Source organism: Enterococcus sp. DIV0703, from assembly GCF_051711065.1.
In the GTDB taxonomy this organism is placed as follows: Bacteria; Bacillota; Bacilli; order Lactobacillales; family Enterococcaceae; genus Enterococcus_B; species Enterococcus_B hirae.
Genome location: NZ_JBIOLX010000001.1, coordinates 2,452,501 through 2,567,843, shown reverse-complemented (window position 1 = coordinate 2,567,843; position 115,343 = coordinate 2,452,501). Strand labels below are relative to the sequence as shown.

Sequence of the window (115,343 nt, the reverse complement as noted above, 5' to 3'; positions counted from 1 at the left end):
TTATATGGAAGAAACCTCGTTTGATACTTATGACGGCTTTCCCATACGGGTCAATCCCGAAATGATGAAAGCTGATGAAATCAGTTCCACCACTTTTTTTGCCAAGGGTGGGGAATACCAAATTGCTTTTTGTAGTTATCTCCAGACCCATCGAACAATCGAAGATTTCCAACGGGTCAATCAATTACTTTTCCCAGATCGAAGTGAGTTGGTCATTTATCAATGGCATACGGATTTTACCAATTTGTATAATGAACCCAGAAGAGAGGATGGAGCGTATCTATGGTCGATCTATGACAAAAAAAGGAAACGATTTACAGTGATTGATATTGCCCTAATTATTCCATAAGTGATAAAAAGTGTTTAAGAAAGGAGTTAAGGGAAAAACTTCCTAGCTATTTGGTGTTCAATTCTTTCTCTTTTTATGAAAAAGTAGGTTTATGGTAGTTGTCTTACTTCAGTCGGCTTCATGATAAAATAAAGTGAGGCGTAGCTAAGTAGAGGAGAGTGGAAAAATGGAATTGCTAGAAAAAGAAACGTTCTATTATGAATGTAATGAATATCTAATTGAGCCGGTCAATTGTGCTTTTTTTACTGAGGAAAAGTATCGAGGATATGAAAGTCATCGTGAAGCAGTACTGGCATTTCTTACATATGCTAATCGGGCATGGTGTATCTGGACACCAAAATTTGTGCCTGGATTAACTCAAAAATTTGCCGAAGTGCCAAAAGTTGAGGTCACACTAACTCCAGAAGTCGAGGCAAAAATAGAAGCTGGTGTAGATGCCCAAATAAAAGGAGAGATCAAATATCTTCAAGCCGTCGGACGAAAAGTAGATCTCAAAAAGCTACAAATTGATTATGAAGAACGCAAACAAGAGCGTTACCAAATGATAAAAGAGCTTAGAAAAGAGCGTGAAGCATTATTGATCAGATTTCCACAACTCTACGAGCGAACTGAAGAAGTAACGCTTACTTATATGGAAGAAACCTCGTTCGATACTTATGACGGCTTTCCCATACGGGTCAATCCCGAAATGATGAAAGCTGATGAAATCAGTTCTACAACTTTTTTTGCCAAGGGTGGGGAATACCAAATTGCTTTTTGTAGTTATCTCCAGACCCATCGAACAATCGAAGATTTCCAACGAGTCAATCAACTCTTGTTTCCTGATCGAAGTGAGTTAGTCATTTATCAATGGCATACTGATTTTACCAATTATTATAATGAAGGTAGAAGAGATGATGGAGCGTATCTATGGTCGATCTATGATAAAAAGCAAAAACGATTTACGGTCATTGATATTGAATTGTTTATCCCGTAGATGATAAAAATGTTTAAAAAGGAGAGTCAAGGGTAGAACTTCCTTGGCTCTCTTTTCTTTAAGGGAAAAACCACAAAATCAGATCCTTGTTTTCCGTTCGATTATTCCATACGACACTATTATTCATAGAGCAAAGTATTTGTTTCTTTTTTATATCTTTTTAGATCTGGAAAAGCAGTGACAATGTAATACTTATGATTTTTTCGAAGTTCGTTCTTCCTTTTTTTGTGAAAAAGTAGTTTTAAATAATTTTATAATTAAAAAGGTTTTATGATGGAATTAAAGGAAAATAGTATGGGGAAGTATAGGAGAGTGATGAAATGGAATTATTAGAAGAAGAAACATGGAATTTCAGAAAAAAAGGTTTTGCTATGAATTATGCTTTTTTTTATGAAGAGAATTATCAAAAGATAATAAGCCATCAAGAAGCTGCATTAGCTTTTCTTAATTACAAAAATAGACTGTGGGCGCTTAGAATTTGGGCGATTAAAACAAAAGATGGAAAGTTTACTAGTAGGGAATATGAAAAGAAGTATCAGGAAACAAGAGAGGAAAAGATTATTTACACTAATTTGCGTTCATTTGATGAAATCAAAGGTTATCCTATCCAAGTAAATCCAGAGTTAATGAATAGCAAAAAAATATCTGTCGAAGAATTTTTTGAAGAAAAAGGAACATATGTACATGCGTTTATGGATAATCCTCAAAATTTATATGGGAAAAAGGAAGATTTTATTGAAATAAACCAGCAACTTTTTCCAGAAAAAAAAAGGTTGGAAATCTATCTTTGGAATAATGAATTTACCCAATATTATAATGGGGGGCGAGAAGGACTTGGAGCATATTTATGGACAATCTATGATGTAGAGTACAAAAAGTTTATTGTAATTGATGCTTCGTTAATAATAGATTAATGAGACTGGGACGATAGTTCTTTCTCAAAAAGAAGATAAGTTCGATTTTGATTTTTATTGTCAAAATCGAACTTATTTTTTTATTCTGCAAAAGTTGCCTACTTGATCTAACACCACGGCTGTTCTTGTGATCGAAGATTTGCTTCGTTTTTGAGTACATTTTTTGAAACATTAACGGTTACATGATACTCTTCAAATAGGCTATTGGAAAAGAGGGAAATGGATGAGGATCGTGATCATTGGTGGTTCTTTTGCGGGGATCTATGCAGCAATTTCTTTGCGAAAAAGTTGTCCTGACAGTGAAATCATACTTTTGGAAAAACAAGACAAGATTGGGTTTATACCGAGTGGACTCAATTTACTGTTAAAAAAGCAACTCACAAGTAAAGAACAACTTTATTGGTTGACTAAGGAAGAATTGCAAGCGCTATACGCAATTGATGTTCAAGTACGCACGGAAGTCGTTTCACTTGAAATAGCCACGAAGACTGTGTTTATCCAAAATGGGCGACAGCTTACTTTTGATACATTGGTGATTGCAACGGGTTCGAGTCAGCAATTCAAAAATGGAAACAAAAGTACGCAGATCCGTTCTGTTAAAGATATCCACTTAAAAGAATCTTTGGAACAAAGCCTTGCGAAGGCACAAAAGATTGCTGTAATTGGTGCGGGACAAGTAGGACTAGAAATAGCAGAAGGGTTATATCATCAGCAAAAAGAAATCCATCTCTATGAAAGCCGACCAACATTGTTGTTCCGTTATTTCGACCCCGAAATGGTTGAACCGTTAACGCATGAGTTAATACAACGGCATATCCAATTGTTTTTGAATGAACAAGTGCAAACGCTCGAAGAAAACGAGCAAGTGGTCGTAGTGACGGATCAAAAAACAGAAAGCTATGATTTAGTTCTGCTAGCGAATCACACGCGTCCGGATCATCATCTCTGGCAAGATCAGTTGAAGCTAAATGAAGATGGTACGATTTGGGTCGATGAGTATTTGCAAACGTCAGCGAAGGATATTTATGCGATCGGTGATGCGATCCAAGTGACGTTCCAACCGACCCAAGAAAAAATTTATGTCTCTTTGGTCAACAATGCGCTACGTACGGCACAAGTGGTGAGTCAAACGATTAGTGGCAAACGCACGAAGGATCCTGGAACCTACCGGGCAATTGGAAATCATTGGTTTGGTTATTTTCTGGGAAGTGTTGGGCTAACGGAAGAAGAAAGTATTTTTTATCCGCAGACTGTCCGTAAAACATATTTGCTTGCCCGCTTAGCTGCGACCAATAGTGAAACGGCGAAAATCAAAGTGATGTGCAATAAAAAGGGACAATTACTTGGTGCGCAGTTGCGAAGTCGAGAGGAGATATTCGATTTATTGGATCGATTCACTCTCGCTATCGAGGAAGGCTGGACGTTAGAGAAATTATTCGAACGGGAGTTATTCTTCCAGCCAGAATATCGGTTGCCGCTTCAATTGATAAAGGTGGTTGATACGCTCGATGAAGATTGAACAATTATTAGAGAAAAAAGAGCAGTTGCAAGTGTTGATTCTTAGGGAAATGGTGTTGCATGGTGGAACTGTAGGCACGAATCAATTAAGGGAACAAGTCAATCTTTCTAAAACATCATTTGATCAATATATAGCAGAAATCCCAATGATCGGTAGGATGATGGGGAAGAAAGTAGCAATCAAAAGAAATGAATTTCAAGTTACATTAGAGTTGGCTGAAGATGTCAGCTTAGAAAAAATCATTCTATTCTTAGTTCAACAAAGCTTGAAATTTAATCTGCTTGTTTATTTATTAGAACATCACCAAGCATCGATCGTTCGTCTAGCGACAGCTTTTAATATCAGTGAATCTTCTGTCTTTCGTAAGATCAAAGAATTGAATCAGTTACTGCAAGAATTTTCTCTACAAATCAAAAATGGCCAACTCTATGGCGAGGAATTGCAAGTTCGTTATTTCTACTATGTGTTATTCCAATTTATCTCTGAATCACAACGTCCCCTTTTCTTACAACAGACGCCTGATAAAGCGCCACTTATTTTAGGGTTGGAACGAGCCTTAGAAACGACATTCTCTCAAGAGTCAGCTAGTAAAATCGCCTGCTGGCTGGGGATCACTCGTAAACGGCTATTGAGTGAAAAAACGACGTTTGCTACATTGAAAGAAAAGAAAATACTTTACCAAAAGGATCGTTTGTATCAAGCACTTGATCCGGTCATTTCGCTTTATTTAAGTCGGACAGCTGCTGAGATCAGTGGCTATGAGCCTTTAATGTTTTACAGTTTTTTTGTCTCGTTTGCTGTGTTATCAGAAGAACATTTTTATCAATATGATTTAACCCGAAGCAAAAAATTACCAACAGCTGTATTAGATACGTACATTAGAGAAACGATGTTGTGGCACTATCGTCCACGAAAGTTGAAGATCAAGGAAGAAAAAGCAGTTGGTTATCAATTAGCTCAAATCGATAATGAGTTTTATTTTTTTCGAGGAGTCATGATGATCTATGAGCCAGAACATCTCTTGCAACAACAGAAAAAGATGTTAGGCCGCTCCCTTAGTCAATTACTCGAACGATTGAAAGAAACAACGCTGACACAACTACCTGCTAAACAAGGTGAAGAAGCTGCTTTAAGTTATCTCATGATTCAGTATGCCAATATTCTTATGATGATCGATTTTTATATTGCGAAATCGGTCACTATCGGAATCGATATTGAAACATTACCGATTTATCGAGTGGCATTTCAACAATTTTTGTTAAGAGAGCTAAAAGGAATCAGTGGGATTGAGATTGAAAATCGACAACCAGGGAAAAAGTATGATTTAGTGATCACATTTAATCAAGAAGATCCTCATCAAAATTATTATTATTTATCAGAGTTTGCTTCAAGCTATGATATCGCAAGGTTAAAGCAAAAAATCGAAGAAGAAAAAAAAGCAAAAAATTAAAAACTGTCAAAAAAACAGAAAATAAATGTTTTTTTGGCAGTTTCTAAAAAATGAAACGGTGTAAGATAAAGATAAATTTAGAAAGCGTTTGCAGATAATGGAGGAGATCAGAATGACAGAATCAACATACATCATGGCGATTGACCAAGGAACGACAAGTTCACGAGCAATTATTTATGACAAAAAAGGTAGACATATCGGTAGTTCACAAAAAGAATTCACGCAATATTTTCCTAAAGAGAGCTGGGTGGAACATGATGCGAATGAAATCTGGAACTCCGTACAGTCGGTCATTGCAGGGGCATTCATTGAATCTGGGATCAAACCGAATCAAATTGCAGGCATCGGGATCACTAACCAACGTGAAACGACGGTGATCTGGGAAAAAGATACTGGACGTCCGATTTATCATGCTGTGGTCTGGCAATCTCGTCAATCCGCATCAATTGCTGATAATTTAAAAAAGGAAGGCTACCAAGACTTTTTCCATAAAAAAACAGGTTTAGTGATTGATGCCTATTTTTCTGCTACAAAAATACGTTGGATTCTTGACCATGTAGAGGGAGCGCAAGAACGTGCTGAAAAAGGCGAATTGCTTTTTGGTACGATCGATTCATGGCTGGTATGGAAATTAACAGACGGTCAAGCACATGTGACGGATTATTCCAATGCAAGTCGGACGATGTTGTTTAATATTCACGATCTTGATTGGGATCAGGAAATCCTTGATCTCTTGAACATTCCTCGAGCAATGCTGCCAAAACCGACTTCTAATTCGGAAATTTATGGTTATACACAAGGGTATCATTTCTATGGAAGTGAAGTGCCGATTTCTGGAATGGCTGGTGACCAGCAAGCTGCTTTGTTTGGACAAATGGCTTTTGAACCTGGAATGGTCAAAAATACGTATGGTACAGGATCATTTATCGTCATGAATACTGGGGAAGAACCACAACTATCCAAGAACAATCTATTAACGACGATTGGTTATGGAATCAATGGCAAGGTTTACTATGCACTGGAAGGGAGCATTTTCGTAGCCGGTTCTTCCATCCAATGGTTGCGAGATGGGTTGCAAATGTTACAAAAAGCAAGTGATTCCGAAGAGGCAGCAAAACGTTCCACAAGTGAGGATGAAGTCTATGTTGTGCCAGCATTTGTTGGGTTAGGGGCACCTTATTGGGATCAAGCTGCGAGAGGTTCGATGTTTGGATTGACACGTGGGACGACCAAAGAAGACATTATCAAAGCAACCTTACAATCGATTGCATACCAAGTAAGAGATATCATTGATACGATGCAAGAAGACACAGGGATCAAAATACCAGTCTTGAAGGTCGATGGTGGCGCAGCGAATAATGAGTATTTGATGCAATTTCAGACAGATATTTTAAATATTCCGATCCAACGAGCAGAAAATCTGGAAACTACGGCATTAGGTGCGGCATTTCTAGCTGGTTTAGCGGTTGGTTTTTGGAAAGATACAGATGAAATCAGAGAATTTTATGAAGCGGGCAAGATGTTTGAAGTAGAGATGCCTGAAGAGCGTAGAGAAAAATTATATGGCGGTTGGAAAAAAGCGGTAGTAGCAACACAAGCATTTGAGTAAAGGGAGGGAATGTCATGTTTTCAAGAGGAACAAGACAAGAAAGTATTGAAAAAATGCAACACGAAAAGTTGGATCTGCTGATTATTGGTGGCGGTATCACAGGGGCTGGTGTGGCGCTTCAAGCCGCAGCATCAGGAATCAAAACGGGGCTAATCGAAATGCAAGACTTTGCAGAAGGTACTTCTTCACGCTCCACAAAATTAGTACACGGAGGGATTCGTTATCTTAAAACTTTTGACGTCGAAGTTGTAGCAGATACTGTAGGCGAACGAGCGGTGGTCCAAGGCATTGCACCGCACATTCCAAAACCTGATCCAATGTTACTACCGATCTATGAAGATGAGGGTGCAACGACATTTAATATGTTTTCAGTCAAAGTGGCAATGGATCTCTACGATAAATTGGCAAATGTGACTGGAACAAAATATGAAAACTATACGTTGACGCCAGAAGAAGTGTTAGAACGAGAACCATTTTTGAAAAAAGAAGGGTTAAAGGGCGCTGGTGTTTACCTAGATTTTCGGAACAATGATTCACGTTTAGTGATCGATAACATCAAAAAAGCAGCAGAAGATGGTGCTTATCTAGTAAGTAAAATGAAAGCGATTGGCTTTTTATATGAAGGAGATCAAATCGTGGGTGTCAAAGCACGTGATCTGCTAACGGATCAAGTCGTGGAAATCCACGCAAAAATAGTGATCAACACAAGTGGTCCATGGGTCGATAAAATCCGTAACTTGAATTTCAAACGTGCAGTATCACCTAAGATGCGACCAACCAAAGGTGTTCATTTAGTCGTAGATGCTAAAAAACTGCCTGTTCCACAACCAACATATTTTGACACGGGCAAACAAGATGGCCGAATGGTTTTTGCCATTCCACGAGAAAATAAAACGTATTTTGGAACGACAGATACGGACTATCAAGGGGACTATACGGATCCAAAAGTAACGCAAGAAGATGTGGACTATTTATTAGATGTCATTAATCATCGTTACCCAGATGCAAACATCACCCTCGCAGACATCGAATCAAGTTGGGCAGGGTTACGACCATTATTGATCGGTAATTCTGGTTCTGACTATAATGGTGGCGACAACGGCTCTATTTCAGATAAAAGCTTTAGTAAAGTCGTTGATACGGTTACTGAATATAAAGAAAACAAGGCTTCTCGGTTAGAAGTAGAGGATGTATTGAATCATTTAGAAAACAGCCGTGATGAAAAAGCCCCTTCTTCGATTTCTCGAGGTAGCTCATTAGAACGTGAATCGGATGGTTTGGTGACACTATCAGGTGGGAAGATCACAGACTACCGTAAGATGGCAGAGGGCGCACTAAAATTAATCCGCCAGTTGTTGAAAGATGACTACCGGATGTCAGTAAAAGAAATCGATTCGAAACATTATCCCGTTTCCGGTGGAGATTTTGATCCAACGAAACTGGAAGAAACTGTGGAAGAATTGACAAAAATCGGAGTTGAATCTGGTTTAGCAGAAGCTGATGCAAAATACATTGCAGATTTTTATGGAACCAATGCGAAAAAGATTTTTGCTTTGGCAAAAGAAATGACACCGTATGAAGGACTAAGTTTAGCTGAATCTGCTCGTTTACGTTATGGGTTAGAAGAAGAAATGGTTTTAGCACCAGGCGACTACTTGATTCGCCGCACGAATCACTTGTTGTTTGAACGTGATCAACTTGATGCAATCAAACAGCCGATCATTGATGCCATTGCGTCTTACTTCGCTTGGTCAGCAGAAGAGAAGAAGCGTCAAGAAGCTCATTTAGAAGAATTGATCGCAGAGTCGGATCTACGTGAATTGAAGGGGGAAAAATAGATGAGTGCAGAAATGACGCAGATCATGGGAGAATTTATTGGTACGATGATTTTAGTTTTACTTGGTGATGGGGTATGTGCTGCGGTTAACTTGAACAAGAGTAAAGCCCAAGCTTCTGGTTGGATCGTGATTGCTTTTGGTTGGGGACTAGCCGTTACAATGGCTGTCTATATTTCCGGATTTATGGGACCTGCTCATTTGAATCCAGCCGTATCTTTAGCGATGGCGATGACCGGTGCAATTGGCTGGAACCTAGTGATTCCGTTTATTATTGCGCAAATGTTAGGTGCGATCGTCGGTGCTGTTTTAGTTTGGTTGACGTATTTACCACATTGGAGTGTGACGAAAGACCAAGGCGCAATTTTAGGTACATTTGCGACAGGTCCTGCCATTCGAAATTATCCAGCGAACTTTATCACCGAGTTGATCGGTACCTTCGTTTTAGTACTAGGATTATTAGCGTTTGGACAAAACTCATTTGCCGATGGTACGAATGTCTTTGCTGTCGGAGGTTTGATCTTAGCAATCGGTCTTTCCCTAGGTGGACCAACTGGCTATGCGATCAACCCAGCTCGTGACCTAGGTCCACGTCTGACCCATGCGATTCTGCCAATTGCAAACAAAGGAAACTCAGACTGGGGCTATTCATGGATACCAGTAGTAGCGCCAATGGTCGGAGCTGTCGTGGCTGTGGGCATGTACATGTTGATGGTATAAAAAAGCGATAAATTGTGTTATTCCTTAATAAATAATATAGAAAACGGTAAAATAGGTCTTCTATTTTACCGTTTTTTAGCACTTGACAAAGAGCAGCGCTTTAAAAAATGGGTTATTGAAGATCGCAAAATCAACGGGGTGCTTTGCTGACAACCAGAAAATTTTTTTAGATTTGTTCATGGGTCTTGATTGAACTAACCAGAGTGAAATAAAGGGCTTTCGTTATTGATTGACAGTGACAGCTAAACTTGCTATAGTGAATTTGAAAATAAATAAAACCTAGATGAATGAGGTATTTTGATGAGTGTAGCAGGTATCTAACGTAGTAAGTTGAATAGCCAATAGAGCCGTAAGCTTATTTGGCATGCTTATAGATGATACCTGTCATTTCATAACCAACAATTCTATTAATGAGGGATGGGGCGCGTCTTATTTGAGATGTTCTTCATCTTTTTATTTTTCCTAGGTCTTATTTATTTTAGGACAGGTATCTCTTCAAAAAAGGAGAGAATATGAAACAAACAATCGATAAATTACAATTTAATCAAATCAAAGAAGAAGTGAAAAAACGAGCTATTGGACAATATAGCAAAAAGCGTATCGAAGAAATGACCCCGCAAACTAATCTACAGACAGTCAAAAATCGCCAAGAAGAAACAAAAGAAGCGCGACAAATCTTAGAAAGTCAGCAACACGTTCCCTTTATGGGATTGACACGGATTGATGCGTTGACTTCCCAAGTGAAAAAAGGCTTTTTACTGACACCAACTGAATTGATCGAGTATGCAGATTTTTTAAGAAGTAGTCGAATGATCCGGCGTTTTTTTGAAAAAAATCAATATCAAACACCCTTATTACATTTGTATAGTAAGAATATGCCTGATTTGTCGATGGTCGAAGAGTTGATCTATCAACAAATCAAGAACCAAAAAGTGAGTGATGAAGCCTCACGAAATTTACGAAAAGTACGAAAACAATTACAACTAACAGAAAAAGAAATCCAGGATCGTCTTTTAAAGTTTCTAAGACATCCGCATAACAAAGAAATGATCCAAGAAGCAATGATTGTTCAAAAAGGCGATCACTATACGATCCCAATCAAAGCTAGTTATAAAAACAAAGTGCCAGGCACGATTATTGAACAGTCAAATAAAGGGACGACCGTCTTTATTGAACCAACGGCTGTGGAAAAAGCGAGTATGAATTATCAATTGTTAAAAGCAGAAGAAATAGCAGAAGAATATCAAGTTTTAGCTTATTTGACTGGTGCTTTAGCAGAACAAGAACAAGCAATCGATTTGATCATCGAAACGATTACTAGATTAGATATCATTTTCGCCAGAGGGAAGTATAGTCGAGAAATCCATGGTGTGACACCACTGATCAATCAATCAGAATACATCAAGATCAAACAAGGAAGGCATCCGCTGATCCAAGGGAAGGCTGTTCCGTTAGACTTTGAACTTGGTAATGACTATCGAGGATTAGTGATCACTGGAGCAAACGCAGGTGGTAAGACCGTCGTATTAAAAACAGTGGGGTTATTGACGTTGATGGCGATGTTTGGTTTACAGGTTCCGGCAGCCGAAGGAACAGAGCTAGCTGTTTTCGATGAGATTTTTGTGGATATTGGCGATCAGCAAACGATCGAGAATGCGTTAAGTACGTTTTCTGGTCATATGCAAAATATTGCCGAGATGTTACGCAAGGTGAGTAGAAATACCCTTGTATTACTTGATGAGATCGGCAGTGGCACAGAACCTAATGAAGGAGCAGCGCTAGCAGTTGCTATCATGGAAGCTATGTATGAACAAGGGGCATTGATCGTTGCAACTACTCATTATGGCGAAATCAAAAAATTTGCGAATGATCATGAAGATTTTATTCCAGCCGCAATGGCATTTGATAAAGAAGCATTGAAACCTAAATACCTTCTTCAAGTGGGGGAAACAGGAGAAAGCCAAGCGCTATGGATCGCTCAAAAAATGAACATGTCGCAAACCTTGATCGAACAAGCCCAATATTATATCCAGCATAAAGCTTATCGGACAACCAAAAAAGTGTTTCGGACAACGAAAGTAAACGTGCCTAGGACGAAGACACAAGTGCAGCAATTTTCGAAAGGGGATCGGGTATATTCTGCGGTCCACCAACAAGAAGCCTTAGTTTATGAAGATACAGCAGAAGAAACGGTTACGATTTTCTTGGATAAAGAGTTAATCAATGTCCCACGAAAACGTCTCACGTTAAAGATGTCAGCAGAAAAGTTATATCCAGTCGGTTATGAATTAGACCATTTGTTTACAGACTTTCAAACTAGAAAATGGCAAAGAGATCTAGCGCGAGGATCGAAAAAAGCGCATAAAAAATTAGCCAAAGAAGCTAAAGAACGACGAGAAAAAAGAGACTAGGGGTTAAATGAAGGCATTGTTTTAAAGAGGAATAGCCAATAGCTCTCGTCTTTTTTCGACAGTCGTTCCAGTAGTTTTTACGATCCAAGTATTAGAATAGCCTGGCCGGAGGTCTACTCATGACTTTAGACAACGGGAAAAAATTGGCACTTGTACCGATTTAGGTTAAAATGGAACAAAGTTTATTTAGGGAGATGTCATGGATGAAACTGACTTCGAATTGGCGAAAAGAAATAGGAACGATCCCTAATCTCTTATCAATTTTTCGTGTGGTTCTTTTGCCGTTTTATTTTTACTTTGTTTTAGAGCAATCGTTTATGCTTGCCGGTATCTTGATTGCTCTATCAGGAATCACTGACTTTTTAGATGGATTTATTGCTCGTAAGTTCAACCAAATCACGGAATTGGGGAAATTATTAGATCCAGTGGCAGACAAGTTGACGCAACTGGTCTTGATCCTTTCCATGGCTTGGTATCGACCGATGATTTGGTGGATATTCGGTTTATTTCTGATCAAAGAAGGGTTCATGTTTTTTGCTGGTATCATTGGATTGAGAAAAAATGTGAAATTAGATGGAGCAAAATGGTATGGGAAATTAGCAACTGCGGTCATTTACGCAGGCATGGTGCTTTTACTGTTGTTTCCCGATCTTTCGGCGGTCTGGGTCAATTGGATCTTTGGATTGATCACTTATAGCTTGCTTCAATCCTTCATTTTGTATATCCGTGAATATCATAAACTATTGAATTAAGAGAGTAATGTCTCAAATACAAATAAAAGAACTCAAACCAAGGAAGTGGTTTGAGTTCTTTTACTTGATGAGGGGATGGATTTCCGCTCATTGTTTTAAATTCTGTAGGAGAACCTTGCTTAACTCTCGAAGCTAGTAGTCTTAAGGTTTGATATAAGCATAGCCTTTTTCTTGTAATTCAATGAGGTCTAAAATACCAGCTGGTACCACGATGACTTTTTCAGGCAAGGATTCTGTACTGATGTGATTGCCACGTAGCGCATTAGCACAAGCGTGGAAGGTAACCCCTAAAGCAAGAAATTCTTCATTTGCTGGATCAAGGTAGCCGGTGATGCCTTCACCGTTGACACTAACCACAATCGTCGTTTCAGGAGCGATTTTCAATAGGTTCTTGACGTTATTCATCGTTTCATGCCACTTTCTCGTTTCATCGATATGAAAAACAACTTTCATTTGAGTCTCTCCTTATTTTTTGATGATCAAGTTGATTGCTTGTTCCATTTTTTTGGCTTGCTCTTCTGCGCTGTTTTCTGGATGCTCCAAACAGTCTTTTAAGTTTTCTGCCACGATCATTCCCATGACACGATCAATGCTAGAACGAACGGCACTTAATTGTGTGATAATTGCCATACAGTCTTTCTCTTCTTCAATCATCTTTTGGATGCCGCGAATTTGTCCTTCTGTTCGTTTTAATCGATTGATGATGTTCTTGTCATTGATTTCCATTTGAAAACCTCCTTTATGCTTCTAGTGAGATGATACCCTATGTAGGTATATTTTGTAAATAATTATGTCGATTTAAAAAAGCTAGAATTTGAATAGTTGACAATTCTCTCTTTTTTGTGTTGAATATACCCCATAAGGTATTTACAAAAAATAAAAAAGGTGGAAATCAAGATGTCACTATTTCAAACAGTCAAATCAATCTCAACAGCGGAATTAAAAGAAAAATTGAATGGTTCTATTCAGTTGATCGATGTAAGAACACCAGCAGAATACCAAGGGGGGCATATCAGACAAGCGAAAAATATTCCACTTCAACGTATTCTAAGTTTCAAAGGAAAACAAGAAGCGCCTGTCTACGTCATCTGTCAATCGGGAATGCGGAGCAAACAAGCTACGAAAGAGTTGAAGAAAATGGGGTATGATGTTATCAATGTACGTGGTGGAATGAATCAATGGTTTGAACCAACAGTAGGAGGGAAATAAATGAAAATTGTTATTGTCGGCGGGGTAGCAGGGGGAATGTCTGCTGCTACTAGATTACGTCGTTTAAAAGAAGATGCTGAAATCGTCGTGTTTGAAAAAGGACCGTATGTCTCATTTGCCAATTGCGGGTTACCTTATTATCTCTCTGGGGAGATCAGCGATAGAGAGAATCTTTTGGTACAGACACCAGAATCATTGGCTGCACGTTTTCAATTAGATGTGCGTCCCAATCATGAAGTCACAGCCGTTTATCCAGATGAAAAGAAAGTTGAAGTTTTATCTGACGGGAAAAAATGGCAGGAAAGTTATGATGTGTTGCTTCTTTCCCCAGGGGCAAAACCAGTCAGACCAGCTATTTCAGGATTAGCAGAAGCCAAAAATGTTTATACTGTTAGAAATGTACCGGATATTGATTTGGTAATGATTGCTCTTGAAGAACAACCCAAAAAAGCTGTCGTAGTAGGGGCAGGCTTTATCGGATTGGAAATGGCAGAGAATTTAAAAAAACGTGGACTGGCAGTTTCAATTGTAGAACTGGCACCACATGTCCTGCCTTCTTTAGATGAAGAAATGGCGGTGCATATCCAACATGAACTCATTAAACAAGGCGTCCATGTCCAAACAAAACGTTCTGTCACTGCTTTTGAACATGGTGGCAAGCAGTTACGATTAGATGATGGCACAACGATCGATTCTGATTTAACGATCCTCTCAGTAGGCGTTCAGCCAGACAGTACATTGGCAAAAATGGCTGGACTTGAAACAGGGCTGCGTGGTGGGATCGTAGTCAACGAACACTACCAAACAAGTGATCCTTCCATCTATGCGGTGGGAGATGCCATCGTTGTCAAACAACAAATTACAGGTGCCGATGCATTGATTTCTCTTGCTTCTCCTGCTAACCGTCAAGGGCGACAAGCAGCAGATAATATAGCGGGAATCGTCCGTAACAATCGAGGAAGTCTTGGTACGTCAATTGTGCGGGTCTTTGACCTTGCTGCCGCTTCTACTGGATTAACAGAAAGAATGGCCCAACAAGCCAACTTACCTTTCTCAGTAGTCCATGTTTCTGGGAAAGACCATGCTAGTTACTATCCTGAAGCTACAGATATTTTGTTAAAACTGATCTTTCATCCTAAGACAGGTGAAATCTATGGCGCACAAGGAGTCGGTGCCAAAGGTGTTGATAAACGAATCGATAGTTTAGCCACAGCCATCAAAGGACAACTAACGATTTTTGATTTACCGGAATTAGAATTTACCTATGCGCCACCTTTTGGTTCTGCGAAAGATCCAGTGAACATGTTGGGATATGTGGCCATGAATGTCGCAGAAGGGCTAAGTGATACGATCCAATGGCATGAATTGCCAGAAGCACTTGCACAAGGAAAAATCTTACTCGATGTTCGTAATGAAGGCGAGTTGCAAAACGGTGCTTTTAAAGATGCGCTGAATATTCCTTTAAATGATTTACGCTGTCGATTGGCGGAATTAGACCATGAGAAAGAATACATTGTCAGCTGTCATAGTGGACTGCGTAGTTACTTAGCAGAACGTATCTTGAAACAAGCAGGCTTTCATGTCCAAAATCTCGATGGCGCCTTTGCTTTGTATCACGCTGTTCGTCCAGAAGACTTGATTTATCCAGAAAAATAGAGCTTTACCTTGCATTCTTAGTAAAATGGCGCTAGACTGGTTAGTTCTACTACTTCGAATCAAAGGAGAATGTGTATGGTCAACACACGTAATTTAGAAGAAGCTTATCTAGCGTCAGTTTATCGGCAATTACTAGAAAAGCAGGAAGAGTATCAGCAACTATTACAAGAAACCAGTGCGTACGGACGGGATTCGTTACAAACGATGTCCGAAGATATTCGGATCAATTTTGATAGTTATTTAGACAATCTTGATACGTATTCATTGATCGAGATGAAAAATCGCGAAATCGATCAATTGAATCTCAAGATCCAATCAGCTAACGAGACCTTGAAAAAAATCGAACGGCTATTGATGAGTCCCTATTTTGGGAAGATCGAAATTGATTTTTTAGAGGAAGAAGCACAAGGAAAAAACAGTCACGAAGCTTTTTATATTGGTACGGCTAACTTTACCAATGATGAAGATGAAACCTTGGTTTATGATTGGCGTTCGCCGATTGCTTCTCTTTTCTATAACAATGATTTAGATCAGTCTTCTTATTTAGTGAATCAAAACCAAATCGAGGTAATGATCCATGAACGACGTCAATTTATCATCAAAAAAGATCAATTGCTCCACTTTTTTGACACCTCGGTAGCAATCCAAGACGATGTCTTACTTGATGCTTTAGAACAAAGTGAGACGTCAGAGATGAAGGCAATCACGGCTACGATCCAATCCGAACAAAATACGATCATCCGAGACACTACAAGCCAAAATATCTTAGTCAATGGCGTGGCAGGCAGTGGGAAAACCTCAACGATCATGCAGCGAATTGCTTATTTGCTTTATCAATACCGAAACCAACTTTCTGCTGATGATTTGCTGATTTTGTCACCGAACCATCAATTTATTGATTATATCGGTAAGGTATTACCTTCGTTAGGTGAAAAAAATCCGTTGAATGTCACGATGCTTCAGTTGGTGGATCAACTTTTTTTAGGGAATGTTGAGTCAGAAAAAGCTTATTTTCATCGGATTACGCAGACGGATGTGGATGACCAGACAGCAGTTCTCAGAAGTCAGGCATTTATGAAGCAGATCGAGCAAGCGACCTCCTTGTTTACTGAACAGGCTGATTTCTTTTTAGCTATCAAAAAGAAGGAAAAAATCGTGATCTCAAAAGAAGTGATCAAAAAAATCTATGATAGCACGCCCGATTACCCGAATCTAAGAGAAAAACTTCAAGCGACTAAAGACCGATTGTTGCGCTACTGGGAAAAGCAATTGCTGAAACAAGCAGGTAGTGACGCCATTAAAGATCAATTATTATCCTTACCAGAAGAGATGCAACAACAGTATTTCCAACAGTTGATCACCGATGAATCGCCAGAGAAATTAGTCAGTTATGGCAAACAATTGCTTCAAAGAAAATATCGAACAGTAACGAAACAAATCAAACAGATGGCGTGGGTCGATGAACAATTTTTATTTGAGGAGATTTATCAAAGTTACACTGGGAATAAGTATCAGCGAACAACTCCTTGTACATTAGATGAAGCCGTCGCACGTTTGCATGTACGTCATCTGCTGATCGAAAAAATCACCCAAGTCAAAAAGTTCGTGTTGATTGATGAGGTCCAAGATTATACGAGTGCGCAACTTTTGCTCTTGTTAAACGTCTTCCCCAACGCTCGTTTTACACTCGTAGGAGATGAAAATCAGGGGATTTTTAATTCCACGACTTCTTTTGAAGCAATTGAAAGCTATTTTTCAACGGCTGGACGATCTGTGACGAGATATGATTTATTGAATAGTTATCGTTCAAGCGGGCAATCACGACTCTCTTTACTCAATATTCAGGGGAAAAAGAAAAAATCGCTATTGTTCCCGTTCGTCCTTATGGGGAAGAGCCGGAATTTGTGACTGCAGCGACTTTCGATCAGTGGCTCAGTCAGGTCAATGAACGACAACAGCACACGGGTGAACAATTAACAGTCATTACGTTGGAAGAACAGCAAGCCGCAATGATACAACAAAAAGTAGAGCGGAACAACCAGTTGAATATTCAAGTACGCCCATTGAGTCTTTCTAAAGGACTCGAATTTGATCACGTACTGATTTATCTAACAGCTGAACCGAACACCCCACGTGAAAGAAGGCAAATGTACACGGCTATATCTCGAGCAATGAAAACTGTCGTTATTTCTTTGGTAACAGATCAATAGAGAAAAAACAAGTTATCTTTAGTGAGACTCGCTAAGATAACTTGTTTTATATTTTTATTATTTTAGTTATTTTAATTTATTAAGAAAACCTTAACGTCAAGATCAAATCTCATACATATTTCAAGAAACAAGCTACTATTAAATAAACACAAGAAAAGTAAAGTATAAGTAAGGTCTAGTTGGTCATTTTGATGAATTGTTCGTCTAGCTGTCATCATCAAAAAATGTAAAGGTTTTTATAAAAGGGGACTAAATTTATTTTTTAAAGGTGGGAGAAAAATGAATACTCGAATAAAACGTGAAGAAGTAGCAACTCTTTTGATTAAGGATAAGTTTTTTGCCAAAGGAAATCGACGGTTAAAAATCAAGCAATGGATTGTTGCGATTCTAGGATGGTGTGGCGTGATTTTTCCATTTATTTGGGTAACTATTTCGTTTCGGGCTTCAATGAAAGGGAGAGGATTACAATGGCATTCGTTTCCGGAAGAACGAAAAACGGTTTCTTTTTTGTTGCTATTTTTAGCGGTTGCTTTTTTAGGCTTTGTTCTTTTATTCTTATTCATGACTCGTTGGAATAATCGTCGTTACCAGACGATGCTAAGAAGTGAAAAAATGTATGATGAAGAAAAATTAGAAAAGCGTCGAGATATTTTAGAAACGGAATTCAGCATGCGCTTTGGACCTAAGGAAGAGCGTGAAGCGGTTTGCTATTACGTAGTATCAGAAGAGCAAAATCTTGAAAAAGATTTGATCGAAAACCTCTACAAAAACGAGGGGGTTGAACTCTAATGGTCAGAGTCATTCATACAGGTAATGAACTACTGGATTTTGTAGCTACGATCATTTATTTTATCCTTGTTTCTTACCCAATCCTTGGTAGTTTTGCATGGTTTATTGGGGTATTATGCTATTCGTTTTTATTTAAATACAAGCACATTGATTGGGCGGAGATTCCGACAGAGGTCGAACCATTTATCACGATCATGGTACCAGCCCACAATGAAGAAGTGGTGATAGAAGACACAATCGATTATTTAATGACAAAAATCAATTATGGGAATTATGAAGTGTTAGTGACAGATGATGGTTCAACTGACGAAACCCCGGCAATATTAGCTCGTTTACAAAAAAAATACCCCAAATTACGAGTGATCCGCATTGATAAAAATAAGGGGAAAGCTCACGCATTTGATATTGGGATGGCTTTTGCCAAAGGTCGGTTGATCTTAAGCAATGATGCGGATACGGTACCTGAACCAGATGCTTTGTCAAATTATGTGAATTACTTTATTCGCCCTGGTGGTAGAAATATCTCTGCTGTTACTGCCAATATGGACGTGAAAAATCGTACGTCTTTACTTGGAAAATCCCAGACTGTTGAATTTTCGAGCATCGTAGGGATCATCAAACGAACACAAGCAGGTGTACTTGGCGGTCTTTATGCGTACAGTGGGGCAAATACCATGTATCGAAAAGACGCATTGATCGATGTTGGCGGCTTTCGTCAAGATCGGGCAACAGAAGATATCAGTATTGCGTGGGATCATCAGTTGAATGGCTGGATCTCGGTGTTTGCGCCAACCATCATATTTTTTATGGAAGTTCCAGTAAGTTTGCCGATGCTTTATCGTCAGAGAAAACGTTGGGCAAAAGGGGGGACGGAAGTCTGGTTGACGAATTTTAAAAAAGTCCTTTTCCATCCTTTTGAGAATATCGGCAGGACGTTCATGTTTATTGATCAAACTTTTAGTATTATTTGGTCGTTGTTCTTTTGTATTTCATTTTTCGTTTTTATTATTTTAATGGGCGTTTATCTTTATCAAGGAAATTTTGAACAAATCTATCGGACATTGACGATTAGTTTTCTGTTTGTTTGCTTCGAAATGATCTCAGGCATCATTCAACTGATTGCATCTTTGGTGGTAGACGATCAAGGAAGAAAATTGAAATATATGTTATTTGCCCCATTGTATATGTTGTTATTCTGGATGGTCAATGCGATCACCATCATGACAACCTTTATCCCAGCAATCAAAACGATTTTAGGATACGGAAGCGGCACATGGAAAAGTCCAGAACGAAAAAGTGAATGATGCAACTGAAAAAGACTAGCAAACAAGTGACTGTAGCAGAAGACGAAAGTCGTCTTTTACTACAGTTTTTTTTAGTGCATAACTAAATGATCTTAAAAAAACAGCTAAATGATTCAGAGAAACCGTTTACTAACTGTTTTTTATAATAACCATTATAATGTTTAATATAAACATAAAGGAGGAGATAATATGGAATTGTACTATCTGACGGGGTTGTTTTTAATAATTATATTGTTGTATTTGTTGGCAAAAAAATATGATTTTGTCAAACAACTTTTTTCAAAGATCACGATTACTTTTTTAGTTGTTTATTTGATATGGCGTTTGTTTTATACCATACCAATAGATAGTTCTGTTTCTTTAATATTTGGGATCATTCTTTACATTGCAGAATTTATCGGGTTATTTGTCTACGGTTTTTTTATTTACCTATTTTCGAATAAATTGTCAAATGAACATCTCTATGAGGCCTATGACGAGAGTTTTCAACCAAGCGTTGCGGCGTTTATTTGTACGTATAACGAAAATAGTAAATTAGTGATCGCCACGGCTTTGGCTGTCAAAGCGTTACGATATCCCAATAAAAAAATATATATTTGCGATGACGGTCATCGTGAGGAATTAAAAGAGATGGCGGAACGTTTTTCCATTGGTTATTTATCACGAGAGGGCAATGAGCATGCGAAAGCTGGCAACATCAACTATGCACTCTCACAAACGACTAGTGACCTCGTACTACTATTGGATGCAGATTTTATTGTCAAAAAAAATATCATTTTTGAAGCCGTGAATTATTTCAAAAATCCTAAAATGGCACTCGTTCAATATCCTCAAACCTTCTATAATAAAGATCCATTTCAGCTTTTAAGAAATTCCTTTTATAATGAGCAAGAATTATTTATGCGTTTTTTGGAGCCAGCTCTTTCTCGAGAAAACGCCCTGATCCATATCGGGACAAATGCAATTATTAGAAGAAGTGCTTTAGAAGAAATCGGTGGGGTTCCAACGAATAGTATTACAGAAGACATGGCGACAGGGATGTTGTTACAAAATGCCGGTTACGAGACCCTCTTTATCAACAAGGCTTATGCATTGGGAATTACCCCTTATACAGCGAAAGAACTAGCTTCTCAACGCTCGCGTTGGGCACAAGGTACGAAGCAGATTTTTGACCACTTCAAGCCACGAAAGTTAAAAGGATTGTCATTGATGCAAAAATTATGTTATTACAACTCTTATTTGTATTGGTTTACTTCTTTCCAGAAAATTATTTTTTTATTAGCTCCTACGCTGTTTATGGTTTTTGATATTTTTATTGTAAGAAGTAACAACCATCAATTGTTACTATTCTTTTTACCGCCGTTTGTTATGATCACCTTATCCTTTAGGTTATACGTGCCTAAAATAAGAAATCTAACGAGTTCTCACATTTATGATTGCTTTGTGGCACCGATCCACACAGGAGCATTATTAAAAGAATTTTTCAAACCACAAAAGAAATTCAACGTAACGAAAAAAGAAATTGTCGGGAGTAACGCATTTGATTGGCGTACGGTGTTCCCGCATATCGTTCTTTTTTGCTGGATTCTTTTTGCTTGTATCATTGCTCTTTACCGATTGATTCGTGGGGAAGGCTATGAATTTGGTTATATTGTTACGTTAGTATGGTCAGTCTATAATCTTTATGGCTTGTTTTATGCCATCACGATCGGTAAAAACCGAGATATCGAAAGTGACAGTGAAGCATTAAGTATTACAGTCAATCGTCAGTTATCCTATGATTCGAAAATCTTTGAGATGTATCAAATGAGTTTTAATGGCTTTCGGATTAGAACGGGTGGGGAATCATTCATTCCGGGAGAAAACTATATGTTTGTTGATCAACAACAAGGGTTGCAGATTACTTCAGTGTGTCGAGAAACACAGGAAGCTTACACCACTTTCTCATTTGAAGATTTGACCCCACAATCAGCGGAAGAACTAGCAAGTTATTATAGTGACCAGCTGAATGCTGCCAAACAACTAGAATTTGATATGGAAGATGATTTAGTAGAAAGCTAAAAAAGAAGAATCACTCGCTTTTCAAAAAAGGCGAATGATTCTTTTTTCATTTTTTATCAGCTATTCAAGACTTCTCCACAGGCTCGACATGTACATCTGTTTCGTGGACTTGGAATTGTTCAAATAAAGTGTGTTCGATCAAATCAGAAATATCATGACTTTCTTTGACAGTCAAATTAGGGTCCATGGTAACAGTGATATCTACATAGGTATTTGAACCATAAGTACGCCCTTTGATACTCTTCACGCTTTGGACTTCCGGGATATTATTGACTGCTTGTTTGTAGTGCTCTAATTTTTGTTGGTCAAAGCCATCAGATAAAGAAAAGGAGCTTTCTTTAAAGATATCAACCGCTGTTTTTAAAATCAATAAACCCACGACGATTGCAGCGGCACTGTCCAACCAACCCAAATTGAAGGAGGCTGCAAACACTGCCACGGCTGTACCGATACTTGTCCACGCGTCACTAAGATTGTCTTTCGCAGCAGCTAGTAAACCAGGACTGTTGACTTTCGTGGCTAGTTTTTTATTAAAGAGATAAACCCCATACATGATCAGCGCTGAGAAAATCCCAACAATGGCTGCGGTCATATCGGGTGATTCCATTTTTTTGTCAGTAATCGAGAGAATCGAAGAGTACAAGACTTCCAGACCAACCAATAACATAATAAATGAAGTGATTAAACTCGCAATATTTTCGGCTTTCCAGTGACCATAACGGTGTTCAGTGTCCGCAGGTTTGCGTGAGATTCTCAAACCGATCAATACAGCAACCGAAGCTAGGATATCCGTAAAATTGTTTAAGCCATCGGCTCTTAACGCTTCAGAATTTGCGAGATTCCCGATAGTCAACTTCAGTATCGAGACTACGATATAAGCGACAATACTGATGATTGCACCTAATTCTGCTTGTTTCAATTGTTTATATCTGTCTTTGTTCACACATTTTCACTCCAACATAAAGTATTTTATTATCTTATAATATTTTCGAATAAAATCACTAAAAGTGTGGAAAATATAATGGTTTTGGATAGGCGAAATTTGGAACTATCCCGAGCTTAACTGAATCGATAGGAGCAGCGAATCAAAAGGGATCAGCTATGATTGCACCTGCAGTAGATTCAGAAATCAGCTAAAAACAAAAAGCAGGAAAGTCATCTGATGCGTATGCTTTGAGCTTTAAATTTAACCGTGTTAGGGTAGATTTGTACCGAATAAGAAGGAGGAAAGAGACACATGGCAAAAAGAGATTTACCAAAAGTCGAAACTCGTCTTTATATCAATGGCAAATGGCAGACAGGAACAGAAGGTACCTTCGAGGTGATCAACCCTGCAACAGGTGAAACCTTAGCGAATGTTCAAAAAGGTGGAGAAAGTGAAACCCACGAAGCAATCAAAGCCGCTAAGAAAGCATTTGAAGAGTGGTCAAAAACTTCTCCTGCTCAACGGGCAAAATTAATGAACAAGATGGCAGATCTAGTGGAAGAAGACAGTGAACGTTTAGCTACGATCATGACGATGGAACAAGGAAAGCCACTCAAACAAGCTGCTTCAGAAATCAACACGAATGTTGAAAATTTGCGGTGGAATGCTGCCGAAGGGCAAAGAATCTTAGGCGAGATCATTCCTTCTCCGGCAACCAATGAATGGCAAGTACGTAAAGAACCAGTTGGAGTAGTAGGTGCAATCACTCCTTGGAACTTTCCATCCAATATGATTATCCGTAAGATATCTCCAGCAATCGCGGCTGGCTGCACGGTTATCTTAAAACCAGCAAAAGCGACACCGCTTTCTGCATTGGCGTTAATGGAGCTTTTTGATCAAGCTGGCTTTCCTCCAGGAGTCGTCAATATCGTGACTGGAGACTCCTCAACGATCGGTAAAATTCTAACCGAATCAGAAGACGTGAAAAAAATCACTTTCACTGGTTCGACAGAAGTAGGACAAATCTTAAATAAACAAGCAGCATCAACGTTGAAAAAAGTTTCCATGGAACTAGGCGGACATGCGCCGTTGATTATTTTTCCAGATGCAGATTTAGAATTAGCAACGGATCAATTGATCAAAACAAAATTCATCAATAACGGACAAGTATGTACGTCGCCTAATCGAATTTTTCTTCATGAAGCAATCAAAGAAGAAGCTACGAAATTGATCGTCGAAAAAATCAAACAAGTATCCGTTGGTAATGGCTTAGATGATCCAACGACAGGTCCTTTGATTAATCAAGAAGGTGTGGAAAAGGTAGAAGAACAAATCAAAGATGCCGTAGATAAAGGAGCCAAGATTTTAGCAGGTGGGCAACGACTGACAGAAGGCGAGTATGCGCATGGCTATTTCTTTGAACCCACTGTTTTGGATGGTGTCACGAAGGAAATGGACATCTTTTATCAAGAAACCTTTGGACCAGTGATTCCGTTGATTGCTTTTAAGGAAGAAGAGGAAGTGATCAAAGATGCCAATGATACCATCTTTGGGTTAGCTTCTTACTTCTTCTCAACGAATATCCACACGATTGCGAATGTTAGCCAGAAACTCCAATATGGGATGGTTGGTGTCAATGATACAGCTATTTCAAATTCAGCTACGCCATTTGGAGGGGTCAAGCATTCAGGCTTTGGTCGGGAAAATGGAACTTACGGTGTGGAAGAATATGTAGTAGCGAAGTTTGTGACGATTCGGACAGCTAAATAACTAGCGTATCAAAAAGCAAAAAAATAACCAAAGAAGCTAGATTCTTCCCAGCTAGTTTCTTTGGTTATTTCTACGTTATTTCTGTTGTTCTTGCTTTCGACATTCATGATAGACATGATAGAGATTTAGTTCATATTCTTTTTTGGCATTCGTTACAACAGTATCTAAAATCAACCCAGTAACTAATGAAAGTAAGGCAAGGATCATCAATCCGGTACTTAAAATAGCAGAAGGTACCCGTGTGATAAAGTGAGTCAGCATATACTCTCGGATCACTGGGACGCCGGCAAATAAGCCGAATACAAAAAAGAAAAAGGTCCAGATGCCAAAAAACATCAATGGTTTGTAGTCTTTCCACATTTTAACGATCATCATGATCACTTTGAATCCATCAGAAAATGTATTCAGTTTCGATTCACTGCCTTCTGGACGGTCTCGGTAATCGATCGGCAATTCGACCAATTTGAATTTTTTGTCTAAGGCATGGATCGTCAGCTCAGTTTCGATTTGGAATCCGGAACTCATGATCGGGAAACTTTTGACAAAAATACGATTAAATCCTCGATAGCCTGTCATGACGTCTCGTATTTTTGTTTTATATAATCGTGTGATTGTGTTTTTCACTAAATTGTTCCCAAAATCATGAAACGGACGTTTGTTTTCGTCAAAGTAAGTCCCATTTGAAAGTCGGTCTCCAATTACCATATCCGCTTCACCTGAGCGAAGTTTATCCAGTAATCCATGCACCGCTTCGGCAGGATAGGTATCATCACCATCCACCATGAGATAGTAATCTGCATCAATATCAAAAAACATTTGCCGAATGACATTTCCTTTCCCTTGTCTTGGTTCTTTTTTGACGATTGCCCCACACGCCACGGCAAGTTCATAGGTGGTATCAGTCGAATTGTTGTCATATACGTAAATCTCTGCTTCCGGTAATTCTCGTCTAAAGTCTGCAATGACTGTTGAAATCGTCGCTTCTTCATTATAACAAGGAATCAGAACAGCAATTTTCTCTTGTTGTTCCATTTTTCACTCTCCTTAAATCATAGAAAACAAAATCTCTATTAAGAATACTGTATCAAATTCTTAAATGCTAGTACCTAGAGAGAATTTTCACTTCTTTTTGTTTCTATTGTAAAAAGCCCCGTATAAAACCACTATTTTTATGTTAATGGTGATGGCTGAGGCTTCGCTTTATTAAATCAATTCATTCTTTTTTCTTGAAATCTCTAACACGGTGCCGGTATACGCATCCGCTAAAAATTCGTAGCAAATGATTTCGCCATCTTCCAGGCGGGAAATCCCTCCACGATAAGCTTTGGAATGGATCGCAAATTTTCTAGTCGGTTCTTTTTCAAATGAGATCCAAGACCCCTCGATGGAGCCTTCTTTTAAGAATGATTCTTTGACTTGTTCTAAGACTTGATCGGCTGATAACGTTTTCTTACGTTGATACAAAACCATTGAAGTGATGCCACTGATTAAACCAAGTCCGATACCTATAGCAAGACCGTTTTTAAAATTATTTGACTCACATTCTTCAGAATACATACGTCTTACCTCCTTCTTTGTCCAAAAAGATTATCTTCATTTATTCTACCATACTCTGTGTTTTTCTTAGAAATAAATAACCGCTATCAATTAAAATAAGCTATAATAAATGTGAGTGATTGACTAAGAGTAATACAAATTAGTCAGTCAACTATAAATTTGAGAGGAGCATAGTCTGAATCTTAGGCGAACTTTATTATGGATGAAAAAACATTTCAACGAATCAAAGAGTTAACAGAACTTCAAGGAACAAGTGGTTTTGAACAAGACATTCGTGCGTATATGGAAGCGCACATGGAACCCATAGTGGACGAATTACAACTAGATGGTTTAGGTGGAATCTTTGGCTTACGCCAACATGAAGAGGCAGATGCCCCACGTGTGATGGTTGCGGCTCATATGGATGAAGTAGGATTTATGCTAACCCAAATCCAGGACAACGGTTTATTCAAAGTTGTACCTTTAGGTGGCTGGAATCCGTATGTGGTTTCTGCTCAACGCTACACATTGAAGACTTCTTCTGGCAAAAATTACCCATGTATTTCTTCTTCTGTTCCACCACATTTATTACGTGGAACAAGCGGTCAAAAATCAGTGGAAGTGACAGATATCTTATTTGATGCTGGTTTTGAATCACGTGAAGAAGCAATAAGCTTTGGCGTATTGCCAGGCGATACGATCGTACCATTCGCTGAAACCATCAAAACGGCTAATGGCAAAAATATCATCAGTAAATCATGGGATAACCGCTATGGTTGTACAATGGTTTTAGAAGCGTTAGAAGCGCTGCAAAATGAAAAACTTGGTCATACATTGATCGCAGGAGCAAACGTGCAAGAAGAAGTTGGCTTACGTGGGTCAAAAGCTTCTGTCAACAAATTCAAACCTGATCTATTCTTTGCAGTCGATTGCTCAGCAGCAGACGATACGGTAACGAAAAAAGGGACATTCGGACATCTAGGTGAAGGAACGTTGATGCGTATCCAAGACCCAGGATTGATCATGTTACCACGCTTGCGTGAATACTTATTAGACGTGGCTGAAACAAACAACATTCCATATCAATACTTTGTCTCAAAAGGCGGCACAGATGCAGGTGCGGCACATACACAAAACGAAGGAATCCCAAGTACGGTGATCGGAGTCGTAGGACGCTACATTCATACACATCAAACAATGTTTAGCATTCGTGACTTTGAAGCAGCAAGAGAGATGTTGATCCAAACATTAAAAGGATTAGACAAATCGACTGTCAATACGATCGTTTACGGAAAATAAGAATACATCCTTTAAACGAAGTGAAACGAGAACCATGGATCGTGGAACAGAGATAAGCGAAGGATAGTATAAATAGTTAAGAAGAGGTTGTGAAAGAAGCGTTTAGCTCCGAGCGAATAAGAGAGGATTTTTTAAAATAGCTCCTCATATTTTAGAAAATCATCGCTTATTGTTGAGGAGTTGCTTCTTGAACGCCGTGAATCAGAGGTCGTGAAAACATCGGGTAGCTCTGATGACAATAAGAAAGAATTTTTTGAAACAGCTTCTCATGTTTTGAAAAATTCAGGCTTATTTCAAGGAGCTGATGTTTGAACACCGTTTATTCGTTTTTAGAGATACTAGAAGAGACTGAGACAAGTTTTGTCCCGGCCTCTTCTTGTTTTGTCGTCAGCCAGTAAATACGGGGGAAATCGGTGAATCGTTTTTTTGGTTGAAGCACCTGAATTTTTTGAATACAAAAGTGAGGACTGGTTAGGAGTTGGTGACTTTTAAAGAAAGGTGTATAATTTAAATATAAGAAGAAAAGAGGGACAGCAATGATTATTCCAGAAAACTTAGAAGAATTAGCAGGTTACGTTGAAAAAGGGAACAGTGTCTTTTTCTTTACCGCAGATTGGTGTGGCGATTGTCGCTTTATCAAGCCTCAAATGCCAGAAATAGAAAATGATTTTGCCGCATGGCGTTTTATTGAAGTCGATCGTGACAAATACATAGATGTAGCCGCTGAGTGGAACATTTTTGGAATCCCAAGTTTTGTAGTGATCAAAGACGGTAAAGAATTAGGTCGTCTAGTGAATAAAGATCGGAAAACAAAACAAGAAATCGAGGATTTTTTAAATCGTGTGACGAACGGCTAACATCTGGATATTTGTTAGGAGGGATCAGGATGGAACAAGAATATAAAAATATTTTGGTCGGGATCGATGGAAGTGAGCAAGCACTTTCTGCCTTTAAAAAAGCAGTTGAGGTTGCTCGAAGAAACGACGGAACCGTCTATGTAGCAAATGTGATCGACCAACAATTTTATAATTTCATGGGCTATGTCCCAATAGATCAAACGCTAGTTGACCAACAAACAGAAGCAGCGAAACAAATGATCGAAGACTGCAAAGCTTATGGAAAAACAGTTGACTATCAAAAAATCGAAGGAATCGTCGCTTATGGTTCTGTTAGAGAATCAATGGCAGTCAACTTACCAAAAAAATATGCGATCGATTTGATCATGGTCGGTCAATCAGGATTAAATGCGGTTGAACGATTTATGACAGGTAGTGTTTCCAGCTATGTCATCCGCCGAGCACCATGTGATGTCTTGATTGTCTCTGATGAAGTGGAAAACAACACCGACAATTAAATACGTTAACTAAGAGATAGTGATAGGCCTAGCTCTGAGAAATAAGCCGGAGAATCCGAAAATAGTTCCTCCTATTTTTGGGATTCTCCGGCAAATTTTCTGATAGAGCGATTTTTTGCATGCTGTTTACTCGTTTTTTAGAGTGAAGGGCAAGATATATTTCACAGGCTCGTTGCTATTGAAAATTCTTGCGATTCCATAACTAAGAAAATAGTTGTTCGCACTTTTTTTGAAGAATGAAAAAAAGCATGCACAAAAACTTTTTTTTTGTTAAGATAAATGTCAGCAAAGGATAATGGAGGAAAAAACATGATTTTTGCTTATAATAAAGCGCACGTGGGAGATACCTTGATGGTCATCGTCTCAAATGACAATGGAACCGAAAATACGGTCATCCGTAAATGGAATGTTGCTCAAATCAAAGATGAAACAGGACAAATCGTTGGCTGGAATTTTTTCCATATCTCCGACCATCTTACGATCGAAGGTAACGGACAGGTCAAACTAACAGAAGAACAAATTGCACAGTTGAACCGCTTGATCAAAGAAGCTGGTTTTGAAGAAACGTTAACAGAAGAAAATGAACCAAAAATCGTTGTTGGCTACGTCAAAACTTGCGTACCACATCCTGATTCTGATCACTTATCGATCACTGAAACACAAGTAGGAAAAGAGGAAGTCTTACAAATCGTTTGTGGCGCTCCGAACATCGAAGCAGGACAAAAAGTCGTTGTTGCCAAACCAGGAGCTATGATGCCTGATGGAATGATGATTTGGCCAGGAACATTACGTGGGGTTGAAAGTCACGGAATGATTTGTTCGGCGAAAGAATTACAATTACCAGATGCACCGAAAGAAAAAGGGATCCTTGTTTTACCAGAAGATGCAGTGATTGGCGAAGCATTTCCAAAATAAGCAAAAAACAGCACAGTTGCCGAGCAACCGTGCTGTTTTTGTATAGGAAATTAGTTATTAGTTACCAGAGTTCTCTGATTGGCTTTGTTTTAATGCGGATTGATCAATTGTTAATTGAATCGTTGTTGTTTTCTTTTCTTTTCCGCGATAGTAAGTGACCTTCACTGAATCGCCGACTTTTTTCTGATACAAGACAGATTGTAATTCTACACCAGAAGAAACATCAGTATCATCGATTTTTGTAATGACATCATATTGTTTCAAGCCAGCTTTTTCTGCAGGTGTCGCCGGTTGAACGCTGGTAACAATCACACCATTTGTCACAGACTCAGGAATTTTCAAGATTTGTTCTTGTTGTTGGGTTGAAACGGCTGAAAGGTCAACCATTGTGATCCCTAGAGCAGGACGGGTTACTTTTCCATCTTTTTCAAGTTGGTTGATAATATTTACTACATCGTTACTTGGGATCGCAAAGCCCATTCCTTCCACGCTTACACCTGATGAAGAAGCAGAAGTACTTGCAATTTTACTTGAATTGATCCCGATCACTTGTCCTTCAATATTGACTAATGGACCACCAGAATTACCAGGGTTGATCGCAGCATCTGTTTGGATCGCATTGATATTGACCGTTTGATTTGACTCGTTCGTGCTGGTTACTTGGCGATTCAATGAAGAGATAATCCCCGAAGTCACAGAGTTGGCATATTCAGAACCTAGAGGAGAACCAATTGCGATCGCAGGTTCACCTACTTTCAATGAATTAGAGTCACCAAATGAAGCAACTTTGTTCACTTTATCTGCACTGATTTTCAAAACGGCTAAGTCAGAATAAGCATCCGTCCCGACTAATTCAGCTTTGACTTTTGTTCCATCTTTTAATAAAACCTCTAATCCTTGTTGTCCTTCTACTACGTGATTATTTGTTACGATATAAGCGGAATTGCCACTTTTTTTGTAGATGACACCACTACCTTCACTAGAAGCCTCTAGATTGCTATCATCAGAACTTTCTTGTTGTTGTTGGCCAAATAGTTGACCGAAGCCGTTAGTCCCTTGATTTTGGCTTTGAAGATTGATAACAGATACCACCGCATCTTGGACTTTATCGACCGCATTCGTAATATCTGAATCGACATTGACTTTGACATTCTCAACGACAGTTTCGCCCGCTGAATTTTGATGACCACCTGAATTTGACGCTGCGTTTCCAGAACCCATGACAGCATAAAAAATACCAGCCGTTACCAAGCCCCCAATAATTCCACCGACTAAGCCTAGACCCAGCTTACGCCAGATTCCATTATTCTTTTTCATTTTTGGTGTCACATCTTTTCTCTCCATGTGATCTGCCTCCATTTATCATTTTCTTCTATCTCTAAGTATAGACTTATTTGTTAAGATTAGTCTACTTGGAGACTATGAACTTTTTATGAAAAACTTTAGGAAAAATCATTGCGTTCAGATGAAAAAATAAGAAAAAAGTTTTCCACAAATCCTGTGTAGAAATCAGCGGAAAACTCGCAGAAAAACAATACACTTTTTTATCCACAAGATGTGGACAACGTGGATGAATCGGTGCAAAACATACGTTTGCTTAAGAAATACTTATAAAATAAGCCAGAATCATCGTCTTTTCTGTGGATAAACCTGTGGATGATGTGCATAACTATGTGGGAATCTTTAAATAAATAAAAAATAACTCGCTTTTTCTTTTAGCAAACATTTCGTTATAATAGAAAAGAAGGAAATACGAACAACGAACAATGAAGAGGAAAAATGAAGGAGTAAAGCAATTGAATATCAAAATCATTTCAGTCGGTAAACTAAAAGAGAAATACTTGATCCAAGGAATCAATGAATACGTCAAAAGGCTGCAAGCATACGCTAAAATCGAACGAATCGAAGTCCCGGATGAAAAAGCACCTGAGAACTTGAGTGAAGCTCAAATGCGCCAAGTCAAAGAAAAAGAAGGCGAGCGGATCTTGAGCAAAATCAAAGAACAAGAATACGTCTACGCACTAGCAATCGAAGGGAAAAATCCAACCAGTGAAGCTTTCGCCAAAGAAATCGACCAACTAGGAATCAAAGGGAAAAGCCAGATCACTTTTGTCATCGGTGGCTCACTCGGCTTAAGCGAAGCCGTCATGAAACGCAGCAACGCCCAAATCTCATTTGGTAAAATGACCTACCCCCACCAACTCATGCGCTTGATCCTCGTCGAACAAATCTACCGTGCTTTTCGGATCAATGCGGGTGCTCCATACCACAAATAATGATATTTTTTAAGAGAAAAAATTATCCCTATTTTAAATAATAGCAATAGGTAGTGGTAGGGAGAAATTTATAAATAACTTTTTTATTTGCTTTGGTAGCCAAGTAAGTTGCAAAAGAAAAATAGATACTGTTAAAAAGATAATGTAGACATAGAAACAAATACGTAAAATTTTAGTTAGAATAATGGCAAGGAGAAAAAACATGATAGATGAAAAAAAGTGTTTAAAAAATCTATTAGAGGATATGGATGATATTGAAGAAAACTATCTAAATGGACTGGGAAAACAAATATATTTCAGATACTTAAGCTATCTAAAAATGAAATAAGACATAGTAATTTTTTAGCTTTTTTGTTTGCTCCAAATGAAACCCACAATTTATCTGATGAGTTTTTTAAAATGTTTTTGAAAAGGTATATAGATTCTAATGATGATACCAAAGCTGCTATCAATTATTTTGATGCTTTACTTAATAGCTATGAAGATTTAATTGTTTACAGAGAAAATAAGAATATTGATATTTTATTGGTATCGGAAAAAAATAAAATAGTGGTGTGCATCGAAAATAAAATTCTGTCTTCGGAGTCTGGAGGGCAACTTAATAAATACCAAATATATATAGAACGCAATTATTCTAACTATAAAAAAATTTTTGTTTTTTTAACTCCAGATGGAAATGAACCCACAAATCCTAGTTGGGGCATAATTACTTACAAGAATATCGTTGAAGAGAGTGTAAAATATTTTGTGTAAATAGAAAAAAGGAAGTCCCTTCTGTAGAATAGAGTTACCACAACACATTCACAGAAAAGAGGACTTCCATATGAACGATTTTACTACAGAAATTATGGAAATACTAATCAATAAAGGTGATTTGGATGATTTGTTTCGTCGTCACCTAGAATTGGCTATTAACGCTTTATTACAAGCTGAATTAACGGTATTTCTTGACTATGAAAAGTATGATAGAGCTGGATTTAATTCAGGTAATTCCCGTAATGGGAATTATTCGCGCTCTTTTAAAACAGAGTACGGTGAATTGAATTTAGTAATACCTAGAGATAGGAATGGAGACTTTTCTCAACAAACTTTACCTGCTTATAAAAGAACCAATGACTCTTTAGAAACCACTATTATTCAGCTAGTTCAAAAAGGAATTACTATGTCCGAAATCTCTGATCTAATCGAAAAAATGTATGGTCATTATTACAAACCACAAACTATTTCAAATATGAGTAAAATTGTGTCTGAAGATGTTTCGGCATTTAAAGAAAGAACTTTAGAAGCTAAATACTCAGTCATTTTTATGGATGCTACTCATATTCCCTTAAAAAGACAAACCGTATCAAAAGAAGCTGTCTATATAGTAATTGGTATCAGGTTGGATGGAACTAAAGAGGTTCTAGGATTTACTATAGCTCCAACTGAATCTGCTTATGTTTGGAAAGAGATTCTTCAAGATCTAAAAGACCGTGGTTTAGAAGAGGTTTTGTTAGTCGTAACAGATGGTTTAAGTGGTATTGACGATAGTATTCATAGTGTTTATCCAAATGCTCAATTTCAACAATGTTGTGTCCATATATCTAGAAATATCGCTCATAAGGTTCGTGTTAGTGATCGACAAGAAATCTGTAGCGATTTCAAATTAGTTTACCAAGCAAGTTCAAAAGAAGAAGCAAATAATCAAATAAGGTTTATGATAGATAAATGGAAAAAGCAGTATCCACGAGTGGTTAAATTGCTCATGAATCCTGCTATATTAACCTTTTATAATTTCCCTCCGTCAATCAGAAGAACTATTTATTCAACTAATTTGATTGAAGGTTTTAACAAACAATTAAAGAAATATACCAAAAGAAAAGAGCAATTTCCTAATGAAGAATCTCTGGAGAGATTTCTAGTATCTCAATTCAACAACTATAATCAAAAGTTTCTATGCCGAGTTCATAAAGGTTTTAAAGAAATACATGATACATTAGAATCAATGTTTTAACTTGATCAACAGAATGGGCTTTTCCATTTACACATAATTATTGACACAACCTATTCTGGAAACTTACAAATAAAAGCTTATTCTTCAGCCACCTTCGGGTGGTTATTTTTTATAAAAAAATGTAAAAAAATATTGATACATAAATAAATTAGTTGTAGTAAATAGTTTTAGAATTGAATTTCTCTATCCTTTTTAAATAATTTTTTAGACAAAAAACAGAAAGTGTCTAAAGAAAGCTTGACGAAGAAAATAATTTTTAATAACTTATTTAAGGAAATTTTTTGAAGGAGAAGATAAAAGTGAGAAAAAAGATTATTATTAATGCTGGAGTAATTATAGGATTGATGTTAGTAATTTTCTCCGGAAAGCAATATGCTGATAATATTTTATTATGGGGAGGGGAAGATAATATTGAAAAGATCAACAACAATTTAACTATATTAGACACAGCTCTAGAAAATAAAGAGCAAAAAATTAGTATTTTAAATTCACAATTGTCTTCAAACAACCAAACTCTTGAACAACTAAGAACTAATATTGAAGTTTCCAAACAAAAAGTGGCATCTTTAGAAAACGACAAGAATCAATTAGTATCAGAGAAAACTAATTTAGAAAATCAATTGTCAGCAAAAGACTCTGAATTGCAAGGAAAACAAAATGAAATTAATGCGAAAATAGACGAAATTAACCAAAAAGTAGCTGAAATAAATCGATTAAATAGCGATTGGAATAATCGTTTACAAAATGAAAAGAACAAATTTAATGAAGAACAATCTACTATTAATAGTTTAAACCAGCAAATTAATCAAATGTTGAGTGAAAAAAATAACATTCAAAATCAACTGCAAGCTACTCAGCAAAAGCTAGAAGAAGAAAAGTCAAAAAATAGTAGTTTGAATAATTACATTGAAAAGCTTCAAAAAGCTAAAAATGATGTAGAGGATACCGCAAATAAAGCACAACAAATTGTAAATGAACATACAATCCAATAGATATAGTTTTAATTTAACAAATGGTATGTTTGGAGATAATGAGATAGAATATAAATGTCATAATATTATACAATCTAAACACCGTTTCCTTTTCTATTTTTGATGACATCAGTATATAGCTACTCGAAAGAGTAGTCTTTTTATTATTCTCGCTTATTATTGATATGAAAATTTCGATTTGACAAAAGGTACCGAATAATTTTGTAATATGAATTATTATCAAGAAGTAATTATGATGATAACATATGGAAACTAGTTAGTAATAATAACAGGTGATTAAACTTTTGAACGACTTGTAATTCTATATTTTTTCTTTTAAGTAAAAAATATAGGTGATTTTTTTTGACTTCATATTTATAATAAAGACACGTAAATCAATTATTTTTCATTTTACTTTAACTAATAATGTTTATTTGGAGGGATTATTATGTTAGATGATAGATTGACGTGTTCTAATTGTGGTACATTATTTTACTATGAGGAAGTTAGAAATATTGTAAAACATAGAAAAAAAGAAATGCCTATACGTTGTCCAAATTGCAATGAAGTTATTAAGCGAAAGTTGTCTCATGGTTATTTTGTCAGCTACGAACTATATGAAGAAAGTAAAATAAATCTGAAAAAAAAACCAAAATACTATAAAAATTTGAAAACTGGAGCTATTATAACTGAAAAAGAATTTAAAAATTTAGTGACTGAAGAAGAAAGCAGGTTTTATAATTTGTCTGGTAATATTTGCCCTGGATTTATGGATCAGATTATTGAAAATGAGTCAATTGAATCAATTGAAAACTATGTTCCTGTTGACTTACCAAAATAGAAAAAATAATCCTGTTTTTACAGTGAATTATTTTAATTTTGATTTTCAATAAAAATATATTACAATAATAATCGTAATAGCTAATGAAACAATTTCTCAATCTTTTTACCACTCCAAACAGGGAGCGTCAATAATTTTGTGTAAATAACTCGTCCTTCTGCAAAATAATGGGTTACTCAGTAAACATTGAAGCTAATGTATCCGTCACTTGTTGGAAGCCTTTATGGCTTCTATTTAAGAATTTTTGATTGTATGTATCAAAGATGGATACTAGGAAACGCTCTAGTGATTCTTCATTTTGAAACTGCTCTTTTCTGCGGCTGTATTTCTTGATTTGTTTATTGAAAGATTCGATTGTAGAACCAGAAGGAATGGAGAACACTTTTGAACTTTACAACAAAACTACTGTTGATAAATTAATTCCAATTTTAGTTCCAACTGATTTAAATGGTCATGATGTTTTACTTCGTTTTAACGGATTTTTAGGTGAGGATTATAGATACCTAAAAATTTCTGATCCTCAACCTTTAACAGAATAATAAAAAACGTGTAATCAATTATTTGATTACACGTTTTTTATTTCAATCTTCGTTGTAGTAGTGGTTGCGACATACCGAAAGGTAATCTTCATTACCTCCTACTACAATCTGTTCACCTGAATAAACTGGAATACCATCAACAATACGAGCATTCATTACAGCCTTTTTATTGCAAAAATGGCAAATAGTTTTAATTTCCTCAATTTTATCAGCAAATGTCAATAATGCTTCGGATCCCTTGAAGAGATTATTTTGAAAATCATTCTTCAATCCATAGCAAATTACTGGTACTTCCTCATTCATTACGATAAGTGATAGATCAATAATATTCTCTCTACTTAAAAATTGAGACTCATCGACCAAAATACAATCAACTTTTCCGTACTGATCAATAATCTCCACTAATTCTCCGTACACATCCATTTCAGAAGTAATTGCAATAGCTGGTTTCGAAACACCTATACGACTCTCAACTTTTCCAAATCCTGATCGAGTATCTATTGCGCTTGTCATTATGATAACTCTCTTCCCTTGTTCTTCATAATTATGAGCCACTTTCAGTAGCTCAATACTCTTTCCACTATTCATTGTTCCATATCTGTAAAATAATTGTGCCATTAAATTTATTCCCTTCTTTTACAATTCAATTATTCCTTAATTCCATCTGCTTTTATGCAGCTGCTCGTTTATTCCTTGATATGTCTATAACATCTACTATCCCTAAAACCAATTTATAAGCCATTAGAGATGGTATTCCTGAACATCTCTCATATTGTTTTTTGAGTGGTATATCATCTGAAAAACTGAAGGAATCATGAAAATAGCGACATACTTATCATTTAGAGTTCTAACTTTAAATGCATTTACTTCTTCAGTCAGCACTTTAGTCATGTTGGACATGGTTTGGGGCGTGTAGTGATGCCCATACATTTTCTCAATCAAGTCTGCGATTTCCGACATGGTAATACCTTTTCGGAAGAGGTGAATGACGGTCTCCTCTAATGTGTCATTCGTCCGTCTATAAGCAGGAACAGTCTGTTGCTTGAACTCGCCATTGCGGTCGCGCGGAATCTGGAGATGAAGTTCCCCATACTCGGTCTTGACCGTACGGTCATAGGAGCCGTTACGAGAATTACCCGTGTTAAAACCAATGCGATCGTACTTTTCGTAATCGAGGAAAGCCGTTAACTCCGTTTTGAGAAGCGTATTGACAGCTTTTTCCAAATGGACACGGAATAATTCATTCAAATCGCCTTTGTTCGCTAGAGTCTTTAGAATTTCTGTAGTAAAATCGTTCATATGGAAGTCCTCTTTTCTGTGAATGTGTTGTGGTAACTCTATTCTACAGAAGGGACTTCCTTTTTTCTATTTACACAAAATATTTTACACTCTCAACAAAAGTATCTTCGATTAATACTTGCTCAAGTTATGTGCAGCTACGAAAAAGTAGGTACCGAGGTACTTTCTTTTTCGCAGCTTTTTTTGGACTTATGAGAAGTACATTCGCTGGAAGAATACGATATAAAACGAGCTTTTTCACTAAAGATATTAATAGAGTGAAAGAAACAAGCTTTTGTTGTCAGTTTTTTCACTTTTCTAAAAATGAAAATAAAAAATTCTGGAAGTGGAGAAGAATTTTGCTTGCTATACTTTGTCTTGTAGAAAAGAGGTAGACAAAATAATGCAAGCTCAAATAAGCGATTTTCCATAACCTTGGTAGGAATGACAAATTAAATAGGAAAGGGAAGTAATAATATGAATAAAAAAAAGTTATCTCTATTCGGTTTTTTTGCCCTGACAGCTTCCATGGTTTTGACTGTTTATGAGTATCCGACCTTTGCAACATCACAATTACATTTGGTTTTCTTTCTTCTTTTTTTCTATTTACACAAAATATTTTACACTCTCAACAAAAGTATCTTCGATTAATACTTGCTCAAGTTATGTGCAGCTACGAAAAAGTAGGTACCGAGGTACTTTCTTTTTCGCAGCTTTTTTTGGACTTATGAGAAGTACATTCGCTGGAAGAATACGATATAAAACGAGCTTTTTCACTAAAGATATTAATAGAGTGAAAGAAACAAGCTTTTGTTGTCAGTTTTTTCACTTTTCTAAAAATGAAAATAAAAAATTCTGGAAGTGGAGAAGAATTTTGCTTGCTATACTTTGTCTTGTAGAAAAGAGGTGGACAAAATAATGCAAGCTCAAATAAGCGATTTTCCATAACCTTGGTAGGAATGACAAATTAAATAGGAAAGGGAAGTAATAATATGAATAAAAAAAAGTTATCTCTATTCGGTTTTTTTGCCCTGACAGCTTCCATGGTTTTGACTGTTTATGAGTATCCGACCTTTGCAACATCACAATTACATTTGGTTTTCTTTCTTCTTTTGGGAGGTATTTTATGGTTTCTACCAGTTGCTTTATGTGCTGCAGAAATGGCAACAGTTGAAGGATGGAAAGATGGTGGGATTTTCAGTTGGGTTAGTCAAACTTTAGGAGAACGTTTTGGTTTTGCAGCTATTTTTTTCCAATGGTTTCAAATTACAGTAGGTTTTATTACAATGATCTACTTCATACTAGGAGCGCTGTCGTATGTAATTAATTTTCCAGAGCTTAATACAGATCCATTTATCAAGTTTATTGGTGTATTAGTCATTTTCTGGGTACTGACTTTTTCACAGTTGGGCGGGACCAATCGTACCGCTAAAATTGCTAAAGCAGGATTTGTCATTGGAATTGTTATTCCTTCGATCATTCTCTTTGGTTTAGCAGCAGCCTACTTTATCGGCGGTAATCCGATTCAAATGGCTATTAATGCGAAAGCTTTTATTCCTGACTTTTCTCAGCTTTCAACTTTAGTAGTATTTGTATCTTTTATATTGGCTTATATGGGCGTAGAAGCTTCAGCATCACATATTAATGAGCTGGAAAATCCCCAAAGAAACTACCCATTGGCAATGTTTTTACTAGTGATTTTGGCCATCGCCTTAGATGCAATCGGCGGTTTCTCAGTAGCAGCGGTTATTCCACAACATGACTTGTCTCTCAGTGCTGGTGTAATCCAAACATTTGAAACGCTTATTTTACATTTTAACAGTCATTTACATTGGTTGGTAAAAGTGATTGCTCTCATGATTGCCTGTGGCGTTATGGGTGAAGTTAGTTCTTGGGTAGTTGGTCCATCACGAGGGATGTTTGCAGCTGCTCAGCGAGGTCTGTTACCAGTTTTCTTCCGGAAAACTAATAAACAAGACGTTCCAGTTCCGTTGATTATGATACAAGGAATTATCGTTACTATTTGGGCAGCAGTCTTAACTTTTGGTGGAGGAGGCAACAATTTATCATTCTTAGTAGCAATCTCCTTAACTGTTGTCATTTATCTCGTAGGATATTTACTATTTTTCCTAGGTTACTTTGTATTAGTTTTTAAGAAAAAAGACTTAAAACGAACTTACAATGTACCAGGAAAAACTGTTGGCAAAACGATTATCGGTGGAATTGGTTTTATTTTATCAGTGTTCGCATTGCTTATCTCTTTTGTACCACCAGCTTCAATTGCAGCTAGTGAGCACCGAACATACCAAATCATACTACTTATTAGCTTTGTAGTGACTGTTCTTTTACCTTTTATCATTTATGAAGTACATGATAAAAGTGCTCACACAACTATTGAGGAACCTACTCACGTGAAAGCTGAAGACGTTAATCCCGCTGTTTATCCAGCTGCTAGAGGAGAGCACCACGTTACAAAAAATGATGAACATATTTTAAAACATTAGGAGGAATTCATTATGTTATACGGAAAAGATAATCAAGAAGAAAAAAACTATTTGGAACCAATTTTTGGCTCTGCAAGTGAGGATGTTGACTTGCCTAAATATAAGTTAAACAAAGAATCCATTGAACCACGAATTGCTTATCAATTAGTACAAGACGAGATGTTGGATGAAGGAAATGCGCGATTAAACTTAGCTACTTTTTGTCAAACGTATATGGAACCTGAAGCAGTGAAATTGATGACCCAAACGTTAGAAAAAAATGCAATTGATAAATCAGAATACCCACGAACAACGGAAATTGAAAACCGCTGTGTAAATATGATTGCTGATTTATGGCATGCTCCAAATAATGAAAAATTCATGGGAACTTCAACGATCGGCTCTTCAGAAGCCTGCATGCTGGGTGGTATGGCCATGAAATTTGCTTGGCGTAAACGTGCTGAAAAATTAGGTCTTGATATTCAAGCAAAAAAACCTAACCTGGTGATCTCTTCTGGTTACCAAGTTTGTTGGGAAAAATTCTGTGTATATTGGGATGTGGAACTGAGAGAAGTCCCAATGGATGAAAAACATATGTCAATTAATCTAGATACTGTCATGGATTATGTGGATGAGTACACAATTGGTATTGTAGGTATTATGGGTATTACTTACACTGGTCGTTATGATGATATCAAGGGTCTGAATGATTTAGTTGAAGCTCACAATAAACAAACTGACTATAAAGTATACATTCATGTTGACGCTGCATCGGGTGGCTTTTATGCACCATTTACTGAACCTGATCTAGTTTGGGATTTTCAATTGAAAAATGTTATCTCAATTAATTCTTCAGGTCACAAATATGGTTTGGTATATCCAGGTGTGGGTTGGGTCTTATGGCGTGACCAACAATACTTACCAGAAGAATTAGTATTTAAAGTTAGTTACTTAGGTGGAGAAATGCCAACTATGGCTATCAACTTCTCTCATAGTGCAGCACAACTAATTGGGCAATACTACAACTTTGTACGCTATGGCTTTGATGGTTATCGTGATATTCACCAAAGAACTCATGATGTTGCTGTTTATTTAGCCAAAGAGATCGAAAAAACTGGTATTTTTGAAATCATTAATGATGGATCAGAATTGCCAGTTGTGTGCTATAAGCTGAAAGAAGATCCCAATCGCGAATGGACACTATATGATTTATCTGATCGTCTGTTAATGAAGGGATGGCAAGTCCCAGCCTACCCATTACCTAAAGACTTGGATCAATTAATTATTCAACGCTTAGTTGTTCGAGCAGACTTTGGAATGAACATGGCTGGTGATTATGTACAAGATATGAACCAAGCAATTGAAGAGTTGAATAAAGCTCATATTGTTTATCATAAAAAACAGGATGTGAAAACGTACGGCTTTACTCACTAAAATTCTTCAGAGAAATATAAAAGAAGTTAATTAACTAATAAAAGGAGTTGTGATTACCACACAGCTCCTTAAATCTATTTGAATAAATATATGATATTCATTTGTTACACTCTCAATCTTAGCTGTTGTTCTATTCATCATTACTCTTATTGTAAGTAGTTCAGTCAAATTTGCTTGTTCAATTGATCGATAACAGTATGAATTGTTTGAAAAGTAATCGGATATATAATTGTTTTCTCACTACCTAAGCCTTCTTGGTATAAAGAACTATCGCAAAGTATAATCCGCTGAGTACAAAAGAAAGTGTCGTCTACTATTTCTCTAAGTTGTTTACAAATGATATTACTAATAGAAAAGTGTTCTCCCAAAATGTCTTCTAACTGTTGTCGATAGTATAAATACCTAAAGTCTGACGGAGCTACTATGAACACTTCAATTGGAGATTTCCGTTTATGCTCATTTAAAAGACTTAAACTAATGGTTAGTTTACGAATAGAATTCTCATTCCAACGCAGAAATAAATTGTTTTGTTTTCGCCATTGTTCAAGAATTTCATGAACTTCTAAGTACAAAGCGCGTTGCTCTTCATTTAACAAGTAAGTCTTATCAGGTTGAAATATCTGAATATCAGCCCAAAGTGAGCGGATAAACGGGAGAAGTGCTTTATCAAAAAGTATCTGATTTTCTTCAGATATATTCAGAGATAAGATAAGTTTTTGACTGAGCTCAATCACCAAAGGGTTATCTGCTACATGGTTTTGATAAACAACGTTCAAGTCTTTTTGTAACAATTCAAAGTTATCGCATAGATAATTTCTAGAGTTGAATAGAAAGTAGATATAAAGGCATTCATCTTCGTCATGACATAAAGAGAAAGAAAGTTGCTCTAATCCTTTCTGTATTAGCTGAAACAAGGGAGTATGTCGGGCAACTCTTTTTTCTTCCTGACTAAAATATATTGGGTTAGTCTTAGATCTCTGCAAACCGATAGCGATACCTAATAAAATAAATTGTTTTTCAACTGTAGGGTAACTTCTTGAAAAAAAATGTTTTTCTACATAATCAATCAATTGTTGACCGCTTTGAATAATTGATTTATTTAGCTGGATCAACTCTGTCCGATTTGTCTCATAGATTATCGTTAGTAACAAACTTCGATAATCCTTTTCAGGAATTTCAAAATGGCCATCAGCATTTAAGTACTGCATTTGTTTAAAAAAATTAATCAACTCATTTCGTAAGTTGTAAACTTTGCTTAACGAAATGAAGGTAGTATCAGCTATATTACTCCAATTGTGTTCCCCTGATAAATAATGTCCTAGTACATTGAAAAAGTCAGAGCGCTGATAGATGAGTTGAGTGAGTGCCAACCTCGAAAACGAAGAGTCGAATGCGACTGTAAAGCTACTTCTAGATTTCTCCACTGAAATAATTTGCTGATGGAGTATGTCGGTAATGCATTCCAAGTCGTTAGTGACAGTGAGTGGGCAAACGTTCAATTGATCTGCTATTTCGCGAATCTGAATGGTCCCTTTTTCGTGTAATTGCTCACAAATGTAAACTTGACGAAAAATACTTTTCTCCAGATAGGTTTCCAACATAGTACTCCTCCTAGTCATTTTATACATAACTATTATAACTCTACCAATCGGAATAGTCCTGTAATATATTGAATCAAAAATATAAATTATAAAATAATTAGATGGGGTATTTGGTTTAAGTATCCCTTATATAGTAATAAATTTATAGGTGTGATTCTCGAATTAATACCCGAAAATGTGAGAGAATTTTTATGGATTTTTTAGGATACAAATTAATTATTTTTGCTTTTATCCTGATTACCAGTCCAGTACTGTCGGTATCCCATTTTGCAGCAAAATCATGTTGATAAAGTGACAAGAAGACTGATGAGATATATTATCCAAATTGAGAAGATAATTAATCGGATTCTTGAGTATACCCTACTTTTTAAGAAAGTAGGGTATACAAGCGTATGAATAAAGACATAACTTTCCCTGTGATGGACGTTCGGCTTGTTCCAATTACCAAAATACAGGCGAACGATTATAATCCCAATCGAGTAGCGTCTCCGGAAATGAACTTATTGGAGCTTTCTATCATTGAAGATGGCTTTACTCAACCATTAGTTTGTTATTACAAGGAAAAAGAAGAGAAGTATATCTTGGTTGATGTGCTTCATAGGTATCGTGTTGCTAAGGAAAGACTCAACTTAAAAGTTGTACCGGTAACAGTTATTGATAAACCCATAGAAGAACGTATGGCTTCAACAATTCGACACAATCGTGCAAGAGGGACCCATGAAATAAGAGGAATGGAAATTGTCATCCAAAGATTAGTAAAAAATGGATGGTCAGACAAGAGAATATCCAAAGAATTAGGCATGGACATTGAAGAAATTTTTCGCTTTAAGCAAGTGTCTGGTGGAATGGCAACAGTTTTTTTGACAAATTTTATAAGGTGCAGAACTTCTTTCCGTATGCTATTCCGATTGTCCTTGACAATGAGCCTCCTCGGATGTGACGATCTTCGGCAGGAGCTAACAGTTAAAGTTAGACTGCCTCGCTAGCGTTAGCACATCCGAGCTCATTATCAAGGATTCGCTGCGCCAATCTCTGGTTACGGTAACCAACCGGTGTCTCGTAGCCAAGTGTACCGTGCAACCGAAGGTGGTTCCACCAATTTACATAGTCAAATAACTCCAAATCCAATTGTTGTAAGGTTTCAAATGTGTATTGATAGACAAATTCTACTTTCAACGACTTATAAGTTGATTCAGCTACGGCATTATCAAAAGGACAGCCTTTATGACTCAATGATCGATTGATGTCAAAAGTTGTTAATAATTCATCAATAGCTTGGTTATCAAACTCTTTTCCACGATCAGTATGAAAAATCTCAACCTCTGTCAGAGGTTGTTTGATACGGCTAAATGCTTTTTTACTAGAACGGCATCTTTATGTTCTCCACAAGAATAGCCGAGAATTTCTCGATTGAACAGATCCAAAATGAAACAGACATAATTCCATTTTTTCCCGACTCGTACATAAGTCAAGTCTGTTACGATCGCTTCTAATGGGTTGTCTCTTAAGAATTTACGATTCAATACGTTTGTCGTTTTGGCTTCATTGCAAGTAGAATGATGTACTTTAAAATAAGCAACAGTATAGCTCGATTTTAATCCTCTATTTTTCATGATTCTACTAATTTTTCGTCGGCTGATCTGAATGCCTCGTTTTGATAAGGCTTTTTTTATTTTTCTTGAGCCGTAGGCCTTTCGGCTGCGGATAAATTCTTCAGCGACTACTTCTTCAAGTTCTGATTCGTCTTTCTTTGGTTTTGATTGATAATAATAGGACTGACGTGATAGACCTAATATTCTGCACATCGCTGATATAGGGTAAAGATGCTTATTCGCATCGATTACTTGTCTCTTCGTCCGAATATCAGCGCTGCTTGCTTTAAAATATCATTTTCCATTTCTAATTGCTGGTTTCTTTTACGTAGTTCTAACAATTCTTTTTGTTCAGGCGTAAGATTATCTTTTTCTTTGAATGAACCACTCGTTTTAGATTGCTTTACCCATTTGTCAAATGCTGAAGCTGTTAGTTCATATTCTCGAATGATTTCTACACGTGGCTTTCCAGCTAAGTAAAGATTGACGATTTGTTGCTTGAATTCTTGTGAAAAAGTTCTTCGTGTTCTCTTAGACATAAAAATTCCTCCTGGTATGTTTTCTTCTAGTCTACACACCTTAATTTTTCTGTCTAGTTAATTGTAGCCTATCCACTAGTTAATTGTAGCCTATCCATACCTTTTCGGAAGAGGTGAATGACGGTCTCCTCTAAGGTATCATTCGTCCGTCTATAAGCAGGAACAGTCTGTTGCTTGAACTCGCCGTTGCGGTCGCGCGGAATCTGGAGATGAAGTTCCCCGTACTCGGTCTTGACCGTACGGTCATAGGAGCCGTTACGAGAATTACCCGTGTTAAAACCAATGCGATCGTACTTTTCGTAATCGAGGAAAGCCGTTAACTCCGTTTTGAGAAGCGTATTGACAGCTTTTTCCAAATGGACACGGAATAATTCATTCAAATCGCCTTTGTTCGCTAGAGTCTTTAGAATTTCTGTAGTAAAATCGTTCATATGGAAGTCCTCTTTTCTGTGAATGTGTTGTGGTAACTCTATTCTACAGAAGGGACTTCCTTTTTTCTATTTACACAAAATATTTTACACTCTCGAAAAGTATTGCATTTTATTATATAAAATTCAGACTGTAGACAAAAGCTGTTCCAAACTCGTAACTCGAGCTTGGAACAGCTTTTTATCTACTTCGTTTCGAATTTTTGAACAAAAAAATAAAGGCTCCTTGCCTTTCCATAGCCAGGTGGCTAATTTCTTTAAATTCATTGCAGCAAACACTAGCATCGTATGCGTCGCGACTTTTTCCAAGCCTCGATACTTGGTCCAACGCATCCCATGCTTTTCTTTTGCATCCGCAAATATTCGTTCAATCGTTTGTTTCCGTTTTTTGTAAATTGATTTATTCAGATCTGTTAGGCGAAGATGTTCCACTTCATCCATCAGATCTCCCCAAACATGTCTCGTGATGACTCGTTGATGATTTTTACTTTTGGTACATTGGTTTAGCAGAGGACAGTTCACACATTCTTTTGGATTGGATTTGTATTCTCGGTACCCTTCTCGAGTAACCGTTGAAAAAGCGAGCATTTGATCTTGCGGACAAATATAACAATCAAAATACTCGTCATAGAGAAACTCATTTTTTGATAATAGCCCCTTTTTCCCTTTGGGCCTTGAATAAGGCAAACAAGGTCGAAGGTTCAAATGAGTCAAAAAGTGAACAAACTTAGGTGTCTTATACCCAGCATCAGCGACAACACAATTGATTTCAGGAAAAAGTCTCTTCGATTGTTTGACGAGCTGAAAGGCGACTTAACTGTCATGAATATTTCCAGGAGTGATGATTGTGCTAAGAATAAATCCATTGTCGTCGCATGAAGTATGGGCAGAATAAGCAAATTGTTTTTCTTGTTCGCCTTTGACGTAGTAGCCGCTTTCCGGATCAGCTTTACTTATTTTTCTTTCTTTCAGCTTCACTTCCTTTTCTAAGTCCAAAGTAAAAGGGCGTTTTCCAGCCTCTATTCGTTGACGATTGATCTCATCTTCTAATTCATCCTGATAGGCTTTCGCTTCATCATGGGTCATTTCTTTCGTAAACTTATGTTTATTGGCGTTAGCTTTGATGTGGGTAGAATCTAGATGAAAATTATCCTCTGTTACAAAACCTGCTTTAACTGCTTGTTCTAAAATATAGGCAAAAATATCCTCAAACACCGTCGTTTCTCTAAATCGGCGAACATAATTCTTTCCAAAAGTTGAGAAATGGGGGATTTTCTCTTCGAAGGAGTAGCCTAAAAACCAGCGGTAAGCGACATTGGTATCGACTTCCTTAATGGTTTGTCGCATGGAACGGATACCGAATAAATACTGAATAAACACCAATTTGATCAGAATCACTGGGTCGATACTTGGGCGACCTAAATCGGAGTAAGTGGCTTCGACGATTGGATAAATAAATTCAAAATCAAGCGCGGCATCAATCTTTCGAACGAGATGATCTTGAGGAACTAGATCATCAATCGTAAGCATCGCAAATTGATTTCTACCATTCGTATTGTTTTTAGACATCATAGCTATCACTCCTTGCATTCGTTTTCATAAATCTATTATAAAAGAAAAGACTGTAGACATCATCCATAAAATGGACTTTGTCTACAGTCTGGCATTTTATTATATAAAATTGTTATAAAAAAATTTTTTTGAAAAATAGTATTGCAAAATAAAGCAATTTCATAGATAATAGGTATTGTAAAGTTATATGACTTTATAATACTTATTAGAGTGAGGGATAAAGAAATGAGACAACTACACAAAGAACAGATTGAAACAGCAATGGCAGCGTTAAAGGAAAAGACAATTGATCATGTATATTTTACAGCATGTGGGGGTTCACAAGCCGTTTTAATGGCTGGTCAATATCTATTTGATAAAGAATTAACTGTACCTTGTCATGTTTATACTGCTAACGAATTTAACTATGCTATACCAAAAGGATTATCTGAAAATTCTTTAGTTATCACTTGTTCCCATTCTGGCACAACACCAGAAACTGTAGAAGCAACAAAAAAAGCAAGAGAATTTGGAGCAATGACTATTTGTTTATCTAATGAAGAAGGATCTCCTCTATGGGAAGCAGCTGAATATCCTGTTCACTATGATTGGGGTAAAGATGTTGATGCTAGTGATTTAAATAAAGGAATTCTTTATGGTTTATTATTTAATATTTTACTTGTTTTAGATGGCTCTAAAAAATGGGAAACTTGCTTGAATGAATTTGATAAGTTAAATGATCTTGTTATTGCTGAAAAGAGCAAATTTGAAATAACTGCTAAAGAATGGGGTAAAAACCAAAAACGAGATAAAATTATTTACACAATTGGTAGCGGTATCAATTACGGAGAAATTTACTCCACAGCAGCTTGCTGGTTCATGGAAATGCAATGGATTAATTCTAATGCTATTCATTCTGGGGAATTTTTCCATGGTCCTTTTGAAATCACTGATTATGATGTACCATTCATCTTAGTGAAAAGTATTGGAGATACAAGATTTTTAGATCAACGGGTAGAAGACTTCACTAAAAAATTCAGTAATAAATTAATGGTTTTAGACCAAGCTGATTTTGACTTAGAATCTATAGATAGTGTAGCGAAAGAATATATTGCAGCTGTACTTAGTGGCGTTGTTATTCGCCAAATGGTAGAAGCGATTGCTTTTGAAAGAGGCCATTCCTTAGATGTTAGACGCTATATGTGGCAAATGAAATATTAATTAATAGGAGGTTGCAAAAGATGGCAAATCAATTATTTCACATTGTGATTACAACACATTCTACCCTTTGTGAGGGTTATTTAAAGGCAACAAAATTAATTTTAATGAATGACGCCACAGGTATTAGTGCTGTTCCATTTAAAGAAAATACTAGTCCAGATGATTTTGAGGAGAGTATGAAAGAAATAATTAGTCAGCATCATTTGCAACCTCTAATTATTTTAACGGATTTAATTGGAGGAACACCTAATAATGTTTCTATTAAACAGTTGAACAACAATAGAATTCAAATTATTGCTGGGATTAATTTACCTCTTTTACTGGAGTTATTAATGGCCCAGTCAGCTGGTAAATCTATAGAAGAAATAGATTTTAAGGAATTACTGAATAACTCTCAAAAAAGTATGGTTCATATTAATTCGCTTTTAAAAGATGTCAGTTAAGGTGGCAATTTCTATTCTATAAATTTTAAAAATTGAAGGAGGAAATAGAATGATTAAATTAGTGCGTGTAGACCACAGATTACTTCATGGACAAGTAATATTTTCTTGGACTAAACAGTATGATATTAACCATATTATTGTGGCTGATAACAAAGTTCCAGGAGATCCAATGTCTGTGATGGCTTTGACAATTGCTAAACCTGCTGATTGCAAATTAGACATTGTTAAAATTAGTGATGTTAAAGGGATTATGGAAACATCCCCAAATGATAATTACATGATTTTAATTAAAGGACCTAAGGAAGCTTTTGAATTAGTTCAAAATTTACCAGAAATTAAAGAAATTAATTTTGGCGGTGTGTCTAAGAAAAGCGAGTCCAAACAATATGGAAAGGCAGTCTTTTTAACTCCTGAAGAATTAGAAGCCACAAAAAAAATTCTTGATCAAGAAGTGAAAATATTTGTGCAACAAGTCCCATCTTCAAGTATTGAAAATGTAGATTTTAGTAAGTAAGGGGGGAAAATAAATGTTATTAAAAGCCATTTTATTAGGTTTAGTTGGTGTGGTAGCTGTTATTGACTCCAGGTTAATTGGTCGACAAAATATTGGTAGACCACTAATTTTGAGTACACTTGCCGGACTTGTGCTAGGTGACTTGCATACAGGGATTGTTCTTGGGGCATCTTTAGAATTAATTTCTATGGGATTCGTCTCAATTGGGGCGGCTGGACCTCCTAATATGCAACTTGGTAGTATTATTGCCACTGCTTTTGCAATTTTAACTAATAGTAGTACAGAAACAGCCTTAACAATAGCTATCCCAGTGGCTGTAGCTGGTGAATTTATGAGTATTATCATGCGCATGATAATTGCTCAATTTGGACATGCTGCAGATAAAGCCATTGAAAATAATAAATTTAGAAAAGCTCAAATTATTCATATTTATTGGTCATTTATTTTTAATGCTTTTGTTTACTTTATTCCAATCTTTTTAACAGTATATTTTGGTGCTGACGTTGTGGCAGATTTAGTAGATAAAATTCCAGAAATGATTACAGACGCCTTGACTGTCTCTGGAAATATGCTTTCCGCATTAGGGTTTGCAATGCTATTAAGCACAATGTTGAGTAAAAAATTATATCCTTACTTTATTTTTGGATTCTTTATTGTTGCCTATTCAGGTCTTTCACTAATTGGCGTGACAATTTTTGCAGCTCTGATTGCCTTTGTAATGGATCAAGTTAAATATGGAAAAAGAGAAGAGGCGCATGGTTAATGGAAAATAGTACAGAAAAAAAACGTTTAATCACAAAAAAAGATCTTAATAAGATGTGTCTTCGTTCATGGACAATCATGTGTTCGTGGAATTATGAAAGACAAATGCATATGGGATTTATGTATGGGATGGCGCCAATTTTAAATAAAGTTTATAAAAATGATGAAGAGAAAAAAAGAGAAGCTTATACTCGTCATATGGCATTTTTTAACTGTACGCCTCAAATGACTTCATTTATTATGGGACTTTGTGCTTCTATGGAAGAACAAAATGCTCAAGCAGAAGAAGGAAACTTTAATACTGAATCTATCTCCATGATTAAAACCAGTTTAATGGGTCCTTTTGCTGGAATTGGTGATTCATTTTTCCAAGGTACTTTAAGAATTATTACATTTGGGATTGGATTGTCTTTTGCTAAGCAAGGTAGTATTTTAGGACCGATTTTAGCTGTTGGCCTTTTTGCTATACCTTCTATTTTAGCTGTTTTTTACGGCGGTAAATTAGGATATGAGTCTGGCAATAAATACCTTACTAAATTGTATCAAGAAGGTCTTATGGATCGAGTAATGCAATTTGCTTCTATCATTGGTTTGGCTGTAGTAGGTGGAATGGTGGCTAGCATGGTGCCAATTGTCACCCCTTTAAAATTCACTACAGGGGGAACAGAACTTGTTTTACAAGACTTACTTGATTCCATTATTCCTGGATTATTACCACTTGTATGTACTTTGGGAATATATAAATTGATTAAGAAAAATGTTAGTACAAATATGCTCTTATTAGGTTGTATTTTGGCAGGGTTTGTTTTAAGTATAATAGGTATCTTATAATGATTAAGGCTCTAATTTTTGATATGGACGGAGTTTTAATTGATAGCGAGATTATGTATCAAAAGTGGGTATTTAATTTTTTAAAACAAGAAAATTTAAGCTATCCTTTGTATTCTTATCAAAAAAAGATTGGAACTACAGCAAGTATTTTTGATGATATAGAAAAGTACAATGAGGGATGTAACAGTTTAGAATTGAAGGGAAAATTTACTAAATATTGGAAATCGCAAAAGATTGATTACTTGGATATTTTTCCTAATATACTAATTGAACAGCTTGAATGGTTAAAAAAGAAAAAAATAAAAATGGCAATTGCTTCTTCCAGTCCAATGGATACTATAAATGAAGTTGTTACCACTTGTAAAATAGAGTCATATTTTGATTGTTTAATTAGCGGAAGAGATTTGCCAGAAAGTAAACCTAATCCTACTATATTCCTTAAAGCTTCAGAACAGCTCAGAATTCCAGTTGAAGAATGTCTGGTGATAGAAGATTCTTATAATGGTATAAAAGCTGGTAAAAGAGCAAATATGAAGGTTCTTGCAATTAAAGATAAACGTTTTTCTCAAGATGTAAGTCTAGCAGATGATGTTATTTACGATATTAAATATCTGCGACAAGAAGTACAGGTGAAATTTGGAATATAAATAAGTTTTTTGATGTATTTAGAGAATATTAGTAAAAATAAAAATCATGCCCAAATCTAATCAAAATTGATTGCTTTGGGTATGATTTCTTTTAATATCAATCTATTACTTTAGGATCTGAATCATTTTTATGCACCGTATCTAAAGTGATATTTTCTGTGACTTCAATAACATAACTAATTCTATCACAACGAACTGTGGATTGAGAATAATGAAATGGTTGATTATTTTTATCTTTGCCAACCTTTTCTAAAATAAATAGCGGATCTCCTACTATACATTGCAATAAGTCGGAAAGCTCAGGTGTTGCAGATAAACCGTTTATTTCCATAATAGAGCTCGTAGCTTTGACATCATAGTCATCTTCTAGAAGTTTATATAATGAAGTATATTGGCTACCTTTTTCAAATAAAGTTGGAAATTTTTCTTCTGATGCGAAAAAATTATCAATTCCCATCGGGGCACCGTCTTCCCACATTAAACGTTTAATATTGTAAACTCTATCAGTTACATTGATTTGTAATTTATTAGCTAAAAACTCATCAGCCTTTATAATTTTAGAATGTAAAACAGTATATCTAATTTTATGTCCTCGGGTAGAAAGAGAATCGCTAAATCCATGAACTCCAGCTAATTTTAAACTTTCTTTTTTTTGAGTTACAAAGGTCCCTTTCCCCCTTAATCGTTCAACTGTTCCACTTTCTGCTAAAAGTTTAAAAGCTTTTCGAATGGTAATCTTACTTACTCCATAAATTTTACATAATTCTTCTTCTGTAGGTAATTGCTCTCCTGGAAGATATTTTTTTTCACGAATATCGTTACGTATAGAAGCTTCTACTTGTAAATATAATGGTCTATTATCTTGAAAATTCATAGTACACTCCCTAAAAAGTTATACTTCATTATATCACAATTTATTAAAACGTCGATTGTAAAATTAAGCTAGACAACTAAAAAGATCATTTGTGCTACACTCAAAATAGTTCCGACCAAAGAATTAATAAGGAGTGAGTACAAATGACTTACACCCATCTTACAACAGACGAACTAGTAATCATAGAGTCTTATTTCAATATCGAGAAACCTGTCGCTCTTGTCGCACAAAGTTTAAATCGCTCTAGACAAACCATTTATAATGTTTATTCGTTTCTCAAACAAGGAAAAAAAGTGCTAGATTATTACCGTCAATACAAACAAAATAAATCTCGTTGTGGACGACGTTCAACCGTTTTATCTGATGAACAATCAACATATGTTCAAGAAAAGGTAGCTCAAGGATGGTCACCCGATGTGATTATCGGCCGTGGCGAGTTTCCAATTGATTGTTCTGTTCGTACACTCTATCGGATGTTTAAAAAAGGCCTTTTTGACACACAGTCGTTACCTATGAAGGGGAAACGTAAACCGAATAATCATCAAGAAAAGCGTGGAAAACAGGCCTTTCGCAGAACGATTCATGAACGGAACAGTCTCTATCCACACCTGACTAAAGAATTTGGTCATCTCGAAGTCGACACCATTGTGGGAGTTAAACACAAGAGCGCTGTTATTACATTGGTTGAGTGTTTATCCAAGGTTATTATTACTTTGAAACCGACAGGCAGACGAGCCGAAGATATCGAAAACAGGTTAAATGATTGGTTCAAATCCATGCCTAAACACTTGTTTAAATCCATGACATTTGATTGTGGAAAAGAATTTTCCAACTGGCGATCTATAAGTAACTCGAACGATATTGCCATCTTTTTCGCAGATCCAGGAACACCTTCGCAAAGAGGGCTAAATGAGCACTCAAACGGCTTGCTTAGACGAGATGGCTTACCTAAAACAATGGACTTTAGGGACACGGATGAAACCTTTATTCAATCCGTTGCCTCGAAAAGAAACCATATTCCAAGAAAATCATTAAATTATCGAACACCATTGGAAGTATTTTTGAGCTGCATAGATAAAGACATATTGTCTAGCTTAATTTGACAAATCAGATAGTATAAAATGAATCAAATTGAATATCAAATATATATTATATCCATGAAGCCCAATCTTCTTTAATAGAAGATTGGGCTATTTTTATGGCAAAGGAGGGAAAAGAAATGTTTCAAAATAAAGGACAACGTTATGTCACAAAGGGAGTAATGGACAGTTTGCCGGTGGAATTACAAGCTTTATGTTGGAATCTAATCGATCAAAACGTTCAAAAGCAATTTCATTTAGACTATCTTCAAATCTTTGAATTTTCTACGGAAAAAGGAAATCAAAAGTTGGTTCATCGTCAAGAAGAACCAGAAGCAAGAAAAGAGTATCTGATTTCACCTAAGCTTCGTTTGAAATCAGTGTCTCAAAAAATATGGGTCATTGATTCGGGTGAGTATCAAACGATGTTATTACCAGAAGAATACTGATATCTAAAAGAAAGGAACGAAAGGACTTGTTAGAAACGGCTATCGAAGTACTGGAAAAGTGTGCACAGCTAGTCACTACTCCTGAAGAGTGGGGCTATGAATCCGTTACGATGGAAAAAGAGGAAATTGAAATGGGTATGCTTCCTGAAGATGTTACTCTACCACGTTTAGTGATGACACATCTTTATATTTATTGCGCACCAGAAGATGGAAAAGACTATGTAGTTTATTTCATTACAGATATTACCAGCCAGCGAGAATTTGTTCGTGGGTTACTGGTAGAAGGACGATTGGTTTGGAGTCAGATTGGAGGAACGAATGAATAAGATCGATTATTTGAGAATGATTGCGAAATGTTTAGAAGATATCCTTACAGCGATTCATCAAATTCTGAAGAAAAAAGGAGAAAGAATATGAAATATTTTCAACTAGTATTGACACTTATAACGGCAATGGTGATTGAATTGCTTGAACAAAAATTAGCATAGGAGAAAAAGAGATGATTGAAAAAGAATTAGTGACCACACAAACAGAAGTTTGGCGAGATCCTCATCATACCCATCGCTATGTTTTCAAACGACAATGGGCGATCAAAGGAAAAGAAGCGGAAGATAAATTAGCGGTAGTCATTACTATTCGTCCAACAGATACAGAACCATTTACGAATGATTTGAGTATGTTATTAATCGAAAAGAATATCCGACAATTAGGATTTACTGGTTTTATTGCTGTGAATCTTTTTTCGTATACAAAAGCGAAAAGTCCTCGGGTATTTCCTCGTGGAAATGATGAACAATCTTTGGAAATATTAACAACTGTTTTCACAGAAAAGAAAATCAACACCATTATTTTTGCTTGTGGTTCGATTACAGCGACGAGTCAAGTGGCTTATGAACAAGCGAAGACCATTTACGATCAATTGAGTGCGAAACAAAAAAAGATGACCAAAGTATTGATAAATGCAGAAGGTAAGTTATCCCACCCACTAAGTATTCATGTTCGTAATGAATGGCAATTGGCAGATAGTCAATTATTATTTCAAGAAAAATAACATTTTATTTTCTTATGTTACTTATAAGTAGTTTTACATGCTTTTTGACTTTAAAAATACATGTGATGATACATGTTATATGAATTATCAATGTACCCAGTAATATGCTATTTTCATTATGTAAAAAATAACAGGGGGTGTGTAGATGGAGATTGATGAAACTTGTTTGAGTAACTCTTATAAAAGTATGAATGACTTTTTTGAGGAAATGGAACTGGATTCAGAATTGCTCTATCAATTTTATCTTGCTTTTCGAGGGCAACAGATTTCTTTTCCAATGAAAATGTACGATCGTGAGTTAGTTAGAAAAAGAATCGAAAACATGATAGAACAGGAAAAAACTGTAGATATCCGTCAATTGACAGAAGTTTATGGTTTCTCTGCAAGATGGATTCAAAAAGTAATTAAACAAAAAGAAAGGAGACGAGTACATGGCTAAGCTGATTGTATTAGGTGGTTTAATTTACGGTGGATATTGGTTATATAAATATATGCTTGCGCATCCGAATATAGATAAAGGAAAAGTAATTAAGACAGTTGGGGTAATCATAGTTGGACTCATAGCTCTAACTAAGAAAAATAATACTAATAGCCCAAAAATAATGAGAACTTATCGCTGTAGAGGATGTGGAAGGGAAATTTCTACTAGTTTTAATCCATCTGAAAGCCCTCAAGGAAGAGATCGTTGTCATGCTGGCTATCGACATTCTTGGGAAAGGATTAACTAAATGAACACCATTGAGATTAATTGACTGATAAAATAAGTACGCGAGGGAGAAATTGAAAGGGGGAAATAAAATGAAAAAATGGTTGTTATTACTAATTGGAATGGGGATTTTATTCACTGGTTGTACATCTGAGAATACGAGGACTAAAGAGACTGTAGAAACTGATACAACAATTGAGGCTAAAAAAAGTAAAACGCAATCAACTGAACAAACTACAACAGAAATGAAACAATCTGTGGAAGCAAGTACAAGTGAAAGTTCAATCATTGAATCTTCTTCTGAAGAGGTTAAAAATACTTTGTGGGATAGTGAGAAATCTACTCAACTAGCAATTTTTGTCCCACAATGGGGAAAGACATTAGGTCAAGAATATAAAAGCTACAATCCTCAGAACAATGTAAGTCTGTATGGTACGCCTTTACCAAGTGCAGTTATTGATGGAAATTGGAAAATGGCAATCAATGAAGCACCAGTTACCGTACAATGGTCAGAAGATGGAACTGGTCATGCAGATTTCAATTTAGTAGCAGTTTATTCTGATGTAGAAACTGGAGAATATTTAGGGCAGCATGTATATTTCTTTGGCTTTCAAAATGGACAACCTAAAGTTTATTTAACGCAACAAAATCAAGGCAATGATAAAAACTACATGTACTTCAATGAAACTCAGAACCAACAGTTAAAACAAGGTTTCATTGATATTGTGAATGGACAAACTCCTCAAACTCCAGTAGTAGAAGAATCTACTCAACAAGCAACAACTACAACGACACAATCTACAAGTAGCTCAGCAATTTCAAGTTGGGAAGCTGCTAAAGAAACTGTACTAAATAATAAAGCTTTATGGTTGTATGATTCTCCTGATAAAAATGCATCAAATACTAATTTAATTAGCACAAATGAATATATGAAAGATCTAATGCAAGATGAAAATGGAAGCTACTATTCAATTAATATTGTAACGGATGATAATGGAAATACAACAATGGCTGGTGGAAAACAATTCCGTGTTTATACAGATGGAAGAATTTCTCAACGTATTGGAATGACTAACAATTTTCAAATGATTAAATAATTGAAAATATTATTTATCAAAGAAAAACTGATTTTGAGAAAAATTATTTAATTTTCTTAGAATCAGTTTTTTTATAAAGTAAAAATGCGAAATTAAGTAGATGAGAGTGATGATGTTCGAAATATCTATTATTTTTAATAAGAATACATAAGCTATCTAGTTTGTAAACAATGAGAGAAAAAACATCAATATTTTTTATCAAAGGTATTTAAAATTTCTTCTAATGTTATAGAATTTAGTTATATTAAATTTTAGCGGTAGGAACGGTAAGGAGGTGAAAACATTAAGAATTAAGGGCTTTTTAGTTTATTCTTTCTCTCCCTGTCTACCGGTGAAAAAATTTAATATAAAAAAAGGATAAAGTCGATAAAGGCGGACTCAATCGATATTACCGGTAGAGAGACCAGTTTTTTTTAAGAATAAAGTGTGAATTGACGTATCTTTTATTCTTTTTTCTAGTCTACCGGTAAATTTTGAGAGGAGCGTCATATGAAATTTATTATGAATAAGGAGATGTATTAATGGCTACAAATTATGCAAAAAAGATAAATTTTGATGTGGATAAACTTTATAAAAGTTTGATAGTTGTTCCCAAAAATAAATCAGAAGATGGGAATTATGAGTTAGAAGTTTTGCAATTTAAGATTGAACAAAAGTCCAGTGAAAGATTTATGAGCAATCAATTAGTGAAAATCAAAAAATGGCTCCCTATGATTGATCAATTAGTATCTAATAATAAGGAAGCTAAAAATTTATGTATTTTTGTCTTATTATTACATGGAAGAGTTATTAACTTAGTTAATCGAAAAAGTACGACTAAATTTGCAAACTCATTCTGGTTTTTAAAAAATATTAATAAAACAGTGGAAAAGAATGGAGTTTATAAAGGTGATTTTCATTTTCAAAATGCTGAGACTATTGAACGAGAACATCATTATTTCGATTTATTAGTGAATACAGTGGTAGAATTAGCGAAATGGGCAAAGTCAAACGAAACTTATAGTCAAGTACTTAAAAGAATTATGAGTCAAGAAACTTCATTTATCTATGAGTTAAGCAAGTCAAATTTGAAATATACTTATAATGAAGATGAACTTGAAATTTTAGATAATCCAGAAAATTCACAATGGATTAAAGAGTTGAAGAGAGAAGACTTTATTGAGACACTAAGAATTCTAAAATCGTTATTTGATTTGAAATTAGCCAAAGCTACCATCATGGGAATTGAAAGAGATTCATATTATTGGGAGGAAATTGGACTATATGCTCCCCAGATTGAAGGTGAAGATAAAGAGAAAAGGATAGACAACATTATTAACTATATTAATAGTTTAAGTGAACCTTTAAAATGTAGAGGACTTGATTTTATAGGAACATTAGGATGGACAGAAACATACTATGAGAAAATATATAAAGAAATAATTGAACAATATTTTCCTAAATAATTTAATAAGGATTGATTTATCGTAAAAGAAAAAAGTTGTGATTTCCAAAATCACAACTTTTTTCTTTTGTCAAGATTTTGAGTGGGATATATTTTTGTAGAACTGAAGATCATGAAATTATGAGAGGTTGGAGGTAATGTAGTCATACAAATAAAAATTTTTTAGAAAGTGAGTGGTAATTAATGAAAATGAATCACACTTCAATTCAGAAGCATTTACAACTGTTAAATACACTGGGGATTTCTTATGTTAATTTGAGAACTTTTTCTACATTAAACAAGAAAACCGTTTCTCATATTTTTTCTACTGCAGATTCTCAAGCAATTATTAACTATTTAGAAAAACAGAAATTGTCTGAAGGTACAGTAAACATAACTTATAATCCTATTAAACAAGAGGTGATTACACAAAAAAAGCATTCTGTGAGAGACAATGATATTGAAAAAATTCGGTTTGTATTTATTGATATTGACCCTAAAAGGAAAGAGGGAAGTGCAACAGATAGCGAAAAGAAAAAGGCAGAAAATGTTATGGAACAAGTAGAACGTTATTTGAAAGAAAAGAGAATAGAATCATTTGTAAAAGTTGATAGTGGGAATGGCTACCATATTTTTCTTCCCATAAATGAACAACCAAATAATCACGAGACGATTCTTACTATTCAGAATTTTCTTCAATTACTTCACCGAAGATTTGGAGTAGAAGATGAAGTTGATATTGATACTTCTGTTTATAATCCTTCAAGATTATGCAAATTAGTTGGTACACCAGCGGTCAAAGGAAAGTCCACAAAAGAGCGTCCGCATCGTTTATCTAGTTTCCTTTCTATTCCCGATAACATAGATAGAAGTAATTGTTTTAAAATTCTTGAACAGATAGTTGAAGAAAATTCCATGATGTCAACCTCTAGAGTAAAAAGCCATCCATCTTTTAGAGAAGTGTTACCTTTTATTCAAGCAGACTATAAACAATGGTTAGCTCACTATCCTGAATTAACTTATACCATAAAAGAGGGCGATCATAAAGGAGTTACCTTACTTATATTTGACGAATGTCCATTAAGAAAACACACGAATAATTCTAATGGTTCTTGTTTGTCTGTTACGGCTGATAATAAGATTCGATTTCATTGTCTGCATGCTTCGGATAAAAATAAAGATATTCAAGACTTTGTAAAAAAATATCCGTTGCCAAAACCTGTAAATCCTTCTGTAGAATCATTAGAATCCAATCAAGAATATTATTTTGACCAGTTTAAACTGAATCAAGAAGGAGTATTTTTGGTGAAAGAAGGTCAAGAAGAAAAAGTTGCTTGTCCGATGTTTATTAAGCAAATACGCAAAAATATCGAACAAAAAGTCATTACACTTGTTCTTGCCTATTATGTCGATCATTGTTGGGATGAAATAGAAATAGAAGGTGGATGTTTACAAACTAATAATTTTAAACAATTAGCAAAACATGGCTTAATCATTAAAGCTAGAAGAGAAGCTGAAGTCGTTGACTTTTTACAGATTCAACGGGAGAATGCTCCAATCTTTTTTGAACATGAATCTCTTGGCTGGAAAAAAGAAAATGAAGCAATGATTTTTCAGTTACAAGATTCTTTTGGACGTGAAATTCCTTCTGTATTAACTAAAAACTCATGCTACCAATTAACAACTAATGGTACAGAAGCGGAATTTGACGCATTGGTTCATAAGTATGTTTTAGGAACGAACTTAGAACTTGCTTGGTCGATTGGTATTGCTTCTATTGTGTTAGGCTATTTAAACGTTACGAAGGCTAATACTTTTTTGAGTTTACTAATTAACCTACAGGGCAAGAGCACAACGGGTAAAACCACTACGTTACACTTTATTGCCTCTTTATTTGGAAATCCAACTACGGTTCTTAGAAATATGAATGCTACCAATAAAGCCATTATAAAGCTAGCATCAAACAATCAGGGAGGTGTTCCACTAATACTAGATGAGTTAGGAGCAGCAACTCAAAATAACTTTAGCTCGTTGATCTATCAATTAGCTTCAGGAGAAGAAAGGCTAAGATTAGATTCTAATTGTCAGCTTATGCCACAAGAGACTTTTTCTGTTTTGACCCTTACCTCTTCTGAAGAGCGTTTGGAAAATTATTTCAATGAGAAATTAACTGGTTTGAAAGTTCGATATATCGAATTTTCTGATATCAAGTTTACAAAGGATGCGAATCACGCAGAGAAAGTTAAAAGTCTTTCTTCTAATACTTTTGGTTGGGGTATAAAGTTATTTCTTTTGAAACTCTTTGAACAAGGGATTACAAAAATTGAAGCAACTTTTGTCGAAGCTCAAAAAAAACTATGGGCTGTTTTACCTGAACATTCTTTGAAGCAACGCATTGGTAATAATCTAGCTTTGATTTATAGTGGAGCCCTCCTAATTCAAGATATACTGGGCTATCCTTTACGATTAGAGCATATACAGACGGTGCTTATTAATTCGTACGAACAGTTAATTGTAGATACTAGTTTAGGAAGTGAACAAACGGTATTTGACCGAGTGAAAACATTGTTGGTGATGAATAGCCATAAATTTTTAACAAACAGTGACAACAAACATACGCCCAGTACGATTTGGGGAAAAGTATCAATTCAAAAAAATGGGGATATTAAGGTAAATATTTTTCCTATCCCGTTTGAGGACTTGTTAAGGCGAGAATTTCAAGTAAAGGATCTAACCTATCTTTTTAGGCAATTGCTTGATTCGGGTAATATGTGTGCAGAAAAAGGGAGAAGAACGAAACGTATTCACATGAATCGTCAAGTTCTTCCAACATACGAGATTCTATTACCTTCTTCACTCAAATCGTATTTTCGATTGTAATTTAGAATAAACCAAAGTATGAAAGTGAGGCACCATGTTATGGAAATATTTCTTATTGATTTAGCAAAACAACTGATTACTTATCTGTATGATAGCGAGCAAACCCAAACGGAAGTAAATGAAGCTTGATCTATGCTTCATTTACTTCATTCAATCAAACATGAAAGAAAGGAAAATTCTAATGACTAAAAATAAAATGACACTAAAAGCAGAGGTTCTTCTGTATATTCAAGAACATTTTTCAAATCAAGCCTTTTTTACAAAACCAATTTACTTGGATTTCGAAATAAGAGGGGTATCTGCTGGATCTATCGGGGGTACTCTTCAAGCGTTGAAGAACGAAGGATATTTAGAAAATCACTTTGTGCAACGTTCGTTCAATAGAAGAGTCGTGAAAAAATGGTATTTAGTTCATTCATAGAGAGGGGAATCAAGCATGCGTGTGGCTTGTTATGATCGAACGTCTGTTTATGAAGAAGCGAAAATTAGTAATGACGCTCAATATGATGCAGTGAAAGAGTATGTTTTAGAGAAATATGAACAAATTCCCCAACGATTTTCAGACAAAGGAGAATCAGGGGAAAAAGCGGAGCGTCCAGCTTTTCGACAGCTTAGAGCTTGGGTTTGTGCGTCAGAAGAAGAGGGGGTGATCTATGTTTGGCGTTATGATCGATTGGCACGTCAAGCCAAAATAGCCTTAGAATTTATTGAGTTGTGCCAACAACATCAGGTTCAAGTGTATTCGATTTCTGAACCTCTTCCTGCTTCTTTCTCACACGCGTCAACGAATAAACTATTTGTGCAATTATTGTTCACTTTTGCAGAACAACAACGAAACGTCATTATTGAGAATGTTCGTGCCGGACTTTCCTATAAAAAGCAACAACGGCAATATTTGTCTTCTGCGGTACCATATGGGTATCGTTTAGTGAATGGGAAAATCCAACAAGAAGTACACGAAGCAAGGATTGTTCGCTATATTTTTCAACTTTATTTGACCAAAAAATATGGCTACAAAAAGCTTTGTCAACGATTGACGCAACAAAAGCTTTTCTTCCGCGAACGTCCTTTTCAGCCCTATCATATTTATAGTATCCTAAAAAATCCATTGTACTATGGCGAAATCAAAGGAGGATCTTTGGGGAAGTATCTAGGAACCTTTGAACCGATTCTCTCGAAAGCAACCTTTTTACAAGCCCAAGAGATTCGCCAATCAAGGTGTACAGCTAAAAAAGATACGTATCTGTACTTATTACGTCAAAAAATTCGGTGTCCCTTCTGTGGTCGTCATCTGAGTTCGAAGTATCAATGGAATACAAAGAAGACGAAGACGCTTCATTATTATCATTGTACCGACCGAAGCTGCCAAGGAATTTTTCTTCGGGCAGAAAGGGTTGAGTCAGAAGTATTGGAAAAGATACAGGCTTTTTTTCAATACGAAGGCGTCTATCAAGCCTTGATTGCCCAATTAACGCAACAATTAGCCGAAAAGCGAAAAGATGAAAAACGCAAAGTAATCCAACAAAAGAAACAAGAAGCACAATGGATTAAGGCATTTGAAGAGGGCAATTGTTCACTGGAAGAACTCAAGCAACAACTGCAAGCTCTTCAAAAGCCGATGTCTACTTCTTCGTTTCTTTCACTCCAACAGTGTGAAGCAAAAGTGAAAGAATGGCTTCAACTAAAAGACCTCTCTAGTCGACAATTATTATGTGACTATGTTTGTCGGATTGAGGTAACAAAGGATAAAACAGTTTGTGGGATTTACTTCCGACAACTGACACAAAATATTTTAGAAAGGAACGAATGATCTATGGAAATGATACAAACCAAACGAGTCGCATTGTATATTCGCGTGAGTACACAAGAACAAGCTTTAGAAGGACATAGTATTCAAGCACAAGAACAAAATGGACGACAGTTTGCCGAACGGATGGGCTATGAAGTGGTAGAAGTTTATGCCGATGAAGGAATCAGTGGGAAATCCACAAAAAATCGGTTCGCCTATCAACGAATGATGAACGATGCTCGGAACCATCGTTTTGATCTACTAGTGATTTGGAAATTGACCCGTCTCGGACGCAATATGTTAGATGTCTTACAAACAGTCGAGGAATTATTGCGATATGACGTAGGATTACATTCGATCTCGGAACAATTTGACGTGACCACTTCGACAGGTAAATTGATGTTACAACTCCTTGGGAGTTTCGGTGAATTTGAACGCAACCAAATTGCGGAGAATGTTCAAATGTCAATGCAAAGCTTAGTGAAAGATAAAAAGCGTTATGCAGGAGGCCGACGTTTAGGCTATGTCAGTGGTATTGACACGAATGGTCAAAAACAATTGGTCATTGAACCAGAAGAGGCGAAAATTGTTCGTCTGATCTATGCAAAATATTTAGGCGGAGCAGGGTATCGAGCGATTGCCAATTTTTTGAATCGTCAAGGATATCAAACAGTCAAAAAGAATGCTTTTTCTACCACGGCAGTCAAAGATATCTTACGCAATAAAATTTATGCAGGGTATTTAGAATATGCGCGCTACATCAATTGGGAAACCAAACGACGGAAGGGGAAGAATCCGAGACCGATTTTAGTGAAAGGAACCCATGAACCGATTATTTCGGAAGAAGATTATCAAAAAGTACAAGAACGCCTTGCTTTAGAAGGAAAACAACCCAAATGGAACCATACAGGTGAAAATGTATTGACAGGCTTGTTACGTTGTCCAGAATGTGGCGCACCGATGGCAGCGAGTAATGTCACAAATACCCTAAAGGATGGCACAAAGAAACGGATTCGATATTATTCTTGTTCAGTCTTTCGGAATAAAGGAGCAAGTGTGTGTCATGCCAATTCGATTCGTGCCGAACAAGCGGAAACATTTGTCGCCGACCGATTAAAGGAGATCGTTCAGCTACCAGAAGTTCTTCCCCGATTGGTGGCAGCGTTAAATGAAGAAATAGTGCGACAAAGCCAACCATTGGAACAAGAACTCGTGGTGTTACTGGAACGAAAGGAAGAATTGAAGACTAAAATTGAAAAATGGGAAGCTGCTTTGGAAGATAGTCCTGAATTGTTTCCGATGTTAAAAGACCGCTTAGACGAATTGACTGAAAAACGACGACAGTTGCACATTCGAGAAAATGAAATCTTAGGGATCTTTCAACAAGGAGAGCCGATTCAAGTCAAAGATGTCCAACGGATATTGACTAGTTTGGATCGTTTTCTTGCCCAGAGTGAGAAGAAGCAAATCAAAGCCTTGTATCGTACCTTTATAGAGAAAATAACCTTTGATCCTAACCATAAGGAGATGTTGGAAATTACGATGAAATTCACGCATGCCGTGGTACAACAATTGAATGAGCAATATCAAATAGCCGTATCCAAAACAAAGGATACGGCTATTTTTGTGTTAAAAACACCCTTTACGTTAACGATCTAGTCTAGGTTATATCAAACAACGTTAGAGGGGCGCTAACGCTTCTCTAGCGATTTGAAATCGTTAGAGAAGTAGTTAGGGAGGTCCTTATCATAAATAGGGATATTTATTAATGAATATTTGAAATATAATTGTATATAAGAATTAAAAAGAGTGGGGATAGATATGAAAAAGATGGGTAAGTGTATTTTATGTGAAAAATACACTGAACTTACTAAAGAACATGTACCACCTAAAAAATCAGGGAATACTGGAGGTAAAAAGACCAGAACTGGTAATTTAGATGATTTCCTTAAGAGCGATTTTACAAAAGGTGATTTTCCGAAGGGGATTAAAAGGAAACCTCAAGGAAATGTTTATTATACTGGATAGGCTACAATTAACTAGACAGAAAAATTAAGGTGTGTAGACTAGAAGAAAACATACCAGGAGGAATTTTTATGTCTAAGAGAACACGAAGAACTTTTTCACAAGAATTCAAGCAACAAATCGTCAATCTTTACTTAGCTGGAAAGCCACGTGTAGAAATCATTCGAGAATATGAACTAACAGCTTCAGCATTTGACAAATGGGTAAAGCAATCTAAAACGAGTGGTTCATTCAAAGAAAAAGATAATCTTACGCCTGAACAAAAAGAATTGTTAGAACTACGTAAAAGAAACCAGCAATTAGAAATGGAAAATGATATTTTAAAGCAAGCAGCGCTGATATTCGGACGAAGAGACAAGTAATCGATGCGAATAAGCATCTTTACCCTATATCAGCGATGTGCAGAATATTAGGTCTATCACGTCAGTCCTATTATTATCAATCAAAACCAAAGAAAGACGAATCAGAACTTGAAGAAGTAGTCGCTGAAGAATTTATCCGCAGCCGAAAGGCCTACGGCTCAAGAAAAATAAAAAAAGCCTTATCAAAACGAGGCATTCAGATCAGCCGACGAAAAATTAGTAGAATCATGAAAAATAGAGGATTAAAATCGAGCTATACTGTTGCTTATTTTAAAGTACATCATTCTACTTGCAATGAAGCCAAAACGACAAACGTATTGAATCGTAAATTCTTAAGAGACAACCCATTAGAAGCGATCGTAACAGACTTGACTTATGTACGAGTCGGGAAAAAATGGAATTATGTCTGTTTCATTTTGGATCTGTTCAATCGAGAAATTCTCGGCTATTCTTGTGGAGAACATAAAGATGCCGTTCTAGTAAAAAAAGCATTTAGCCGTATCAAACAACCTCTGACAGAGGTTGAGATTTTTCATACTGATCGTGGAAAAGAGTTTGATAACCAAGCTATTGATGAATTATTAACAACTTTTGACATCAATCGATCATTGAGTCATAAAGGCTGTCCTTTTGATAATGCCGTAGCTGAATCAACTTATAAGTCGTTGAAAGTAGAATTTGTCTATCAATACACATTTGAAACCTTACAACAATTGGATTTGGAGTTATTTGACTATGTCAATTGGTGGAACCACCTTCGGTTGCACGGTACACTTGGCTACGAGACACCGGTTGGTTACCGTAACCAGAAATTGGCGCAGCGAATCCTTGATAATGAGCTCGGATGTGCTAACGCTAGCGAGGCAGTCTAACTTTAACTGTTAGCTCCTGCCGAAGATCGTCACATCCGAGGAGGCTCATTGTCAAGGACAATCGGAATAGCATACGGAAAGAAGTTCTGCACCTTATAAAATTTGTCAAAAAAACTGTTGCCATTCCAATACGTTATGTAGTAAATGTAATAGTTTTTTTGGTAGTGAGTATGTTGAGGAATATATTAGATTTGCAGAAGACAATAAAAATTTCCTTTATAACAATACAAGTTTAAAGAATGGTAAGTCTGATTTAACACATTCAATAAAGAAAATGAATTCACTTAGAGTTGCAAAAGCAATTGTAGGAATGTTTTTTAGTTTAAATGGGGATGAAGATTCAATGGATAAGCCATTCTTAGATTCGGTACGAGAATATCTTAGCAATCCTAAAAGTACTTTATTTCCTCATGAAGACTACAAAATTATAATGAATTATTATCTTCCAATAGGTGCTCCACAGAATTCTAAAATCAAAATTCCTAATGACATTGTAAATGATGGTGACACTCACAATGTAATAAAAGGTTTTCTGCCCCTTGATCTATCAACTGGGAGAAAAATTCGATTTTCAGAAATTCAGTATGAAGGAATTGGTTTTACTCTTATAGATTTAAAAAATTCAACTTTTGAAATAAAAGAAGGATTAGATTTAAAAAATCTCCTTTGTGCAGATGATAAAATCAAAAAAATACAATTGTACAAAGTCCCTATATTAACACCAACAGTACTTACAATGTTGGAGATGGAAAATAATATTAATTATATTGACTCAGGTTCAGATTTGCTGATTAGGTGGCAGGTAATAACTAATTTTCTTATGGAATTAAAAAAATACAGTAATACTCAAACGAAGTTCTCTTGAAGTTATAAAGAATACAATAAATATAAATTTCCTTTAGACTATATTAAAATCAGCAATCGAAGGAAAATAAAAGAAGAAAATGGTACGCAAAATCTAACTATTAGAGCAAAAACAGGAAGCTGCTTTGGAAGATAGTCCCGAATTGTTTCCGATGTTAAAAGATCGTTTAAATGAATTGACTGAAAAACGAAGACAGTTACAAATTCGAGAGAATGAAATCTTAGGGATCTTTCAACAACAAGGGGAACCGATTCAAGTCAAAGATGTCCAACAGATATTGACTAGTTTGGATTGCTTTCTTATCCAGAGTGAGAAGAAGCAAGTTAAAGCTTTGTATCACACCTTTATTGAGAAAATCACCTTTGATCCTAATCAGAAGTAGATATTGCCGATCCCGATGAGATTCACACCTACTGTGATTTGATAATTGAATGAGTAATATCAAATAGCCGTATCCAAACCAAAGGATATGGCTATTTTTGTGTTAGGGATATACGTCACGTAGCTTGTTATCAAGAATAAGTTTCTTTATTTTTTTGCTTTTTCTAAAACTGAGTATGCTAAAATAAGAGGGTATATAGCAACTTTAAATAAGAGATAGGAGTGTATCTTTTTGGGTGCAGAATTAAATCAGAAGTTATTTAGTGCGGCAGATAATCTCCGTAGTAAAATGGATGCGTCAGAATATAAAAATTATTTATTGGGGCTGATTTTCTATAAATATTTATCCGACCGTTTGTTGGAACAAGTGGTTCTTTTAGCAGATGAATCCTTAGAGGAATATGACACAGTAAGCAAACAAACGATGTTGTATCGTGAATTACTTTCAGATGAAGAATCAAAAGAAGATCTGATTGCAACAATCGTTGATATTTTGGGGTATGCGATTTCGCCAGAGTATCTTTTCAACGTCTTAGCGGATCAAGCAAAACAAGCAACGTTCCAATTGAATGATCTAAACAAAGCCTTTTTAGCAAGTCATATTTATGGAAAAATACTGTCGGCAAAATTCGAATAGTGTCGAGGAGGTGCTGTGATGGAAGAATTAAAAGAACGCATTGTCAATTATGTCATAGAGAACTCTGAGATTAAAAATAAATGGGGGAACAATACAGCACAGAAAATATCTGAAAAATTAAATGTTAGTCGTAATATTGTCTCTCAATATTTGAATGAATTCGTAAAAGATGGAGAATTTGGAAAAATCAATACTCGTCCAGTAATCTTCTTTTCTTTACCGGAGAAAGTTCCAAATCAACAAATTTTTAGCTCTTCAGAGGAAGCGGAAAAATGGTATGATAGCTCTTTTAGGGTTGGAATAGAAAGGGTTATCGGAAGTCAAGGAAGTCTGCGAAATGTAATTGCTCAAATTAAAGCAGCAATCTACTATCCGCCAAATGGCTTACCCATTTTACTTCATGGCGAGACTGGAACTGGAAAAAGCTATTTAGCAAATTATGTGTATAAGGATTTGTTGGCCAATAATTATATAGAAGAGAAGGCATCTTTCATTTCAGTTAATTGTAGTGAATATGCCAATAATCCAGAACTTTTCTTGTCCAATTTTTTTGGGCATGTAAAAGGTGCATATACAGGAGCCGAAGATGGAAGAAAGGGTTTAGCAGAATTAGCTAATAATGGAGTCTTATTTTTAGATGAAATTCATGCATTGAGCAATGAATGTCAGGAGAAACTTTTTCAGTTTATGGATACGAGGAAATTTCATCGGATGGGTGATAATGAAAACTGGTACACATCAAGTTGCTGGATTATATTTGCAACATCAGAACCACCTGAGGATAAACTATTATCAACTTTGTTGAGAAGAATACCTGTAAAGCTAACACTTCCAACATTAGACAGTCGTTCTCTTTATGAAAGAAAACAGTTAATCAAGATATTTTTTAAATCAGAAGAAGAAAGACTAGCAAAGAAAATACTGATATCTCAACAATTATTAGATTTTTTATTAAACTATCGCTTTAGTGAAAATGTTGGCAATTTGAAAAATATCATTCAATTGACCTGTGCCAATGCCTTTTATTTCTTAGATGATTTGGAAGAACTTTATATTCAGATGTATCATTTACCACAATGGGTGAATTTCAACGGCATGAAGGTTATGAAAAGACAGAATGAATTAAAATATATTCAAATGGATGATTTGGAAAAAGTAGACGAAGTTTTTAATATCAACGAACTTATAGAGTATCTTTATCAAACGTGGAAGAAAGACACTGATAAGCAGCAGCTTTTTGAGAAATATGATAGATATTTTAGACAAAAGAATGTTGATATCCAAAATAATTCAGCTTTAACATATCCCACCTATCAAGAGATTCGATTTAGACAGTATGTTAAGGAAATAGAGAGAGATTTTCAAATAGAATTTGACTATTATTATCTTCAAATAACGTCTATCTTTTTGAATTCTTGGATTTATCAAATCCAATTAACATCGGACGATAAATTATATTCCTTCATCAATGATATTAATAGTTGGTGTAGTCGAGAAGTTCAATTAGTCAATCGTTTTATTCAAATAGGGGATATTTATTTAACAAAAATTCAAAAAAATGTTTTGGTTATTTTATTTAAGTTAATGTGTAGTAAAGAATTTCAGCAAAAACGTTTAGCACTGATTTTGGCTCATGGAGATCTAACGGCAACCTGTATAGCAAGTACTGCTAATAGGATCGTTGAGAGATATATATACGACGCCATTGATATGCCACTAATGACTTCAAGTAGTGAGATTGCAGACAAAATTAATAGATACTTACAAGAGTGTACCGGATATGAAGAAATTATTTTACTTGTTGATATGGGTTCACTGGAGAAAATTTATCTAAATTTGGAACTAGACGCTCAAAAAAAATTCGGACTACTAAACAATGTTTCAACAAGAATGGCTATTGATGTTGCAAATCAGATATTATTAGATTTACCGCTTAAACAGATTCTTGAACAAGTAAAAGAAAATCAAAATGTGGATTATATTTATGAATCATCAAATATTAAGAAGGATATGATTGTCTGTTCTTGTGCAAGCGGATTAGGAACTTCGTTTAAATTAAAAAAGATACTTGAAGATAGCTTTCCAAGGGATACTGATCTTGTCATAGAAACGTGTGACTATTACTCTTTAGTGAATGAAAACTATTTATCGGAGCTTCGTAAAGAGAACAATATTCTTTTTATTGTTGGAACACTAAATCCACATCTAGAAGATGTAGAATTCTTTTCAATTGAAGATATGATTTTAGGAATGAATATAAGTAAATTCTCCAATCAATTGAATAGACACTTTAATGATAATGAACTGAAAGTTTTGAACAATAATATTCTGAAGAATTTTAGTCTAACGAATTTAATGGAGCAATTGACCATATTAAATCCGACTAAATTATTAGAACGGGTTTCAGATGCTATATACATCTTACAAAATGATCTAGGAATTTCATTTGATAATAATACGTGTTTCGGATTATATGTTCACATTAGTTGCTTAATTGAACGATTAGTAAAACAAAATACTTTGGAAGATGAAATTTATTTCAATGAAACGAGTGAGGAATTTCAAAAATTTCAGACACATTTTAAGCAATCTTTCAGTGTCGTTGAACATTATTATAGTGTCGACATCCCGATTCATGAGGTTAAATACGTTTATGATTATGTAAAAAGAGCTTGATTTATCAAGTTCTTTTTGTTTTGGCATGGTAATTGCTTGTAAGAAAATGAAAGATAAAGGAGGAAGTATTTATGAGTATTGTTATGTCGAGAGTTGATAACCGTTTATTGCATGGGATTATTGTCACGCAATGGGCACCAATGTCTAAAGCAAACAGAGTGATGGTGATCGATGATTCTGTCGCAAATAACGACATCCAAAAATCAAGTATGCGTTTAGCTAGACCTGCTGGAATGGCTGTATCAATTATCACTGAAGAAACAGCGATTGCGAATTTTAAAAAGGGGAAATACGATCAGGAAAAAGTATTTGTCATCGTGAAAGAGCCGGAAACAATCCTTCATTTAGTAGATAACGGTATTAGAATTGACCGACTAATTGTTGGCGGTACTGTTGTTAAAGATAATGCATTACAGCTATCTTCTAGAGCCTATGCATCAGATGAAAATATCAGCACGTATAAAAAATTGTTGGATTCTGGTGTAGAAATTGTTACACAATTTGTTCCGGCGGATAAGGCACAGGAAATTCAATCAAAATTAGGATAAAGGAGTAAGGATAATGCATTTTACTATTTTTCAAATTATTATGCTGACTATATTAGCATTTATTAAACATGTTGATTATTATGGGATTCCGATGATCTTTGTAAATTACGCAGTTTTTTGGGGATTATTCACAGGAATTTTGATGGGTGATATAAAAACAGGTTTGATAGTTGGCGGTACAGTTCAATTGATGTCATTAGGAGTTGCCGGTTTTGGTGGCTCATCTGTACCGGACTATGGAACGTGCGCAATTATTGCAACGGCATTTGGTAGCCAGCTTGGAGTAGAAGCCGGATTAGCAATAGGACTACCTGTAGGTATGTTAGGGGTGCAACTAGATGTAATTGTCAAAATCTTAAATGGTTTTGTTGTTCGCAAATCACAGGAATATGCGAATAAACGAGAATTTAAGAAAATGAATAGTGTTTTGTGGTTGGGGCCAATTTTCTTTGGTTTATCTGCAGCAATTCCAGTATTTATTGCCGTTACTTTAGGACAGTCTGCTGTTAATTACGTTTTGGATGTTTTACCTAATTGGTTTATGGATGGGCTAACATTAGCCGGAAAAATGTTGCCTGCTGTTGGTATTGCGATGTTGTTACGCTTTATGCCTACAGGTCGATACATTAGTTATTTACTTGTTGGATTTTTCTTAGCCGCTTTTTTGAAGGTACCTATTATTGGAGCGGCGATCATAGGATTCGCTTTAGCATTTAATGTGTATCATAGAGCTGAAAAAGATGCACAAATCACTGCTTCTGCGGGAGCTTCTGATGTTGGGTTTATTGGGGAGGATGAATAAAATGAGCGAAAAATATCAAGTAACGAAAAAGGATCTTAGGAAAGCGAACTATCGTTGGTTGATGTCAGTTTGTACCTTTAATTATCAAACACAGCAAGGTGCATCTGTGACTTACGCATTGTCACCTATTTTAAGAAAATTATACAAAGATGATGATGAATACATCGAAGCTTTAAATAATCACTTTCAGTATTACAATACACAGCCTTGGCTGGCAGCCATTATTTTAGGTGCTTGTGTTGCAATGGAGGAAAAGCAAGGATTAGAAGCAAAAGATGCGATTAATGACTTTAAAGTTGGTACGATGGGTCCAATTGCTGGTATTGGGGACTCTCTTTTGATGACGATGATCCCAACCATCATGGGATCAATTGCGGCTTATATGGCTTTAGAAAATAATCCTGTAGGAATCTTTTTATGGTTCATTTTAATCATGGTAATCTTCTTTTTCCGAATGAGAGGCTTTGAATTTGGTTATAAGCAGGGAATGAAGATTGTTACTGAATACGGTGAAAAGATTAATTATTTAACTGAAGCTGCTTCAGTATTGGGGCTAACAGTAGTTGGATCATTAATTGCTTCAGTTATCAGTGTTTCAACGCCACTTAAATTCACTTTTGGTGAAGTTAGTATGAAAATCCAACCAATGTTGGACAAAATTTTACCAACATTAATTCCAGTAATTATTACTGCTGCAGCATATTATCTACTCAGTAAGAAAAAAATCAGTATGACCATTTTGATTCTACTCGTTATTGTTTTTGCGATGGTTATGGCTGCATTTGGAATATTAGCGTAAAGGAAAAGGATTTGAATTATGAGAAGATTGATCATTGCTAGCCATTCAATACTAGCTGAGGGTTTTAAAGAGACACTAGAGTTTTTAACAGGTATGCATAATCAAATTAGTAGCTTATGTGCATATGTCGAAGAAATTGATGATATAGATGAACAAATTAAAGAGTTAGTGGATACTACAGACGAAATAATTGTTTTAACTGACATGGCTGGAGGAAGTGTAAATCAAAAGTTTTTTACCTATATTTCTGACAGAGTGCACGTAATTGCAGGAATGAATCTTCCCTTGGCAATGTCAATCGCTTTGCAGTTAGGAAATGATAATTTAGATATTGGAGCAATTATTGCGGAGGCACAACAACAAATCATCTATATGAATAATCAAAAAAGTGAAGAAAGGATAGAGGACGAATAAAATGAATTGTTTAAATAATATATGGCTCCACAAGGGAGAGGAAAGTAGAACTATTTCACCAGAAAATAAAAATGGTGAAAAAGGGAAAGCGGCAATGACAGCGAGTCATCTAGGAATTGGGAGAAAAGGGTCACCTTCTGTTCCGATAAATGCTGGAGAGACAATTACTTTAGCAGAAATGGAAGGCCCTGGAATTTTACGTCATTTTTGGATGACAGTGACAGACAAAACAATCGCTGGGAGTTTCGTCTTACGTGATTTAATTTTGCGTATTTATTGGGATGATGAATCCACTCCTTCTGTAGAAAGTCCATTAGGAGATTTTTTTTGTAATGGGTTTGGGACAAGATGCGAAGTGAATTCCTTACCAATCGTAGTGAATCCAACATCAGGGATGAATTGCTATTTTGAGATGCCATTTCGAAAAAAAGCTAAGATTACTTTAACGAATGAACATCCTGAGTTTATTAAGCACATTTTTTATACATTTAATTATGCATTGACTGAAGTACCGGATGATGCGATGTATTTTCATGCTAAATGGAACCGTGAACCCATCACGACAAAAGGAAAAGATTACACCCTTATTGATGGAATCAAAGGCACTGGGTATTATGTAGGAACCTACTTTGCTTTGTGCGCATTGGAAAGATACTGGTGGGGGGAAGGAGAATTTAAGTTTTATATAGATGGAGATGAAGATTTCCCTACAATAACATCTACAGGAGCAGAAGATTATTTTGGCGGCGCTTGGGCTTTCCATAAAAAGAACTTTGGAGAAAGGGCATATGCTCAAAATTTTAATACGCTATTTATGGGCTATCCTTTTCAATCTAAAAGAGATCACACCCGGGATTATTTTAGTGCTGGAAAACCTAATCCAAATCCAGTTCATGGTTTTGGCGATGATGCTTTACCGATGCATGGGTTGTACCGCTGGCATTTACCCGACCCCATTAGTTTCAAAGAAAATTTACGTGTTACTTTCCAAACCCTAGGAAATGATGACATCAAGCTTTATGAGCGTCAAGACGATATTTCTTCTGTTGCCTATTGGTACCAAAAGGAACCACATGAGTTTTTCGAAAAACTATTAGACAGGGAAGAACGAATTCCTAGATAAAAGGACGGTGGAGTAAGAAATGTATGGCTCAATAGAAGCAGGTGGGACTAAATTTGTTTGTGCCATTGGCAATGATGATTTAAAGGTTTTAGAAAGAGTGAGTTTTCCTACAACTACACCGAATGAAACAATGAGTTTGGTAATTGATTTCTTTAATCACTATAAAGAACAATTAGAAAGCATTGGAGTAGGGTCATTTGGACCGATTGATATCCATCGTGAATCAAAGACCTATGGACATATCACCTCTACTCCAAAAACTGCCTGGAAAAATTTTGATTTTGTTGGAACGTTGAATAAGCATTTCGAAATTCCAATTGCCTGGACAACCGATGTGAATGCTGCTTGTTACGGGGAGTATGTTTCAGGTCATGGAAAAGGTTTATCCAGTGTTGTTTATTACACTGTTGGAACTGGAATTGGTGGAGGAGCTATACAAGATGGGATTTTTGTTGAAGGGTTTAGCCATCCAGAAATGGGGCATACGTTAGTTAAGAGACATTCAGGAGATACTTTCTCTGGTACTTGTCCTTTTCATCATGATTGTCTCGAAGGGTTGGCATCTGGACCCGCTATCGAGATGCGTACGGGAACCAAGGGACAAGATCTTTCTATAGAAGATCCGTTCTGGGAAATCGAGGCGGATTATATTGCACAATGTGCCTGTAATACGACCCTGATGCTTTCACCAGATATTATAATTTTTGGTGGTGGTGTCATGCAACAAGAACATCTGAAAAAGAAAGTACAAAGACGTTTTTTAGAACTAATTAACGGCTATGTCGATACGCCAAATATCGAAGAATACATTGTCACACCTAAGTTAGCAGATAATGCAGGAACTATAGGATGCTTAACTTTAGCAAAAGATGTTAGAATCAATTCTTAAGCAAAAAAGTATTAGTCAATAAAATGCTTATGAAGTCCGATCAACTTAATGTGGTCGGACTATTTGTATTCAGCAATATCATTCACTCATGATACCCAGCGCCTTATCATAAGTGAGGAGATTTTTAGGTTTTATTGACAGAAAAAAATAGAAAAAATAGGTGAATAACAAGTGAGTGAACTTAACCATTTTTCTGCGTCTACTCTAGCCGAGTTGCAAAAAGACGAGAAACATCCTTACTATGTCTATTGTTTGGTTGATCCTAGAAACAACCAGACTTTTTATATTGGGAAAGGAAAAGGAAATCGTATTTTTGCCCATCGTCAAGCGGCACTGAATATGCTAAGAAAATCAGATTTACTTGAAGAAAATGAGACAGTTAGAACATTAAAAATAAAAACAATTCAAGAAATAAATGGGATGAAATTGAAAATATCGAGCTATATACTTAGCTATGGCTTAACGGAGAGTGAAGCTTATGCAAGCGAAAATGCATTGATCAATTATGCTCAATTGATCCAAGGACTTTCGTTAACGAATTTAGTAAAAGGACATGGATCTAAGGCGATGTCAGTTGAAGAAATCGAAGACCGATATGGGTTTCAACCGATGTCTATAAATGAAATAGCGACGAATGAGTTGATTCTAGCAGTAAAAGTAAGAGATGCGTTCAATCTTTCTAAAGATGAGTCACAAGGATATCCAATCGATGACAGATTTCGTGATGATAATAATTTAAAATCCCGTACGCTAGGTAACTGGGTAATCGGTCGTGATAAGATACATCGGATTCGCTATGTTATAGCTGTTAATACAGGAGCAGATAATGCGGTTGTTGCAGCATATAAAGTTTCTTCTCAATATTCTGAATCGAAGAAATTTGAAAATGGTCGAACACGCTATGCGTTTCAGGCATTATCGAATAGAGAAGATACTTTGCGAGAACTTAATTTATATAAACGATCTTTACCAGATATCAAATTTGGTAGTGGGAGTGCAATTGCATATATTAACAATTAGAACAATGATTATTATAATTATTTCCAATGGTATTTTTGGTAGTAGTAGTTACCTGAAATAAATATAAATTTAAATATATATTATATCCATGAAGAGAGTGGGACAATAGTCAGAAAAAATCTGATTATTGTCCCATTTTTTGATTTTAAGGTACACAAAAATCAAAAAAAATTTGTATGATTATAAATCCGTTTTTTACTCATATTTCAACATCTTAATAAATGTTTTTTACGTTTTTTTGAAAGAAAGTACGTTACTTAATGAAATTTGGCACGATAAAGTCTATCAATGGATGTCTAGAGATAGGTATCTATTTTTTGTTGGTTTCGGCTTATTTCAAGGGGCTACTGCTTAAACAGCGCTTTAGAGTTAGGGATAAGCTTGAGGTTACAAATAAATCTTTAAATAAAAATAACGATATTTTGAATCATCAACTCGATGAAGCCTTTTCATGTCTATGTTATAGGTTATTAAATGACAAAACTAGTTATTTTTTGATAAAATCACATACGTTATAAATTGAAATCTGTCAGTCGTTTAGAAGGGAGAAGGGATCAATGAAACCATCTATTCGTCAATGGATAGCTTAGGATTTAATAATGGATTTTGAGGGAACTAACTCATATGTTGAAAATAATCACACCTTTTCATTATTCAAAAGATGAAAAAAATAATGAATGAGTGAGAGAATAGAAAAAATATTTTCTTGCTGATTAGGTATAGTGTATTTCATGTTAGTTAAGAAAAATAAGTATGTCATAAACATAACTAGCAAGCTCTTTTAATATGAAATGATAAAAATGAGAGTGATTCACCCAATGAATAATCACTGAGTCATTTCAAATAGAGTGACGTATGAAAGGAGAAATAAAAATTGTTATGAGATTCAATCGAAAAATCATTTTGTTTGTTCTGCTAATAGCTATTGCAAGCACTTATTCCTTTATCTTTTTTAATAATACAGAAAAGATCGCAACGACAGGAGATATTGCTTTTCATTTTTCCAGGATCAAAGGATTGGCTTCTGTATTTTCGGGTCCGATCAATTTTACTACATTCAATAGTTATGGTGGTGGGGTCAACTTTTTTTATCCTTATCTAACCCTATTTCCAGCTGTGATCTTTTACTGGATTACCCATAATTTGATCTTAAGTTATATGTTATATGTTTGGGTACTGAATGTGTGTACCATCCTCATCACCTTCTATTACGGACGGAAATTTTTTAAACGTGTAGATGCGGCATTTTTATTTAGTTGTTTCTATACTTTTTACGGGTATCGAATGATCGATATTTACCAACGTTCAGCGATTTCAGAATCAATTGCTCTGACGATTATGCCAGTAGTCCTCTACTACACGTATAGACTTCTTTTTGAAAAGAAGAATTGTGTGATTCCTTTAGCTGTTAGTATGAGTTTGCTTATTTATACGCATGCTCTTTTTACGTTTATGAGCGTAATAGTTATTGGGCTTTTGTTTATCGGTTCACTTTTGGCTAAACGAAAAAAGAAAGAAAATGTTTTGGACTTGTTTGTTGGAATGGCAAAAGCTGTCGGCTGGACGATTCTCTTAACAGCGTATGTTTGGTACCCAATGCTGCAGCAAGTCCTGCATCAAAGCATCAATCGTCCTTTCCGCACAAACCTTCAGGAGCGGGGAGTGAACATTTTTGAAAGTTTGTTTGGTGCGATGACTAATGATTTGACGACATTTACAATGGGAACGATTGGTGTCGTGTCATTAGTCCTCCCGCTTTTCTTTTTGAAAAGATTTGAACGAAGAGAAAGAGTCATTTATTTTTGTGCAGTAGCTACGTGGTTTTTATCGACGAATGTTTTTCCATGGTTTCTTTTCCAAAATACACCTATCCAATTGATTCAATTTCCTTGGAGAATCTTAGGGTTTCAAGTGCTTTTCGGATCATTGATCTTGGTGATGGTCTTTTTGAAATGCAGACCAGATCAGAAAAAAAGTATATGGCGGATTGGCGGAATCGTCCTCCTGCTTTTGACACTAACAGTAGTAACGAAAATAAATTATACGCAAAAAATCCAATCCTATAACGGTCGTCTGATTATGACAAAAAAAGAGATTAAGCATTACACGACTTCAGGGACAGGGGGACTTTATGATTATGCACCGTCTGATGCACTGAAATACAAAAAACAGTTGAAAAAACATGAAGTAAAAGTTGGGAATGAATGGAAAAGTAGTTCTCATAAAGCGTATGATTCAAAAATCATTTATACAGTGGAAGATGCGCAAGGGCAAAAAATCACGTTACCTGTGTTTGATTATTGGGGAACCGTTGCGAAAGTAAATGGTCAAACGACTAGCATAGAAAATGATGACGGGTTAGTAGCGGTTAAAGGAAAAGAAGGAACGACTACGATTGAGGTTTCCTCTACCTATCCGCCAACGATGATTCTTGCATTACTAACAAGCGTTGGAACTTTTTTATTTATCTTTATTCGATATTTGCTGAGAAGAAAAAATTTAGTAAAAAGTAAAATGGTCCTCTGATGAAGGGATCTAAAATGAATGGCAGTGCAGAACAAACGTGAAATTGAATAAAGAAAATTTATAGAGTTGCCTTTTATTTTATGGGTGAATAAGTTGTCTATTAGAGACACCATTTTCAGCCATTTTTGAAATAGCAACCAATGAACGTATTCCTCAACGATACCGCTAGAAACAAGGCGGGCGTTGAGGATTTTTTTGTTAATTGTATCAGTCTATTTGTTTTAGCTGTTTCTCTTGTGCCTAATGGTTTAAGTTTTGTATATTTACAGCAATTACGGAGAATATCTGAACAAAGAGTTAGATGTATTTGATACTAGTCATAATTGATAAATGAGGGATTGCATTTTTCCGTGTCTCTTTATAGTTGATCAGTATTTTCTATGGCGAACTAATCCTTAGAAACCTACATAAACCTTTTTTTGAGTATCTGATTCTGATTTCGTAACGGTTAAACCAATTTTCTAGTTTGCAGATGAGGGATTGGTTAGAAATAATTTTTCAAATTTTCGGCATAATCTCAAGTTTGGTTTGTTAGAATGAGTGAAACAATCAAGGAGGAGTTTTATTAATGAAAAAGGGGATATTGTTGGCTGTGGGGTTGTTGTTTGTGCTAGCTGGTTGTGGAACGGATCAGGCAAAAGATGCTTCAAGTAAATCGACAGACACTATTGTTATAAAAACAAGTAAGACAGGTTCAACAACGACGAAAGAATCTGATAAGACTGAATCATCCAGCTCATCAGAAACAAAGGTAAAAACAGAGTCCACGGCGAAGAGTACATCAGAGTCAACTCAAACTACAACGGCTGAGTCTACGACACCAAGTAGTCAGCCAGTAGAAAAAAATAGCTGGGATGCGAGTAAAGCGACTGAATTAGCTACGTTTATGTCAACTTGGGGTCAGGAAATGGGACAACAGTATAGAAGCTACAATGATCATGTGAATGCTAATTATTATGGATTGCAAGTACCACAATACATTTTTGATGGGCAATGGTCTATGGTGATTGATCAAACACCGGTTACCGTAGAATGGTCAGAAAATGGCAGAGGACAAGCGGGATTTGAATTAGTGGCGATCTACTCTGATATCGATCATCCAAAACCGTCTGGAGCTCATTTGTATTTCTTTGGTTTCCAACAAAATCAACCTAAGGTAATGGTGACTCAGCAAAATCAAGGAAACCCAAACAATTATTTGTATTTCAAAGAAACTGAGAATAATGAATTGAAGAACGGTTTCGAGCGGATTGTGAATAGCTAGAGGAGACGTCCTTCCAAACTTAGAAAGAAAATTTCTTGGAAAAGAGGTTGTGAAAGCATCGGTTAGCTCCGATAATAATAAGAAAAAATTTTTAGAAACAGTTTCTCGTGTTTTTGAAAAATTTAGACTTATTTCAAGGAGCTGATGCTTGAACACCATTTATTTGTTTCCAGAGTAAAGAGTGAGATGGATGTCTCAGTCTTTTTTTTGTTTCTGAAAGGATAATTTGCTAAATAAAACAGAAAAATTTATGAAAAATTCCAATAATTACGTTATACTTATTATGATTTTTTGAAAGGAGTTACTAATGAAAACAAAGAAAAAATTGCTCTTATTTGTTATATTAATACTTATTGCGGGTCTTTATTCTGTGAATTATTTTAGGCATGCACAAACGATTTCTACGACAGGAGATATCGCATTTCATCTTTCCAGAATTAAAGGATTATCCTCTATATTCTCAGGACCAATCAATTTTACGACTTTTAATAGTTATGGCAGCGGTGTGAACTATTTTTACCCCTACTTGACCCTTTTTCCAACGGTAATTTTTTATTGGATTACCAATAATTTGATCGTAAGTTATATTTTATACGTATGGGTGTTGAATGTTTGTACCATCCTATTGATGTTTTATTATGGTCAAAAATTTTTAAAGCGAGTAGATGCTGCCTTTTTATTTAGCTGTCTGTATACATTCTATAGTTATCGAACGATTGATATCTACCATCGTTCAGCGATTGCAGAAGCGATTGCACTTACGATTATGCCTGTAGTTTTGTATTATGCTTACAAAATGATCTATGAGAAAGCAACGGCTGCGATCCCGTTAGCAATCAGTATGAGTTTGCTTGTTTATACGCATGTTCTCTCTACTTTCATGTGTGCGTTTTTCATTGGAATGATGATCATAGGCAAACTGATTGTGAATAAACTAAATAAGGAAGAAACCATTCGCTTGGTGTTGGAGATGTCAAAAGCTGTGGGAATGACGATTCTTTTAACAGCCTATTTTTGGTATCCTATGTTCAAGCAAACCATGTATCAATCCATCAATCAGCCAGGAAAAACAGATCTGCAAAATCAAGCGATCAATGTATCTGATAGTTTGATTGGGGCCATGAATAATGATTTGGCCTCCTTTACAATCGGAATTATCGGAATTGTTTCCTTGATTCTTCCGCTTGTGTATTTTAAAAAGCTAACGAGCAAGGAAAAAGTGATTTACCTGATTGCAGTAGCTACTTGGTTATTATCAACTAAGCTGGTCCCATGGGCACTATTGCAAAATACACCCGTTCGATTGCTTCAATTTCCTTGGCGGATATTAGGGTTTCAGGTACTTTTTGGCTCATTAATTTTATCCATTGTTTTTAATAGGATGATATTTGGTCAGAAAAAAAGAATACTTAGTATCGCAGCAATTGTTTGTTTCATGTTTGTTGTTTCGGCAGCCACTAAAGCCAATTATAATCACAAAGTGCCAACACTAGGTGACCATTTAGAGGTGAATAAAGACACTCTAGGTAGTTACATCACTGTAGGTGTTGGAGGGGTCTTTGACTATGCACCACTAGAAGCCATGAAATATAAGGAGCATGTGCAAAAGCATGAAATAAGAGTAGACAATAAATGGCAAACAGCAACATATAAAGCTTCTGATTCCAAAATAGTCTATACAGTCAAAGGTGCTAAAGATAAAAAAATCACGTTACCCGTGTTTGATTACTGGGGAACTACAGCAAAAGTGAATGGGCAAAATACCAAGATTGAAAACAATGAAGGATTAGCAACATTTGAAGGAAAAGCAGGAACAACGGTAATTGAAGTTTCTTCTAAGTATCCCTTTACAATGATTCTTGCTTTTATTGTCAGTCTAGTAAGCTATCTTTTTGTTTTTATTCGTTTCTTGATCGGCAAATGTTTCGTTTCGAAAAAAATTGCGTAACATAAATATTCGTACTAGGACAAAAAACTGAAAGATTCGTTTTTATTTGTAAAAGACGGGACACCGAAACATCTAGTGAGATCACTAGGTGTTTTTTTATTCTTATTTAGTTCATGATGAATGACAGTAGAAAAAATAGACAACATCGAGTGATTAATTTTTAGAATAAAGTTGAACGATTATGATGGCAAAAGAACTTTTTATGAGTTTAAAGTTATTTAATAGTATTTTTCTAGTATTTTTATAGTGGGTTGCATTATATAAATACGTGGAAAAAGTATATACGTAGCTTTTTGTTTATTGATAAAAATAAACAATTTAGCTGTTGGAAATCCGATTTTAGCGAAGGATGTTTATTGTTTAAGTATATAAAGAAGGAGAAAATATGATGTTTGAAATATTTAAAGGGAAAACTATTTCTCTAAGTAATCCGACTGTCTTATTAAGTCATAGTTCTAAAAATAAAAATTATGGTGATCTCATCCGAGACCTATTGGTAAGCTGTGGAGTTCCTAATGATATGTTATTGTATTCTTCTCATAAAATGAATGAAATACCAGTTGGCAATAACATTTTTGACTATCTCGAAAAAACTATAAAAGTAAAAAAACATGCAGTTTTTTTACTTTCTGATGACTATTTCGAAAGTACTGCTTGTTTAAATGAAATGGGAGCTATTTGGCTCAATCAAAATCAGTACACACAATTATTTTTACCTGATTTTGATTTAAAGCATTATAGCTATTTAAGCTGTTGTATAAATAGTAAAGACAAAGGGATATTTTTAACTGGAGATGACCGTTGTCAAAAGGGTTTAACAGATTTTGTAAGAAATATTCTAAGGGATAGCTTTTTATCATTTAATGAGACAGAACTGGCTTATAATGCGGAGATATGTTGTAAGAATTTAAGAGATTTAATCCCCAGAGATAAAGTATGGAAATCAAGAATTAGTGAAATAACGGAGAACAAAGGATATGTTTTCGCTAAAATTGAAAATTTAATTCCTACAGGAGAAGTTTTTAAAGAAGGTGAAAATCACTGGTTACAATTAAACACGAACTATTTTCCTGAAGCAGAATCAATGAAAGTGGGAGATAGGATAGCATTTAAAGTGAAGGATTTTACAGAGTGCAAAAGTTTTCAAGAGTTAAAAAATTATAGAAATATATATGCTTATAGAGAAACACTTGAGATTATTGATTAGTATAAGCTATATTAGGAAATTTTATGCTATTTTGTAGAATATATGTGTAATAGAAAATACAAGAATGACTTTTATTTATTAGAATATTAATGAATAAATTGGTTTGGCTATCCAACCGTATTAAATAAGAATAACGCATATTAGTGAACAGAAAAGGAGTCGCTTTCTGTTCATTTTTTATAAATTTTAAAAAGCTATCAAGTGACAACAGGTGAGACGTCCATTTAACTGTTAGTTATTTCTTCACAGTTGCCAGTGCCTATCAGTCTCATAAATGACATATAAGTCGTTAATCATATTCATAAAATTGAATATTCTTTAATGAAAAAATGGTTTGATATTTTTAGAGAGAAATCCAGTTTTTTTTAATTTGTTTCATCAATGATTATTGGATAAGGCAATCTTTCAGATTCGACAGAGATCCTACGCTTATAAGCATTCTTTTTCACCCAGTCAATGGTTAATACAGAATTTGAATAGATCATTATCTAGCAGTCTTGCTTTTAATGCATTGATTAACACTTAACAAGCAGAACCCCAGATTCAACATTCATTTGTTCGTTTATTAATTTTTTTTCATAACTAAGTTATTGCTAGTCAATTTATTGTAAAGTAACGTATGGAATAAATGGACTGATAACATAGCTTCTGAAATTGCCGTTTGAGCTAGTGTAGCAATGAGGGATTTCAGCGTTAGATTGTTGCTAACAGAAGATGAATGGGGTGGGGGAACATGAAGAAACATTATTTGGCTTGTTTGTTGTGTCTGTTCTTTTTATTTGCTTTGCCAGTACAGGGTTTTGCAGTAGCAGGTGGACATGGTGGTGGCTCAACGAGAAGCGGTGGATCTGGCGGAAGTTTTAGTGGTAGTTCGGTCGGACATCATTTTTATGACGATCGGCCAATTATCGGACGATCACGAGGGTATTATCGATCGAGTTCATACGGTGACGTAGAGGACTATGTATTAATGGGGGCGTCTGTTGGTGGTTTTGCGGCGTTTGCTTTATTTAAAAGGAAGAAAGAACAGCACAGTGTGACCAGAGAGCTATTTTCTCGTATGCCGGGGAAAAAGAAAGCGAAGAAAAGATTGCTTTCAGAGATCGAAACCAGCTTCTTTGTGATTCAAAACGCTTGGGAACATGAAAAAATGGAAAAAGCCTCGCGCTATTATACGAAAAAATTATTTTTGGAACATCAACAGGTCTTACAAAAGAACCAAGAAGAGGGTATTAAAAATCATACTAAGAAAATCGTACTGCAACAGTTGGGGAACTATCGTCAAATAGAGGAAGACAGTTTCTCGATCCGAATTGATTTTAGTTGCTATGATTATACGATTGATCGAAAAAATAACCTGCTCTTATCAGGGTACAAGCATCAGCGACAATATTTTTCTCAGATCTGGTATTTCAATTATTCAGACAAAGAACAAAAATGGCAGGTAGATTATATTCAACCGATTTCATTGGGTTAAGGTAACGGTAGGAATGATTGGTTGAAACCAAGGTTGTTGGTAACAAAGCATAAATCAAAAAATGGCATAGAGGGGGAGCCGTGATCAGAATGAATCTGGTCGGCTCTCTTTTTTTGTGGGAATGTTTTTCTTTTTTAGTGAAGTACGGGGATATTCACAGGAATGTTAGCCAGCTGATGATATGAGCCTAACTATCAGGATTCGTTTTTCAACAGAACTGGTGGAGTAACTAAGAGGAGTATACCCTATAATAGCTAAAAGAGAACCTCACGTTAATTAATTTCCGCTACCTAGGAAAAAAGTAAGTTTGAAAGCGCATACCTTGGTAGCTACACTAAACGTGTAAGAAAAAAAGGGGAGATGGTAAAGATGGCAAAAAATATTTTGTTGATTTGTGGTTCTGGTGCTTCTAGTGGATTTATGGCGGCTGCTATTCGAAAAGCAGCGAAAAAAAGAGGGGAAGAGGTAACTGTGAAAGCGGCTAGTGAGTCGCAATTGGATGAACGGATCAATGAGATCAATTATCTGTTGATTGGTCCGCATTTGTCTTATATGTTGGCAGATCTCAAAGCACAAATTGAAGGAAAGAACGTGAAAGTAGCAGTCATTCCACAAGCAACCTATGGCACTTTAAATGGAGATAAGGCACTAGATCTGATTTTAAGTATGGAGGGCTAACGAATGATGAATAAAATTATGGACTTCATGACGAACAAATTTGCGCCAAAAGTAAATAAAATTGTCAAGAATCCTTGGGTCTCGGCGATCCAAGATTCGATCATGGCGGCTTTGCCGTTAGTTTTTGTTGGTTCTTTAGTTACAGTGGTTTCTCTGCTGAAAAATATTTTTGCAGGTTTACCTGATTTTTCAATGATTAGTAATTTTTCTTTTGGGATGTTTGGTTTGATTGTTTCTTTTTTGATTCCTTATTATCTCATGGAAAAAAAGGGAAACAGCGGTCAAAAGCTGATTTCAGGTGCTACCGGATTAGTGTTATTCATGATGTTACTATTTCCCACAGTATCTGCTGAAGGAAATGCTACGTTTATTCTTTCTCGGTTTGGCGCTACAGGCATGTTTCTTGCGATTATTTCGGGCCTTTTTGTTGCCTGTGTAATGAATTTTGCTGCTAAAAGATCATTTTTCGATGAAGATACACCGATCCCTGATTTCGTGGTGGGGTGGTTTAATAGTTTATTGCCGATTACGTTTATCTTGATCGTTGGTTGGTTTATCACGGTACAAATGAATGTTGATTTCTTTGAAGTGGTCGTTTGGGCATTCAGTCCATTGGCAAAAATCGTGCAATCTTACCCAGGTTTTGTCTTATCCGTTTTTATCCCAGTCTTTTTATATACGTTCGGTATTTCAGGTTGGGTGATGATGCCGGCTATCTATCCTGTATATATGGCTGGATTAGCTGCTAATGCTGAGGCTGTTGCAAATGGTGGACAAGCAATGAACATTGCTACTCAAGAAACTTGTTATGCTTTTTCATCAATGGGTGGTGTGGGGACTACCTTGGCCTTGTCTGTGATGATGTTGCTGTTAAGTAAATCAGCACAATTAAAAGCGATTGGTAAAGCGGTCTTTATCCCTTCGATCTTTAATATTAATGAACCATTGGTTTTTGGGGCACCGATTGCTTTTAATCCTTACTTGATGATTCCTATGTGGATCAACGCACTGATCGTACCAACGATTTCTTATGTGGTGATGAATATGGGCTTCGTGAATATTCCTAGTCAATCATTCTTGTTGTGGTACATGCCATATCCATTTACATCTTATTTAGCCACTCAAGATTTCCGTGCGGTCATCGTCTGTCTGTTGATCTTTGTTATCACATGGTTTATCTTCTTACCATTTTTTAAAGCATATGATAGTTCATTATTAAAACAAGAAAAAATTGCTGAAGAACAAGAAGCGGCGCAAGCAAAAGCAATGCAAGCTTCAACGGCTCAATAATTGGAGGTAGTAGTATGTCACAACAGTTTGTGGAAGAAACAGATAGCCTAAACGAATTATCGATGAATATTTTGATCCATGCAGGTAATGCTCGTGAATTACTGGTAAAAGGTCTGAATGCACTGGAGGAAATGGCGTTCGATGAAGCAGAAGAATTGATTCAATCGGCACATAAAGAAGTGGTGATTGCTCACGGCTTGCAAACAGACACGTTACAAATGGAAGCTTCAGGAGAGCAGATCCGCTATTCTACGTTGTTCTGTCATGCGCAAGATACGTTGATGACAGCACAAAGTGAGATATTGATTGGTGAACATATGGTGCGGTTGTTTCGGAACTTTTCAAAAAAATTAACTAAATAGGAGGTATTCCATGTTTAAAGAATACAAAATGCCAAAAGATTTTCTTTGGGGAGGGGCGATTGCTGCCAACCAAGCAGAAGGGGCGTATCAAGTTGATGGTAAGGGCATCAGCCTCGCTGATTTACATGTTTTCCATGCGGATAAAACAAATGCAGAAATTGCGGAAGAGCAACATAAAGGAATGTCTTTGGCTCAGTTGAAGGCGAATATGACAGATGAACAAGGCTATTATCCTAAACGCCATGGGATCGATTTTTATCATACCTATCCTGAAGATTTAGCGCTATTAGCAGAGATGGGCTTTAAAACATTTCGGACGTCGATTGATTGGTCGAGGATTTTTCCTACGGGCGATGAAACGGAACCGAATGAAGCGGGTTTGGCTTATTATGATGCATTGATTGATAAAATCCATGAGTTAGGGATGGAGCCGATTATTACGATGCTTCATTATGAAACACCAGTAGACATTACTTTAAACTACGGTGGTTGGCATAATCGGAAAGTGATCGATCTATTTGTAAAATATGGAAAAACAATTTTAGATCGTTACAAAGATAAAGTGAAGTACTGGATCGTCATCAATCAGATCAACTTGATCCAATTTGAACCATTCAATTCAACTGCTATACCTTATGATACGGTGGATCATTACGAAGAAGCTAGTTATCAAGCGATCCATAATCAGTTCGTTGCCAGTGCTAAAATCTATGAATATGGGAAAAAGCTCAACCCTGAAATGCAAATCGGAACGATGGTTGCAGATTGCACCGCCTATCCATTTTCTTGCGATCCAGATGATATTATTTTGGCTTTACGTCGTAATCGGATGGAGTATTTCTATACAGATGTGCAATTTCGAGGGGAATATCCTCAGTATGCGTTGAATTATTTTGCTGAAAATAATATCCATCTCGAGATCACTGAAGAAGACAAAGCCATTTTACAAGCGAATACGATGGATTATCTGGCTATTTCTTATTATTATTCGCAAATGGTCGACTCCAAGAAAAACGATTTGAACCCTGCATCGGTGACACCTAACCCGAACTTGAAAGCGAATCCATGGGGGTGGGCAGTGGATCCTAAAGGGTTGTATCATTCACTTTCGCAATATTGGGATCGTTATGGTAAAGCGATTATTATTGCAGAAAATGGCTTTGGAATGTATGACCAGTTGGAAAACGGCAAGATTCATGATGATTATCGGATCGATTATCTGGCTAGTCACATTGAAGAAATGAAACGTGCGATGTATGATGGAGTCAATGTGATTGCTTATTGTGCATGGGGGCCGATTGACATTATCAGCTGTTCATCTGCTCAAATGGAAAAACGTTATGGATTTATCTATGTGGATCTGGATAATGAAGGAAAAGGTAGTGGTGATCGGATCAAAAAAGATAGTTTTTACTGGTACAAAAATGTGATTGAATCGAATGGAGAAAATTTGTAAAGTCGCCAGTTTAAAGAATAGGTGTGATGCGAGACATGGATCTTCGTATCCACCTTTTTTTGAGATAGTGTGGCAAATCAATGGATAGCAACACATGTGTGGGGGAGATAGAAAGTGGCAACGAAAAGGCAAAGAGAGATTATCGCGTATCTTGCAAAACAACAGCAGCATTGGGTCACTGCGACGGAACTAGCAACATTTTGTAACTGTACGACTCGAACCATTCGTAATCAAATCACAAAGATCAATGAGACAGAGCAACAAATTATTTCTAGTAATCAAGGGTATCGGATCAAACAACCTACCCAGGATAAGCAAGTGATCCAAACAACGAATGACCGGCAATCACAGTTGTTTTTGACGTTGTTAAAAAGCAATCATGGCATTGATCTCTATGATTTGGCAGACACGATGTTTCTCTCTGAGTCAACGTTAAAAAATGACATCCAGCTTTTACGTAACGAGATTCAAAACAAACAATTGAAATTAACGATCAAAGCCAATCAAATTTATTTAGAAGGATCAGAAAGTGATAAAAGGCGTTACATGATTTCGCTATTGTATGAGGAAGGCGATTACCAGGAAAAACTAAAGTACCATGTCCAAGATATGATTGGTACGCTTTCGCTTATTGATCTAGAGCAAACCATCCATGATGTCTTAGCTTCACACAAAATCAAAATCAATCGCTATTCGATGAACAATATTGTGCTTCATTTTGCGATTAGTATTGAACGGATCCGCCAAGGAAATGATTTGAAAAGTGTGAAGGACTTTCCATTAAGAAATGATGCAACGGAATTTCAATTGTGTGTGGAGATTACTGAACTTCTTTCAAATACTTATCACATTCATTTTTCTGATGCTGAAGTCAAGCAGTTATCCTTACTTTTTATTGGATTACAAAATGAATATCTTACGAATCGCAAAGAGCTATCCTTGTCCAAAATTGTTGAAGCTCGAGTGATCGAAACACTAAATGAAGTTTTAGAGAAAGTCAAAGAAACCTATTTGATTGATTTACAAGATGAAGCTTTTTTCAATAAATTAGCTATCCATCTGCAAAATCTTTATGATCGCTCTCAATATGAACGGTTCACCCGGAATAGCAGCCTTTTAGATATTAAAACAGCCTATCCGTTAACGTATGACATTGCGGTTTACTTGTCGATGTTGGTACAGGAAAAATTAGCGATTTGGTTTAATGAGGATGAGATTTCTTTTATCGCTTTACACATCGGGGCTTACTTAGAAAGCAAAAAAGAAAAAAGACCGAAGCTGCGAGTGCTAGTTGATCACAACAATTACCATGATTTTGAAGAAACAAACGTTCAAAATATTCGTAGTATGCTAGGGGAAGATGTGGAGATCGTGGCGGTTGATCATCATGAGGTAAGCGTACAAGAAAATGACGTTTATGTCTCTTCTGATCGTGACAGAGTGACTGAAATCAATGGCGCAGTATATGTCCATCCTATTTTGACACGTAAAGATTTTGCAAAGATCCAAAAACGGGTGACTGCCAAGCGAAAAAGTAATTGGCGAAAACAGATGTTTCATTTGATTGATCGGTTTATTATTGAAGATCTCTATTTTAATCAATTTGATCCGACCGATCAGACACCTAAAATGATTCGAGAAAAATTGTTTGATCGATTGTTAGTGACAGGGTATGTGGAGGAAGAATTTTCCCAGAGGATGGAAAAACGAGAAGCGATGTCATCGACCAGTTTCCCATCAGGTATCGCAGTACCCCACTCGCTGGAACAACAGGCGAAAAAAAGTGCCCTTTCGATTATGACCTTGCAAGAAACCCTCAAATGGGACGAATATCCTGTTCAAATCGTAGCTTTAGTTGCCATTTCACAAGATGAAGCCAAAGAATTTAATGATTTTTTTGAAATGTTTATCGAAATCGTTTCTGATCCGATCAATGTGCGATTGTTAGCGGGTGCAGAAAATTTTACAGAATTCATCTTAAAAATGAAAATGTTGGTCGAAACGGAAGAATGATCCGTGAATGTTGAGGGCGTTGGTTTTATTCTTGTATGAGAGGAACGCTTGCTTTTGTCTTAGGGATCACTGCTAATCGATCATTGCCAAAGTAGCCGAAAGCTTTCTATTGATGTTCGGTTACTTTTTTTTGTGCTTGCAGTGATGGAAGGAAGTAATTTGAAACATCTTTCTGCTAACTTCCAATTGAACGGAGAAGTTTAGGATTGCCCATTTTTCTCTTAGGCAAGCTGATTTCACGTAAAGTAGTGTAAAAAGAAGGCTAAGCTATAGAATAAAATTGTGTAATAAATCTTAGATAGGTATAATGTAAGGCAAAAGGGAGGAATAAAACATGAAAATTGCAATTGCAGGAGCTGGAGCGATGGGAAGTCGTTTCGGTCTGATGTTACATCAAGGTGGAAACGAAGTACTATTGATCGACGGCTGGGCAGATCATGTCCAACAAATCAAAGAGCATGGGTTAAAAGCAGATTTCAATGGCAAAGAAGTAGTTGAGAAGTTACCAGTCGTTCTTCAATCAGAAGTAGGCGAAGAAGATCAGGTAGATTTGATCATCTTATTTACTAAAGCGATGCAATTAGAAAAAATGCTAACAGATATCCGTCCATTGATCAAAGAAGAAACGGAAGTATTATGCTTATTGAATGGTATCGGACATGAAGATATCATTGAAAAATTTGTTCCAATGGCAAACATTTATATTGGTAACACCATGTGGACGGCGGGCTTAGAAGGACCTGGAAAAGTCAAACTGTTTGGAAGTGGTTCAATTGAGCTGCAAAATCTTGGAGAAGGCAAAGAAGAACAAGCGAAAGCACTAGCTGAAAAATTATCAGAATCAGGCTTACATGCGAAATTCTCTGATAACATCCATTATTCCATTTACCGTAAAGCTTGTGTGAATGGCACGATGAATGGGTTATGCACGATTTTGGATGTGAACATGGCAGGGTTAGGTCAAACTTCGACTGCGCATAAGATGGTGGAAACGATTGTTCGTGAATTTGCGGCAGTGGCAGAAGCTGAAAATATCCACTTAGATATCCCAGAAGTGATCGCTCATTGTGAATCTTGTTTCGATCCAGAAACGATCGGATTACATTATCCATCCATGTATCAAGATTTGATCAAGAATCACCGCTTGACGGAAATCGACTACATCAACGGTGCGGTTTCAAGAAAAGGGAAGAAATATGGTATTGCAACACCTTATTGTGACTTCTTAACAGAATTGATCCATGCGAAAGAAGATAGCTTGCAGGTAAAATAAAGGGGGATAATTGATGGAACAGACACAAAGCATGTCACCAAAGATTTTTCTGAACAAAGTACTAGCTGGTACAGCAACGGGGATTATCATCGGATTGATTCCTAACGCAGTATTAGGGGCGATTTTAAGATACTTTAGTGGTTCTTCTTTTGCGATGGCTGTTGCCCAAATGGCGGTTATCTTCCAATTAGCGACACCGTTGATTATCGGTGGATTGATTGCTTTGCAATTTGGTTTTGCACCGATGAAGATGATGGTGGTGGCTGGTGCCGCATTTGTCGGGTCAGGGGTGGTGAAGTTTACTCCTGAGCTTGGTGAAACAGGTGTGTATGTTGGTGCTGGTACAGGCGATATCATCAATACGATGATCACTGCTTCTATCGCAGTTGGGTTGATTTATCTGATTGGTGAACGGTTTGGTTCGGTAGCGATTGTGTTGACTCCGATCGTTGTTGGTGTAGGCGCAGGGGTGATCGGGTTTTATCTCTATCCTTATGTGGCAGATATTACCTCAGCCATCGGAACGGTTATCAATAATTTCACGACACTACAACCTTTACTGATGTCGATCTTGATTGGCTGTTCTTTTGCCTTCTTGATCATTTCACCGATTTCCACCGTAGCAATCGGAGTGGCAATCCAACTAGATGGTGTTTCAGCAGGAGCGGCAGCAATGGGTGTCGCAGCAACGACTTTCGTTTTGATCGTGAACTCGTGGAAAGTCAATAAATCAGGAGTGACGATCGCCATTACGTTAGGAGCGATGAAGATGATGATGCCTAATCTGTTTCGCAGACCGGTTATTCTCGTTCCTTGTCTGATCAGTGCAGTGATTACAGCTATTCCAGTTGCTTTGTTGTCTATTTCAGGAACCCCTGCCTCGGCTGGTTTTGGGATCGTTGGCTTAGTTGGTCCTTTAGCTTCTTTAGATGCAGGTCTAAATCCGGCTCTTGTTGTTTTGAGCTGGTTAGTCGTCCCAGTTGCGGCAGCATTGTTCACTCAGTTTTTATGTGAGAAAGTATTGAAACTATATGATCGAGCAGATGTGTTTGAATTCTTAGGCTAGTGAAACGGCTGATTTTTTGGCTGAGTCTGCTCCTTTGGTAGTGAGACAAATCATCTCAATAAAAAAAGCTTGAATTTTTAATTCCTTTTTTTTAAAGGAGATTAAAAGTTCAGGCTTTTTTAGTAAGTGATATTTTTCTAAGACCAACCAGATTTTCATTGATCAACTATTCTTTCTTTTCCAGTGCGCGCTGTCTCATTTTGATTACATAAGCTCCGATTTCATAGTTGGCCATCTGAAAAGCGTTGTTAAAATCAATGGCGAGCAATTGCTCTACTTTATGCAAACGATAGCGAATAGTTTTAGAATGGAGAAACATTTTTTCAGCAGTTTGTTTATAGTTACGATTATTTTGTAAAAAACAGTAAAAGGTTTCAAAGAGATCAAAGTTTGTTTGAGCGAGTGCCACTAAGTTTTGAGGAAGACTTTCTTCGATGGATTGAAGTTGTTCTTCTTGAATAAAATGTTTGAAGATACCGATGTCTGCTAATGTCACAATCGGACCATTGTAAAAATCTCGATTGAAATTCAGAATATCAAGACATTCAAATAATAGTTCTTTGATTCCTTGTTTGGGTTTCAAGCTACTGATCGCAAAAGTTAAGTAGGGATTTTCTAAGAGAAAGTCTTGGACGACCCGTTGCAAATAAGCTTTTGTGATCGGTCCATCCGCCTGATCGAAATTATATAAGACAGCCGAATAGTGATGCTGATCAAAGAAGATTGCTTCTTTCTTTAAGGTTCGCAGTAGTGAAATGATCCGGGTTTTCATTAATTGTGTTTGGGTATCTTTTGTCGGAAATACAATAGTTTGATAAGAATCTTTTGACAACATATGGACTTCATGAAGTAAACTATTTAATTCATCAGGATTTTTAGGCGTATTTTGTAAAATGGCATCTGCTAAATTGTTCAACCGGGTGTAACGTTCTTTTTTTAAGAGACTTTCGGTATTGAATTTTTCTTGGAGGGCATCAATTGCATTTTCGATAATCACTAAATCAGTTTCTTTGACGACATCATCTGGAAGATAGACTAAAAGTAAACAGTTTGCTGAATAATTATTGAAAATCGCTACTTCAAGCGCATAGTGTTTTTGAGGGTTGGTATGGGCATATAGTGTTAACAAGGAATAATCATTTTTGGTGAAATCAGTGTTGCGCAAAGTTTCTCGTGCTAAAACAATTGCATCTCGAGGAATCTTCCCATCGCTGATTTCGATTCCTTTGTCGATCAATTTTAATGAAAAGGGTAATTTTATAATTCGATAAAATTCCTCCATAATCGTTTCAATAGAGGAAGACTGGCGTTCTAATTGGTTGAAACGTTGACGAACTTCATAATACGTTCGGAGTATATGGGACTGGGTATTTAACAAAGGTTCATAAATCGTCAAAAGGATTTTTTCATAACTGACCTCTTGCTTAATCTTGATCAAAGGAATACGGTACTTGAAACATAGATGGATAAATCGGTCAGGAATCGTTTTGATAAAACGGTCTGTCTTTAAAATCAACCCACTGATTTCGATTTGGCACATTTTAACAAAAAAATCTTCTAACTCTGCTTCCGTTAAATCATTTAAAGCGTAAAAAGAAGTGAGAATCAATTGATTTTTTTTACTCCAATTCTCAATATCGATCGCTTCTAAGATCATCGCTGTTGTTACTTCATTGTCTAAACCGATGTCTTTCGTTAGGATCTCGCCTTTTTTTAATTCACCTAGTGTCAAAAGCTCTTTTAGTTTCATCGTTTCCTCCTTTTTCCCCTTTATGGATAAAAATTATAGCATTTTTTTAGAAATACGTCCGATGAAAACACTTTCTTAATGTCCTACAATAATAGTGTCAAAAGAAAGAGGAGGAGAAGGATGTTAAACACAGTCATTTTAAAAAATAATTACCAAGATTCAATCAATCTGATGCTTTTAACAAACAAAATCAACTCACTTGAACAAGTGGTCATGAGTCAAATCATGATGGGAACAGATGCGAATAAAGATATTTTAAATAATACCAATTTGTTAACAGATGAAGCAAAAACTGCCTCTCCAAATGATCTGATGATCGTGGTTTCAAGTGAAGACCCAAAAATAATGGATCAAGTACTACCGCTAGTCGACACGTTTTTAGCTGATTTGTCTGCAAAAAGTACTACGAAAGATAACCAAACAGTGACTTCTTGGCAAGAAGCATTGGATCTTTTACCAGGGGCAAATGTTGCTTTGTTCAGTATTCCAGGAGAATATGGGGCAGCAGAAATGGAACGTGCGTTGAAAAATAATTTACACGTTTTTTCTTTTACAGATAATATTGCGATTGAAGATGAAGTACGTTTGAAAAAACTAGCGCATCAAAAAGGGTTATTAATGATGGGACCAGATTGTGGTACGGGGATTCTTTCTGGCATTCCAATTGCTTTTACCAATGTGGTCGCACCTGGAAATATTGGAGTCGTAGGCGCATCTGGCACCGGCATCCAAGAAGTGACGACGATCATTGATCGACTAGGTGGCGGCGTGGTCCATGCCATCGGTACAGGTGGGCGAGATCTCAGTGACAAAGTCGGAGCAACTACCGTTAAAGATGCCATTATTGCTTTGGAACATCATGAACCTACCGATGTGATCTGTGTCATTTCCAAGCCACCTGCAAAAGCTGTGCGCGATGAAGTCGTACAATTATTACAGAGCATCACAAAACCGGTTGTTGCGATTTTCCTAGGGGAAAAGCCAACAAACCATGAAGGAAAAGTTTATTTAGCCCATACCTTAGAAGAAACTGCTCAAATCGCTGTTGATTTAGCAAATGAGCAAGTAATCAAGAAAAACTACTTTCAATCAATAGAAAAACCCGATGTGCCAGTTTTACCACAAGAAAAAGTGGTCAAAGGATTATATTCTGGTGGAACTTTAGCTGCAGAGGCAGGAATGCTGATCTCTGAAGCGTTGGATCTTGGTGGCTTAGTGAAAACGGAAGGCTATGTTTTAAAATCGCAAGGGTATGAAGTGATTGACTTAGGCGATGATCGCTATACTCAAGGAAAACCTCATCCAATGATCGATCCCGAAGTGCGGATTCAAAAGATTCAGGAATATGCTTCGGCACAAGATACGGGCGTTATCTTACTTGATGTCGTTTTGGGCTACGGAGCGCATGAAGACATGGTTGGTGCGCTACTACCAGCGATCCAAGAAGCACAAATGCAGGCTGAAAAAGCAGGGCGATTGCTTTATTTTGTGGCGACAGTTTGTGGCACGGCCAATGATCCGCAAGATCGTCAATCAGCTGTAGATCGGTTGCAAGAGGCAGGAGTATTTGTGACTGAAAGCAATGCCAAAGCTGTTCAGTTAGCTCTCCTATTAAAGGGTGTCACGTTATCTGAAGTAGATAAAGAACTACTTCCTTATACTGGGAGAACGGTAGAAGTTCCTCAACCGAGTGAACGTGTCATGGAATTACTGACGACAAAACCAAGAATCATAAACGTTGGTCTGCCAAGTTTTACTGAATCGATCCTTGCTTATGGTGGACAAACCGTTCAATTTAATTGGCGACCAAGAGCAAGTGGTAATCAAAAAATGATCAAACTTTTGGATAGCTTAGAAGAATACAACGAAAAAATAGAAGAAGAAAATCAACAAGTAACAGAAAAAATCAAAAATGCGCAACCATTCTTGATTGATGTAGTACCAGCAAAATCAGTGATTCCAGAGTTAAATGAGCCAGCAAAGAAAACGTTACTCCACGCTGGACCGCCCATTACTTGGGAAGGAATGACCGGTCCGATGAAAGGAGCTTGTCTTGGAGCAGCACTCTTTGAACGTTGGGCAGAAGACGAAGAAGAAGCCAAAAAATTATTTGAGGCGAATGAAGTCCGCTTCATACCTTGTCATCATGTACAAGCTGTTGGACCGATGGGAGGAATCACTTCTGGTAATATGCCGGTTTTTGTTGTAGAAAATCGATTAGCAGGAAATCGAGCATTTTGTATTTTGAATGAAGGAATCGGCAAAGTACTTCGTTTCGGTGCCTATTCGCAAGAAGTAGTGGATCGCCTTGATTGGATCAAAGAGGTATTAGGACCAACAATTGCTGAAGCGCTGGCGCTGACCGACAATGGGTTGAATCTAAATGTGTTGATTGCACGTTCTATCACGATGGGGGATGAATTTCATCAACGCAATATTGCTGCCTCGTTGAACTTTTTGAAAGAGCTGGCACCATTGATTATCCAAACGACTATTGCAGAAAAACAAAAATACGAAGTCATCAAGTTCTTGGCGGACACGGATCAATTTTTCTTGAATATCATGATGGCAACAGGGAAAGCCATGGTTGATGGTGCACGGCAAGGCAGTAAAGGGACAATTGTAACCACCATGACACGTAATGGGGTTGACTTTGGTATCCGAATCGCGGAAACAGGAGATACATGGCATAAAGCACCGGTAAATACCCCTAAAGGACTGTACTTTACAGGTTTCAGTGAAGCAGACGGGAATCCTGATATTGGTGACAGTGCCATCACGGAAACGGTCGGGGTTGGCGGAATGGCGATGGTTGCAGCTCCTGGCGTGACACGATTTGTCGGTGCTGGAGGGTTTGCGGATGCACTTGCCACTTCTAATGAAATGGCTAAGATCTGCGCCACCCATAATGCTACTTTTTCTATTCCAACTTGGGATTTTCAAGGGACTTGTTTAGGAATTGATATCCGAAAAGTGGTAGAAACAGGAATCACTCCTGTCATCAATACTGGAATCGCTCATAAAAATCCAGGAGTCGGTCAAATTGGTGCAGGAACAGTTAGAGCCCCACTTGCTTGTTTTGAAAAAGCGTTAGAAGCCTATGCTGAGAAACTAGGGATTATCATTGACTAGAGAAAATTGTAAAATCAGTGATTATTTGATTCCATTGCATCAGTTTGGGAAAATCGGGAAAATCCACAGTGTCTTTAATCGGTCATTTAATATTGAGATTGGCGGACAGTTGATCAATCTAGCGGATTACTATGATTATCTTTCTAGCTTTGGTATTAATTTACCTCACTCTCTATTTCAGGAGTTGTTACCATTTATCCAACAAGGAAATCAAGTAAGATTCAGTGAAGAGGAATTGCTGATTTATAGTCGAGCAGGCGTCAAAAAAATTCATTTGAGCCCCTCTACGATCGTTTCCTTGGATCTTCCCCAATTAACGTTGACGAAAGCGCAACAGGTAACCTTGAAAACAAGGTTAGAAGAACAACACCTAACAAATAAAATCGGTCTTCCGCTTGATAATCGAACTCGTCATTTTTTTGAGAAAATGAGTCAAAAAAATCATTACTGGCGTTCGGAAGAATGGCAGGAGTTGATTCACTATTTAATTGGAAGAGGACAAGGATTAACGCCAAGTGGTGATGACATTTTAATCGCCTACCTGCTCATGTTGACAATTTGTTCAGATGCTCGAGGAGACGCTTTGATGCGTTCCCTTGAGCTGACTGAATTAGCTACAACTGATGTCAGTAAGGCCTATATCATTAGTTCTATGAAAGGTTATAGCAATTCTTTCTTTTATCAACTAATTTTCGCACTTTCCCAAACGGACTATGGAAAACTAGATCAATTGATCGCAAAATTGATGGCTATTGGTCACACATCGGGCAAAGATTTATGTTTTGGGCTGTTATTAGCTTTACAAGGAATAGAAAACGAAAAGTGAGGGAAGAGACATGGAGAATAGCAAACAACAGCAAGCAGTCAGGGTAGGAAATAGCTACTGGATCAAAGTAGTCGCTATTTTTTTCATCGGTTGGATTCTCATGTATGCAACACGAACCATTTTCAATCCGATCATGGGAGTGGTTGGTGAGCAGTTTGGTCTGAGTAATACTCAACTAGGTTTAGCAAATAGTATTTTTTTCTTAACTTATGCGATCGCACAGATTCCTTTTGGGATAATCGGTGACAAGATCGGTCGAAAATTGATTATTACGGTTGGGTTTCTTTTGTTAGCTGTAGCTACTTATTTTAGTGGTTTAGCGACTACTTTCGTATTGTTTTTAACTATTCGAGCGATCGCAGGAATTGGACAAGGGGCTTACTATGGACCACAATTTGCGTTATCTACTGAAGCAATCCCCAAAAGTAAACGAACGATTGGAAATGCCATTATTAATAGCGGCATGGCTTTTGGTACTTCTGGGGGTTATCTGTTATCCAGTAAATTAGTATTAGAAAATGGTGAATCTTGGAGTAAACCGTTCTTTATTATGGCATTACCCACGTTGATTGTGGGGCTTTTGTTCTATACAGTCTTAAAAGAAAAAGTGATTCGTCCAGGAGAAGAACCAGAAGAAGAAACAGGTCCTAAAGAGAAAATTTCATTAAAACAAATTTTTAGCAATCGTAATTTAGTGGCTGCGTTCATTCTCTGTTTTACCAGTATTTATGCCAATTTTGTGATTCTTACTTGGTTACCACAGTTTTTAATCGCTGAGCGTGGTTTTACTGGAGCAAGTGTTGGTTTTATTTCTTCTTTGGTACCTTGGGCATCGATTCCTGGAGCGCTCCTTTTTGCACGGATCAATGATAAAACCGGTGCTACAAAAAAATTAGTTTTTCTTTTGGTTCCTTTGGCAATTCTTTCAGTCTTTGCGATTGCTTTTGTCACCAATCGAACGTTGTTGATCTCGGTCTTGATCTTGTATGGATTGACTGGCAAATTAGCCTTAGATCCTATTATGGTAACTTTCGTAACGAAGCATGCACCTAAATCGGCATTAGGAACGTCCCTTAGTGCATACAACTTCATCGGGATGTCTGGCTCGATTCTAGCACCTTATGTAACGGGGTATCTAGCAGATACTTCAGGATCAATGCAAGTTGGCTTTTACTTATCCTGTGTATTGTTAGCCATTGGTTTGTTTCTCTTTGCATTTTTAGCAAAAGAAGAAACGTTACCTAGTGAATCATAAAAAGGGAGAAGTTGAGCTAAGTCTGTCGTGGTTGAAAAATACTCATTTGTGTTTTCAACGCAGATGGGACAGTAGCTCTAAAATAGCTCTAAAGTAGCTCTTAGGATAAGTCACATCAAGAATCGGTTGTTCTTAGATAAATAGGAGAATTTGTAGTTCATTACACGATATAGATAGTAGGTAAATGAGAAATGAGCTACTAGGAGAGTTCTTTAATGCCAGTGATTCGACAAATGAGGTAGAAGACGATGAAAAAATTATCCATGATCACGCAAATTAGTCTAGCTTTATTCATTGGGATCATTGTGGGGATTATTTTTCCTGAAAGTAACGTTGTATTGAAACCAATCGGTGAAATCTTTTTAAGACTGATGCAGATGGTAATCCCCTTATTGATTTTAGGACAGATCATTCAAGCACTCGGAGGTATTCAGCTCAAAGAATTAACAAGCATTGGAGCAAGGACCATGGCTGCATTTGCAGTTTCTTCCTTTTTAGCAGCTGCTTGGGGGATAGTAATTGCTGTTTTCTTTCATCCGGGACAAGGTATCAGCTTAAGAGAATCACACGAAACAATTCAAGTCCAAGAGATTTCACTTCAAGAAACGTTCATCAATTTTGTACCCAAAAATATTTTTGAGTCACTCGCACAAGGGACGATCATCCAGCTCATTGTTTTTGCGCTATTTTTTGGCTTGGCGTTAAATCATTATTTACAAAAGCACCCTGAATCACAGCTTTTCCAACTGGTGATTGATTTTAACGAAGTAATTATTACAGTAATCAATTATGTGATGCGCTTGGCTCCAATCGGGATTTTTGCACTGGTCACGTCAAGTATTAGTCAACTAGGGATCCAAGTGATTGTACCGTTGTTGAAGTATTTACTGGTTTATAGTGTCGGCACGATCTTGTTTTTAGGTTTTTGGCTGTTGATCATTACTCTTTTTTGCCATTTAAACCCATTACGAGTCATTCGTAACATGAAAAACATGTCGCTAGTGGCTTTAGCAACCACTTCTTCAGCGATCACTTTGCCTGTGGAACTAGAAGAAGCACAATACAAACTTGGATTAAGCAAACGAATCACTCATCTGGTGTTACCTTTAGGGATGTCATTAAATAGTAATGGTTCAGCACTACACATGACTGTGACGGTAATGACGATCGCTCAAATGTACCAAGTAGATTTTGATTTAACGAAGTTGATTTATTTAGCAGTTGTCGCTACCTTTGTTTCGTTGGCAAATGCTGTGGTACCGGGTGCTGGACTTGTATCATTAGCAATCATCGTTCCACAAATGGGTTTACCCATTGAAAGCATTGCAATTTTTGGAGGAGTTGAATGGCTGGTTGGTATGTTGCGTACGATCTTAAATGTTCATTCAGATGTCTATTCAGCAATCTTGGTTGCTAAATCTGTCAATGAAATCAATCATGAGATTTTTAATGAAGGGTAAGAACGATTACAAAAAAACATCCTTTGAGAGGTGCTTATTCTCAAAGGATGTTTTTATTATTGTCAGTAGGAGGTAGGGCATACTTGTCTAACATCCGCCAAAGGATTGAAACCTCACTTTTTCTGTTTATTCCCACCAATGAAAACTAGACTACTGATTCTTCGTTTTCAGAAAAAATTAGAGTTGTACATTCGCCTCCGATAAGGAGTAAGGTAGATCTGATTTTGAACGTTTCTTACTAGTAGGAACAATCCCCAACTGATAAGCAATCGTGCCACCAGTCAGCAAGTCTTCATGTGTAAAGAAGAGTTTGCGATAGCTAGTTTCATTTCTTGTGATCTCATGGATAAATTGTTGTTGTGGGTGATTAGGGCTTGTTTCGATTGTTAAATGTTCACCATTAGACAACGTAAGCACAGCTTTGTCGACTAAAGGCATCCCGATGACATATTCACCTGTTCCTGGCGTGACAGGATAAAAGCCTAAACTATTAAAGATATACCAACCTGCCATGCTCCCATTGTCTTCATCTCCTGGATAACCGGTCGGGGTATCATCGAATGTTTGTGTCAGCAATTGTTTGATCAATGGTTGTGCCATTTCGGGTTTACCAATATAACTAAATAAATAAGGATAGTGGAAGCTTGGTTGATTGGAGATGGCAACTTGACCAAACTCGATCGCTGCCATTTCACTCATTTCATGGATCTCAAAACCATAACCGCCAACTTCAAAAGTCGGTGCTTGGTTACATAATTCAATCAGTTTTTCTTCAAATTGATCTGGTCCACCGTGAGCATTGATCAAACCAGCAAAATCATGGTAAACAGCAAAACTACTTTGCCAAGCGCTACCTTCTGCATAATCCTGACCCCAACGTGTGGAAGAAAACGGAGTACGGAATCTTCCTTCGGGATCTTTGGAACGCATGAAGCCAGTTTCCGGATCAAAGACATTTTGATAATTGAAAGATTGCTTTTGATAGTGTTGTGCGGTTGCTGTTTCATTCAAACCGGTGGATACTTGGCTGATACAAAAGTCACTATAAGCGTAATCAAGGGTGTGGTTGATTGATTCGTGGTAAGTATTTGGTACATAACCATATTTTAGATAATCAGTCGTTCCTTGACGTCCGTAATTTTGTTTTTCACTTTGGACCGTAGCGCCTTTTTTCATTGCTTCGAGAAATTCAGCCATTAAATCTTTACGGATTCCCTTAACCGAGGCATCAGCGATCACTGCATCAATCAATGTTCCTGGCATGAGTCCACGCTCATCTGGCGAAAGCCATTTTGGTAAAAAGCCAGTTTCACGATAGCTGTTCAAAAAGCCTTCAAGCATCTCTTCATATTTTTCGACAGCAATCAAAGAGTAAAGTGGATACACTGTTTTATAAGTATCCCAAAAGCCATTATTGGTATAAAGTACACCTGGTTTTACACTTCGACTAGTGGTATCATAATGGATTTTTTGTCCGGTCGAGTCGATTTCATAGAACGTTTGTGGGAATAAAAATACACGGTAGAGATTGTGGTAAAACGTCCGTAACTGTTGCGGATCATGATGCTCGACTTTGATTCGGTCAAAATAGTTTTGCCATTGTTGTGAACTATTCAGCAAATAGTCATCAGGCGTTTGATGTAACTCTTGTTCTAGATTAAATGAAGCTTGTTCAGAACTGATGAAGGAAGTACCGAAACGAATGACTTGTTTTTTTACGTCGCCAAAATAAATCGGAACCGACCCAGCGTCATCGGCTGCTAACTGTGACAATTCCTTTGATTGGATTGGCTGTTCAAAATGTAAGACAAAATAGAACGTAAAATCAGGATCTTCGGCGCCTGCAAAATGAGTGACTTGTCCTTCAATCGTATAGGGATCTTTTAGAACTAATTGATGTTTACCAGGAAACGACAAAAGTAAACCGCTCTCATTTTTGTGGTAATCAATGGTTAGGACACCACCGTACATGCTAGGGATCAACGTGGAGCGAATACCATCACGTAATTGGTTGATCGTTAAATGAGTTGGACAGAATGTGCTTTCTTCTGGACGATACGAACTTTGTGCATGGAACAGGGTATTTTCAGGTAATAACCCATTGATCGGAGTGAAGACAAAATAGCTGAAGTCACCCATCCATGGACTTGGCTGATGAGTCAAACGGTAGCCTTGGAAGGTGTGATCGTCAGGATGGAACCACCAGCTACCTTTTTGATCAGTTGTCTGTGGGGCAAAGTAATTCATCCCAAAAGGAACACCAGTATAAGGCTGGCAGTTCCCATTTGAGAAGTTCGCTTGATTGGCTGTACCGTGACGAGTATCAATATGTTGAATGTTCATGTTAAATCTCCTTTGTTGAGTGTCGTTTGATAAATGAGACTGGTTGGCTCGTATCTTCGGGAATGTTATTTGTTTTGAGCCAAGTGATCAAAGCATTTCCTGCAAGTTCTCCTAGTTGGTGGAAATCTTGAGCAATCGTTGTTAATGGTGGATCAACTAAAGCGGCTGCTTGGATATCATCGAATCCAACGATCGAAAAATCATCTGGGATACGATAGCCTTGTTGTTTTAAATGATTCATCGTTTGAATAGCTACCAGATCGTTTTCGCAGACAAACGCAGTGACCTGATGTTCACTGATGTAGGTCAGTAACGTTTCAATCGTAGTGCCTTTTGCATCTAAAGTTGTATGAAACGGCAAATTGGCTTTGTCCAAAGCTTCCAGGTAACCCAAGTATCGTTGTCGGACAGATTGTGGATGCGCCTGTTCACCAAAAAGATAGGCAATCTTTTTATGCCCTTTTGAAATCAAATGAGCCGTAGCCAAAGAACCACCTTGGAAATTATCTGAAAGGACAGTTGGAAAAGGAAGTTCATAGATTTTTTTATCTAAAACAACAACTGGGAATTGTTTCAATGATAATTCAAAGAGCAGATCCAGATGTTGATCGGTCGCAAACGCATAATAAATCATTCCGTCAAATTCTTGCATGATTTCCTTCGCCGTTTTGTTTGCCAGAAAATCAACAGTCGTCATCATGACCTCTAACTGATTTTCTTGCATCACTGGATTTAGTCCTTTTGTAAAATCTCCGACAGAAAGGTCAGATAAAAAGGGAAGTAGGAACAGGATGCGACTATTTTTAATCACATCGTTTCTATTAAGATCACTAGTCGTTGCTTTGACAAAACTGCCTTTTCCTCTGACACGATAAATCAGACCTAATTGTTCTAATTCAGTTAATGCACGTTTAGAAGTGATTCGACTCACTTGATACTTGGTGGACAATTCCTTTTCGGTAGGTACCTGGCTGTCAACAGGTAACGATCCATCAGCAATTGCTTGTTGTAAGTCATGAAAGATTTGTTGGTATAGTGGTTGATTCATAAAAGCACCTTCTTATAAGATATATCATATAAAGATCATAGCATAAAACCACTAAAAGTAAATAAGAAAAATCTCATTTTGAAAGCGTAGACAATTGTAAAACGACGAGGTATAATCCTCTTATGATATACCAATAAAGAAAAGAGGAAAATAAATGGCATACAAAGATATACCAAAGTCAGTTCAACAGTTTATGGATGAAATTACTGCAAAATGTGGGGAAGAGCATGCAGATTGGGCAACGAATTTCTCTGCTGCCTTTGCTAATACATTGTTAACGACAGTCAAAAGACATGAAGACGGGACGACTTTCTTATTAACTGGTGATATTCCAGCGATGTGGTTGCGTGACTCCACCGCTCAAGTCCGCCCATATTTAGTCATTGCAAAAGAAGATGAAGACTTAGCTTCGATGATTAGTGGGCTTGTCAAAAAACAATTTGAATATATCAACATCGATCCATACGCAAACGCATTCAATGAAGAAGCAAATGGAGCGGGGCATCAAAGTGATCACACTGAAATGAATGACTGGATCTGGGAGCGTAAATATGAAATCGATTCCTTATGTTATCCTATCCAATTAGCTTACTTATTATATAAGAACACTGGTCGAACGGACCAATTGAATGATTCGTTTGTTGAAGGAATCAAAAAAGCCTTACATGTCTTCAAAACCGAACAAGATCACAATCAATCTCCTTATACTTTCGAAAGAGATACGACGAGGAAAGAAGATACCTTAGTCAACGATGGACGTGGAAGTGCAGTTGCACCAACTGGAATGACTTGGTCTGGTTTTCGTCCAAGCGATGATGCGTGTCAATATGGCTACCTCGTTCCTTCAAATATGTTTGCTGTAGTAGTGTTGGGTTATATTGAAGAAATCTTTACGAACATTCTCACGGAAGAAACAAGTAGTAAAGCAATCCTTGAAGAAGCCAAACGTTTAAAAGAAGATATCCAAAAAGGAATCGAAGACTATGCGTTGACTAAAAACCAACAAGGAGAAACCATCTATGCTTATGAAGTTGATGGATTAGGAAACGCTTCTATTATGGATGACAGTAATGTACCTAATTTGATTGCTGCTCCGTATTTAGGTTACTGTTCTACCACAGATGAACAATATTTGGCAACGAGAAAAACGTTACTAAGTAAAGAGAACCCTTACTTCTATGAAGGGAAATATGCAAAAGGGATCGGATCATCTCACACTCCAGAAAATTACATCTGGCCGATTGCATTAGCGATGGAAGGGATGACCACTGAAGATAAAGAAGAGAAAAAGCGGATTTTAGACTTATTAGTTGCGACAGATGCTGGTACACATTTGATGCACGAGGGGTTTGATGTCGATGATCCAAACAACTACACCAGAGAATGGTTCTCTTGGGCGAACATGATGTTTTGTGAATTAGTGATGGATTACTTTGATATTCGAGTAGCGAAATAGGAGGAATAAAATGAAAAAGAAAGTATATATCATTTCACACAGTCATTGGGATCGTGAATGGTACATGGCTTATGAACAGCATCATATGCGTTTAGTCGAATTGATGGATGATCTTTTGGAATTATTTGAAACCGATCCAGATTTCAATAGTTTCCATTTAGATGGACAAACGATTATTTTAGATGATTATTTACAAGTACGTCCAGAAAAGAAAGAAGCGGTGCAACGAGCAATTGATGCGGGGAAATTAAGGATCGGTCCTTTTTATATTTTACAAGATGATTTCTTGATCAGTTCAGAAGCGAATGTCCGTAATATGTTGATTGGAATGGAAGAAAGTAAGAAGTGGGGAACGCCTGTGATGCTCGGTTATTTCCCGGATACTTTTGGAAATATGGGGCAAACACCACAAATGATGAAACAAGCAGGACTTTCAGCTGCTGCTTTTGGACGAGGCGTAAAACCAATTGGCTTTGATAATCAAGTCTTGGAAGCAGAAAATTATTCTTCTCAATATTCTGAAATGTGGTGGAAAGGACCAGATAGCACAGAAATCTTTGGGTTACTGTTTGCCAATTGGTACAGTAATGGAAATGAGATCCCGGCTGAAAAAGAGAAAGCAAGAGCCTTTTGGGACCAAAAGCTGGCAGATGCAGAGCAATACGCATCAACCAATCATCTGTTGATGATGAATGGAGTGGATCATCAACCGGTTCAAAAGGATGTAACAGCAGCAATCAAATTAGCGAATGAATTATATCCAGAGTATGAATTTATCCATTCCAATTTTGTCGATTATCTTGCAGCGGTGCAAAAGGACTTGCCAGAAGAACTTGGTTCCGTTGAGGGAGAGTTGACCAGTCAGGAAACAGATGGCTGGTATACGTTAGCGAATACTGCTTCAGCACGTGTCTATTTAAAACAATGGAATACTAAAGTTCAAAGACAAATTGAAAATATTGCTGAGCCATTAGCAACGATGGCTTATGAAGTTACTGGTAAATATCCCCATGATCAATTAGATTATGCGTGGAAAACGTTGATGCAAAATCATCCACATGACAGTATTTGCGGGTGTTCGGTTGATTCTGTCCATCGAGAAATGATGACACGGTTTGAAAAAGCAGATGAAGTAGGGAAGTATTTAGCAGAAGAAGCGATCAAACAACTTGCCCAAGCGATCGACACTAGCAGCTTACCAGCAAAAAGCTATCCTTTCTTAGTTATGAACACGGCTGGATCAGCAAAGACTGGTGAAGCAGAAATAACGATTGAGTTAGAAAGAAAATGTTTTGCAGAAGGAATACCTGAGAAATTATATGAAGAATTAGAAAAGCAACCACCAAAAAGCTATCATGTAGAAACATCCAATGGTGAAGAAGTCCCTGCATCACTATCAGAAACATTTGTGACGTTTAATTATGATCTGCCAAAAGATCGGTTTAGGATTCCTTACATGGCGAGAAAAATCACGGTCACTTTACCAGTGAGCGAAATGCCAGCTTTTTCTTGGAACACGTATGTATTAATAGAAGGAAAAGCTAAAGAAGAAAAAGAGACGATGATCCAAAACGATGGACGAGTATTAGAAAATCAACAAGTTCGGCTAGAGATCCAACCGAATGGCACCTTGACGTTGAAAGACAAAACAACGGGCAAACAACTAGATGAATTATTGACATTCGAAGATGTTGGGGATATTGGAAATGAATATATCTTCAAACAGCCTGAAAATGACCAACCTATTTTATCAAAGGAAAATGATCAAAGTACCGTAGAAGTCGTAACTGATACGAGTGAATTAGCACAAGTAAAAGTTACCCAGGAATTATTGATCCCAGTAGCTGCTGATGAACGTTTAGCAAAAGAACAACAGATGGTCATTGAGTTTCGTCACCGTAAAGCAGGTCGTTCAAAAGAAAAGCGTGTGTTAGAAGTAACAACTGTTATCACTTTAAGAAAAGACAGCAAAAAAATCGACTTTGAAACAAAAGTGAATAATCAAATGGATGATCATCGCTTACGTGTGTTGTTTCCCACAAAGTTACATGTGAAACAACATCAAGCTGATAGTATTTTTGAAGTGGTTACCCGTCCCAATGATGTATCAAGTAGTTGGGAAAATCCAACAAATCCACAGCATCAACAAGCGTTCGTTCATTTAGAAGGAAACGATTATGGCGTAACAGTTGGCAATTATGGATTAAACGAATATGAAGTAATCGATGACAGTGTGATTGCGGTGACTTTACTACGTTGTGTAGGGGAATTAGGAGATTGGGGATATTTTCCAACACCAGAAGCCCAATGTCATGGGGTACATTGCTTTAACTACAGTATCGAAGTGCATCAGCCAGAAGAAAAATTTGCTAGTTACCATCATGCTTATAGCGCACAGATTCCTTTTTCTACCACGCAAATGGCGATTCAAACAGGAACCTTGCCAGCTGAAAACAGCTATTTAACTTGCGAAGGGGAAACGTTTGCAATTACTGCTTTGAAACGAAGTAAATTTAGTGATAAAGTAGTGGTGCGTGGGTTTAATCTGTCCGGTCTTGATTCACCATTACAAATCACTAAAAATGGGAAACAAGGGGAATTATTGAATCTGCTAGAAGAAACAGTTGAGCAAACGATTGCTCCGACCGTTAGACCTTATGAAATTCGGACAATCGGATTCGAGGAGGAATAAGCAATGTATGGTGGAATAGAAGCAGGGGGAACAAAATTCATCTGTGCCGTTTCAAATGAAGGCGTTATCGTAGAAAGAGTAAGTATTCCTACAACTACACCTGAAGAAACACTAAAGCAAGTATTTGATTTTTTTGATCAATATGAACTAGAGGCGTTAGGGATCGGTTCGTTTGGTCCGATCGGTATTGATAAAAATGCCGATAATTATGGGTATGTTTTGGCAACACCTAAACCTGGATGGGGAAACTACAATTTTTTAGGCAGCATCCAAGAACGTTACGGGATTCCGATGGCTTGGACGACAGATGTGAATGCAGCAGCTTACGGCGAATTGCTAAAAGGAGCCGCACAAGGGAAAAAGAGTTGTATTTATTTGACTGTCGGTACAGGGATTGGTGCCGGTGTGGTCCTTGAAGGAGATATCTTTTCTGGACTTGCCCACCCAGAAATGGGGCATATCTGGGTAAAACGTCATCCAGAGGATACCTATGAAGGAACATGTCCTTACCACAAAGATTGTTTGGAGGGATTAGCGGCTGGACCTTCAATTGAGGCACGAACTGGAATCAAAGGCCAAGAACTTCCTCAAGATCATCCAATATGGGACATCCAAGCCTATTATATTGCTCAAGCATTGATCAATTATACGTTGACGTTAGCTCCTGAAAAAATCATTTTAGGTGGCGGAGTGATGAATCAAGATCACTTGTTGCATAAAATTCGACAACAATTCGTTGAGTTAATGGGTGGGTACATGGAAACGCCACAAGTAGATGAATACATTGTACGCTGGGGTCTGCCGAATGAGAGTGGAATTATTGGCAGCTTGCTTTTAGCAGAAAAAGAACATGGTAAACAATAAGGTGTATATATTCTATATATAGTAATAAAAAACGGCTAGAGGTGTGTCCCTAGCCGTTTTTTGATTGTGATCAGTAATGGATCGCTCCTTACAATAGTGTCTTTACCATAAACCAGGGAGGGCTTTTGCGACAATGGTTTCTTGCGTGAAAGGATGAGACATGTGTAATTCTAACGCATGGAGCATGAGACGGTTCGCAGGCCGTGTTTGGTAAAGTGGATCGCCGACAATGGGATGACCAATGTGAGAGAGATGGACCCTGATTTGATGGGTACGTCCGGTTTCCAAAACACAGTAAACCTGAGTCTGACCATTCACTACTTGATCAACGGAAACATGTGTGAGAGCCGTTTGACCTTTATGAGGATCTACCACCCGTTTTCTGCGATCGTGCCGATCACGACCGATTTTGTCTTTCAAAATCAAATCCTCTTTGATTGTTCCCCAGACAAGTGCTTGGTATCGTCGATAAATCTTCTTTTGTTCCAACATTCTGCCTAGGATAGGTAAAACAAAGGGATTTTTAGCAAATAAAATTGCACCACTTGTTTCTTTGTCCAATCGATGCACGACATAAGGGCGTTGCTCTTTTTTCTTTAAATACGCAGCTAAGTGATTCAATAAAGTATCATTTTCGGTTGGTTCATTCGGATGAGTTTTCATGCCGGCGGGTTTATTGACAATGAGTAAATGATCGTCTTCATATAATGGTTGGACGAAGGAAGATTTACCCAATTGGACTTCTTGGTATTGATAATCAGTTTCTTCAAAACGTAACGTAATATGGTCACCAGCGTGGACTTCAAAATGAAATAAGGCAGGTTCTTGATTGATCCACACATTTTTTCTTATACGTAAAAAGTGGCGGACTTTTCTTGGAACGAGCCATTCTTGTTCTAATAATTCTCGAAGGGTGGTTGTTGGCTGAGTGTCAGGTAACGTGATCGTGATTTCCATAAAAATACTCCTTTTAGCAAAAATGCAGCTCTATTGTACCATTTTTAAAACTTATTTAAGAAAAAAGTGACTAATTTCTGATACTTCTTATGCTAAACTATCGTCAAAACTTAAAAAAACAGTTTGCCTACATCTCAAGCAGGAAGAATGAAGAACGTACCTGTGGTAGAATAAGGCGATTCAATCAAATAGACAGGAGAAGAATAAATGGATTTTCAAAGCATTTTAAGTAAAATAAAAGCTGCTTTGATCAGTTTTTGGCATTGGATTAAACCTTATTTAGGGCGATTCCATCGATGGCGAAAACGTATATGGAAAAAGTATCATATCAATAAACTGATCCTACTGATTGGCTTGATCTGTGTATTGATCGTCAGTATCTATCTTTTTATTTTAGCAAAACAGGCAAATGTCTCCACATTAAAATCGGGGCTAAGTCAGTCTACCGTTATCTATGATAAAAAAAATGAAGAAGCAGGCACCCTGTATGCTCAAAAAGGGACTTATGTGGAATTGGATGCAATCTCTCCAGATATCCAAAATGCGGTTATCTCAACCGAAGATCGCAATTTTTATCAGCATCATGGATTTGATATCAAAGGGATCGCTCGGGCAGCAGTTCGGATGGTCCTTTCAGGTGGCACTTCTGGTGGAGGTGGGAGTACAATTACCCAACAATTAGCTAAAAATGCTTATTTGACACTTGATCAAACTTTTGACCGTAAAGCAAAAGAATTATTTTTAGCCATTGAAATTGAAAAGAAATACAGCAAAGAAGAGATTTTGACCATGTATCTCAACAATGCTTATTTTGGAAATGGGGTATGGGGCGTACAAGATGCTTCAAGGAAATACTTTGGGGTAGATGCTAATCAGGTTAATTTAGCAGAAGCGGCAACGTTAGCTGGGATGCTTAAAGGTCCGGGTATCTATAATCCGATCGATCATCCAGAAAATGCAAACAATCGAAAAAACACCGTATTGAGTGTTATGGAAGAAAACGGCAAGATCACGAAACAACAATACCAAACGGAAAGCAAAGTGGATATCAAACAATACGTGAAAGATACGTATGATAATTCGGAATCAGGCTATCGCTATCCTTATTACTTTGATGCCGTGATTGATGAAGCAGTCAATGATTATGGTTTGGATGAAGAAGATGTGATGAACAAAGGATACAAAATCTATACATCACTTGATCAAAATTATCAAAAACAATTAGAAACAACGTATCAAAACAATGCACTATTTCCGGCAAATGCTGCGGATGGGGCGATGGTTCAATCCGCATCAGTCGCATTAGATCCTAAAACTGGTGGAGTTGAGGCGCTGGTAGGGCGACGTGGGGAACATGTTTTCCGGGGATTCAGTTTTGCAACACAAATGAAACGTTCTCCTGGCTCAACGATCAAACCTTTGAGTGTGTATGCACCAGCGTTAGAAGCGGGATACACCCCAGCAAGTATTTTGAAAGATGAACCATTATCTTATTATAAAGCTCATAATTACGACGGAACGTACCGTGGTGAAGTACCGATGTATCAGGCGGTTGCTGAAAGTTTGAATCTTCCTGCTGTATGGTTGCTTCATGAAATCGGTCTTCAAAAAGGTTATGATAAAGCAGAAGAATTTGGATTACCTCTATCGAAATCAGATAAGTATTATGGTTTAGCATTAGGTGGTTTAGCTAAGGGAGTTTCGCCGTTAACGATGGCTGGAGCTTACAGTGCATTTGCTAACGCTGGTAAAATGTACAAACCACATCTGATTACTAAAATCGTGGATTCAACGGGTGCAGTAATTGTTGACAAGACCAATGAAAAACCTAAACAAGTCATTTCAGAAGAAACGGCTAATCAAATGACTTCAATGCTGCTTGGGACTTTTTCTAATGGGACAGCCGTTGCAGCTAAACCGGCTGGTTATACAGTCGCAGGGAAAACAGGAACGACTGAAACCAATTTTGATCCTACCAAAGCTAACGATCAATGGATTGTTGGCTATACACCTAATGTCGTGATTTCAACTTGGATGGGATATGAAGAGTCTAGTGAATTGCATTATTTAGCAGGAACAAGTGGGAATGTGGTTGGTAAAGTCTTCAAATCGGCCGCAGAAGGCATTCTTCCTTATACTGAGCAAGAGCCTTTCCCTGTAGCAGATGCATATGCGACTGGCGGAAAAGTAGTTCCTGCTGATCAAGTCAATAATAATACGCAAACCAATGAGAACTCAGAACAATGGAAAGAAAATCTGAATAAATACGGGGAACAAGCTAAAGATGGGCTGAAAAATATCGGTGATATGGTAAAAGAAGGCGTAAGAGGTTTAGGTGAAGCTGCGAAAGATCTCTGGCGGAAATATCAAGGACAGTAATCCTATGAAAAACGATAAACAAATGGTACAATAAAACTAAACGATCTATAGAAAAGAGGCTAACTATGTCAAATATTTATGATAGCGCAAATCAAATCGAACGCGAGATTCGCGAATTGCAAGAATTCAAAGCTTTAGAAGAAGCCTATGCAAAAGTTAAAGCAAATGAAGAAGCACATCGTCTATTCAAAGATTTTCAAGCGATGCAAATCGAATTGCAGGAAAAACAAATGAGCGGGCAAGAATTTAGCGATGAAGATGCAATGAAAGCGCAAGAAATGGCAATGAAAATTCAATCAGAAGAAGTGATCAATGATTTGATGCAAAAAGAACAACAATTCAGCACGATCATCAATGACTTGAATCGCATCATCATGACACCAGTTAGAGATTTATACAGCGAATAATTAACGTTGTAGAAAATAATTTAGCCAGAACAAGCAAAAGCAACGTAAAACAAAATTGTTTTGCGTTGCTTTTTTAGTATGAAGAAATCAGACGGGGATAACTCATAGAAAATTAGCTTATTTTTCATTGTTTAATAAATAATTATTGTTAACCTAGCTATAATAGCTGATTTTGTCTATTATAGAAGCGTAGAAATGTCTATTCAAGTAGTGAATTTCTCTCATATAAAGCAAGGAGGTGGAGCGATGAAATACAAAAAATTTTCTTGGAAAGATTTTTGGGAAATCAGTGGCTCGTATCTTTTCACGATTATTTTGCTACCCGCATTTTATTCTTTAACTACAAATCAGCCATTAACAAATGTTTTTAGCGACCAATATCTGATCGATATTCTTCTCTTGTTTCTTTTTGTGATCTTGCCATTAGCTATTTATAAAGGTGTGCGGTATCGAAAGTAAGATATGAGAGATATTTGATGATTGAGTATGAAAATAGCTAGCCATTGCAGTAATCGTCTGAAGTACCGATGAGTCTAAATAAGAAGATAGGCAACTAAAGTAGGTTAGACCAATAGAGAGAAATAAAGTAAGGTGCTACTAAAATTAATTTTTAGCTTGACCATTCTTTTTTTTAATGGTAAAGTAATTGACGTTGCTGAAAAAGAGAAAAAGATAGTGAAATTTATTTAGAAAAATTCATTGACATTTACTTTTTAAGGTGATAAGATAACTGAGTCGTAAAAAAACGATAGCTTACGAAGCTTGATTCTATCGAAAAAAACTTCAAAAAAGTTGTTGACAAATAACAAACGACGAGTTATGATAAATGAGTTGCTGAAACACTTCTAAAAAATGAAGTCGAAAAAAACTTTTAAAAAAGAGTTGACAAACAAACGTCACTCTGATATGATATAAAAGTTGCTACGGCAATCTCAACTGATTAGCTTTTAATCAAGTAGACCTTTGAAAACTGAACAAAGCAAAGACAAACCAAATGTGTAGGGCGTCTTGATTGATTCAAGACAACAAACATTTTTAACAAGCAAGCAATATGCTAGCAAACAATTGAGCTTAACAATCGCAAGATTGTTCGAACTTTTTATGAGAGTTTGATCCTGGCTCAGGACGAACGCTGGCGGCGTGCCTAATACATGCAAGTCGAACGCTTCTTTTTCCACCGGAGCTTGCTCCACCGGAAAAAGAGGAGTGGCGAACGGGTGAGTAACACGTGGGTAACCTGCCCATCAGAAGGGGATAACACTTGGAAACAGGTGCTAATACCGTATAACAATCGAAACCGCATGGTTTTGATTTGAAAGGCGCTTTCGGGTGTCGCTGATGGATGGACCCGCGGTGCATTAGCTAGTTGGTGAGGTAACGGCTCACCAAGGCGACGATGCATAGCCGACCTGAGAGGGTGATCGGCCACATTGGGACTGAGACACGGCCCAAACTCCTACGGGAGGCAGCAGTAGGGAATCTTCGGCAATGGACGAAAGTCTGACCGAGCAACGCCGCGTGAGTGAAGAAGGTTTTCGGATCGTAAAACTCTGTTGTTAGAGAAGAACAAGGATGAGAGTAACTGTTCATCCCTTGACGGTATCTAACCAGAAAGCCACGGCTAACTACGTGCCAGCAGCCGCGGTAATACGTAGGTGGCAAGCGTTGTCCGGATTTATTGGGCGTAAAGCGAGCGCAGGCGGTTTCTTAAGTCTGATGTGAAAGCCCCCGGCTCAACCGGGGAGGGTCATTGGAAACTGGGAGACTTGAGTGCAGAAGAGGAGAGTGGAATTCCATGTGTAGCGGTGAAATGCGTAGATATATGGAGGAACACCAGTGGCGAAGGCGGCTCTCTGGTCTGTAACTGACGCTGAGGCTCGAAAGCGTGGGGAGCAAACAGGATTAGATACCCTGGTAGTCCACGCCGTAAACGATGAGTGCTAAGT

Annotated in this window: 94 protein-coding genes, 1 rRNA gene and 8 pseudogenes (2 of these 103 only partly in view); 85 read left to right on the top strand and 18 right to left on the bottom strand. The window is 36.7% G+C overall.

The genetic code is table 11. The features are described from left to right. The 10 genes from IGK81_RS11750 to IGK81_RS11705 form a co-directional block, all read left to right on the top strand. Positions 1-349: the final stretch of a hypothetical protein gene (locus IGK81_RS11750; RefSeq protein ID WP_034700457.1), read on the top strand. Its footprint begins 473 nt before the window's first position; the window shows 349 of its 822 coding nt (coding positions 474-822); its start codon lies off the left edge, out of view; it ends in the stop codon at positions 347-349. A gap of 166 nt (positions 350-515) precedes the next feature. After that, positions 516-1,325, top strand: a complete 810-nt coding sequence (locus tag IGK81_RS11745) for a hypothetical protein (RefSeq protein ID WP_034700456.1) — start codon at positions 516-518, stop codon at positions 1,323-1,325. Between the two features lie 320 nt (positions 1,326-1,645). Next, on the top strand, positions 1,646-2,239 hold the full coding sequence (locus IGK81_RS11740) for a hypothetical protein (RefSeq protein WP_034700454.1): 594 nt from the start codon (positions 1,646-1,648) through the stop codon (positions 2,237-2,239). A gap of 223 nt (positions 2,240-2,462) precedes the next feature. Next, positions 2,463-3,758, top strand: a complete 1,296-nt coding sequence (locus IGK81_RS11735; RefSeq protein ID WP_034700452.1) for an FAD-dependent oxidoreductase — start codon at positions 2,463-2,465, stop codon at positions 3,756-3,758. Then, positions 3,748-5,208 (top strand): helix-turn-helix domain-containing protein, encoded by a 1,461-nt coding sequence (locus tag IGK81_RS11730; protein ID WP_034700450.1) that lies wholly within the window; start codon positions 3,748-3,750, stop codon positions 5,206-5,208. Before IGK81_RS11735 ends, IGK81_RS11730 begins: the two co-directional genes overlap by 11 nt. Before the next feature lie 112 nt (positions 5,209-5,320). Beyond that, a complete protein-coding gene (glpK, locus tag IGK81_RS11725) occupies positions 5,321-6,817 on the top strand; it encodes a glycerol kinase GlpK (RefSeq protein ID WP_010720962.1) in 1,497 nt (498 codons plus the stop codon). Between the two features lie 14 nt (positions 6,818-6,831). Then, on the top strand, positions 6,832-8,655 hold the full coding sequence (glpO, locus tag IGK81_RS11720; RefSeq protein WP_010737029.1) for a type 1 glycerol-3-phosphate oxidase: 1,824 nt from the start codon (positions 6,832-6,834) through the stop codon (positions 8,653-8,655). Continuing rightward, positions 8,656-9,372, top strand: coding sequence for an MIP/aquaporin family protein (locus IGK81_RS11715; protein ID WP_010720960.1), 717 nt, complete (start codon positions 8,656-8,658; stop codon positions 9,370-9,372). Between the two features lie 512 nt (positions 9,373-9,884). Beyond that, entirely contained in the window at positions 9,885-11,783 is a 1,899-nt protein-coding gene (locus tag IGK81_RS11710) for an endonuclease MutS2 (RefSeq protein ID WP_438758078.1), read from the top strand. Between the two features lie 203 nt (positions 11,784-11,986). Beyond that, positions 11,987-12,535 (top strand): CDP-alcohol phosphatidyltransferase family protein, encoded by a 549-nt coding sequence (locus IGK81_RS11705; protein ID WP_010720958.1) that lies wholly within the window; start codon positions 11,987-11,989, stop codon positions 12,533-12,535. A 141-nt stretch (positions 12,536-12,676) separates the two neighbouring features. Here IGK81_RS11705 and IGK81_RS11700 read toward each other — a convergent pair whose 3' ends face one another. Together IGK81_RS11700 and IGK81_RS11695 are read right to left on the bottom strand one after the other, a co-directional pair. Further along, positions 12,677-12,988, bottom strand: a complete 312-nt coding sequence (locus IGK81_RS11700) for a DsrE family protein (protein ID WP_010720957.1) — start codon at positions 12,986-12,988, stop codon at positions 12,677-12,679. 12 nt (positions 12,989-13,000) lie between these two features. Next, complete coding sequence (locus IGK81_RS11695; RefSeq protein WP_010737033.1) at positions 13,001-13,261, bottom strand: metal-sensitive transcriptional regulator; 261 nt, start codon at positions 13,259-13,261, stop codon at positions 13,001-13,003. A gap of 171 nt (positions 13,262-13,432) precedes the next feature. Here IGK81_RS11695 and IGK81_RS11690 point away from each other — a divergent pair, with 171 nt between their 5' ends. From IGK81_RS11690 to IGK81_RS11665, 6 genes and pseudogenes are all read left to right on the top strand, one after another. Then, positions 13,433-13,744, top strand: coding sequence for a rhodanese-like domain-containing protein (locus IGK81_RS11690; protein ID WP_010720955.1), 312 nt, complete (start codon positions 13,433-13,435; stop codon positions 13,742-13,744). Next, on the top strand, positions 13,745-15,400 hold the full coding sequence (locus IGK81_RS11685; RefSeq protein ID WP_034700445.1) for an FAD-dependent oxidoreductase: 1,656 nt from the start codon (positions 13,745-13,747) through the stop codon (positions 15,398-15,400). A gap of 75 nt (positions 15,401-15,475) precedes the next feature. After that, positions 15,476-17,610 (top strand): annotated as a pseudogene (locus tag IGK81_RS11680) (HelD family protein). A 279-nt stretch (positions 17,611-17,889) separates the two neighbouring features. Beyond that, positions 17,890-18,399, top strand: a complete 510-nt coding sequence (locus tag IGK81_RS11675; RefSeq protein WP_431393595.1) for a hypothetical protein — start codon at positions 17,890-17,892, stop codon at positions 18,397-18,399. Then, positions 18,399-19,703, top strand: a complete 1,305-nt coding sequence (locus tag IGK81_RS11670) for a glycosyltransferase family 2 protein (protein ID WP_181915133.1) — start codon at positions 18,399-18,401, stop codon at positions 19,701-19,703. The genes IGK81_RS11675 and IGK81_RS11670 overlap by 1 nt, the downstream gene beginning before the upstream one ends. A gap of 189 nt (positions 19,704-19,892) precedes the next feature. Then, complete coding sequence (locus IGK81_RS11665; protein ID WP_034700444.1) at positions 19,893-21,764, top strand: glycosyltransferase; 1,872 nt, start codon at positions 19,893-19,895, stop codon at positions 21,762-21,764. A gap of 64 nt (positions 21,765-21,828) precedes the next feature. On the opposite strand, the gene IGK81_RS11660 is transcribed toward IGK81_RS11665, so the two are convergent. Next, positions 21,829-22,707, bottom strand: a complete 879-nt coding sequence (locus tag IGK81_RS11660; RefSeq protein WP_034700442.1) for a cation diffusion facilitator family transporter — start codon at positions 22,705-22,707, stop codon at positions 21,829-21,831. A gap of 294 nt (positions 22,708-23,001) precedes the next feature. Between IGK81_RS11660 and IGK81_RS11655 the strand changes: the two genes are divergently transcribed. Continuing rightward, entirely contained in the window at positions 23,002-24,459 is a 1,458-nt protein-coding gene (locus tag IGK81_RS11655; protein WP_034700440.1) for an NAD-dependent succinate-semialdehyde dehydrogenase, read from the top strand. 75 nt (positions 24,460-24,534) lie between these two features. Here IGK81_RS11655 and IGK81_RS11650 read toward each other — a convergent pair whose 3' ends face one another. Together IGK81_RS11650 and IGK81_RS11645 are read right to left on the bottom strand one after the other, a co-directional pair. Further along, positions 24,535-25,491 (bottom strand): glycosyltransferase family 2 protein, encoded by a 957-nt coding sequence (locus IGK81_RS11650; RefSeq protein WP_002317103.1) that lies wholly within the window; start codon positions 25,489-25,491, stop codon positions 24,535-24,537. 171 nt (positions 25,492-25,662) lie between these two features. Next, positions 25,663-26,016: a PepSY domain-containing protein gene (locus IGK81_RS11645; protein ID WP_002317104.1), complete on the bottom strand. Its 354-nt coding sequence runs from the start codon at positions 26,014-26,016 to the stop codon at positions 25,663-25,665. A 198-nt stretch (positions 26,017-26,214) separates the two neighbouring features. Between IGK81_RS11645 and pepA the strand changes: the two genes are divergently transcribed. The 4 genes from pepA to ytpR all read left to right on the top strand — a co-directional run bounded on the left by pepA (position 26,215) and on the right by ytpR (position 29,563). After that, complete coding sequence (gene pepA / locus IGK81_RS11640; protein WP_034700438.1) at positions 26,215-27,294, top strand: glutamyl aminopeptidase; 1,080 nt, start codon at positions 26,215-26,217, stop codon at positions 27,292-27,294. Between the two features lie 536 nt (positions 27,295-27,830). Continuing rightward, entirely contained in the window at positions 27,831-28,151 is a 321-nt protein-coding gene (locus IGK81_RS11635) for a thioredoxin family protein (protein ID WP_002317106.1), read from the top strand. Between the two features lie 29 nt (positions 28,152-28,180). Further along, positions 28,181-28,648: a universal stress protein gene (locus IGK81_RS11630; protein ID WP_002317107.1), complete on the top strand. Its 468-nt coding sequence runs from the start codon at positions 28,181-28,183 to the stop codon at positions 28,646-28,648. Between the two features lie 309 nt (positions 28,649-28,957). After that, positions 28,958-29,563: a YtpR family tRNA-binding protein gene (ytpR, locus tag IGK81_RS11625; protein WP_010737044.1), complete on the top strand. Its 606-nt coding sequence runs from the start codon at positions 28,958-28,960 to the stop codon at positions 29,561-29,563. A 57-nt stretch (positions 29,564-29,620) separates the two neighbouring features. On the opposite strand, the gene IGK81_RS11620 is transcribed toward ytpR, so the two are convergent. Next, positions 29,621-30,907 (bottom strand): S1C family serine protease, encoded by a 1,287-nt coding sequence (locus IGK81_RS11620; protein WP_010737045.1) that lies wholly within the window; start codon positions 30,905-30,907, stop codon positions 29,621-29,623. Between the two features lie 452 nt (positions 30,908-31,359). Between IGK81_RS11620 and rlmH the strand changes: the two genes are divergently transcribed. The 6 genes from rlmH to IGK81_RS11590 all read left to right on the top strand — a co-directional run bounded on the left by rlmH (position 31,360) and on the right by IGK81_RS11590 (position 35,644). Next, positions 31,360-31,839, top strand: a complete 480-nt coding sequence (gene rlmH, locus IGK81_RS11615) for a 23S rRNA (pseudouridine(1915)-N(3))-methyltransferase RlmH (RefSeq protein WP_034700436.1) — start codon at positions 31,360-31,362, stop codon at positions 31,837-31,839. A gap of 202 nt (positions 31,840-32,041) precedes the next feature. Beyond that, complete coding sequence (locus IGK81_RS11610) at positions 32,042-32,167, top strand: hypothetical protein (protein WP_002294150.1); 126 nt, start codon at positions 32,042-32,044, stop codon at positions 32,165-32,167. Next, positions 32,131-32,592 carry a PD-(D/E)XK nuclease family protein gene (locus IGK81_RS11605; protein WP_225309889.1) on the top strand — a complete coding sequence of 154 codons (462 nt, stop codon included), beginning with the start codon at positions 32,131-32,133 and terminating at the stop codon, positions 32,590-32,592. The genes IGK81_RS11610 and IGK81_RS11605 overlap by 37 nt, the downstream gene beginning before the upstream one ends. Before the next feature lie 70 nt (positions 32,593-32,662). Beyond that, positions 32,663-33,832 (top strand): IS256-like element ISEfa13 family transposase, encoded by a 1,170-nt coding sequence (locus tag IGK81_RS11600; RefSeq protein WP_002287843.1) that lies wholly within the window; start codon positions 32,663-32,665, stop codon positions 33,830-33,832. A 299-nt stretch (positions 33,833-34,131) separates the two neighbouring features. Continuing rightward, positions 34,132-34,824, top strand: a complete 693-nt coding sequence (locus IGK81_RS11595) for a hypothetical protein (RefSeq protein ID WP_002287844.1) — start codon at positions 34,132-34,134, stop codon at positions 34,822-34,824. Between the two features lie 427 nt (positions 34,825-35,251). Next, entirely contained in the window at positions 35,252-35,644 is a 393-nt protein-coding gene (locus IGK81_RS11590) for a hypothetical protein (RefSeq protein ID WP_002287845.1), read from the top strand. 172 nt (positions 35,645-35,816) lie between these two features. On the opposite strand, the pseudogene IGK81_RS11585 reads toward IGK81_RS11590, so the two are convergent. Next, positions 35,817-36,020, bottom strand: a pseudogene (locus IGK81_RS11585) (IS256 family transposase); the annotation flags it as partial. Here IGK81_RS11585 and IGK81_RS11580 point away from each other — a divergent pair. Next, positions 36,016-36,183, top strand: coding sequence for a hypothetical protein (locus tag IGK81_RS11580; RefSeq protein ID WP_154067201.1), 168 nt, complete (start codon positions 36,016-36,018; stop codon positions 36,181-36,183). The pseudogene IGK81_RS11585 and the gene IGK81_RS11580 sit on opposite strands and share 5 nt — an antisense overlap. Before the next feature lie 42 nt (positions 36,184-36,225). Here the strand turns inward: IGK81_RS11580 and IGK81_RS11575 are convergent, their stop codons facing one another. Together IGK81_RS11575 and IGK81_RS11570 are read right to left on the bottom strand one after the other, a co-directional pair. Then, the gene (locus IGK81_RS11575; protein WP_002287847.1) at positions 36,226-36,801 is read right to left on the bottom strand and encodes a thymidine kinase; all 576 of its coding nucleotides are present in this window, start codon (positions 36,799-36,801) and stop codon (positions 36,226-36,228) included. Positions 36,802-36,996: 195 nt separating this feature from the next. After that, positions 36,997-37,482: pseudogene (locus IGK81_RS11570) on the bottom strand (IS256-like element ISEfm2 family transposase); the annotation flags it as partial. A gap of 971 nt (positions 37,483-38,453) precedes the next feature. On the opposite strand from IGK81_RS11570, the gene gadC reads away from it, so the two are divergent. Together gadC and IGK81_RS11560 are read left to right on the top strand one after the other, a co-directional pair. Further along, a complete protein-coding gene (gadC, locus tag IGK81_RS11565; protein WP_002287851.1) occupies positions 38,454-39,965 on the top strand; it encodes a glutamate:gamma-aminobutyrate antiporter in 1,512 nt (503 codons plus the stop codon). Positions 39,966-39,977: 12 nt separating this feature from the next. Then, positions 39,978-41,378 (top strand): glutamate decarboxylase, encoded by a 1,401-nt coding sequence (locus tag IGK81_RS11560; protein WP_002287852.1) that lies wholly within the window; start codon positions 39,978-39,980, stop codon positions 41,376-41,378. Positions 41,379-41,542: 164 nt separating this feature from the next. Here IGK81_RS11560 and IGK81_RS11555 read toward each other — a convergent pair whose 3' ends face one another. After that, positions 41,543-42,979, bottom strand: coding sequence for a hypothetical protein (locus IGK81_RS11555; RefSeq protein WP_002287854.1), 1,437 nt, complete (start codon positions 42,977-42,979; stop codon positions 41,543-41,545). A 392-nt stretch (positions 42,980-43,371) separates the two neighbouring features. Here IGK81_RS11555 and IGK81_RS11550 point away from each other — a divergent pair, with 392 nt between their 5' ends. Continuing rightward, the gene (locus IGK81_RS11550; protein WP_002287856.1) at positions 43,372-43,965 is read left to right on the top strand and encodes an IbrB-like domain-containing protein; all 594 of its coding nucleotides are present in this window, start codon (positions 43,372-43,374) and stop codon (positions 43,963-43,965) included. On the opposite strand, the pseudogene IGK81_RS11545 reads toward IGK81_RS11550, so the two are convergent. The 3 pseudogenes from IGK81_RS11545 to IGK81_RS11535 form a co-directional block, all read right to left on the bottom strand. After that, positions 43,949-45,110, bottom strand: a pseudogene (locus IGK81_RS11545) (IS3 family transposase). The gene IGK81_RS11550 and the pseudogene IGK81_RS11545 overlap by 17 nt on opposite strands. 95 nt (positions 45,111-45,205) lie before the next feature. Further along, positions 45,206-45,541, bottom strand: a pseudogene (locus tag IGK81_RS11540) (transposase); the annotation flags it as partial. 123 nt (positions 45,542-45,664) lie between these two features. Further along, positions 45,665-47,110: pseudogene (locus IGK81_RS11535) on the bottom strand (IS1182-like element ISEfa7 family transposase). A 225-nt stretch (positions 47,111-47,335) separates the two neighbouring features. Here IGK81_RS11535 and IGK81_RS11530 point away from each other — a divergent pair. The 6 genes from IGK81_RS11530 to IGK81_RS11505 are packed head-to-tail and all read left to right on the top strand — an operon-like array spanning position 47,336 to position 51,507. Continuing rightward, positions 47,336-48,310 carry an SIS domain-containing protein gene (locus IGK81_RS11530; RefSeq protein ID WP_002298774.1) on the top strand — a complete coding sequence of 325 codons (975 nt, stop codon included), beginning with the start codon at positions 47,336-47,338 and terminating at the stop codon, positions 48,308-48,310. Further along, positions 48,292-48,753, top strand: a complete 462-nt coding sequence (locus tag IGK81_RS11525) for a PTS sugar transporter subunit IIA (protein ID WP_002312606.1) — start codon at positions 48,292-48,294, stop codon at positions 48,751-48,753. The genes IGK81_RS11530 and IGK81_RS11525 overlap by 19 nt, the downstream gene beginning before the upstream one ends. Before the next feature lie 49 nt (positions 48,754-48,802). Next, a complete protein-coding gene (locus tag IGK81_RS11520; protein ID WP_002298777.1) occupies positions 48,803-49,267 on the top strand; it encodes a PTS sugar transporter subunit IIB in 465 nt (154 codons plus the stop codon). Positions 49,268-49,280: 13 nt separating this feature from the next. Next, positions 49,281-50,030 carry a PTS mannose/fructose/sorbose/N-acetylgalactosamine transporter subunit IIC gene (locus IGK81_RS11515; protein ID WP_002298779.1) on the top strand — a complete coding sequence of 250 codons (750 nt, stop codon included), beginning with the start codon at positions 49,281-49,283 and terminating at the stop codon, positions 50,028-50,030. Continuing rightward, complete coding sequence (locus IGK81_RS11510; protein WP_002312607.1) at positions 50,030-50,860, top strand: PTS system mannose/fructose/sorbose family transporter subunit IID; 831 nt, start codon at positions 50,030-50,032, stop codon at positions 50,858-50,860. Before IGK81_RS11515 ends, IGK81_RS11510 begins: the two co-directional genes overlap by 1 nt. Then, entirely contained in the window at positions 50,860-51,507 is a 648-nt protein-coding gene (locus IGK81_RS11505) for an HAD family hydrolase (RefSeq protein ID WP_002298781.1), read from the top strand. The genes IGK81_RS11510 and IGK81_RS11505 overlap by 1 nt, the downstream gene beginning before the upstream one ends. A 97-nt stretch (positions 51,508-51,604) precedes the next feature. On the opposite strand, the gene IGK81_RS11500 is transcribed toward IGK81_RS11505, so the two are convergent. Beyond that, positions 51,605-52,381, bottom strand: a complete 777-nt coding sequence (locus IGK81_RS11500; RefSeq protein WP_002312609.1) for a GntR family transcriptional regulator — start codon at positions 52,379-52,381, stop codon at positions 51,605-51,607. 143 nt (positions 52,382-52,524) lie between these two features. On the opposite strand from IGK81_RS11500, the gene IGK81_RS11495 reads away from it, so the two are divergent. From IGK81_RS11495 to IGK81_RS11315, 37 genes and pseudogenes are all read left to right on the top strand, one after another. Further along, complete coding sequence (locus tag IGK81_RS11495; RefSeq protein WP_002312610.1) at positions 52,525-53,484, top strand: IS30 family transposase; 960 nt, start codon at positions 52,525-52,527, stop codon at positions 53,482-53,484. 116 nt (positions 53,485-53,600) lie between these two features. Beyond that, positions 53,601-53,909: a DUF960 domain-containing protein gene (locus IGK81_RS11490; RefSeq protein ID WP_002323668.1), complete on the top strand. Its 309-nt coding sequence runs from the start codon at positions 53,601-53,603 to the stop codon at positions 53,907-53,909. Between the two features lie 26 nt (positions 53,910-53,935). Beyond that, on the top strand, positions 53,936-54,235 hold the full coding sequence (locus tag IGK81_RS11485; RefSeq protein ID WP_002312614.1) for a hypothetical protein: 300 nt from the start codon (positions 53,936-53,938) through the stop codon (positions 54,233-54,235). Between the two features lie 173 nt (positions 54,236-54,408). Next, on the top strand, positions 54,409-54,960 hold the full coding sequence (locus tag IGK81_RS11480) for a DUF1643 domain-containing protein (RefSeq protein ID WP_002312616.1): 552 nt from the start codon (positions 54,409-54,411) through the stop codon (positions 54,958-54,960). 145 nt (positions 54,961-55,105) lie between these two features. Further along, positions 55,106-55,399, top strand: coding sequence for a Mor transcription activator family protein (locus IGK81_RS11475; protein ID WP_002296258.1), 294 nt, complete (start codon positions 55,106-55,108; stop codon positions 55,397-55,399). Further along, complete coding sequence (locus IGK81_RS11470) at positions 55,392-55,688, top strand: hypothetical protein (protein WP_002312617.1); 297 nt, start codon at positions 55,392-55,394, stop codon at positions 55,686-55,688. Before IGK81_RS11475 ends, IGK81_RS11470 begins: the two co-directional genes overlap by 8 nt. 70 nt (positions 55,689-55,758) lie before the next feature. Beyond that, entirely contained in the window at positions 55,759-56,763 is a 1,005-nt protein-coding gene (locus IGK81_RS11465; protein ID WP_002312618.1) for a DUF4767 domain-containing protein, read from the top strand. 521 nt (positions 56,764-57,284) lie between these two features. Further along, the gene (locus IGK81_RS11460) at positions 57,285-58,208 is read left to right on the top strand and encodes a hypothetical protein (protein ID WP_002312619.1); all 924 of its coding nucleotides are present in this window, start codon (positions 57,285-57,287) and stop codon (positions 58,206-58,208) included. A 182-nt stretch (positions 58,209-58,390) separates the two neighbouring features. After that, complete coding sequence (locus IGK81_RS11455; RefSeq protein WP_002323671.1) at positions 58,391-61,066, top strand: DUF927 domain-containing protein; 2,676 nt, start codon at positions 58,391-58,393, stop codon at positions 61,064-61,066. A 181-nt stretch (positions 61,067-61,247) separates the two neighbouring features. Further along, positions 61,248-61,487 (top strand): hypothetical protein, encoded by a 240-nt coding sequence (locus tag IGK81_RS11450; protein ID WP_002312623.1) that lies wholly within the window; start codon positions 61,248-61,250, stop codon positions 61,485-61,487. A 15-nt stretch (positions 61,488-61,502) separates the two neighbouring features. Next, on the top strand, positions 61,503-62,876 hold the full coding sequence (locus tag IGK81_RS11445; RefSeq protein ID WP_002312624.1) for a recombinase family protein: 1,374 nt from the start codon (positions 61,503-61,505) through the stop codon (positions 62,874-62,876). A 3-nt stretch (positions 62,877-62,879) separates the two neighbouring features. Then, positions 62,880-64,514 (top strand): recombinase family protein, encoded by a 1,635-nt coding sequence (locus IGK81_RS11440; RefSeq protein WP_002312625.1) that lies wholly within the window; start codon positions 62,880-62,882, stop codon positions 64,512-64,514. 162 nt (positions 64,515-64,676) lie between these two features. Continuing rightward, positions 64,677-64,883, top strand: a complete 207-nt coding sequence (locus IGK81_RS11435; protein WP_010706118.1) for a hypothetical protein — start codon at positions 64,677-64,679, stop codon at positions 64,881-64,883. 68 nt (positions 64,884-64,951) lie between these two features. Next, a protein-coding gene (locus IGK81_RS11430; protein ID WP_087043335.1) for an IS3 family transposase occupies positions 64,952-66,114 on the top strand; the annotation gives its coding sequence in 2 pieces (ribosomal slippage) (positions 64,952-65,228 and positions 65,228-66,114; 1,164 coding nt in all). A gap of 343 nt (positions 66,115-66,457) precedes the next feature. Then, positions 66,458-66,979 (top strand): hypothetical protein, encoded by a 522-nt coding sequence (locus IGK81_RS11425; protein ID WP_226831251.1) that lies wholly within the window; start codon positions 66,458-66,460, stop codon positions 66,977-66,979. Positions 66,980-67,085: 106 nt separating this feature from the next. Further along, positions 67,086-67,415 (top strand): annotated as a pseudogene (locus tag IGK81_RS11420) (recombinase family protein); the annotation flags it as partial. Between the two features lie 177 nt (positions 67,416-67,592). Continuing rightward, positions 67,593-67,973: pseudogene (locus IGK81_RS11415) on the top strand (type I restriction-modification system subunit M N-terminal domain-containing protein); the annotation flags it as partial. A gap of 42 nt (positions 67,974-68,015) precedes the next feature. Then, a complete protein-coding gene (locus IGK81_RS11410) occupies positions 68,016-70,673 on the top strand; it encodes a sigma 54-interacting transcriptional regulator (RefSeq protein WP_002323457.1) in 2,658 nt (885 codons plus the stop codon). Between the two features lie 71 nt (positions 70,674-70,744). Continuing rightward, positions 70,745-71,221, top strand: coding sequence for a PTS sugar transporter subunit IIB (locus IGK81_RS11405; RefSeq protein WP_002312631.1), 477 nt, complete (start codon positions 70,745-70,747; stop codon positions 71,219-71,221). Between the two features lie 13 nt (positions 71,222-71,234). Continuing rightward, on the top strand, positions 71,235-72,023 hold the full coding sequence (locus tag IGK81_RS11400) for a PTS mannose/fructose/sorbose/N-acetylgalactosamine transporter subunit IIC (RefSeq protein WP_002312633.1): 789 nt from the start codon (positions 71,235-71,237) through the stop codon (positions 72,021-72,023). Position 72,024: 1 nt separating this feature from the next. Then, positions 72,025-72,822: a PTS system mannose/fructose/sorbose family transporter subunit IID gene (locus tag IGK81_RS11395; RefSeq protein ID WP_002312634.1), complete on the top strand. Its 798-nt coding sequence runs from the start codon at positions 72,025-72,027 to the stop codon at positions 72,820-72,822. A gap of 18 nt (positions 72,823-72,840) precedes the next feature. Continuing rightward, positions 72,841-73,236: a PTS sugar transporter subunit IIA gene (locus IGK81_RS11390; RefSeq protein ID WP_002312636.1), complete on the top strand. Its 396-nt coding sequence runs from the start codon at positions 72,841-72,843 to the stop codon at positions 73,234-73,236. Between the two features lies 1 nt (position 73,237). After that, on the top strand, positions 73,238-74,359 hold the full coding sequence (locus IGK81_RS11385; RefSeq protein ID WP_002317128.1) for a glycoside hydrolase family 172 protein: 1,122 nt from the start codon (positions 73,238-73,240) through the stop codon (positions 74,357-74,359). Positions 74,360-74,378: 19 nt separating this feature from the next. Further along, complete coding sequence (gene scrK / locus IGK81_RS11380) at positions 74,379-75,248, top strand: fructokinase ScrK (RefSeq protein ID WP_002312639.1); 870 nt, start codon at positions 74,379-74,381, stop codon at positions 75,246-75,248. Between the two features lie 171 nt (positions 75,249-75,419). Continuing rightward, complete coding sequence (locus IGK81_RS11375; RefSeq protein ID WP_034700434.1) at positions 75,420-76,268, top strand: LEM-3-like GIY-YIG domain-containing protein; 849 nt, start codon at positions 75,420-75,422, stop codon at positions 76,266-76,268. 879 nt (positions 76,269-77,147) lie between these two features. Next, positions 77,148-78,794 carry a membrane protein gene (locus tag IGK81_RS11370; RefSeq protein ID WP_034700432.1) on the top strand — a complete coding sequence of 549 codons (1,647 nt, stop codon included), beginning with the start codon at positions 77,148-77,150 and terminating at the stop codon, positions 78,792-78,794. A gap of 568 nt (positions 78,795-79,362) precedes the next feature. After that, on the top strand, positions 79,363-80,058 hold the full coding sequence (locus IGK81_RS11365; RefSeq protein WP_034700431.1) for a DUF4767 domain-containing protein: 696 nt from the start codon (positions 79,363-79,365) through the stop codon (positions 80,056-80,058). Between the two features lie 307 nt (positions 80,059-80,365). Then, entirely contained in the window at positions 80,366-82,006 is a 1,641-nt protein-coding gene (locus tag IGK81_RS11360) for a membrane protein (RefSeq protein WP_034700429.1), read from the top strand. A 388-nt stretch (positions 82,007-82,394) separates the two neighbouring features. Next, entirely contained in the window at positions 82,395-83,213 is an 819-nt protein-coding gene (locus IGK81_RS11355; protein ID WP_051641781.1) for a toll/interleukin-1 receptor domain-containing protein, read from the top strand. A 733-nt stretch (positions 83,214-83,946) separates the two neighbouring features. Further along, positions 83,947-84,690, top strand: a complete 744-nt coding sequence (locus IGK81_RS11350; protein WP_034700427.1) for a hypothetical protein — start codon at positions 83,947-83,949, stop codon at positions 84,688-84,690. Between the two features lie 360 nt (positions 84,691-85,050). After that, positions 85,051-85,368, top strand: a complete 318-nt coding sequence (locus tag IGK81_RS11345) for a PTS sugar transporter subunit IIB (protein WP_196763502.1) — start codon at positions 85,051-85,053, stop codon at positions 85,366-85,368. 6 nt (positions 85,369-85,374) lie between these two features. Next, positions 85,375-86,658, top strand: a complete 1,284-nt coding sequence (locus IGK81_RS11340) for a PTS sugar transporter subunit IIC (protein WP_211213180.1) — start codon at positions 85,375-85,377, stop codon at positions 86,656-86,658. Positions 86,659-86,672: 14 nt separating this feature from the next. Further along, positions 86,673-87,020, top strand: coding sequence for a PTS lactose/cellobiose transporter subunit IIA (locus tag IGK81_RS11335; RefSeq protein WP_010720932.1), 348 nt, complete (start codon positions 86,673-86,675; stop codon positions 87,018-87,020). 10 nt (positions 87,021-87,030) lie between these two features. Beyond that, positions 87,031-88,476, top strand: coding sequence for a glycoside hydrolase family 1 protein (locus tag IGK81_RS11330; RefSeq protein ID WP_034700425.1), 1,446 nt, complete (start codon positions 87,031-87,033; stop codon positions 88,474-88,476). 114 nt (positions 88,477-88,590) lie between these two features. Continuing rightward, complete coding sequence (locus IGK81_RS11325) at positions 88,591-90,489, top strand: BglG family transcription antiterminator (RefSeq protein WP_034700423.1); 1,899 nt, start codon at positions 88,591-88,593, stop codon at positions 90,487-90,489. Between the two features lie 334 nt (positions 90,490-90,823). Beyond that, positions 90,824-91,762: a 2-dehydropantoate 2-reductase gene (locus IGK81_RS11320; RefSeq protein ID WP_034700421.1), complete on the top strand. Its 939-nt coding sequence runs from the start codon at positions 90,824-90,826 to the stop codon at positions 91,760-91,762. Between the two features lie 13 nt (positions 91,763-91,775). Then, complete coding sequence (locus IGK81_RS11315; protein WP_010720927.1) at positions 91,776-92,828, top strand: PTS sugar transporter subunit IIC; 1,053 nt, start codon at positions 91,776-91,778, stop codon at positions 92,826-92,828. 166 nt (positions 92,829-92,994) lie between these two features. Here the strand turns inward: IGK81_RS11315 and IGK81_RS11310 are convergent, their stop codons facing one another. Then, positions 92,995-94,578 carry a PucR family transcriptional regulator gene (locus IGK81_RS11310; RefSeq protein ID WP_010720926.1) on the bottom strand — a complete coding sequence of 528 codons (1,584 nt, stop codon included), beginning with the start codon at positions 94,576-94,578 and terminating at the stop codon, positions 92,995-92,997. Positions 94,579-94,698: 120 nt separating this feature from the next. Here IGK81_RS11310 and fdrA point away from each other — a divergent pair, with 120 nt between their 5' ends. The 4 genes from fdrA (at position 94,699) to IGK81_RS11290 (ending at position 101,251) form a co-directional block, all read left to right on the top strand. Further along, positions 94,699-97,710, top strand: a complete 3,012-nt coding sequence (gene fdrA / locus IGK81_RS11305) for a DUF1116 domain-containing protein (protein WP_034700419.1) — start codon at positions 94,699-94,701, stop codon at positions 97,708-97,710. After that, positions 97,703-98,536 carry a DUF2877 domain-containing protein gene (locus IGK81_RS11300; RefSeq protein WP_034700417.1) on the top strand — a complete coding sequence of 278 codons (834 nt, stop codon included), beginning with the start codon at positions 97,703-97,705 and terminating at the stop codon, positions 98,534-98,536. The genes fdrA and IGK81_RS11300 overlap by 8 nt, the downstream gene beginning before the upstream one ends. Positions 98,537-98,546: 10 nt before the next feature. Next, on the top strand, positions 98,547-99,791 hold the full coding sequence (locus tag IGK81_RS11295; RefSeq protein WP_034700416.1) for an MFS transporter: 1,245 nt from the start codon (positions 98,547-98,549) through the stop codon (positions 99,789-99,791). Between the two features lie 248 nt (positions 99,792-100,039). Next, entirely contained in the window at positions 100,040-101,251 is a 1,212-nt protein-coding gene (locus IGK81_RS11290) for a dicarboxylate/amino acid:cation symporter (protein WP_034700415.1), read from the top strand. A gap of 177 nt (positions 101,252-101,428) precedes the next feature. On the opposite strand, the gene IGK81_RS11285 is transcribed toward IGK81_RS11290, so the two are convergent. Further along, entirely contained in the window at positions 101,429-103,648 is a 2,220-nt protein-coding gene (locus IGK81_RS11285) for a GH92 family glycosyl hydrolase (protein WP_080704621.1), read from the bottom strand. Beyond that, on the bottom strand, positions 103,596-104,642 hold the full coding sequence (locus IGK81_RS11280) for a GntR family transcriptional regulator (RefSeq protein ID WP_034700412.1): 1,047 nt from the start codon (positions 104,640-104,642) through the stop codon (positions 103,596-103,598). Before IGK81_RS11280 ends, IGK81_RS11285 begins: the two co-directional genes overlap by 53 nt. Positions 104,643-104,796: 154 nt before the next feature. Between IGK81_RS11280 and IGK81_RS11275 the strand changes: the two genes are divergently transcribed. The 3 genes from IGK81_RS11275 to IGK81_RS11265 are packed head-to-tail and all read left to right on the top strand — an operon-like array spanning position 104,797 to position 109,654. Then, complete coding sequence (locus IGK81_RS11275; protein WP_034700410.1) at positions 104,797-106,098, top strand: glycoside hydrolase family 125 protein; 1,302 nt, start codon at positions 104,797-104,799, stop codon at positions 106,096-106,098. A 10-nt stretch (positions 106,099-106,108) separates the two neighbouring features. Further along, positions 106,109-108,790, top strand: a complete 2,682-nt coding sequence (locus tag IGK81_RS11270) for an alpha-mannosidase (RefSeq protein ID WP_034700408.1) — start codon at positions 106,109-106,111, stop codon at positions 108,788-108,790. Between the two features lie 3 nt (positions 108,791-108,793). Then, positions 108,794-109,654: an ROK family protein gene (locus tag IGK81_RS11265; protein WP_034700407.1), complete on the top strand. Its 861-nt coding sequence runs from the start codon at positions 108,794-108,796 to the stop codon at positions 109,652-109,654. Positions 109,655-109,756: 102 nt separating this feature from the next. Here IGK81_RS11265 and IGK81_RS11260 read toward each other — a convergent pair whose 3' ends face one another. Continuing rightward, positions 109,757-110,611 carry an RluA family pseudouridine synthase gene (locus IGK81_RS11260; RefSeq protein ID WP_034700405.1) on the bottom strand — a complete coding sequence of 285 codons (855 nt, stop codon included), beginning with the start codon at positions 110,609-110,611 and terminating at the stop codon, positions 109,757-109,759. 207 nt (positions 110,612-110,818) lie between these two features. On the opposite strand from IGK81_RS11260, the gene IGK81_RS11255 reads away from it, so the two are divergent. The 4 genes from IGK81_RS11255 to IGK81_RS11240 all read left to right on the top strand — a co-directional run. Then, positions 110,819-112,990: a PBP1A family penicillin-binding protein gene (locus IGK81_RS11255; protein WP_034700403.1), complete on the top strand. Its 2,172-nt coding sequence runs from the start codon at positions 110,819-110,821 to the stop codon at positions 112,988-112,990. Between the two features lie 65 nt (positions 112,991-113,055). After that, positions 113,056-113,397 (top strand): YlbF family regulator, encoded by a 342-nt coding sequence (locus IGK81_RS11250; protein ID WP_010720913.1) that lies wholly within the window; start codon positions 113,056-113,058, stop codon positions 113,395-113,397. A 246-nt stretch (positions 113,398-113,643) separates the two neighbouring features. Then, positions 113,644-113,856: a hypothetical protein gene (locus tag IGK81_RS11245; protein ID WP_034700401.1), complete on the top strand. Its 213-nt coding sequence runs from the start codon at positions 113,644-113,646 to the stop codon at positions 113,854-113,856. 638 nt (positions 113,857-114,494) lie between these two features. Next, positions 114,495-115,343 (top strand): 16S ribosomal RNA (locus IGK81_RS11240); it runs 711 nt beyond the window's last position.

Excerpts from the sequence above, each read along its gene's own strand:
- IGK81_RS11745 (WP_034700456.1), top strand. The coding sequence starts at position 516 with ATGGAATTGCTAGAAAAAGAAACGTTCTATTATGAATGTAATGAATAT.
- IGK81_RS11740 (WP_034700454.1), top strand. The coding sequence starts at position 1,646 with ATGGAATTATTAGAAGAAGAAACATGGAATTTCAGAAAAAAAGGTTTT.
- IGK81_RS11735 (WP_034700452.1), top strand. The coding sequence starts at position 2,463 with ATGAGGATCGTGATCATTGGTGGTTCTTTTGCGGGGATCTATGCAGCA.
- IGK81_RS11730 (WP_034700450.1), top strand. The coding sequence starts at position 3,748 with ATGAAGATTGAACAATTATTAGAGAAAAAAGAGCAGTTGCAAGTGTTG.
- glpK (WP_010720962.1), top strand. The coding sequence starts at position 5,321 with ATGACAGAATCAACATACATCATGGCGATTGACCAAGGAACGACAAGT.
- glpO (WP_010737029.1), top strand. The coding sequence starts at position 6,832 with ATGTTTTCAAGAGGAACAAGACAAGAAAGTATTGAAAAAATGCAACAC.
- IGK81_RS11715 (WP_010720960.1), top strand. The coding sequence starts at position 8,656 with ATGAGTGCAGAAATGACGCAGATCATGGGAGAATTTATTGGTACGATG.
- IGK81_RS11710 (WP_438758078.1), top strand. The coding sequence starts at position 9,885 with ATGAAACAAACAATCGATAAATTACAATTTAATCAAATCAAAGAAGAA.
- IGK81_RS11705 (WP_010720958.1), top strand. The coding sequence starts at position 11,987 with ATGAAACTGACTTCGAATTGGCGAAAAGAAATAGGAACGATCCCTAAT.
- IGK81_RS11700 (WP_010720957.1), bottom strand. The coding sequence starts at position 12,988 with ATGAAAGTTGTTTTTCATATCGATGAAACGAGAAAGTGGCATGAAACG.
- IGK81_RS11695 (WP_010737033.1), bottom strand. The coding sequence starts at position 13,261 with ATGGAAATCAATGACAAGAACATCATCAATCGATTAAAACGAACAGAA.
- IGK81_RS11690 (WP_010720955.1), top strand. The coding sequence starts at position 13,433 with ATGTCACTATTTCAAACAGTCAAATCAATCTCAACAGCGGAATTAAAA.
- IGK81_RS11685 (WP_034700445.1), top strand. The coding sequence starts at position 13,745 with ATGAAAATTGTTATTGTCGGCGGGGTAGCAGGGGGAATGTCTGCTGCT.
- IGK81_RS11675 (WP_431393595.1), top strand. The coding sequence starts at position 17,890 with ATGAATACTCGAATAAAACGTGAAGAAGTAGCAACTCTTTTGATTAAG.
- IGK81_RS11670 (WP_181915133.1), top strand. The coding sequence starts at position 18,399 with ATGGTCAGAGTCATTCATACAGGTAATGAACTACTGGATTTTGTAGCT.
- IGK81_RS11665 (WP_034700444.1), top strand. The coding sequence starts at position 19,893 with ATGGAATTGTACTATCTGACGGGGTTGTTTTTAATAATTATATTGTTG.
- IGK81_RS11655 (WP_034700440.1), top strand. The coding sequence starts at position 23,002 with ATGGCAAAAAGAGATTTACCAAAAGTCGAAACTCGTCTTTATATCAAT.
- IGK81_RS11650 (WP_002317103.1), bottom strand. The coding sequence starts at position 25,491 with ATGGAACAACAAGAGAAAATTGCTGTTCTGATTCCTTGTTATAATGAA.
- IGK81_RS11645 (WP_002317104.1), bottom strand. The coding sequence starts at position 26,016 with ATGTATTCTGAAGAATGTGAGTCAAATAATTTTAAAAACGGTCTTGCT.
- pepA (WP_034700438.1), top strand. The coding sequence starts at position 26,215 with ATGGATGAAAAAACATTTCAACGAATCAAAGAGTTAACAGAACTTCAA.
- IGK81_RS11635 (WP_002317106.1), top strand. The coding sequence starts at position 27,831 with ATGATTATTCCAGAAAACTTAGAAGAATTAGCAGGTTACGTTGAAAAA.
- IGK81_RS11630 (WP_002317107.1), top strand. The coding sequence starts at position 28,181 with ATGGAACAAGAATATAAAAATATTTTGGTCGGGATCGATGGAAGTGAG.
- ytpR (WP_010737044.1), top strand. The coding sequence starts at position 28,958 with ATGATTTTTGCTTATAATAAAGCGCACGTGGGAGATACCTTGATGGTC.
- IGK81_RS11620 (WP_010737045.1), bottom strand. The coding sequence starts at position 30,907 with ATGGAGAGAAAAGATGTGACACCAAAAATGAAAAAGAATAATGGAATC.
- IGK81_RS11610 (WP_002294150.1), top strand. The coding sequence starts at position 32,042 with ATGATAGATGAAAAAAAGTGTTTAAAAAATCTATTAGAGGATATGGAT.
- IGK81_RS11600 (WP_002287843.1), top strand. The coding sequence starts at position 32,663 with ATGAACGATTTTACTACAGAAATTATGGAAATACTAATCAATAAAGGT.
- IGK81_RS11590 (WP_002287845.1), top strand. The coding sequence starts at position 35,252 with ATGTTAGATGATAGATTGACGTGTTCTAATTGTGGTACATTATTTTAC.
- IGK81_RS11580 (WP_154067201.1), top strand. The coding sequence starts at position 36,016 with ATGGAGAACACTTTTGAACTTTACAACAAAACTACTGTTGATAAATTA.
- IGK81_RS11575 (WP_002287847.1), bottom strand. The coding sequence starts at position 36,801 with ATGGCACAATTATTTTACAGATATGGAACAATGAATAGTGGAAAGAGT.
- gadC (WP_002287851.1), top strand. The coding sequence starts at position 38,454 with ATGAATAAAAAAAAGTTATCTCTATTCGGTTTTTTTGCCCTGACAGCT.
- IGK81_RS11560 (WP_002287852.1), top strand. The coding sequence starts at position 39,978 with ATGTTATACGGAAAAGATAATCAAGAAGAAAAAAACTATTTGGAACCA.
- IGK81_RS11555 (WP_002287854.1), bottom strand. The coding sequence starts at position 42,979 with ATGTTGGAAACCTATCTGGAGAAAAGTATTTTTCGTCAAGTTTACATT.
- IGK81_RS11550 (WP_002287856.1), top strand. The coding sequence starts at position 43,372 with ATGAATAAAGACATAACTTTCCCTGTGATGGACGTTCGGCTTGTTCCA.
- IGK81_RS11530 (WP_002298774.1), top strand. The coding sequence starts at position 47,336 with ATGAGACAACTACACAAAGAACAGATTGAAACAGCAATGGCAGCGTTA.
- IGK81_RS11520 (WP_002298777.1), top strand. The coding sequence starts at position 48,803 with ATGATTAAATTAGTGCGTGTAGACCACAGATTACTTCATGGACAAGTA.
- IGK81_RS11515 (WP_002298779.1), top strand. The coding sequence starts at position 49,281 with ATGTTATTAAAAGCCATTTTATTAGGTTTAGTTGGTGTGGTAGCTGTT.
- IGK81_RS11510 (WP_002312607.1), top strand. The coding sequence starts at position 50,030 with ATGGAAAATAGTACAGAAAAAAAACGTTTAATCACAAAAAAAGATCTT.
- IGK81_RS11505 (WP_002298781.1), top strand. The coding sequence starts at position 50,860 with ATGATTAAGGCTCTAATTTTTGATATGGACGGAGTTTTAATTGATAGC.
- IGK81_RS11500 (WP_002312609.1), bottom strand. The coding sequence starts at position 52,381 with ATGAATTTTCAAGATAATAGACCATTATATTTACAAGTAGAAGCTTCT.
- IGK81_RS11495 (WP_002312610.1), top strand. The coding sequence starts at position 52,525 with ATGACTTACACCCATCTTACAACAGACGAACTAGTAATCATAGAGTCT.
- IGK81_RS11490 (WP_002323668.1), top strand. The coding sequence starts at position 53,601 with ATGTTTCAAAATAAAGGACAACGTTATGTCACAAAGGGAGTAATGGAC.
- IGK81_RS11480 (WP_002312616.1), top strand. The coding sequence starts at position 54,409 with ATGATTGAAAAAGAATTAGTGACCACACAAACAGAAGTTTGGCGAGAT.
- IGK81_RS11475 (WP_002296258.1), top strand. The coding sequence starts at position 55,106 with ATGGAGATTGATGAAACTTGTTTGAGTAACTCTTATAAAAGTATGAAT.
- IGK81_RS11470 (WP_002312617.1), top strand. The coding sequence starts at position 55,392 with ATGGCTAAGCTGATTGTATTAGGTGGTTTAATTTACGGTGGATATTGG.
- IGK81_RS11465 (WP_002312618.1), top strand. The coding sequence starts at position 55,759 with ATGAAAAAATGGTTGTTATTACTAATTGGAATGGGGATTTTATTCACT.
- IGK81_RS11460 (WP_002312619.1), top strand. The coding sequence starts at position 57,285 with ATGGCTACAAATTATGCAAAAAAGATAAATTTTGATGTGGATAAACTT.
- IGK81_RS11455 (WP_002323671.1), top strand. The coding sequence starts at position 58,391 with ATGAAAATGAATCACACTTCAATTCAGAAGCATTTACAACTGTTAAAT.
- IGK81_RS11450 (WP_002312623.1), top strand. The coding sequence starts at position 61,248 with ATGACTAAAAATAAAATGACACTAAAAGCAGAGGTTCTTCTGTATATT.
- IGK81_RS11445 (WP_002312624.1), top strand. The coding sequence starts at position 61,503 with ATGCGTGTGGCTTGTTATGATCGAACGTCTGTTTATGAAGAAGCGAAA.
- IGK81_RS11440 (WP_002312625.1), top strand. The coding sequence starts at position 62,880 with ATGGAAATGATACAAACCAAACGAGTCGCATTGTATATTCGCGTGAGT.
- IGK81_RS11435 (WP_010706118.1), top strand. The coding sequence starts at position 64,677 with ATGAAAAAGATGGGTAAGTGTATTTTATGTGAAAAATACACTGAACTT.
- IGK81_RS11425 (WP_226831251.1), top strand. The coding sequence starts at position 66,458 with ATGGATAAGCCATTCTTAGATTCGGTACGAGAATATCTTAGCAATCCT.
- IGK81_RS11410 (WP_002323457.1), top strand. The coding sequence starts at position 68,016 with ATGGAAGAATTAAAAGAACGCATTGTCAATTATGTCATAGAGAACTCT.
- IGK81_RS11405 (WP_002312631.1), top strand. The coding sequence starts at position 70,745 with ATGAGTATTGTTATGTCGAGAGTTGATAACCGTTTATTGCATGGGATT.
- IGK81_RS11400 (WP_002312633.1), top strand. The coding sequence starts at position 71,235 with ATGCATTTTACTATTTTTCAAATTATTATGCTGACTATATTAGCATTT.
- IGK81_RS11395 (WP_002312634.1), top strand. The coding sequence starts at position 72,025 with ATGAGCGAAAAATATCAAGTAACGAAAAAGGATCTTAGGAAAGCGAAC.
- IGK81_RS11390 (WP_002312636.1), top strand. The coding sequence starts at position 72,841 with ATGAGAAGATTGATCATTGCTAGCCATTCAATACTAGCTGAGGGTTTT.
- IGK81_RS11385 (WP_002317128.1), top strand. The coding sequence starts at position 73,238 with ATGAATTGTTTAAATAATATATGGCTCCACAAGGGAGAGGAAAGTAGA.
- scrK (WP_002312639.1), top strand. The coding sequence starts at position 74,379 with ATGTATGGCTCAATAGAAGCAGGTGGGACTAAATTTGTTTGTGCCATT.
- IGK81_RS11370 (WP_034700432.1), top strand. The coding sequence starts at position 77,148 with ATGAGATTCAATCGAAAAATCATTTTGTTTGTTCTGCTAATAGCTATT.
- IGK81_RS11365 (WP_034700431.1), top strand. The coding sequence starts at position 79,363 with ATGAAAAAGGGGATATTGTTGGCTGTGGGGTTGTTGTTTGTGCTAGCT.
- IGK81_RS11360 (WP_034700429.1), top strand. The coding sequence starts at position 80,366 with ATGAAAACAAAGAAAAAATTGCTCTTATTTGTTATATTAATACTTATT.
- IGK81_RS11355 (WP_051641781.1), top strand. The coding sequence starts at position 82,395 with ATGTTTGAAATATTTAAAGGGAAAACTATTTCTCTAAGTAATCCGACT.
- IGK81_RS11350 (WP_034700427.1), top strand. The coding sequence starts at position 83,947 with ATGAAGAAACATTATTTGGCTTGTTTGTTGTGTCTGTTCTTTTTATTT.
- IGK81_RS11345 (WP_196763502.1), top strand. The coding sequence starts at position 85,051 with ATGGTAAAGATGGCAAAAAATATTTTGTTGATTTGTGGTTCTGGTGCT.
- IGK81_RS11340 (WP_211213180.1), top strand. The coding sequence starts at position 85,375 with ATGAATAAAATTATGGACTTCATGACGAACAAATTTGCGCCAAAAGTA.
- IGK81_RS11335 (WP_010720932.1), top strand. The coding sequence starts at position 86,673 with ATGTCACAACAGTTTGTGGAAGAAACAGATAGCCTAAACGAATTATCG.
- IGK81_RS11330 (WP_034700425.1), top strand. The coding sequence starts at position 87,031 with ATGTTTAAAGAATACAAAATGCCAAAAGATTTTCTTTGGGGAGGGGCG.
- IGK81_RS11320 (WP_034700421.1), top strand. The coding sequence starts at position 90,824 with ATGAAAATTGCAATTGCAGGAGCTGGAGCGATGGGAAGTCGTTTCGGT.
- IGK81_RS11315 (WP_010720927.1), top strand. The coding sequence starts at position 91,776 with ATGGAACAGACACAAAGCATGTCACCAAAGATTTTTCTGAACAAAGTA.
- IGK81_RS11310 (WP_010720926.1), bottom strand. The coding sequence starts at position 94,578 with ATGAAACTAAAAGAGCTTTTGACACTAGGTGAATTAAAAAAAGGCGAG.
- fdrA (WP_034700419.1), top strand. The coding sequence starts at position 94,699 with ATGTTAAACACAGTCATTTTAAAAAATAATTACCAAGATTCAATCAAT.
- IGK81_RS11295 (WP_034700416.1), top strand. The coding sequence starts at position 98,547 with ATGGAGAATAGCAAACAACAGCAAGCAGTCAGGGTAGGAAATAGCTAC.
- IGK81_RS11290 (WP_034700415.1), top strand. The coding sequence starts at position 100,040 with ATGAAAAAATTATCCATGATCACGCAAATTAGTCTAGCTTTATTCATT.
- IGK81_RS11280 (WP_034700412.1), bottom strand. The coding sequence starts at position 104,642 with ATGAATCAACCACTATACCAACAAATCTTTCATGACTTACAACAAGCA.
- IGK81_RS11275 (WP_034700410.1), top strand. The coding sequence starts at position 104,797 with ATGGCATACAAAGATATACCAAAGTCAGTTCAACAGTTTATGGATGAA.
- IGK81_RS11270 (WP_034700408.1), top strand. The coding sequence starts at position 106,109 with ATGAAAAAGAAAGTATATATCATTTCACACAGTCATTGGGATCGTGAA.
- IGK81_RS11265 (WP_034700407.1), top strand. The coding sequence starts at position 108,794 with ATGTATGGTGGAATAGAAGCAGGGGGAACAAAATTCATCTGTGCCGTT.
- IGK81_RS11260 (WP_034700405.1), bottom strand. The coding sequence starts at position 110,611 with ATGGAAATCACGATCACGTTACCTGACACTCAGCCAACAACCACCCTT.
- IGK81_RS11255 (WP_034700403.1), top strand. The coding sequence starts at position 110,819 with ATGGATTTTCAAAGCATTTTAAGTAAAATAAAAGCTGCTTTGATCAGT.
- IGK81_RS11250 (WP_010720913.1), top strand. The coding sequence starts at position 113,056 with ATGTCAAATATTTATGATAGCGCAAATCAAATCGAACGCGAGATTCGC.
- IGK81_RS11245 (WP_034700401.1), top strand. The coding sequence starts at position 113,644 with ATGAAATACAAAAAATTTTCTTGGAAAGATTTTTGGGAAATCAGTGGC.